General features: G+C 35.3%; 102 protein-coding genes, 3 pseudogenes and 2 other annotated features (2 of these 107 running past the window's edge). Of the genes and pseudogenes, 76 read left to right on the top strand and 29 right to left on the bottom strand.

Features of this window, described 5'->3' with window-relative positions:
- From AC4BBR_RS15530 to ftsY, 9 genes are all read left to right on the top strand, one after another.
- On the top strand, positions 1-888 hold the 3' portion of the coding sequence (locus tag AC4BBR_RS15530; protein ID WP_490460376.1) for an ABC transporter ATP-binding protein. It extends 57 nt beyond the left edge of the window; only the last 888 of its 945 coding nucleotides appear in the window; its start codon lies beyond the left edge, outside the window; it ends in the stop codon at positions 886-888.
- Positions 888-1850 (top strand): oligopeptide ABC transporter permease, encoded by a 963-nt coding sequence (opp4B, locus tag AC4BBR_RS15525; RefSeq protein ID WP_490460375.1) that lies wholly within the window; start codon positions 888-890, stop codon positions 1848-1850. Before AC4BBR_RS15530 ends, opp4B begins: the two co-directional genes overlap by 1 nt.
- A 31-nt stretch (positions 1851-1881) precedes the next feature.
- Positions 1882-2787 carry an ABC transporter permease gene (locus AC4BBR_RS15520; protein ID WP_490460374.1) on the top strand — a complete coding sequence of 302 codons (906 nt, stop codon included), beginning with the start codon at positions 1882-1884 and terminating at the stop codon, positions 2785-2787.
- A gap of 16 nt (positions 2788-2803) precedes the next feature.
- Entirely contained in the window at positions 2804-4579 is a 1776-nt protein-coding gene (locus AC4BBR_RS15515; protein WP_490460373.1) for an oligopeptide ABC transporter substrate-binding protein, read from the top strand.
- Positions 4580-4842: 263 nt separating this feature from the next.
- The gene (gene ndk / locus AC4BBR_RS15510) at positions 4843-5250 is read left to right on the top strand and encodes a nucleoside-diphosphate kinase (protein ID WP_490460372.1); all 408 of its coding nucleotides are present in this window, start codon (positions 4843-4845) and stop codon (positions 5248-5250) included.
- Positions 5251-5488: 238 nt separating this feature from the next.
- Entirely contained in the window at positions 5489-6181 is a 693-nt protein-coding gene (gene rnc, locus AC4BBR_RS15505) for a ribonuclease III (protein WP_490460371.1), read from the top strand.
- Between the two features lie 23 nt (positions 6182-6204).
- Positions 6205-9783 (top strand): chromosome segregation protein SMC, encoded by a 3579-nt coding sequence (smc, locus tag AC4BBR_RS15500; RefSeq protein WP_490460370.1) that lies wholly within the window; start codon positions 6205-6207, stop codon positions 9781-9783.
- 26 nt (positions 9784-9809) lie between these two features.
- Entirely contained in the window at positions 9810-10637 is an 828-nt protein-coding gene (locus AC4BBR_RS15495; RefSeq protein ID WP_490460369.1) for a Cof-type HAD-IIB family hydrolase, read from the top strand.
- Complete coding sequence (ftsY, locus tag AC4BBR_RS15490) at positions 10638-11900, top strand: signal recognition particle-docking protein FtsY (protein WP_490460368.1); 1263 nt, start codon at positions 10638-10640, stop codon at positions 11898-11900.
- Between the two features lie 379 nt (positions 11901-12279).
- On the opposite strand, the pseudogene AC4BBR_RS15485 reads toward ftsY, so the two are convergent.
- Positions 12280-12477: pseudogene (locus AC4BBR_RS15485) on the bottom strand (transposase); the annotation flags it as partial.
- A gap of 462 nt (positions 12478-12939) precedes the next feature.
- On the opposite strand from AC4BBR_RS15485, the gene AC4BBR_RS15480 reads away from it, so the two are divergent.
- Positions 12940-13122 (top strand): hypothetical protein, encoded by a 183-nt coding sequence (locus AC4BBR_RS15480; protein ID WP_490460367.1) that lies wholly within the window; start codon positions 12940-12942, stop codon positions 13120-13122.
- A 310-nt stretch (positions 13123-13432) separates the two neighbouring features.
- Positions 13433-13594, top strand: a complete 162-nt coding sequence (locus AC4BBR_RS15475; protein WP_490460366.1) for a hypothetical protein — start codon at positions 13433-13435, stop codon at positions 13592-13594.
- Between the two features lie 249 nt (positions 13595-13843).
- On the opposite strand, the pseudogene AC4BBR_RS15470 reads toward AC4BBR_RS15475, so the two are convergent.
- The 3 genes and pseudogenes from AC4BBR_RS15470 to AC4BBR_RS15460 all read right to left on the bottom strand — a co-directional run.
- Positions 13844-14059: pseudogene (locus tag AC4BBR_RS15470) on the bottom strand (site-specific integrase); the annotation flags it as partial.
- A 228-nt stretch (positions 14060-14287) separates the two neighbouring features.
- On the bottom strand, positions 14288-15175 hold the full coding sequence (locus tag AC4BBR_RS15465; RefSeq protein WP_490462137.1) for a YitT family protein: 888 nt from the start codon (positions 15173-15175) through the stop codon (positions 14288-14290).
- A gap of 197 nt (positions 15176-15372) precedes the next feature.
- Complete coding sequence (locus AC4BBR_RS15460; protein WP_490460365.1) at positions 15373-15867, bottom strand: cysteine hydrolase family protein; 495 nt, start codon at positions 15865-15867, stop codon at positions 15373-15375.
- 216 nt (positions 15868-16083) lie between these two features.
- On the opposite strand from AC4BBR_RS15460, the gene gshAB reads away from it, so the two are divergent.
- The 11 genes from gshAB to AC4BBR_RS15405 all read left to right on the top strand — a co-directional run bounded on the left by gshAB (position 16084) and on the right by AC4BBR_RS15405 (position 34017).
- Positions 16084-18366, top strand: coding sequence for a bifunctional glutamate--cysteine ligase/glutathione synthetase (gene gshAB / locus AC4BBR_RS15455; RefSeq protein ID WP_490460364.1), 2283 nt, complete (start codon positions 16084-16086; stop codon positions 18364-18366).
- Between the two features lie 1335 nt (positions 18367-19701).
- On the top strand, positions 19702-20805 hold the full coding sequence (locus AC4BBR_RS15450) for a tyrosine-type recombinase/integrase (protein WP_490460363.1): 1104 nt from the start codon (positions 19702-19704) through the stop codon (positions 20803-20805).
- 906 nt (positions 20806-21711) lie between these two features.
- A complete protein-coding gene (locus AC4BBR_RS15445; RefSeq protein ID WP_490460362.1) occupies positions 21712-24714 on the top strand; it encodes a BspA family leucine-rich repeat surface protein in 3003 nt (1000 codons plus the stop codon).
- A gap of 60 nt (positions 24715-24774) precedes the next feature.
- On the top strand, positions 24775-25389 hold the full coding sequence (locus AC4BBR_RS15440) for a hypothetical protein (protein WP_490460361.1): 615 nt from the start codon (positions 24775-24777) through the stop codon (positions 25387-25389).
- A gap of 44 nt (positions 25390-25433) precedes the next feature.
- Positions 25434-26462 carry a DUF916 domain-containing protein gene (locus AC4BBR_RS15435; protein WP_490460360.1) on the top strand — a complete coding sequence of 343 codons (1029 nt, stop codon included), beginning with the start codon at positions 25434-25436 and terminating at the stop codon, positions 26460-26462.
- Entirely contained in the window at positions 26459-28492 is a 2034-nt protein-coding gene (locus AC4BBR_RS15430; RefSeq protein WP_490460359.1) for an InlB B-repeat-containing protein, read from the top strand. The genes AC4BBR_RS15435 and AC4BBR_RS15430 overlap by 4 nt, the downstream gene beginning before the upstream one ends.
- 90 nt (positions 28493-28582) lie before the next feature.
- Positions 28583-28834, top strand: a complete 252-nt coding sequence (locus AC4BBR_RS15425) for an LPXTG cell wall anchor domain-containing protein (protein ID WP_490460358.1) — start codon at positions 28583-28585, stop codon at positions 28832-28834.
- Positions 28831-29406, top strand: a complete 576-nt coding sequence (locus tag AC4BBR_RS15420) for a hypothetical protein (protein ID WP_490460357.1) — start codon at positions 28831-28833, stop codon at positions 29404-29406. Before AC4BBR_RS15425 ends, AC4BBR_RS15420 begins: the two co-directional genes overlap by 4 nt.
- A 65-nt stretch (positions 29407-29471) precedes the next feature.
- A complete protein-coding gene (locus AC4BBR_RS15415; RefSeq protein ID WP_490460356.1) occupies positions 29472-30047 on the top strand; it encodes a hypothetical protein in 576 nt (191 codons plus the stop codon).
- A gap of 311 nt (positions 30048-30358) precedes the next feature.
- The gene (locus AC4BBR_RS15410; protein ID WP_490460355.1) at positions 30359-31369 is read left to right on the top strand and encodes a WxLIP family cell surface protein; all 1011 of its coding nucleotides are present in this window, start codon (positions 30359-30361) and stop codon (positions 31367-31369) included.
- Positions 31370-31443: 74 nt separating this feature from the next.
- Positions 31444-34017, top strand: coding sequence for a BspA family leucine-rich repeat surface protein (locus AC4BBR_RS15405; protein WP_490460354.1), 2574 nt, complete (start codon positions 31444-31446; stop codon positions 34015-34017).
- 102 nt (positions 34018-34119) lie between these two features.
- Here AC4BBR_RS15405 and AC4BBR_RS15400 read toward each other — a convergent pair whose 3' ends face one another.
- Positions 34120-34527 carry a hypothetical protein gene (locus tag AC4BBR_RS15400; RefSeq protein WP_490460353.1) on the bottom strand — a complete coding sequence of 136 codons (408 nt, stop codon included), beginning with the start codon at positions 34525-34527 and terminating at the stop codon, positions 34120-34122.
- Positions 34528-34540: 13 nt separating this feature from the next.
- Complete coding sequence (locus tag AC4BBR_RS15395) at positions 34541-34987, bottom strand: YueI family protein (RefSeq protein ID WP_490460352.1); 447 nt, start codon at positions 34985-34987, stop codon at positions 34541-34543.
- Positions 34988-35212: 225 nt separating this feature from the next.
- Between AC4BBR_RS15395 and fitA the strand changes: the two genes are divergently transcribed.
- From fitA to fitD, 4 genes are all read left to right on the top strand, one after another.
- Positions 35213-36160, top strand: coding sequence for an iron chelate ABC transporter permease FitA (fitA, locus tag AC4BBR_RS15390; RefSeq protein ID WP_490460351.1), 948 nt, complete (start codon positions 35213-35215; stop codon positions 36158-36160).
- Positions 36157-37125 (top strand): iron chelate uptake ABC transporter family permease subunit FitB, encoded by a 969-nt coding sequence (gene fitB / locus AC4BBR_RS15385; protein WP_490460350.1) that lies wholly within the window; start codon positions 36157-36159, stop codon positions 37123-37125. The genes fitA and fitB overlap by 4 nt, the downstream gene beginning before the upstream one ends.
- On the top strand, positions 37122-37880 hold the full coding sequence (gene fitC, locus AC4BBR_RS15380; protein WP_490460349.1) for an iron chelate ABC transporter ATP-binding protein FitD: 759 nt from the start codon (positions 37122-37124) through the stop codon (positions 37878-37880). The genes fitB and fitC overlap by 4 nt, the downstream gene beginning before the upstream one ends.
- Positions 37881-38062: 182 nt before the next feature.
- Positions 38063-39028, top strand: coding sequence for an iron chelate ABC transporter substrate-binding protein FitD (gene fitD / locus AC4BBR_RS15375; RefSeq protein WP_490460348.1), 966 nt, complete (start codon positions 38063-38065; stop codon positions 39026-39028).
- A gap of 183 nt (positions 39029-39211) precedes the next feature.
- Here the strand turns inward: fitD and AC4BBR_RS15370 are convergent, their stop codons facing one another.
- Both AC4BBR_RS15370 and AC4BBR_RS15365 read right to left on the bottom strand, forming a co-directional pair.
- Complete coding sequence (locus tag AC4BBR_RS15370; protein WP_490460347.1) at positions 39212-40204, bottom strand: choloylglycine hydrolase family protein; 993 nt, start codon at positions 40202-40204, stop codon at positions 39212-39214.
- Positions 40205-40221: 17 nt separating this feature from the next.
- On the bottom strand, positions 40222-40371 hold the full coding sequence (locus tag AC4BBR_RS15365; protein WP_490460346.1) for a hypothetical protein: 150 nt from the start codon (positions 40369-40371) through the stop codon (positions 40222-40224).
- A gap of 211 nt (positions 40372-40582) precedes the next feature.
- Here AC4BBR_RS15365 and AC4BBR_RS15360 point away from each other — a divergent pair, with 211 nt between their 5' ends.
- The 13 genes from AC4BBR_RS15360 to AC4BBR_RS15300 all read left to right on the top strand — a co-directional run bounded on the left by AC4BBR_RS15360 (position 40583) and on the right by AC4BBR_RS15300 (position 54512).
- Entirely contained in the window at positions 40583-41971 is a 1389-nt protein-coding gene (locus AC4BBR_RS15360) for a hypothetical protein (RefSeq protein ID WP_490460345.1), read from the top strand.
- Positions 41972-42016: 45 nt separating this feature from the next.
- Positions 42017-42625 carry a DUF998 domain-containing protein gene (locus AC4BBR_RS15355; RefSeq protein WP_490460344.1) on the top strand — a complete coding sequence of 203 codons (609 nt, stop codon included), beginning with the start codon at positions 42017-42019 and terminating at the stop codon, positions 42623-42625.
- Positions 42626-42662: 37 nt separating this feature from the next.
- Positions 42663-44213 (top strand): lysine--tRNA ligase, encoded by a 1551-nt coding sequence (gene lysS, locus AC4BBR_RS15350; protein WP_490460343.1) that lies wholly within the window; start codon positions 42663-42665, stop codon positions 44211-44213.
- 140 nt (positions 44214-44353) lie between these two features.
- Positions 44354-44589 (top strand) — a binding site (T-box leader).
- 400 nt (positions 44590-44989) lie between these two features.
- On the top strand, positions 44990-46225 hold the full coding sequence (gene pepT / locus AC4BBR_RS15345; RefSeq protein WP_490460342.1) for a peptidase T: 1236 nt from the start codon (positions 44990-44992) through the stop codon (positions 46223-46225).
- 68 nt (positions 46226-46293) lie between these two features.
- Positions 46294-46521: a binding site (T-box leader), on the top strand.
- Positions 46522-46900: 379 nt separating this feature from the next.
- On the top strand, positions 46901-48265 hold the full coding sequence (trpE, locus tag AC4BBR_RS15340; RefSeq protein WP_490460341.1) for an anthranilate synthase component I: 1365 nt from the start codon (positions 46901-46903) through the stop codon (positions 48263-48265).
- Entirely contained in the window at positions 48262-48855 is a 594-nt protein-coding gene (locus tag AC4BBR_RS15335) for an anthranilate synthase component II (RefSeq protein WP_490460340.1), read from the top strand. Before trpE ends, AC4BBR_RS15335 begins: the two co-directional genes overlap by 4 nt.
- The gene (trpD, locus tag AC4BBR_RS15330) at positions 48839-49852 is read left to right on the top strand and encodes an anthranilate phosphoribosyltransferase (RefSeq protein ID WP_490460339.1); all 1014 of its coding nucleotides are present in this window, start codon (positions 48839-48841) and stop codon (positions 49850-49852) included. The genes AC4BBR_RS15335 and trpD overlap by 17 nt, the downstream gene beginning before the upstream one ends.
- Positions 49853-50611 carry an indole-3-glycerol phosphate synthase TrpC gene (gene trpC / locus AC4BBR_RS15325; RefSeq protein WP_490460338.1) on the top strand — a complete coding sequence of 253 codons (759 nt, stop codon included), beginning with the start codon at positions 49853-49855 and terminating at the stop codon, positions 50609-50611.
- Complete coding sequence (locus AC4BBR_RS15320; RefSeq protein WP_490460337.1) at positions 50608-51198, top strand: phosphoribosylanthranilate isomerase; 591 nt, start codon at positions 50608-50610, stop codon at positions 51196-51198. The genes trpC and AC4BBR_RS15320 overlap by 4 nt, the downstream gene beginning before the upstream one ends.
- A gap of 53 nt (positions 51199-51251) precedes the next feature.
- Positions 51252-52445 (top strand): tryptophan synthase subunit beta, encoded by a 1194-nt coding sequence (gene trpB / locus AC4BBR_RS15315; protein ID WP_490460336.1) that lies wholly within the window; start codon positions 51252-51254, stop codon positions 52443-52445.
- Entirely contained in the window at positions 52442-53209 is a 768-nt protein-coding gene (gene trpA, locus AC4BBR_RS15310) for a tryptophan synthase subunit alpha (RefSeq protein WP_490460335.1), read from the top strand. Before trpB ends, trpA begins: the two co-directional genes overlap by 4 nt.
- A 74-nt stretch (positions 53210-53283) precedes the next feature.
- On the top strand, positions 53284-53853 hold the full coding sequence (locus AC4BBR_RS15305; RefSeq protein WP_490460334.1) for a GNAT family N-acetyltransferase: 570 nt from the start codon (positions 53284-53286) through the stop codon (positions 53851-53853).
- Between the two features lie 32 nt (positions 53854-53885).
- Positions 53886-54512, top strand: coding sequence for a DUF1054 domain-containing protein (locus tag AC4BBR_RS15300; RefSeq protein ID WP_490460333.1), 627 nt, complete (start codon positions 53886-53888; stop codon positions 54510-54512).
- A gap of 166 nt (positions 54513-54678) precedes the next feature.
- Here AC4BBR_RS15300 and lepB read toward each other — a convergent pair whose 3' ends face one another.
- A complete protein-coding gene (gene lepB, locus AC4BBR_RS15295; RefSeq protein WP_490460332.1) occupies positions 54679-55224 on the bottom strand; it encodes a signal peptidase I in 546 nt (181 codons plus the stop codon).
- A gap of 188 nt (positions 55225-55412) precedes the next feature.
- Between lepB and AC4BBR_RS15290 the strand changes: the two genes are divergently transcribed.
- Positions 55413-56498, top strand: a complete 1086-nt coding sequence (locus tag AC4BBR_RS15290) for an ABC transporter permease (RefSeq protein WP_490460331.1) — start codon at positions 55413-55415, stop codon at positions 56496-56498.
- A 17-nt stretch (positions 56499-56515) separates the two neighbouring features.
- Complete coding sequence (locus AC4BBR_RS15285; RefSeq protein WP_490460330.1) at positions 56516-57187, top strand: ABC transporter ATP-binding protein; 672 nt, start codon at positions 56516-56518, stop codon at positions 57185-57187.
- 513 nt (positions 57188-57700) lie between these two features.
- Here the strand turns inward: AC4BBR_RS15285 and AC4BBR_RS15280 are convergent.
- Positions 57701-57877 carry a DUF1433 domain-containing protein gene (locus AC4BBR_RS15280; protein WP_490460329.1) on the bottom strand — a complete coding sequence of 59 codons (177 nt, stop codon included), beginning with the start codon at positions 57875-57877 and terminating at the stop codon, positions 57701-57703.
- A 250-nt stretch (positions 57878-58127) separates the two neighbouring features.
- Entirely contained in the window at positions 58128-58739 is a 612-nt protein-coding gene (rpsD, locus tag AC4BBR_RS15275; protein WP_490460328.1) for a 30S ribosomal protein S4, read from the bottom strand.
- A gap of 602 nt (positions 58740-59341) precedes the next feature.
- Here rpsD and AC4BBR_RS15270 point away from each other — a divergent pair.
- The 3 genes from AC4BBR_RS15270 to AC4BBR_RS15260 all read left to right on the top strand — a co-directional run bounded on the left by AC4BBR_RS15270 (position 59342) and on the right by AC4BBR_RS15260 (position 61687).
- Positions 59342-60139 (top strand): formate/nitrite transporter family protein, encoded by a 798-nt coding sequence (locus tag AC4BBR_RS15270; RefSeq protein ID WP_490460327.1) that lies wholly within the window; start codon positions 59342-59344, stop codon positions 60137-60139.
- A 101-nt stretch (positions 60140-60240) separates the two neighbouring features.
- A complete protein-coding gene (locus AC4BBR_RS15265) occupies positions 60241-60888 on the top strand; it encodes a DNA alkylation repair protein (RefSeq protein WP_490460326.1) in 648 nt (215 codons plus the stop codon).
- Between the two features lie 22 nt (positions 60889-60910).
- Positions 60911-61687, top strand: coding sequence for a Cof-type HAD-IIB family hydrolase (locus tag AC4BBR_RS15260; protein ID WP_490460325.1), 777 nt, complete (start codon positions 60911-60913; stop codon positions 61685-61687).
- A 57-nt stretch (positions 61688-61744) separates the two neighbouring features.
- Here AC4BBR_RS15260 and def read toward each other — a convergent pair whose 3' ends face one another.
- Positions 61745-62308 carry a peptide deformylase gene (gene def / locus AC4BBR_RS15255; protein WP_490460324.1) on the bottom strand — a complete coding sequence of 188 codons (564 nt, stop codon included), beginning with the start codon at positions 62306-62308 and terminating at the stop codon, positions 61745-61747.
- 280 nt (positions 62309-62588) lie between these two features.
- On the opposite strand from def, the gene rpsO reads away from it, so the two are divergent.
- The 6 genes from rpsO to AC4BBR_RS15225 all read left to right on the top strand — a co-directional run bounded on the left by rpsO (position 62589) and on the right by AC4BBR_RS15225 (position 69929).
- Complete coding sequence (rpsO, locus tag AC4BBR_RS15250; protein ID WP_010770485.1) at positions 62589-62858, top strand: 30S ribosomal protein S15; 270 nt, start codon at positions 62589-62591, stop codon at positions 62856-62858.
- Between the two features lie 212 nt (positions 62859-63070).
- Positions 63071-65185 (top strand): polyribonucleotide nucleotidyltransferase, encoded by a 2115-nt coding sequence (gene pnp / locus AC4BBR_RS15245; RefSeq protein ID WP_490460323.1) that lies wholly within the window; start codon positions 63071-63073, stop codon positions 65183-65185.
- A gap of 175 nt (positions 65186-65360) precedes the next feature.
- A complete protein-coding gene (gene mreC / locus AC4BBR_RS15240) occupies positions 65361-66221 on the top strand; it encodes a rod shape-determining protein MreC (RefSeq protein WP_490460322.1) in 861 nt (286 codons plus the stop codon).
- A gap of 1 nt (position 66222) precedes the next feature.
- The gene (gene mreD / locus AC4BBR_RS15235; RefSeq protein ID WP_490460321.1) at positions 66223-66738 is read left to right on the top strand and encodes a rod shape-determining protein MreD; all 516 of its coding nucleotides are present in this window, start codon (positions 66223-66225) and stop codon (positions 66736-66738) included.
- A 185-nt stretch (positions 66739-66923) separates the two neighbouring features.
- Positions 66924-68249, top strand: coding sequence for a coiled-coil domain-containing protein (locus tag AC4BBR_RS15230; RefSeq protein WP_490460320.1), 1326 nt, complete (start codon positions 66924-66926; stop codon positions 68247-68249).
- 369 nt (positions 68250-68618) lie between these two features.
- Positions 68619-69929, top strand: coding sequence for a C40 family peptidase (locus AC4BBR_RS15225; protein WP_490460319.1), 1311 nt, complete (start codon positions 68619-68621; stop codon positions 69927-69929).
- A gap of 158 nt (positions 69930-70087) precedes the next feature.
- Here the strand turns inward: AC4BBR_RS15225 and AC4BBR_RS15220 are convergent.
- Together AC4BBR_RS15220 and AC4BBR_RS15215 are read right to left on the bottom strand one after the other, a co-directional pair.
- A pseudogene (locus AC4BBR_RS15220) lies at positions 70088-70605 on the bottom strand (transposase); the annotation flags it as partial.
- Between the two features lie 140 nt (positions 70606-70745).
- On the bottom strand, positions 70746-72551 hold the full coding sequence (locus AC4BBR_RS15215; protein ID WP_490460318.1) for a M3 family oligoendopeptidase: 1806 nt from the start codon (positions 72549-72551) through the stop codon (positions 70746-70748).
- Positions 72552-72679: 128 nt separating this feature from the next.
- Between AC4BBR_RS15215 and AC4BBR_RS15210 the strand changes: the two genes are divergently transcribed.
- Positions 72680-73183, top strand: a complete 504-nt coding sequence (locus AC4BBR_RS15210) for a VanZ family protein (protein WP_490460317.1) — start codon at positions 72680-72682, stop codon at positions 73181-73183.
- A gap of 210 nt (positions 73184-73393) precedes the next feature.
- Here the strand turns inward: AC4BBR_RS15210 and AC4BBR_RS15205 are convergent, their stop codons facing one another.
- The 3 genes from AC4BBR_RS15205 to AC4BBR_RS15195 all read right to left on the bottom strand — a co-directional run bounded on the left by AC4BBR_RS15205 (position 73394) and on the right by AC4BBR_RS15195 (position 77053).
- Positions 73394-74587, bottom strand: coding sequence for a MalY/PatB family protein (locus tag AC4BBR_RS15205; RefSeq protein WP_490460316.1), 1194 nt, complete (start codon positions 74585-74587; stop codon positions 73394-73396).
- An 11-nt stretch (positions 74588-74598) separates the two neighbouring features.
- Positions 74599-76152, bottom strand: a complete 1554-nt coding sequence (malX, locus tag AC4BBR_RS15200; protein WP_490460315.1) for a maltose/glucose-specific PTS transporter subunit IIBC — start codon at positions 76150-76152, stop codon at positions 74599-74601.
- A gap of 130 nt (positions 76153-76282) precedes the next feature.
- Positions 76283-77053, bottom strand: coding sequence for a MurR/RpiR family transcriptional regulator (locus AC4BBR_RS15195; protein ID WP_490460314.1), 771 nt, complete (start codon positions 77051-77053; stop codon positions 76283-76285).
- Between the two features lie 271 nt (positions 77054-77324).
- Here AC4BBR_RS15195 and AC4BBR_RS15190 point away from each other — a divergent pair, with 271 nt between their 5' ends.
- Both AC4BBR_RS15190 and AC4BBR_RS15185 read left to right on the top strand, forming a co-directional pair.
- On the top strand, positions 77325-78050 hold the full coding sequence (locus tag AC4BBR_RS15190) for a YebC/PmpR family DNA-binding transcriptional regulator (protein ID WP_490460313.1): 726 nt from the start codon (positions 77325-77327) through the stop codon (positions 78048-78050).
- Positions 78051-78525: 475 nt separating this feature from the next.
- Complete coding sequence (locus AC4BBR_RS15185) at positions 78526-78924, top strand: DUF1801 domain-containing protein (protein WP_490460312.1); 399 nt, start codon at positions 78526-78528, stop codon at positions 78922-78924.
- Positions 78925-79004: 80 nt separating this feature from the next.
- Here AC4BBR_RS15185 and AC4BBR_RS15180 read toward each other — a convergent pair whose 3' ends face one another.
- From AC4BBR_RS15180 to AC4BBR_RS15165, 4 genes are all read right to left on the bottom strand, one after another.
- Positions 79005-79931 (bottom strand): LacI family DNA-binding transcriptional regulator, encoded by a 927-nt coding sequence (locus tag AC4BBR_RS15180; protein ID WP_490460311.1) that lies wholly within the window; start codon positions 79929-79931, stop codon positions 79005-79007.
- 18 nt (positions 79932-79949) lie between these two features.
- Positions 79950-80240, bottom strand: a complete 291-nt coding sequence (locus AC4BBR_RS15175; RefSeq protein WP_490460310.1) for a hypothetical protein — start codon at positions 80238-80240, stop codon at positions 79950-79952.
- A gap of 78 nt (positions 80241-80318) precedes the next feature.
- Positions 80319-81257 carry a 1-phosphofructokinase family hexose kinase gene (locus tag AC4BBR_RS15170; RefSeq protein WP_490460309.1) on the bottom strand — a complete coding sequence of 313 codons (939 nt, stop codon included), beginning with the start codon at positions 81255-81257 and terminating at the stop codon, positions 80319-80321.
- Between the two features lie 140 nt (positions 81258-81397).
- Positions 81398-82105 (bottom strand): GntR family transcriptional regulator, encoded by a 708-nt coding sequence (locus AC4BBR_RS15165; RefSeq protein ID WP_490460308.1) that lies wholly within the window; start codon positions 82103-82105, stop codon positions 81398-81400.
- A 165-nt stretch (positions 82106-82270) separates the two neighbouring features.
- On the opposite strand from AC4BBR_RS15165, the gene AC4BBR_RS15160 reads away from it, so the two are divergent.
- The 13 genes from AC4BBR_RS15160 to AC4BBR_RS15100 all read left to right on the top strand — a co-directional run bounded on the left by AC4BBR_RS15160 (position 82271) and on the right by AC4BBR_RS15100 (position 97300).
- Entirely contained in the window at positions 82271-84043 is a 1773-nt protein-coding gene (locus tag AC4BBR_RS15160) for a glycoside hydrolase family 35 protein (RefSeq protein ID WP_490460307.1), read from the top strand.
- Between the two features lie 17 nt (positions 84044-84060).
- Positions 84061-84537, top strand: coding sequence for a PTS sugar transporter subunit IIB (locus AC4BBR_RS15155; RefSeq protein ID WP_490460306.1), 477 nt, complete (start codon positions 84061-84063; stop codon positions 84535-84537).
- Between the two features lie 139 nt (positions 84538-84676).
- The gene (locus AC4BBR_RS15150) at positions 84677-85564 is read left to right on the top strand and encodes a PTS mannose/fructose/sorbose/N-acetylgalactosamine transporter subunit IIC (RefSeq protein WP_490460305.1); all 888 of its coding nucleotides are present in this window, start codon (positions 84677-84679) and stop codon (positions 85562-85564) included.
- Entirely contained in the window at positions 85551-86360 is an 810-nt protein-coding gene (locus AC4BBR_RS15145; protein ID WP_490460304.1) for a PTS system mannose/fructose/sorbose family transporter subunit IID, read from the top strand. The genes AC4BBR_RS15150 and AC4BBR_RS15145 overlap by 14 nt, the downstream gene beginning before the upstream one ends.
- 16 nt (positions 86361-86376) lie before the next feature.
- Positions 86377-86781, top strand: a complete 405-nt coding sequence (locus tag AC4BBR_RS15140; RefSeq protein ID WP_490460303.1) for a PTS sugar transporter subunit IIA — start codon at positions 86377-86379, stop codon at positions 86779-86781.
- Positions 86782-86800: 19 nt separating this feature from the next.
- The gene (locus tag AC4BBR_RS15135; protein ID WP_490460302.1) at positions 86801-87979 is read left to right on the top strand and encodes an SIS domain-containing protein; all 1179 of its coding nucleotides are present in this window, start codon (positions 86801-86803) and stop codon (positions 87977-87979) included.
- Positions 87980-88003: 24 nt separating this feature from the next.
- Positions 88004-88996: a tagatose-bisphosphate aldolase gene (lacD, locus tag AC4BBR_RS15130; protein WP_490460301.1), complete on the top strand. Its 993-nt coding sequence runs from the start codon at positions 88004-88006 to the stop codon at positions 88994-88996.
- A 185-nt stretch (positions 88997-89181) separates the two neighbouring features.
- Positions 89182-93105 (top strand): endo-alpha-N-acetylgalactosaminidase family protein, encoded by a 3924-nt coding sequence (locus tag AC4BBR_RS15125; RefSeq protein ID WP_490462136.1) that lies wholly within the window; start codon positions 89182-89184, stop codon positions 93103-93105.
- Between the two features lie 466 nt (positions 93106-93571).
- Positions 93572-94066, top strand: coding sequence for a YehS family protein (locus AC4BBR_RS15120; RefSeq protein WP_490460300.1), 495 nt, complete (start codon positions 93572-93574; stop codon positions 94064-94066).
- Positions 94067-94145: 79 nt separating this feature from the next.
- Positions 94146-95069: a helix-turn-helix transcriptional regulator gene (locus AC4BBR_RS15115; RefSeq protein WP_490460299.1), complete on the top strand. Its 924-nt coding sequence runs from the start codon at positions 94146-94148 to the stop codon at positions 95067-95069.
- A 278-nt stretch (positions 95070-95347) separates the two neighbouring features.
- Positions 95348-95926: a histidine phosphatase family protein gene (locus AC4BBR_RS15110; protein WP_490460298.1), complete on the top strand. Its 579-nt coding sequence runs from the start codon at positions 95348-95350 to the stop codon at positions 95924-95926.
- 21 nt (positions 95927-95947) lie between these two features.
- Positions 95948-96361, top strand: a complete 414-nt coding sequence (locus AC4BBR_RS15105) for a MerR family transcriptional regulator (protein ID WP_490460297.1) — start codon at positions 95948-95950, stop codon at positions 96359-96361.
- An 87-nt stretch (positions 96362-96448) separates the two neighbouring features.
- Positions 96449-97300: an aldo/keto reductase gene (locus AC4BBR_RS15100; RefSeq protein WP_490460296.1), complete on the top strand. Its 852-nt coding sequence runs from the start codon at positions 96449-96451 to the stop codon at positions 97298-97300.
- Positions 97301-97385: 85 nt separating this feature from the next.
- Here AC4BBR_RS15100 and AC4BBR_RS15095 read toward each other — a convergent pair whose 3' ends face one another.
- Complete coding sequence (locus tag AC4BBR_RS15095; RefSeq protein ID WP_490460295.1) at positions 97386-98384, bottom strand: choloylglycine hydrolase family protein; 999 nt, start codon at positions 98382-98384, stop codon at positions 97386-97388.
- A 232-nt stretch (positions 98385-98616) separates the two neighbouring features.
- Here AC4BBR_RS15095 and AC4BBR_RS15090 point away from each other — a divergent pair, with 232 nt between their 5' ends.
- Positions 98617-99480 carry a hypothetical protein gene (locus AC4BBR_RS15090; protein ID WP_490460294.1) on the top strand — a complete coding sequence of 288 codons (864 nt, stop codon included), beginning with the start codon at positions 98617-98619 and terminating at the stop codon, positions 99478-99480.
- Positions 99481-99880: 400 nt separating this feature from the next.
- Here AC4BBR_RS15090 and AC4BBR_RS15085 read toward each other — a convergent pair whose 3' ends face one another.
- Complete coding sequence (locus tag AC4BBR_RS15085; RefSeq protein WP_490460293.1) at positions 99881-100489, bottom strand: hypothetical protein; 609 nt, start codon at positions 100487-100489, stop codon at positions 99881-99883.
- Between the two features lie 94 nt (positions 100490-100583).
- Complete coding sequence (locus AC4BBR_RS15080) at positions 100584-100907, bottom strand: winged helix-turn-helix transcriptional regulator (protein WP_490460292.1); 324 nt, start codon at positions 100905-100907, stop codon at positions 100584-100586.
- 369 nt (positions 100908-101276) lie between these two features.
- Between AC4BBR_RS15080 and AC4BBR_RS15075 the strand changes: the two genes are divergently transcribed.
- Positions 101277-103046 (top strand): DNA-binding protein, encoded by a 1770-nt coding sequence (locus AC4BBR_RS15075; protein ID WP_490460291.1) that lies wholly within the window; start codon positions 101277-101279, stop codon positions 103044-103046.
- 161 nt (positions 103047-103207) lie between these two features.
- Complete coding sequence (locus AC4BBR_RS15070; RefSeq protein ID WP_490460290.1) at positions 103208-103717, top strand: DinB family protein; 510 nt, start codon at positions 103208-103210, stop codon at positions 103715-103717.
- Between the two features lie 68 nt (positions 103718-103785).
- On the opposite strand, the gene AC4BBR_RS15065 is transcribed toward AC4BBR_RS15070, so the two are convergent.
- Positions 103786-104790: a LacI family DNA-binding transcriptional regulator gene (locus tag AC4BBR_RS15065; protein ID WP_490460289.1), complete on the bottom strand. Its 1005-nt coding sequence runs from the start codon at positions 104788-104790 to the stop codon at positions 103786-103788.
- 210 nt (positions 104791-105000) lie between these two features.
- Between AC4BBR_RS15065 and rpe the strand changes: the two genes are divergently transcribed.
- From rpe to AC4BBR_RS15040, 5 genes are all read left to right on the top strand, one after another.
- Entirely contained in the window at positions 105001-105648 is a 648-nt protein-coding gene (gene rpe / locus AC4BBR_RS15060; RefSeq protein ID WP_490460288.1) for a ribulose-phosphate 3-epimerase, read from the top strand.
- A gap of 54 nt (positions 105649-105702) precedes the next feature.
- Positions 105703-106140 carry a ribose 5-phosphate isomerase B gene (rpiB, locus tag AC4BBR_RS15055; RefSeq protein ID WP_490460287.1) on the top strand — a complete coding sequence of 146 codons (438 nt, stop codon included), beginning with the start codon at positions 105703-105705 and terminating at the stop codon, positions 106138-106140.
- A gap of 130 nt (positions 106141-106270) precedes the next feature.
- Positions 106271-107197 (top strand): sugar phosphate isomerase/epimerase family protein, encoded by a 927-nt coding sequence (locus tag AC4BBR_RS15050; protein WP_490460286.1) that lies wholly within the window; start codon positions 106271-106273, stop codon positions 107195-107197.
- Positions 107198-107246: 49 nt separating this feature from the next.
- Positions 107247-108620, top strand: coding sequence for a PTS transporter subunit EIIC (locus AC4BBR_RS15045; protein ID WP_490460285.1), 1374 nt, complete (start codon positions 107247-107249; stop codon positions 108618-108620).
- A gap of 113 nt (positions 108621-108733) precedes the next feature.
- Positions 108734-109471 (top strand): DeoR/GlpR family DNA-binding transcription regulator, encoded by a 738-nt coding sequence (locus tag AC4BBR_RS15040; RefSeq protein ID WP_490460284.1) that lies wholly within the window; start codon positions 108734-108736, stop codon positions 109469-109471.
- Positions 109472-109765: 294 nt separating this feature from the next.
- On the opposite strand, the gene AC4BBR_RS15035 is transcribed toward AC4BBR_RS15040, so the two are convergent.
- Both AC4BBR_RS15035 and AC4BBR_RS15030 read right to left on the bottom strand, forming a co-directional pair.
- On the bottom strand, positions 109766-110089 hold the full coding sequence (locus AC4BBR_RS15035; RefSeq protein WP_490460283.1) for a hypothetical protein: 324 nt from the start codon (positions 110087-110089) through the stop codon (positions 109766-109768).
- Positions 110090-110274: 185 nt separating this feature from the next.
- Positions 110275-110991: a GntR family transcriptional regulator gene (locus AC4BBR_RS15030; RefSeq protein ID WP_490460282.1), complete on the bottom strand. Its 717-nt coding sequence runs from the start codon at positions 110989-110991 to the stop codon at positions 110275-110277.
- A 219-nt stretch (positions 110992-111210) separates the two neighbouring features.
- Between AC4BBR_RS15030 and AC4BBR_RS15025 the strand changes: the two genes are divergently transcribed.
- Both AC4BBR_RS15025 and AC4BBR_RS15020 read left to right on the top strand, forming a co-directional pair.
- Positions 111211-112629 (top strand): glycoside hydrolase family 1 protein, encoded by a 1419-nt coding sequence (locus AC4BBR_RS15025; protein WP_490460281.1) that lies wholly within the window; start codon positions 111211-111213, stop codon positions 112627-112629.
- 11 nt (positions 112630-112640) lie between these two features.
- Positions 112641-113963, top strand: a complete 1323-nt coding sequence (locus AC4BBR_RS15020) for a PTS sugar transporter subunit IIC (protein WP_490460280.1) — start codon at positions 112641-112643, stop codon at positions 113961-113963.
- A 74-nt stretch (positions 113964-114037) separates the two neighbouring features.
- Here the strand turns inward: AC4BBR_RS15020 and AC4BBR_RS15015 are convergent, their stop codons facing one another.
- Entirely contained in the window at positions 114038-114808 is a 771-nt protein-coding gene (locus AC4BBR_RS15015; RefSeq protein WP_490460279.1) for an ABC transporter permease, read from the bottom strand.
- A gap of 203 nt (positions 114809-115011) precedes the next feature.
- Positions 115012-115343, bottom strand: partial view of an ABC transporter ATP-binding protein gene (locus AC4BBR_RS15010; RefSeq protein WP_490460278.1) — the end only. 613 nt of this gene lie beyond the right edge of the window; 332 of the gene's 945 nt are visible here — the last part of the coding sequence; its start codon lies beyond the right edge, outside the window — the gene reads right to left on this strand; the stop codon is at positions 115012-115014.

Genomic DNA, 115343 nt, shown 5'->3' with positions numbered 1-115343 from the left:
TTCTTTAATAGAGTGACAGATCATGTGTTGGCAGTTGATGGTGTTGATTTTATTATCGAAAGAGGCAAAACGTACGGCTTGGTTGGTGAATCAGGTTCTGGAAAATCTACTACGGGTAAAGCGATAATTGGGTTAGAAAAAGTGACTAGCGGCAGTATTTTATACCAAGATCAAGATGTGACAAAAGCGCATAATCGTAAAGCGATGAAATACAATAAAGATGTTCAAATGATTTTCCAAGATTCAATGTCTAGTTTAAATCCAAAGAAACGAGTATTGGATATCATTGCTGAACCGATTCGCAATTTTGAACGATTGAGCGACCAAGAAGAAAAGAAAAAGGTTCAAGGTCTGTTAGACATTGTTGGAATGCCAGAAGATGCGCTATATAAATATCCTCATGAATTCTCAGGCGGACAACGTCAGCGTTTAGGCGTGGCTAGAGCTGTTGCAACGAATCCTAAGTTGATTATTGCAGATGAGCCAGTTTCAGCATTGGATTTATCGGTTCAAGCGCAAGTATTGAATTTTATGAAAAATATTCAAGAAGAATATGGACTGAGTTACTTATTCATTTCACATGACTTAGGTGTTGTAAAACATATGTGTGATAATATTGCGATCATGTACAAAGGACGATTTGTTGAAATCGGGACACGTCAAGATATCTACACGAATCCCCAACATATTTATACCAAACGTTTACTATCTGCAATTCCTAAAATCGATGTTGCTCATCGTGAAGAACACAAAGCGCAACGGCGCCAAGTAGAAAAAGAGTATATCGAGCATCAAAAAGAGTATTACGATCAAAATGGTCGCGTATATGAGTTATGTAAAATCAGTGAAACGCACCAGGTAGCGTTAAAAAATGGAGGTGTAATCTAATGTGGAAGACGATTTTACGACGTGTACTCTTTATGATTCCTCAAATCCTAATTTTAAGCGTACTGATTTTTATGTTAGCAAAAATGATGCCGGGAGATCCTTTTACTGGTCTGATCAATCCAAATACTGACCCAGCAGTAATTGAAAAAATGCGTGAATCAGCGGGATTGAATGATCCATGGACAACGCAATATGTGCGCTGGCTCATTAATGTTTTACACGGAGATTTTGGGGAAAGCTTTATTTTTAAATTACCAGTTTCAACTCTGATTGGTAGCCGTGCAATCAATACGCTTCTGCTATCTTTAGTAACCGTTGTAATCATGTATGCGATTGCACTGCCGTTAGGCGTTTTATCAGGTCGCTATCAAAACTCTATTTTAGATAAATTTGTCGTAGTTTATAACTTTTTCAGTTTTGCGGTGCCACCATTTATTTTTGCATTGATTATGCTATTTATTTTTGGGTATCGTTTAGAATGGTTTCCAACAACAGGCTCAATATCTAGCGGTGTTGAGTCGGGAACAGGCGTATATATCTGGGATCGTTTTTATCATTTGATTTTGCCAGCATTATCCCAGGCTCTGCTTGGAACGGCAATCACAATCCAATATTTACGTAATGAGGTGATTGATTCTCAGTCGTTAGATTACGTTCGCACGGCACGTTCAAAAGGAGTGCCGACAAATAAATTATATACAAGGCATATTTTCAGAAATGCTTCTTTACCAATCGTTTCTCAACTAAGCTACGAAATCACTGCTTTAATTAGTGGATCGGTAGTTATTGAAAAAATCTTTGGTTATCCAGGGATTGGAAAATTATTTATCGACTCTATCGGACAACGGGATTATGCAGTAATCACGACCTTAGTATTGATTTTAGGAGTTGCAACGCTCTTCGGAAATTTGATTTCAGATATTGTGATGAGTCTTGTAGATCCACGAATTCGGGTTCAATAAAAAATCAATTTTGAGGAGAGGAAGAGACGAGATGGATAAAAATAACGAAAACACAGCAAGTGCTATACCGGAAACAATCCCGCCGATGGGATTTCGAATGATCGCAAGAGAATTCAAAAAAGATAAACTAGCTATTTTCTCACTGGGACTGCTAGTGGCTATTTTATTAGTTGTCTTTATTGGTGCTTTATTGACTGATCAAGAAAAAGTAATGACAGTCAGTATTTTAGATAAATACGCCGAACCTGGTGGAAATTTTATATTAGGAGCGGATGAAGGGGGGCGAGATGTTCTGGGGCAACTGACCATTGGTGCGCGTAATTCCGTTGTAATTGGTTTTGCAATCACGATCCTTACATCAATCATCGGTGTGGGTATTGGTATTGTTTCAGGTTATTATGGTGGAATGTTTGACAATGCAGTGATGCGTGTTGTTGACTTTATTATGATTTTGCCGATTATGATGATCATTATTGTTTTTGTTACAATCATTCCTAATTATAATGTTTGGTCGTTTGTGTGGATTATGAGCGCGTTTTACTGGGTTGCAAAAGCCCGATTGTTTAGAAGTAAAACGTTATCTGAGGTTCGCAGAGATTATGTGAGTGCTTCAAAAACCTTAGGAACAAGCGATATTAAAATCATGTTTCGAGAAATTATGCCAAATCTAAGTTCATTAATCATCACGAATTTAACCATTAACTTTGCGGCAAACATCGGGATCGAAACAACACTGACATTCTTAGGATTTGGTTTGCCGACAAATGTACCAAGTCTTGGAACATTGATCGGATATGCCAGCAATGGCGATGTTTTAGCGAATAAAACATGGATTTGGGTACCTGCGTCAGTACTGATTTTAGTAATGATGTTATGTATAAATTATATCGGCCAAGCGTTTAAACGTTCAGCAGATGCTAGACAGCGTTTAGGCTAAAAGAGGAGGAAATAGTGTGAAAAGCAAAAAACTTTTTGGGATAATTACATTGACAGCAGTGTTGGCTGTAACATTAGCCGCATGTGGAGGGAAGAAGTCAGATTCTGGTAATAAGAGTGTAGAAACTGAAGATATCAGTAAATTTACAATGGCAGTCAAAAATGACAAAGAGCCAATCAAAGGTGGGACTTTGGATGTGGCAGTTGCGTCAGATACTCAATTTACAGGATTATTTTCAGAAGTATATCAACAAGATGCGTATGATAGTTATTACATGCGACCATCTCATGAAGGATTATTTTCATATACAGATGATTTTATGATCACAGAAGATGGTGCTGCTAAATTAGATTTAGATATTGACAATAAAAAAGCAACAATCACGTTGAAAAAAAATATAAAATGGTCAGATGGTGAACCTGTAACGGCGGATGATCTTATCTATCCTTATGAAATAATTGGCAATAAAGACTATACAGGGATTCGTTACGATGATGACTTTATGAATATTGTGGGAATGGATGAATACCATGACGGAAAAGCAGATACTATTTCTGGTATCAAAAAAGTAGACGATCAAACAATCGAAGTGACGTATAAAGAAATGTATTCAGGCATGTTGCAATTAGATGGTGGGATTTATAGTAGAGCGATACCAAAACATGTTCTTAAAGATATTTCAATCAAAGACCAAGAAAAAAGTGAAGCAGTCCGCAAAAATCCTGTAACATTCGGTCCTTACTACATGAGTAAGATTGTAACAGGAGAGTCAGTGGAATATTTACCAAATGAGCACTACTACCAAGGAAAACCTAAACTAGATAAAATCGTATTTACGAATGTACCAACTGCATCAATTGTTGAAGCTGTAAAAGCGAAAAAATATGATATGGTCTACTCAATGCCAACAGAGAATTACCCAACATACAAAGATTCTAAAGGGTATCAAATGTTAGGGCGTGAAGAATTAGCTTATACGTATATTGGCTTTAAACTAGGTACTTTTGACAAAGAAAAAGGTGAGTCTATCATGAACCAAGACGCCAAGATGGCTGATGTGAACTTACGTCAAGCAATGGGGTATGCAATTGACAATGATGCCATTGGTCAAAAATTCTATAATGGCTTACGTACAGGCGCAACAACACTAATTCCGCCAATTTTTAAAAATCTACATGATACAAAGGTAAAAGGGTATCAATATGATACAGATAAAGCAAAGAAGATTTTGGATGATGCTGGCTTTAAAGATAAAGATGGTGATGGGCTGAGAGAAGATCCTAAGGGTGAAAAATTAATCATTAACTTTGCTTCCATGGCAGGTAGCGAAATAGCTCAACCATTAGCTGATTATTATTTACAACAATGGAAAGAAATTGGTTTGGATGTTAAATTAGCTACGGGACGTTTAATTGATTTCCAAGCATTCTATGATAAGATGAAGAATGACGATCCAGAAATAGACGTTTTCCAAGCGGCATGGAGTATCAATAGTGCACCATCTCCAGCTGGTTTATATGGACGGAAGGCTGGATTTAACTACTCCCGTTTTACTTCAGAAGAAAATGATAAATTATTAACAGCAATTGACTCAGAAGAATCTTTTGACGAGGACAAACGTAAAAAAGCATACAACGAATGGCAAGAATATATGTTTGAACAAGCACCAGTTATTCCAACATTGTACCGTAATGAAATCCTGCCGATTAATGATCGTGTAAAATCATTTACTTGGAATTATGAAGATACTAAAGATTATTATACTATTGAATTAACAGCTGAAAAACGTTAAACTGTTGTTTGTAATCTTTGCGTATTTGTATTTAGGATGTGAGACGAAAGTGATTTTTACTTTTGTCTCACATCCTTTTTCTTCACGTTTGATTAGTTTACTAACTAAGAACGATGAGTGATTTGTTTCTAACGAATATCTAACAGTGACAAAGGCAGAATATTTTTTGTCACTTGTATCCTAGACACATAGTGAGAAGAATGATAACTTTGTGTTAAGCGTTTTCAAAACAGCGTATTCTTAAAAATAAGGAGAGAAATCAAATGGAGAAAACACTTGTGATCATTAAGCCAGATGGTGTTTCACGTAAATTAGTTGGAGAGATTCTTCAACGTTTTGAAAAAAAACAACTAAAGATAAGCCAATTACAAGTAGCTAAAATGTCTAGAGAACTAGCTAAAGAACATTATGCTCACGTAAAAACCTTAGATTTCTTTGAAGACATGATAACGTATATGACCTCATCAGAAGTAATCTATCTTGTTTTAGAAGGAGCAAATGCCATTAAAACAGTGAGAAAAATGATTGGCGCGACTAATTGTTTAGAAGCAGATCCAGGAACGATTCGAGGCGACTATGGGGCAAATTGCTACCAAAATATCATTCATGCATCTGATTCACCAGATACTGCAGCTATTGAAATTAAACGATTTTTTAATCAATCAAATTAAACAAAAAAAGCGTATCAAGATTTCTGCCAATCTTGGGCGCTTTTTTGTAGCAGTAAATAGTAAGGTTTTACTAATTTATTATAAAAAAACTCAGAATAAAAGCTAAAGGGCTTACAAGTTTTTCGAATAGGATGAATGATATAGTGTTTTTAAGACAATTCCTTCCTAACCATTTAAAAATATCTAAAAAAAAAGTATAATAGAGGAGGTTGTAAATAAACTTAAAGGAATGTAGCAAATGGACAATCAGTTAACTACCGAATTAAAAGAACGTTACGGCATTGTTTTCCATGATGTCAACCTATTAGAACAAGCTTTTACCCATTCATCCTATGTGAATGAGCATCGATACTTAAAACTGTCTGACAATGAACGATTAGAATTTTTAGGAGACGCTGTGCTAGAATTGCTGGTTTCGCAATATTTGTATAAACAATTCCCAGAAATGCCCGAAGGCAAGCTAACCAAAATGCGAGCGGCAATCGTTCGTGAAGATAGCCTGTCCAAATTTGCGAAAGAATGTCATTTCGACCAATATATTCTTTTAGGCAAAGGCGAAGAAAATTCTGGTGGACGTACACGTCCAGCATTGCTCTGCGATTTATTTGAAGCATTTTTAGGTGCTTTGTTTTTAGATCAAAAAGTTGATGTAGTCAAGAAATTTATTGCAGAAGTCATTTTTCCAAAAATCGATGCCGGTGCTTTTTCACATGAGATGGATCATAAAACACATTTACAAGAAGTATTGCAACGACAAGGAGACGTTACGATTGACTACCGTTTGGTCAATGAAGAAGGTCCAGCCCACGATCGAATCTTTTTTGTAGAAGTTTATGTCAACGAAAAAATGATTGGAACCGGTTTGGGGAAGTCGAAAAAATTAGCAGAGCAGGATGCCGCTGAACGAGCGCTGAAACAAAATCCTGAGTAAGCTTGGAAGGAGCCGTTTTATTCGTGTATTTAAAACGAATTGAGATCGCAGGATTTAAATCCTTTGCGGATCGAACTGTTATAGAGTTTGAAAATGGTGTTACGGCGGTCGTTGGACCAAACGGCAGCGGGAAAAGTAATATCACCGAAGCGATTCGCTGGGTTTTAGGCGAGCAGTCCGCTAAAAGCCTCCGCGGCGGCAAGATGCCAGATATTATTTTTGCAGGTTCAGAAGGCCGTAAAGCATTAAATATTTCAGAAGTAACGGTTGTATTGGATAATAGTGATCATTTTTTACCGTTAGATTTTACTGAAATTAGTGTGACACGTCGCTATCGTCGAACGGGTGAAAGTGATTTTTACATTAATAAACAAGCATGTCGTTTGAAGGATATTCATGATTTATTTATGGATTCTGGTTTAGGGAAAGAATCATTTTCGATCATCTCTCAAGGGAAAGTCGAAGCGATTTTTAATAGTAAGCCAGAAGATCGTCGCGGGATTTTTGAAGAGGCAGCTGGAGTACTAAAGTACAAACAACGTAAGAAAAAAGCCGAACAAAAGTTATTTGAAACAGAAGATAACTTGAGCCGTGTGCAAGATATCATTTATGAATTAGAAGATCAATTGACTCCTTTAGCTGCACAAAGCGAAGCGGCCAAGGAGTTTTTAAAACTTAAAGAAAACCTAACGGAAATTGATGTTAGCTTAACAGTTACTGAAATTGAAAAGGCCAAAGAAGTCTGGGAAATCAAAGCAGCTGAACTTTCTGCAATTGAAGAAAAATTACAAACAGCCAGCAAAAAAATTCGCGATTCAGAAGATGAATTGTTCCAATTGCGTGGCAAACGCAATAAAATCGATGAACAAATCGAAACAGAACAACAGCAACTTCTCCAAATTACGGAAGCCTTGAAACAAACTGAGGGACAAAAAAATGTCTTGGTTGAGCGTTCAAAACATACGCAGCAAACGACCAGTGAATACCAACAGTCTTTAGAAGAGAATGCAGGAAAAATCACTCGCTATCGTGAAGAAGTTCAAGACTTACAAACAAAAGTTATTGAAAAAAAAGCGCAACTCGAATCGCTAGTAGGAGCGATTGAAGCTTCAGAACTAGAAGTTGAAAAATACAGTAAATCATCAAAAGAATTACTAGAAGAATTACGTAGCCAATACGTTGAAGTCATGCAGGAACAAGCAAATACAAGTAACGATCTAAAATACCTGGAACGTCAGTATCAACAAGAAACAGCCAAAAATCAACAATCTATCCAGAAACACGAAGCACTAGAAAAACAAATGCAAGAGGCTTTGGCAGAAAAAGAACAACTCAAAAGCAGAGTGTCTGAATCCGACCAATTATTGACAGACCAACGAGAGCAATATTCTCATTTAAAGCAGCAATTGGATCAAAAACAAGGACAATTAGCTGTAAGACAAAAACAAATGTATCAAGCAATGAATCAAGTACAACAGGCCAAGGCGCGTCAAAAAAGCTTACAAGAAATTCAAGAGAATTATTCAGGATTTTATCAAGGTGTTCGTGCAGTTTTAAAACATAAAAACCAACTAACTGGAATTGTCGGTGCGGTTGCAGAATTGATTGATGTACCCAAAGATTATACGTTAGCAATTGAAACAGCTTTAGGTGGAGCCGCTCAACATGTAGTTGTGGAAACTGAAAAAGATGGACGAGCAGGCATTACGTTTTTAAAACAGCAACATAGCGGTCGAGCAACATTCTTACCATTGACGACCATCAAACCGAGAACTGTTTCTAATGCAGTACGGGATCGTGTTAGTAATATTTCAGGTTTTTTAGGAATTGCTAGTGAATTAGTCCATTTTTCAGATGAAGTCAGTAATGTGATTGAAAACCTACTGGGTGTAACCTTACTAGCGGAAACTTTAGAAAGTGCTAATCAATTGGCAAAAGCGGTCAATTATCAGTATCGAGTTGTTTCTTTAGATGGGGATGTTATGAACTCAGGAGGATCGATGACTGGTGGTGCGAATAAACGAGGGAATCAAGGCAGCCTGTTTTCACAAACCCAAGAACTCCAAACGTTGACGGAGCAAATGGAACGAGTGGAAAAACAATTAACAGCAAATGAAAAAGAAGTCAGACAGTTAACCTATGAAGTCAAAACACTGAATGAAAAACTAGAACAATTGCGTTCACTAGGTGAAACAAGTCGTTTGAAACAACAAGAATTACAAAATAAATTAGCGAATCAAGAAGAAACAATCACTCGTTTAACAAAAGAACAGCGTCTTTTTGAATTTGAAGCACGTGAATTACATCAATTTTTAACGGAGTATCAAACAAAAAAAGAAAAATTAACGAAACTGCAACAAGAACTAAACCAAACGAAAGACCGTTTAGATCAAGAAATGAAGCAAGTGGATCAAGAAGCTAGTCAAATGGAAAGATTACGCGAAGAAGCATTTGAACGATTTAATCAAGTGCAAGCAGATCAAGCAGTTGTAACCGAGCAATTAACTCATTTAACGGAACAAGTAGCAGAAAAACAAACACAATTAGACGAATACTTAGCAAGAGAAATAGCGCTGCGTCAACAATTACAACAGTTGAATGATCACTCGACTGATCATCAGGTTACTGAAGAAAGTTTAGCGGTTCAATTAGAGCAGCTTGCTGAGAAAAAAGAGTACTTACAAACAAGTATTCAAGAAGCCAAAGCCGCTCGTCAACAATTACAAGACCAAGTCGATCAAATTGACACGGGATTAGCTGAAGAAAACAAACAACAACAGCATTTGTTGACGGAACAAACGAAAATCGAAGTTGAGAAAAATCGTTCAGAAATTAAATTGGATAACTCGCTGCAGTACTTACAAGAAGAATACAGTTTGACCTTTGAACGTGCGAGTGAAGACTATGAATTGACAATCGATAAAGAACAGGCAAAGATCGAAGTAAAACGTTTAAAACGTGATATCGAACGTTTAGGTCCAGTCAATCTCAACGCTATTGAGCAGTATGAGCAAGTCAATGAACGTCATGAGTTTTTAGCGTCTCAACGCGATGACTTATTAGATGCTAAAGAGCAGTTATTTGAAACAATGGGTGAGATGGATGAAGAAGTCAAAGCCCGTTTTAGCGAAGTCTTTGAAGCGATTCGAGCACAGTTTAATGTCGTATTCCCTAATATGTTTGGCGGTGGTCGAGCAGAGTTGATTTTAACCAATCCAGAAGATTTATTGAATACAGGGGTAGAAATCGAGGCACAGCCTCCAGGAAAAAAATTACAAAATTTGAGCTTACTTTCTGGTGGAGAACGTGCTTTAACAGCCATTGCGTTATTATTCTCTATCATTCGTGTTAGACCCGTACCATTCTGTGTCTTGGATGAAGTAGAAGCCGCTTTAGATGATGCGAACGTTTCTCGTTTTGGTCACTATTTAAGTGAATTCGAAGACGATACACAATTTATTGTGGTGACTCATCGTAAGGGGACGATGGAAGCAGCAGACGTATTGTACGGGGTAACGATGCAGGAATCGGGTGTGTCGAAAATCGTTTCTGTTCGTTTAGAAGAAGTGAAAGAAGGCGGCGCAATCGCCGCTGAAACTTAGTTATATAAGATAGGAGACAAGACAGGTTGATAAAATTAGTCGCTATTGATTTAGATGGTACATTATTAAATAGTAACAAGGAAATCTCCCGCCGAAATAAAGAAGCTTTAGCACAGGCCAAAGCTTTAGGAGTTAAAATCGTCATTTGTACAGGTCGACCGTTAGCCGCAATCGGTATTTATTTAGACACTTTGAATTTACGGAATAATGGGGATTACAGTATCACCTTCAATGGTGGATTGGTTCAGAAAAATGATACTGGTGAAATTATCGAAAAAGCATCTATGCCTTTAGATAATGTATATGAGTTGTATAAGTTAGCTAAATTATTAAATGTACCTTTGGATATTTTATCCGATGGACTCGTGTTGCAATTGCCCACGACGCAAGAGTATGAATCGTTGTACAGCCAGCTAAATAAATTATTGACATTTGAACCGTGTGAATTAGCTCAATTAACTGCTGATAGAATCTATAATAAAGCAGTTATTGCCGTGGATGAAACTTATTTAGATGAGCAAATAAAAAACATACCTCGTTCATTTTATGATCACTATGAAATCATCAAAACTCGAAGCAATTTACTAGAGTTTATGCCTAAAGGGGTTACAAAAGCGTATGGCATTTCATTATTAGCCAGAGATTTAGGCATCAAACAAGAAGAGATTATGACAATTGGTGATGAAGAAAATGATTTACCGATGATCGAATATGCAGGACTTGGCGTTGCAATGGAAAATGCCATTTCTAGAGTGAAAGATTTAGCAGATGTGATTACAGATACAAATGATCATGATGGTGTTGCCCAAGCCGTTGAAAAATTTGTTTTAGAACCAATGAGAGGGGGAAATTAAGTGGGATTTTTTGATAAAATAAAAAAAGCTTTTATGAGCGAAAAAGAAGCACCACCAGCTGAACTTGAAACAGACGAAACGCTAAAAGATCCTATGGAAGAAGAGGCAGTTTTAGAAGAAAAACAAATAGAAACAAAAGCAGCAGAGCGACCTCAAGAAGATTCTCTTGAACATGCAAAAGAACCCGAAGTAGAACAGAAAATTGAATCGGAAACTAAACCAGAAATCGTCTCAGAAATGGAACCTTTGGCTACAATAAATCCTATTGCCCAAGCGGAAGAACTTGTTGAGGTTGATGTTATTGAAGAACCAGAGGAGCTTATCGTTCAAGAAAAGTACGAAAAAGGCCTAGAAAAGACGCGTAAAACCTTTGGGGAGCGTTTAAATGCATTATTTGCGAATTTCCGCTCAGTAGATGAAGACTTTTTTGAAGAACTAGAAGAAACGTTGATTGGTGCTGATGTTGGGTTTGATACAGCGATAAAAATTACAGAATCACTGCGACAAGAAGTCAAATTGCGCAATGTGAAAAAACCAGCTGCTGTTCAAAATACGATCATTGAAAAAATGGTTGATTTGTACGAAGCAGAAGGTATCGAAGAAAACAATGCGCTGAATATTCAAACGAATGGTCTGACAGTTATGTTATTTGTCGGCGTAAACGGTGTTGGAAAAACGACGAGTATTGGAAAACTAGCCTATGAATTTAAGCAAGATGGCAAAAAAGTATTGTTAGCCGCCGCCGATACATTTAGAGCTGGAGCGATTGATCAGTTAGTTGTCTGGGGTGAACGTGCAGGGGTAGAAGTTGTTCGAGGGAATGCAGGTGGCGATCCAGCAGCAGTTGTCTTTGATGCAGTAGAACGTGCGAAAACGGAGAATGCTGATATTTTACTTGTAGACACAGCTGGACGTTTACAAAACAAAGTCAATTTGATGAACGAATTGGAAAAAATCAAGCGTGTGATTCAACGTGAATTGCCAGATGCGCCTCACGAAGTGCTACTTGTAGTAGATGCAACAACAGGACAAAATGCGATGTCACAAGCAAAACAATTTAAAGAAACGACGGATGTCACAGGATTAATTCTAACGAAACTAGATGGTACAGCTAAAGGCGGAATCGTCCTAGCGATTCGTAATGAGCTGCATTTACCAGTGAAATTAGTTGGGCTAGGTGAAGGAATTGATGACTTAGAACCATTTGATGCAAATGATTTTGCAATTGGATTGTTTAAAGGTTTGCTGAAAGTGGAAGATTAACATTAGATTGGTTAGTTTTTTTAAGATAGAATTAAATGCTTCTTTGTCAACGAATATTGGTAAAGAAAATCCAAAGAATTAAATCAATTAGTATGAGGAGCGTGGGACAAAACGAAAGATCAGTTTTGTTTCACGCTCTAAATCTGAATAAACGGCGAGAAAAAAGCAGCTGCTACGCTTCACTCCGATCACATCAAATTCTAAGTGCTAAAGCACTAAGTTTTGAAGGCTTCGGAAATAAGCTGAAATTGCTGTGAAACACAGCGAGGTACGAGCTGATGTAGAATTACCTACTTGGTCACAAAAATTTGAAAAGCAATTTTCGTGCATTCCCTCTTATTTCTCGGAGCTAAACGCTTTTGTCTCAGCTTTTTTTTATTTACTTGAAAAGAATGGTGCCAAAACATAAAGAAATTCTCAACTTGAACTTATAAAAGTTACGAAACCCATAAGCATTTTTCTTCAACACTTTAATAGGGTTATTTAAACATTCCGGTGGTTCATTAGAATAAGGCAATTCTAGCGCATTTTCAATTTCATTTTGGACCTTCTTAAAAGTACCAATAGTCGTTTGGTAAGCAGAAATTATTGATGCATTTGCCTCAGCAGGAGCAACAGAAGCAAGTATTGTCAAGGAGCTTACAACATTTTATGAAGAGAAAATAGCAAAAGCTAAGCAACTGGTAGAACGCTTTGATAGTTTGATTTCTGAGATCAAATCAGGAATCGATAAGCTTGTTCAAAGTGATCAGGAATTAGCGAATCAACTTGGATAGGATGGGCAATTGTTGGATAAAGAAGAGATTCTAGAAAATGAGTTTCGGTCAAAAAAATGTTTTTATGAGGTAGCCTAACAAGAAATAAGCCAGATACAACGAGAGCTAGAAGATACAGAAGATAACTACTATCGTAATCTTCGTAAATTATCTGATCAGGAAACCTCTAAGAAAGAGAGTGATTTCTAATATTAGACGATGTATTAAAAGATTTAAAGAAAAATGCACAAAAAATGATTAGTAGTGCTGCCGTTGGAAATTCAATGATTCAAAAAAAGCAGACGAATAAACAAAAAGCTGAACAATCTGGTGAAAGTGAACTATTCTCAGTTAAATCAAATATGAGTGATGTTTCAGAAAATATCGGGAATTCTGTAAAAGGACAATTAGGGAAACAAGTAAAAGAAACCTTTAAAACACAGAATGAAAAATTGAATAAATTTTAGCTGATGGAGGACTACGTAGGTCTAAAAATGTATTTTATGCTGATCTAGACGTTATTAATAGAAAGGGAGGCTAGTTAGCAAAAATAAACTAATCAATGGTGAATATATTGCCAATGATATGGTGAAATTGGTGATAGAATCTAATATATTGTTTGGTTATCAAGGTTATGTAGAGAAAGAGGATAAGGAGTTAACGACCATAGATTACTTGTTATACTTTTATGATCAATCTGAAAAGAATCAACCAGTAGAATCGTTTTTAACTTCAAATACTTAAAATAATATTGAAACTGGAGAACAAAGTTCTCAAATGGTTGATATGATGATGGGTAACAGCATAAAACAGCTTGGAGGCACTTATAAGGAGTATGCAGAAATATTGAGGCAAGCCTCTCAATCTAAGTTTTATAAAATTCCTTTTACTAAAGATGAAAACGAGCGAGCTCGTTTAGTGAATAGCTTAATTCAATAATTAATAGCTAAGATAGCTCCTCAATTTTTTTGAATACGGATAAGTATGAAATTCGTTGATATGACATGCTTTTATATCTCAATCAAAAACCGGTAATATTAATATTTTACTACCCTGTGAAATACTGTGACTACTTGAAAATCAAGTGGAAGGCAGTGTGGGTTAAAGTCTCTTTGAAGCTAGAAATATTGATTTATCAATGTTTCTAGTGCTTCTTTTTGACGGAAAGCAAACTAACTACAACGATGATTAAAAGAGACATTTCTCTTTTTCAATAAATTTAGCGAACGGATCGGCACTTCGCTCTTTTCGTTCAGGATAGAAGTAGTTATAAACTTGACGAGTCATTTTAGAATCTTTATGCTCTACTGGGGACATAATATCTTTCAGATTCATTCCTGCCATTGCGCAAAGCGAGACATGTGTCTTTCTAAATTCATGAAGAGTAATCCGTTTCAGATCATATAATAAAATCAGTTTTTGGATACGTTACGTTGATGCGTATTCAAAAACTGATTTTTATTATAACTCAAAGAATAGTAGTGTAAGGGAAAGCTAACGTATTCAATGTTATCAGTTATTGTAGGGGAGATATACACATTAAAGAAGAGGTGAAACAAATTAAGGCGATATTAGTCCACAGAAAGAGCTTAGTGATTATGTCGTTAGGATTAAATGCTTTGTTTCATGTTTCTATTGCAAATTATTCGTTTCAATCCCGTAATCTTCAGCAATTTTTTTTAAGCTAAAGCCTCGACCAAAAACCTCACTTGCGTTCATCGAAACGATAAACGCCTCTTCGTCGATTGCCATGATAGTTTCTTTAATATTAGCAAAATCTTTTTCGCGAATAACAGTCATCATCAACATACTCGGATTTTTTTGATAGCCACCTTCAATTGGGATCATAGTCAAACCTTTATCCATATCCACCAAAATTTTTTCTTTGATTTCGGCATATTTCGGTGAAATGATTAAAACATTTTTCGAACGAACGAAGCCAACTTGCACCATATCAACTATACGGCCAATGATGTATAAGCAAATCAATGAGAATAGAACGGTATCCGTATTGAAAACATACAAGGCAGACAAAATGACTAGACCATCTACAAATAAAATAGATACACCAAGCGAAATTTTTAAATATTTATTGACAATTTGAGAGATGATCGCTGTTCCGCCAGTCGAAGCATTCCCTCTAAATTCTAGTCCCAATCCAATCCCAGTTAAAAGACCGCCAAAGATTGTTGCGAGGAAAATATTATGGGTAAGCACAGGTAAATGTGTGGTGATTCCTACAAAAAAAGGATAAATTAAACTACCATAAATTGTTTTTATGCCCACTTCTTTTCCTAAAAGTAAGAAACAAAGAAGCAATAAAGGTAAGTTAATGGCATATAATATTATAGCTGGATTGATTCCAAACAGATAATTAATCACTACACTAATTCCGTTGGCACCGCCTGCCACGATTTTGTTTGGCAGTAAGATTGAGTTAATTGACACTGCTAAAATAAACGAACCAATTGTTACATATAACGTATCTTGGATTTGTCTTTTCGAAAATTTCATTCTAATAGTTCCTCCATTTTCATAGAATAGTGGGTATTTATTTCTATGTTAAACGATAAATAAGTGCATAAAATAGAAAGCCCAACAAATATCCCCTAATTATACTATCACGAATAACTAGAAGATATCATGAGATAATTTTAATTTTTTAGTTGAGGAATGTGGTAGAATTAGAAAGAGTAGAAAAATAATCAGCTATTTAATCAAATAAACGTTAAAAAGCGTCGATCCCATAAATTTTCATGGTGTGCGATAATCGTTTGGGCGCCTAATAAATCATTGTTTATCGTTGTACTCAGCCCTGTTTTCATAAAACAAGTATAGCCTAAGCCATGCGCCATACGAATAGTAGTATCAACGCAATATTCTGTTTGAGCGCCGCAAAATTCAAGTTCGGTGACAGAAAGTGTATCTAAGAGTTCTTTTAAATTTGTTTGAAAAAAAGAATTTGCATGTGTTTTGCTAACATAAAAGTCTTCTGCTCTGGCATCAAGTTGATCAAATAATTGCCAGTTGGAACTATGGACAACTAAATCGGCATCTTCATGCTGGATAAATAAGATGGGCAGATGATTGTGTCGATAATCTGCTATACGTTGATTTACTTCTGTCAATAGGTTACTCAGTTGAAACAACCCCGTACCAAAATGATCTAATCCTTTTTGGAGATCGATAACGATTAAGGCTTTATTATTCATTGTTTTCTCCTTTGCATTAAATGATGTTTTCTTTATAGTATACAATGAAGTTAGATGGCTTTAAAGAGGAGATAACAGCGAATAAAGGAGTTGTTTTTAATCAAACAAGAAATTTTACGTTCTTTTTAACAAAATTGAAGCTAAAATATTCTTTTTGCTCGTCCTTTTCTATATAATGATGAGTAATGGAATAATAATGGGAAGAAAGGCGACAGTATGAAATTTAATGAGTTGTTACAACAAAAAAATGTGCGTCCATATGTCATGGCTGCACGCTTTGGATTAGAAAAAGAAAGTCAGCGTACGACCTTTGAAGGTCAACTTGCAACGACAGATCACCCAGATGTTTTGGGGAATCGCTCGTATCATCCATATATTCAAACCGATTTTAGTGAAACGCAAATGGAATTAATCACACCGGTGGCGAATTCTATCAATGAGATGATGCGTTACCTCGCAGCGATTCATGATGTAGCCTTACGTTCAATGAATAAGAACGAGATGCTTTGGCCGCTTAGTATGCCGCCGAAATTACCGCTAAAAGATGAAGAGATTAAAATTGCTAAACTCGATCAGTTTGAAGGTATTCTGTATCGTCGCTATTTGGCAAGAGAATATGGAAAACGTAAGCAAATGGTTAGCGGGATTCATTTCAATTTTGAATATGATATTGAATTGGTCCAACAACTTTTCTCAGAACAAACAGAATATGAAACAATCGAAGAATTCAAAAACATTCTTTATATGAAAGTTTCACGGAATTACTTACGTTATCGCTGGCTGATTACCTATCTTTTTGGCGCATCACCTGTCAGCGAATCTGGTTATTTTAATGAACAAGAAGAACGACCAAAAGAACCTGTCAGAAGTCTGCGTAACAGTTCATTTGGCTATAAAAATAATGAAAATGTCAAAGTGTCCTATGAATCGTTACAACAGTATATTAATGACATTCATCGAATGGTTGAAAATGGCATTTTGTCAGAAGAAAAAGAATTCTACTCAGCAGTTCGCTTACGTGGTGGGAAACAAATGGCTGATTTACCAAAAACAGGCGTTCGTTATATTGAACTTAGAAATCTAGATTTAAATCCATTTGCTGCATTAGGTGTGGATGAAGAATCTCTTGAGTTTATTCATTTGTTTATGTTGTATTTATTGTGGACAGATGAAAAAGAAGCACCAAATGACTGGGTAGCAACAGGTGAGTTCTTGAATGAACAAGTTGCTTTAGGGCATCCGTTTGCGCAAGTGAAACTTTTAGCCGAAGGGGATCGTATCTTTACTGAAATGGATGAAATGATTGAAGCTTTAGGTCTATTTAGAATGAAAAAATCATTAGAAATCCATCGAGCACAGCTGAGAACACCCGATTTAACGATTGCTGGAAAAATGTGGACAATCATTGAAAGTAACTCAAATCAAGAATTGGGCATTATTTTCGGGAAAGAATATCAAGGAATGGCTTTTGAGCGACCGTATCAATTAGCTGGGTTCAGAAATATGGAGTTATCTACACAATTGTTTTTATTTGATGTCATTCAAAAAGGCGTAGAGGTTGAATTACTAGATGAAGCAGAACAGTTTTTAAAATTAAAACACAACGATCACATCGAATATGTCAAAAATGCAAATATGACTAGTAAAGATAGCTATATTGTTCCATTGATCATGGAGAATAAGACAGTTACAAAAAAAGTCCTAGCGGAAGCGGGTTTTACTGTACCTGCTGGAGATGAGTTTGGTACTATTGAACAGGCTGAACAGGCTTACATCAAGTATTCTGAAAAAGCTTTTGTGATAAAACCCAAAACGACAAATTATGGTTTAGGCATTACGATTTTTAAAGAAGGAGCTTCCTTAGCTGATTATACAGAAGCATTGACATTAGCTTTTAAAGAAGATTCTGCTGTGTTGATCGAAGAATTTCTTCCAGGGACGGAATATCGATTCTTTGTGCTGGATGACAAAGTAAGGGCAATTATGTTGCGTGTACCAGCAAATGTAGTCGGCGATGGAATTCATTCTGTTGAAGCCTTGGTAGCAGAAAAAAATCTTAACCCATTAAGAGGAACGAATCACCGTTCACCATTGGAGTTGATCCAGTTAGGTGATGTGGAACGTTTGATGTTAAAAGAGCAAAATCTATTGGTAACATCTGTCCCAGAAAAAGATCAGATCGTTTATTTAAGAGAAAATTCTAATGTCAGTACGGGTGGCGACTCAATCGATGTGACAGATGATTTTGATGAAAGTTATAAACAGATTGCAATTGAAGCAGTCCAAGCTTTAGGAGCAAAGATCTGTGGAATTGACTTGATTGTTCCTGATAAATTGGTTAAAGGGATGAAGAATAGTCAGACATACGGTATTATAGAAGCAAACTTTAACCCAGCTATGCATATGCATGCATATCCTTATGCGGGGCAAGGGCGTCATTTGACGATGGATGTATTAAAAATGTTGTATCCAGAATTGTTTGTTCTAAAAAATAATTGATGTGTACATCTGGAAAGTAACTATTCTCAAAAAAATAACAAGTTTAATTTTGGCTCTTTGTCAACTAATGTTGGTGGAAAAATCTAAAGAATTAAATTGATTAGTGGGAAGAGAGTGGGACAAACACCCCTGAGGGCTCTCAACCTCACCAAACTGAATGAAAATAAAGTGATCGACCTACAAGCTATTTCCTGTCATGCTAGAGATGACGGAAGTGGTTTGTAGGTCGATCACTAATTGAGGTTCTTCTCCAAGTAACCTTGGAAGTTCTTTACAAAATAGAAAGCCCCCTCTAACATGTAGTTGTTGAATCGGTCTATACCTATTTTAGTTAACTACAGTTTTAGTAGGAGGTAGTCTTTTTTTTGTTTTTTGCGGTTTTAGTTTTCGTATAATAAGAGTTTAACCCCGAGAAATAGGCTGGAGGGGTTGCTCAAGTATTGTATTATCTAGAAAAAGACTCTCTTTTTCTAGATAGCCAAGTTTTCTATAAAATGTTACGCTTGTTCATCGACTCGTGTTGATGTCATTACTATCCTATAACCTAATTCTTTCATATAATTTACCGAACGCTTTTAGAAGTATTTTTGAGTTACGTAAATGAAAAACAATTGTCCAGCTTAATTTGACAAATAAAAAATTTAGAATCATAGTGTTAAATTACTATCAATTGCTGATTTGATATTGATGAATATTTTCACATTCTACTTTGAAAATAGCATCAATTATTGTACACTTGGATTTGTTAATTAAAACCTCTTTATGAATATAGTCATCTTTTTCTACGTCTAATAGATTAGTTTTGATGTTTACTTTACAATAACTGTTAACAGCGATCAAAGACGTTTTATGTAGGGCATCGGTGATATGCATATAATTTTTTCATTATGACACCCTGTTTATATAGTTCTTCGTATAGGGCTAAAAACATTTTGAAGAATGGATTTTATATTTTCACCTACATTATTAATATCTATACAAAAATGAAAAGCGTATTGTCTTGGAATAAAGCATTCCAAGACAATACGCTTAAAACAGCTTCTGTATTCTATTTAGTCAATCTAAGAATAACATAGAGTATCACCTGTTATAGAGAGTACAAGTCTTTTATAGATAGTCGACATTTATTTATATGTTATTTATATTATTTCTCATAAACACTTTCAATTACAGAGTATAATGCGTTTTTAAAGGCTTGTCAACAGTATTTTAAATATAATAGACGTTATTTAAAATTAAAAATGTATTTTAAATGTATTTAAAAAAGAACATCTATTTTTTAAGCCGTCTTACTAGCCGTCAAATGAGACTACTTATTACAAGGAGGAATTAGCAATGAGTCGTAGAGGAGAAAATATTTATAAGCGAAAAGATGGACGTTGGGAAGGCAGATATAAAAAAGGAAGAAAAGCCAATGGACAAATTTTTTATGGGTATGTTTATGGAAAAACATATACAGAAACACGGCAAAAAGTTTTTCTTCAAAAAATGATTTATCAAACAGAAAAAAAAGAACAGACTATTTTTGCAGGTACAGTGACGGAATGGATTCAATTTTGGCTATCTGAACAACGATTGCAACTTAGAGACTCTACTTTTTCTAGTTATCAACATAAATTACAAAAATATGTGATTCCGTTGTTTGGTGAAAAAACACTAATGAAACTTGAGCGTCAAACCCTTGAGCTGTCTGTTACCCGTTGGTTAAACCAAGGGCTATCTCCAACAACCATCCATGTGATCATACGCGTATTTAAAATGGTTTTAGAATCCGCTGTTCAACAAGGAATACTACAAGAAAATCCCTGTACAGACCTTTCTTTACCTAAAATGGAGAAGAAAATGATCCGTGCACTTACTCGAAACGAGCAAAAAATGCTAGAACAAGCAGCAAGCCAAGATTATTATGGCTTACCTGTATTATTAGCTCTGCATACAGGGCTAAGGATTGGAGAATTGGCTGCATTACGTTGGAGCGATATTGATTTTTCAGAGAAAGTTATCTGCGTAACCCAGACATACCAACGATTACCATTAGCAAATGACCAAAAAAAGACAACTTTATCATTAGGAAAAGTAAAATCAGCCTCTTCTCAAAGAACAATCCCTCTATCTAAACAAGCCACTCAGTGGCTAAAAGATTGGAAAAAACAAACAGATGGCGAATTTTTATTTATGAAAAGCGGTCGGCCAATAGAACCGCGACTGATTACGTATCACTTCCACCGCATTCGAAAGAAAGCAAGACTAGAAAATGTTCATTTCCATCAGTTAAGACACACGTTTGCGACACGCTGTTTAGAAGCTAAGGGAGATATTGCTTCCATAAGTGCGTTGCTAGGTCATTCATCAGCGAAGATGACCTTAGATGTATATACAGACACGCTATTCGATCAACGAAAATTAACCATTCAACAGATGGAAAAAGTAATTAGTTAAAGCAATCAGAATAAAAAAATTACGGACTGATACAAAACTCAAAATGTTTTGTATCAGTCTCTTTTTTGTCCCCTATAAATTGAATTTTAAACAATCTTCCTTGGGCTATAAGTGATATAGTCCGTCAGTTCGCCGTCGAACAAAAAAAAGAATCTTTCTACAACAGCAGGAAAAGCGTATTGTCTTGGAATGCTTTATTCCAAGACGTTTATATGGAAATTTTTGTATAACTGAAGCTAAAAATTAAATGGTAGAAAAACATGTGATCTCTCCAAAAATATATAGAGAGGATTAAGGATTACTTCCCAATTCATTAACGAATTTGAATGGTTTGCTAAAAAAAGTAAACAACAATTTCAATCAAACCCATTTTGGTTTTATAAAAGAAATCAAAAGATTAAATAGGGGTTGAAATTGATTATATGTTGGCGAGAACATTCTTGGAATTCTCATCGAAATATGGAAAAGAACGTTTAATGTGATTCGGAGCAAGGGTACTGTGGGGGCAGGCAATAAGCAATCGATTTTTTCTGGGGAGTAAAAATCGATTGTCTAAAAACGAAAGAAACGAGCGAAAAGTTATTATCAGATAAAATATTTTTAATGAAAGAATCAACTCCTTCTGATTGCTTGGAAAAAGCTGTGACTCTAAGTGACTATTACCACATGAAATTGTTAGCTACGGTAAATTTGTCTACTATACTAATAGTATATGTTTTATTAGAAAAAATAAAATATTCGATCTAGAAGATGTATGTTGCAGTTAAATTGATTATAAAAAACAAGAAAAATTAGAGGTTGACATGTGCAGCGTTAAAGGTTGTTGTGCCGTTGTTTTATTATGCGTATTATTTTCCACTAAAGAAATAAACAAATTTAAATATTATTTATGGGGCGATCATGTATATGAAAGATAAAGTTATTAATTTTATTGCGATAACAGTAGCATGCAGTCTAATATTCTATGTTAATCGCGTAGTTAGTTTTGCTGAGGACAACACTAAAATAGTTAGTGAGAGCAATAATTTATTTAATGAAAAAGATAACACGCTTAATAAAAATGGGGTGGATTTAGATGCTTTCAAAGTATCTTTACCAGAGAGTGCTGAACAAAGTACTTTTCCTGTTAATGAAGAGAAAAAATTTTTATGGGGCGATGTACCTTGTACTTTTTCAATAAATGATGGGCAACTGATAATAGGTGGTGGAGTAGTTTTAGAAGAATTTATGGGGGATCAGACGCCTTTTAGATCTAGTAAGTATGGGTATCAGCCAGAAGACATTAGATTAATTATCTTTGAAAGACCAATTACTTTGTTTGGATCCGCAAGTGAATTGTTTAGCGCAAATGATAATTGCATTTCCATTATGGGGCTTGAAAATATTGACACTTCAAATATCACTAATATGAATAGTATGTTTGCGAATGTGGCAGTGATCAATCCAATTAATATTTCAATGTGGAATACTTCCAAGGTGACGGATATGTCACGGATGTTTTATAAGGCTGGAAGTGATTTTGCTCCTTTAAATTTAACTTTGAGTGATTCTAAAACTAATAAAAATTTCAATTTAACGAACATCAGCCAAATGTTTGAAGAGACTTATTTTTATGAAAACTCAAACATTGGAGAAAGTTTCCAATATTTTGATACCAGTAATGTAACTAATATGGATTATTTGTTTAACAATGCTAAAAAAATAGGAACATTAGATTTAAGTAGTCTTCAAATGAATAATGTAACCTCAGTCTATTCTATGTTTGAACGAGCGGAAATAGACATGCTAAGTGTTCCACCAGAAAAACCTGCAAAATTGACTAATATGAGTGGGATGTTTAAAGAACTAGGTGTGCAAGAGTTAGAGTTGTCTAACTGGAATACTTCGGATGTTACTAATATGGATAGCTTGTTTGCGCGTTCAAAGTTAAAAAAAGCACCTATTAACAATTTTGATATGAGCTCAGTTGAATCTGCAAAAACAATGTTTAGTGAAATGATCAATGTATCAGAGTTTAATTTTGGTGATAAATTCGTTACTAAAAATATAAAATACATGGACGATATGTTTTCTTCCATTTCTTGTAAAGAATTAGACTTAAGTTCCTTTGACACATCGGGACTTATATCTATGGACAGGATGTTTTTTTCAAGTAAAATAGAATACCTTAATTTAGAAGGCTGGGAAAATCCCAAATTGGAAAGTATGGATTCAACATTTGCAGGAGATACTAATTTAGAAGGATACATTAAAGTTCTAAATTTGACAAATTTTAATACAAAGAATGTAAAAAATATGGCGTTTTTATTCTACTGTGCGCGTGGACTGGAGAGGTTTGATTTTTCCGCACTAGATGTTTCTTCTGTAGAGGATATGTCTGGAATGTTTCGAGCGAGCTGTTTTGACTCATTTGATTTTAGTACTTGGGATACTAGCAATGTAAAAAATATGTCTGAGATGTTTTCAGGAGATGTAGGATCTGCTAAAATCCCAGTTCCTATGCATATAGAATCACTTGATTTAATAGAATTAAAAACCAACAGTCTACTAAATTCTAATAGAATGTTTGCTAATCTTGATTCTTTAGAATCTATAAATTTAGGGTCATTTTCTTCTTTAGATGCTGTCAGTACGAAAGATATGTTCTTGAATTGTACTGAATTAGCAAAAATAGAATTGAGTAAGTCTATGATCACTTTGCCACAGGATATAAATTTACCTGAAGTGTCAGAAGATTCAAAACACCCTACATCTTGGATGTCAGAAAATTCAGATTTGTTTTTCGAAACGACACAAGAGTTTGTATCAAATTATAGCTACAGTTCGAACACTGATGAGAATGAAGTCATGTTTAGAAGTTTTAAATATACAGTTCAATATACTATTGATAATGAGATTAAAATTGAAAACGACTATTTATATAATGACTCTGTGGAAATCCCAAGATATCTAGATAAAAGATATGAAGTTAATGAATGGAAAGATTCTAAGGCTGGTGTAAGTTATGTTCCTGAAAATCTTGAACTTAATATAGGGGTAGAAAAAGATTCTTATGGAGAAGTTGTTAAATTAGAAGGGGCATTCGTGGAAAGAGAAGTTGATATGGATTTATATTGGAAAGGCTCTAATAGTTCTTTGTTAGAAACTTCTGTTGATGTTGGGGATAAAGAATTAAAATCTCAAATAGAAATAATTCCTTCATTAGACTTCGATGAGGGTGCTACTGAAATAGATCATTTAGTTTCTTATAAAATAAAAACTTTTGACGTTTCTGAAAAAAATAAGGTACTGCTAGACACATCCTATGAAACATTTACTATAAATCAAAAAAATGAATTTTTGTATAATTTATTAGTAAATAATATCAAAGAAGGCATCTCAAATTTAGAAATAGAATTCTATCAATTATCTATTATAGGTGAGGGGATAGAAAATAAGCCAACTATTAAAGAAGGTCCGTCTGGTACGTTGACAATAAATTTAAAAAAAGATAGGTCATTTTCTGTGCTAAATCATACAGATGTCTTACGTTGGGAAGTCAAAACCAGTGAATCAAAAGGACTCATCTATAGAAAATCAGATAATGATTTAGACTTTGTAATTTTGAATAGTTTGAATCCAGAGTCCAATTGGGAGCTAAATTTAGTGCTCGATTTACCTAGCGATACCCCATTTAATTTCATGTGGAAAAATAGCAAAAACGATGCTGGTGTAAGGGTAGAACCCAATAGTCCTATGAAAATATTGAGTAAAACAGAATCAGAGCCTCTTGATTCTTTTAAGCATAAAAAGTCTTGGAGCCACGATACAGGATTATTAATTCAAAGTGACTCTATTCTAAAAAGTGATAACTACAGTGAAGGTATCAGCATCAATTGGATTTTAAGTTCGAATCCAGATTTTTCTTAGATATGTATTCTATTTTTAATAGATAAATATATATATATAAATATTAATGGAGGTTTTTTTATGAAAAAAAGAATGACAGGAATTATGTGTGCAATTGGAATGACAGTAGTCCCAATGGTTATGGGAAGTACAGATGTATCCGCAGAAGCGATGCCGTTTGAGGATAAGGCAGAGTCTAAAGTTGATATTTTAGTTAAAGAAGATCCTAACGTTTCTGACAAAGTTTTTAAGTTTGATTCTGTACCAAGTGGTTTTGCTTTTCTAGGTGATTTAAAAAATGTGGGGAACAATAAGTTAGCTATGCAAGGGGTAACCGTTGGAAACGTAGCAAAAATTGGAGTGAAAACAGATATTGATGATGCAAAAGATTCGAATTTTAAAGTTACAGGTAAAATGGAACAGGTCGTAAGAAATTCTGATAAAAAAATCTTTGATGTTGATACGTTTACGTTGTCCTTCGACAAAAAAACAGTAGATGTTAAAAATGGGGTTGCATCGATTTTGGATAAAAGCCTAATTGGGGAAGAAAAAGATACAGAGTTTTATCACTATTTATATACAAATGAGATAACTGGAAGTAATTTAAGCATTACGACAAATGATAGTGTTTCAAATGGCGATGAATTTTCGGGAACATTATCTTACACGTTGAGCGGAAGTATCGATTTTGCTTAAAAAGTTTAAGACACATATAATTTTTTGAAAGATTGGAAGAACAAATGTTAAAAAAAACAGTAGGATTAATAATTATCATTCTATTTTCTTGTTTTGAAACACCTGTATATGGTGTAGGTATTGTTGAGGAAAGCTATGACAGAGAGTTATCATACTCTGTGTTTCCTGTTCACCCAAGCACGCATCAAGGAGACAAAGACAATTTATTCTTTGATTTAAGGTTAGCGCCAAATGAGGAAACAACTCTTCATTTGAAGATAAATAATGATGGATTAAAAGATGAAAAGTTTAGAATAAATATTGCTCAAGCGACGACATCAAAAACAGGTAGTATTAATTATCTTGAAGAAAAAGAGGGGATTCACGATAGTTTAGATTATGATATTAATGATTTTGTTAGTTATGATGACATCGTAGAAGTCCCTGCAAAAAGTTCCATTGAATACCCTATAAAAGTCAAGTGCCCTGAAAAGACATTTGATGGAATTATTTTAGCAGGAGTATTTGTAGAAATTGATCATTCTTCAGATGAACAAGAAACAGAAGGGATTGTAACAACTACTGGCTACTCTTTTGCACTAATGATTTCTCAAAATGATAATAAATTAGATTCTCAGATTGAGTTGGATAGTGTATATCCAGCAGTGTCTTTCGGAGAAACAAGTGTTGTTGCAAAATTATTCAATCCGGTTATGAAGGGATATGGAGGTCTTTCATATCATGCTGTTATTAGCAAAAATAATAAAGAGTTTATTAATAAACATTATATCGAGAAGGAATTTGCTCCAAATTCCTTCTGCGAATTTGTGATCGATTTGGATAATAAACCCTTGATGGCCGGAAACTATGTGCTCGATTTATCTATAGAAGATAAACGAGGGAATAGCTGGCATTTTGAAGAAGATTTTACTGTAACAAAGAAACAAGCGAATGAAATTAATTCAATAGCAATTACAGATTCAAAAAATAATATCCGATTATATATTTTTATTATTAGCCTTACTGTTGTTTGTATAATTATATATATTGTTTTTAGAAGATACAAAAAAATTAATAAGGAGGAACTAATATGAATAAGTGTAAACTATTTCCGTTACTGAGCTTGATAATTGTAATCCTATTTTATACAGGGATTGAATCAGAAGCTACTATTGTCAAGAGAGTAGAATTAGATTCTTGGGGAACAACTAGCGTCATGTATAATGCCGTAGATGCGTCTATCATTATCTTTGATGGTAAGCTTTCTAAACAAGATCTAGCTAACGAAAATAAGCCATGGGTCAGAGCAGAAAAGGAGCTGGATTATATTCCTACTCTAATGCGTAATGTATCAAACATAGAGTTCCGTAATGTTGAGGTAGAAAATGGTGATTTAAGTTATTTATTCTATGATGCAGAAGGGATCAAATCAGTAGATATGTCAGGTTTAAAAATTTCAGATGGTCCAAATGCGTATATTTGCTTGGATTCAATGTTTGAAAACTGTAAATCATTGAAAACTATAAAAATATCTGATCAGATGGGAACACATACAGTATCAGCAAAAAAAATGTTTAAAAATGCAACATCATTATCTTTTATAGATATGAATATTTTTGATTCTAGAAAATTAAAATATGCCGATGAAATGTTCTCGGGAGCAATAAGTCTCAAACGAATCCAAAATGATCCAAACGTACCAGAGTTCGCTACTGAATTAAACGGATATAGTAGTAATAACTCTTTTGATTTATCTAAGTTGAAGTCTGCAACATATATGTTTAAAGATACTGTAAGTTTAGAACACATAGATTTGAAGGACACTAAATTTAAAACTAACTCGAAAGTTTATACTGGTATTTTTGAAGGATCTGGATTGCAGTCATTTACAACTGTAGCATTTCATAATAGTTACATTGAACTTGACCCATCCATGTTTTTACTTTGGGGAGCTTGGTTTAATCCTGAATTAGGTGATTCTTATGGTAGACATAGAACAACTAACAATTTAATAAGGGATATAGATAAAGATATAGAGTATTCTCTTAATAAAAATAACACTCAACCCAATTATACTCTACGGACTGAATTGACGTATCAAAGAGGTATTTGGTATGGTGTTAACTATCATGCAAATGACGGAACGAATAAGGAAATACCGGATACCGTACACAGTCGATTCAACAAGGAAGACTTCAACTTAAATAATGGTTCTGATTTGGAACAGTATGAAAAGTTTACCTCTTGGAATACTAAAAAAGATGGTTCAGGGGTAAGTTTTAAACCTGGACAAAAAGTCCGAGATTTAAGCTATTTAAATGGCGATACGGTCCATTTATTTGCTCAATATAACAATGATCCGTACACAGTTAAATACGATGCTAATATAGAAGGTGCAACAGGAACGATGCAAGACAAAACTGTTGAATCGGATAAAGAATTTGTTATAGAGGATAGTAAATACAGTAAAGAAGGGTATAAATTCTCTCATTGGACAACAACCAAGGAAGCTAATTCGGATCCTAAACTGTATCCAGGTCAACAAGTTACTAATTTAGCTGAGCCAGGTAAAACAGTGACACTATATGCACAATGGACACCGATTAAATATGAGGTTGTATATAATGATACGATGGATGATGTTAGTTCTCTTTATAAGGAAGTATTACCTCCATACTATCAGGAGATGACATATGATGTGGAAGAAAAATTAATGCCGGTTCAATTTGATAAAAAAGGGTATACGCATTTGGCGTGGAAAGATGCGATGACGGATCCATTGAATAGATATGGAGATGGTGCTGTCGTTAAAAATCTTGCTAAAAATGAAGGAGATTTGGTGCGGTTATTTACGGAATGGAGAGCACATCACTATAGAATTGCATTTCATCCGAATGGTGGGACAGGTTCTATGGAATCAATAAAGTGTATATATGATGAGAGTACGAAATTACCAAAGGAAACTTTTACACGTAAAAATTATATATTCCTTGGCTGGTCCACAGATCCTACAAGTAAGGATCCGGAGTTTGGTTCGGAAGACTTGATCCAGAATTTGACAGATAAAGATTTAGCGGAAGTAACATTGTATGCTATTTGGCAAATAGATCGCTATCTTGATTAATCTATTGATGAAGTATAATAAAACTAATCTAGATCAGTTCAAGTATGTAACACTCTTCGTCTAATAAAAAAATTGAAGAAGGAGGTTATTTTGTTTAATTCAGAATCGTTTCTATATGGTTTAAATAAATTAAATTTAACGCTTTATTCAATAGTAGACAGTCATGAGAAGATTGATACAATAGAGGTTTTTGATAGTTCTAAAGCAAGTCAATTACCTAATACAGGAGAAATAGTTTATTTCTCAGTTGGTTTGTTTGGCATTTTACTCTTTTTCATATTGAATGTTGTTGTTTACTATCTTTATAAAAAATACAGATTAAAAAGAGCTGATTACTTATGATAACTAAAATTTTAAAATCATTCATACTAATAGTTATTTTAGAATTTTGTATTGTTGAAAAATATCTATATGAAGAATGTTACTCATCAGCAGTGGAAGATAGTGAAGTAAGTATTCAAATTTATAATCCGTTGGCTACTATAAAAAGTGTGGAATATCCTTCATTTGATGATTTAGATTTGTTGAAAGATGGTATACAGTCGAAAACAGATTTAGTTATAAGCCTGGATGATCATGGTAACAAGGAAGCAAATTTCAAGTTGAAATATTGTTGGAATATGGTGGATAATAACAAAAAAATAGGCACCAATACAGCGTTTTCTATTGGAAAAGGTTCTCTAACTAGCGATAAATCAGGTGAGGGAAATGTCGAATATACTAGTATAGAAGCCAATAATATTCTTGAAAATAACGTGACTGAATTGATATCAATTAAAAATAAAGGGAGTAATTCTTACGAATATAGAATTCCAAAAGAAAATATTTCTCTAAATATTGATCGTTCTTCAGATGTTGGAACGCATTATATCCGTCAAGTTATTTTTTTAACTTATGTACAAGAAAACAATTAAATTCGGTAGAACAACTTTAAACTTTTTAAGGTTGTTTATATAAAAATTATTTTAGGAGGAATTTTATGAATAAAAAAATTAGTATAGTGGGTCTTATCACGTTAACGAGTGCTTTGTTAGCTACAACTGGGAATGTTGCGTACGCTAAGGATATTCCAGGTGATGTAGATCATGCGAAATCAGATGTTAAAATTAAAGTTAAGTTTCCAAATATTGAGGATAAAGAGACACTAGCCTTTGATACAACGCCAGATGCATTTGATTTTGGACTAAAAGAGATAACTAAGGCGAGTACAAATGTAGAAGCTGAAATCCAAGTGTCTGAAAAAATTTCAGTAATAAAAGATTATGCCAGAGATGATGCTTGGAATGTTAGAGCGACAGCTACTGATCTTACTGATGGTGAAAATACTTATGCATTAGATACTTTTGCATTAAATAATCAAGTGATTGTTGGTACGGGAGCAAATCCAGTCATTATGGATTCTAAAACTAACGGACAAAATGGAGTAGGTACCTACGACTATCCTATAAATAGTGCTAAACTAAAATTTAATTTGCCGACGAATACGCCAACAGGGATTAAAAACCTAAAAGGATCTGTTAATTATGTTTTAGCAGTTACTGAAAAAGCAGAATAATAAAAATCAGAGTGTGGGACAAAAGTAAAAAGCACTTTTGCCTCACACTCTAAAAACGAATAAACGGTGGTGCAAAAGCAGCTACTATGCTCCGATCGCATCAAATTCTAAGTGCTAAAGCATTAAGATTTAAAGGCTTCGGAAATAAGCCGAAATTGCTGAGAAACACAGTAAAGTACAAGCTGATGTAGAACAGTACCTACTTGGTCACAAAAATCCGAAGAACAATTTTCGGGAATTTCTGCTTATTTCTCGGAGCTAAACGCTTTTGTCCAAACCTCTTATAAAAAAATAAAGGAATCAATGTTTGAATGAGAAAAATATATAGCTATGTAATTATTTTTGTTTGTTTTCTCATGTTTAGTGGAGAAATGGTAGCCTTTTCTGAGGAAGAAAAAGACTACGCTTTCGATTTTTCGGTCGAACCTCTAAAGCATGATAAGCAAATAGATGAAGGTCAACGATATTTTAATTTAAGATTATCTCCAGGTGAAGAAGAAGAAGTATATGTAAAAATCAGTAATAATTCTGAAGTAGATACCATATATGAAATCAATGTCAATCAAGCGTATACGAGTAAGTCTGGATATATTGAGTACAATAATAGTGAAGACCAAGCTGGAATGGATGAATCATTGAGATATCCTATTGATGAAATTGTTTCTTACGATAATTTAGTAATGGTTCCAGCAAATTCTGAGAAAAATATTCCAATTCATATTTCTATGCCAATAGAAGAATTCCAAGGCATTATTTTATCTGGAATAGTTATAGAAAAATATGATGAAGAGCAAAGTCAAGAATCTCTGATTACAAATAAATTTAGTTATGTCGTAGGCTTAACGCTATCAGAAACAGATGATGTTGTTGAAAGAGAGATCGTGCTAAATGAAGTTTATCCAGATGTTTCTTTTGGAAAAACAAGTATAATTGCTAAAATTTCAAATACTAAAATGGCTAGTTACGGCTATTTGAAGTATGAAACGTCTATTATTAATTTAGATACGAATAAAGAATTTGTTTCTCGTCAGTACGATAATGACATGGAGCTTGCTCCGAATTCTATGTATAATTTTTCTGTCGATACAAATAGCCAAGTGTTGATTCCAGGGAATTATCAGATGATTCTAAATATAAGTGATAGACAAGGCAATAAATGGGATTTTAATGAAAAGTTTGAAATTACTAAACAGGAAGCTGATAGAATAAATAAAGCAGCAATGGTAAAACCAGTTAACCATAATAAGTATTTATTTTTAGGCATTCTAACAGGTGTATTAGTAATAGGTGTAATCATTTACTGGAGAAGAAAACGTCTATAAAAGCAAGATAAAATGATTAGGTTTTATTTTTTGAATCATTATATCTATAAATTATAAAGATAAAGGTATTGCATATGCTTAAAATTCCAAAAATTATTTTATCTATACTCTTTTTTATAACAGTTATTTCTTCGGAAAATGTAATAGCTGAAGAGATGTATTCCAAAGGCCCACAGCTTGATTTTTTATTGGATGTAAAAGATCAAAATAATGGTTTTACGATACAAAAGAATAGTCAAGAGCAAGCTATTTATGAATGGGGTTCTGCTACATGTTTGTTAGAAAATAATACTTTGATAATAAGTGATGGAATAATAACAGATTCTGACACTCCAATTTGGAATATAAGTGGAAACGGGAGTGTTGCATTAACTATTCAAAATGTCGTGTTTGAAAATTCTATATATAGAGGAAGTATGGCTAATTTATTTAATAGCAAAGGGCTTTTATACTTAAAAAGTGTCGATTTTTCAGGATTAGATACGTCAGAAGTAACAAGCATGGACACTTTATTTTCAAATCTAAATAATAATTTACAACAAGTTACTTTTGGTGATAATTTTTCTAAAGAGTCTACTATAAAAAGTACGAAATATATGTTTAAATCTTGTCCGAGATTAAAAAGCGTTAACTTAACGGGATTAAATACTACGAATGTAGAAAACATGCAAGGGATGTTTTCTGACTGTACAAACTTAGAAGAACTGATCTTGGGTGATTTTCAAACAAGCAATGTTATAGATATGAGCTCTATGTTTTATAAATGCTACAGTTTAGAATCTATTGATCTAAACAATTTTCAAACAAGCAATGTTACAAATATGAGTTTTATGTTCTGTTATTGTTACAGCTTAGAATCTATTGATCTAAGAAATTTTGACACTCAAAATGTAATTACCATGGAGTCAATGTTTGCTAGCTGTAAAAATATCCAGAGATTAGATGTATCTAATTTTAATACATCAAATGTTAACTCTTTCGAAGCGATGTTTTTCGGTTGTACTGGTTTAAGCTCTCTAAACCTAGTTAACTTTAATACATCGAAGGCAAAAACTATGTATGATATGTTTGGAGAATGTTATTATTTAATCGAAATTAATTTAGGTAACTGGGATCATCAACCGATGTTAGAAAATACATCGAGGATGTTTAGAACTTGTCAAGCTTTGGAAAGTTTAAATATGAAAAATTTTGACACTCATAATGTAAAGAATATGAAGGAAATGTTTACTGGTGCATCAAAACTGAAATCATTAGATGTTAGTTCATTTGACACAAGTAACGTAACGAATTATAGTGAATTGTTTCGAAGTATGACGTTGTTAGAAAATTTAAATATAAGTAATTTTAATACTCGTTCTGCGAATATAAAGATGGACAATATGCTAGCTTATACATCTAACCTAAAAAGTATAACTTTGGGTCCGAATACTTTTTTAAATGAATCAACGAAACTTCCGCCTATTCAGGGGGGAGGAGATGATACAACAGGTAGACCAGAATCGTGGGTCTCTACCAAAAACTTAACAACTTATATTTCAACAAAAGATTTTTTAAATAAGTATGAACATAAAGAAGAGAATGAAGATACATATGTCAGGGGCTATCCTTATCAAGTTCAGTACTATGATAATAATACTAAAGAGCTTTTACATGCAAAATATGAAATAACACATGAGAAATTTTTTTTAGAAAACCATGAAACCCCAAGGCAAAATATTTTATCGTGGATGTTGGAAGGTAAGGACTTAGTTATTGGAGAATCTCAAATGAATTTAGGCATAGAAGTGACTAAAACCCCAAAACTAGGTCAAGTTACAAAAATATACGGTGAAATGAAGGACAAAGAAGCAGATGTAGAAGTTTATTGGGCTAGTAATGAATCAGACATCCTTTCTCTTACACAGGATAAAAGTATTGGCTTTGTGGAAGATAAAGTCTATTTTAGACCTTCTATTGATTTAGACGCAGCTTTAGTAACTGAGAAAGAGAAAGAAATTCATTATAAAATAGAAGTTGTTCATAGTAATGAGGATGTAGTCATAGATACTATATTTACCAAAGCGAATGTTAATGAGATGAATGAGGTAGAATTCAATTTAAATACTGAAAGTTTGGGTTATGACAAACAAAATGTTAGGTTAGATTTTTATCAACTTTCTTTTACTGACAATAAAACACCGATAAATGTCAAGGCTAATAGCCATTTATTTATTGATTTATTCATATTTGGCAGTTTTAAAATCACATATAATACCAATTTATTAAAGTGGGAACTATTAAAATCCGAATCAAAAGGTTTGTTAGAACGAAAAGTAGATAACGAAATAAGACTTGACGTGTTGAATAGTCAATTTATAAATTCTCCTTGGAGAGTTAACGTCCAAATTAATGCTCCAGAGCCTCCTCCTTTTAAATTTAGATGGAGACAGGATCCTAGTGATAGGGGACAAGTGTTAGAGCTAGGAAATCCCTTTGTTGTTATGACAAACGAATCCTCTCAAACAATTGATCAGTATAACCATTACAATACTTGGGGCTCAGATAGTGGATTACTTATTGAAACAGATGCTCCTATTGAAGAAGGAACTTATGGAAAAGATGTTACCGTTCGGTGGATAGTAGAACAAGCTCCGAATTTTTCATAAATGTGTAGAAGAAGTATATATTTTTAAGGAATATGTTGTTTTTTTGTTTTAGAGGATGAGGCAAAACTATTTTTTTAGTTTGCCTCATCCTCTTTCAATGTTTTAATACTCTAATTCTTTAATAGCAATCGTCTGCTTTGTCTCCTCAACATCCAATCCAGTCTTCTCTTCCCACCATTGTTTCATCTCACGTTCATAGGTTGTCGGAAACACGTCTACTACTTCACTCATTTTTTTACCCTGTAAACGGGCGTAAGGATAATTAAAAATCAGGTTATATTTAAGCTCTGTCAGCAAACTATAATATTGAAACATCATAAAATATAACGCTTCATCATCTTGAGTTAATAATACATTTGGCGAATGATCTAACATAAATCCAAAACTCCGCATCATAAAAGTGAAAGCATCCATATGATCTTCTTCGATTAGTTCAACTTCTCGTAATAATTTGATATGGGTATTTAATGCATTCGTTAAATCTTGTTTTAATAAATGTGGCTCTACCATAATGATTTCTCCTCTATTTAAATAATTTATGCCAAAATTTTTTTTTAGGCTGTTCAGTTTGAGTCACTGAAACTTGCTTAGGGTATTTTTCTTCAATATCAATCACTTTTTCATTTACTGCTTCTGAGGCAGCGAAAATTAAGCCTAAAGAGTTAGGTGTATTCTCAACAAAGTCATTAACTACTGTGAATTTTACTTTTCGTTCATTGATCAATTTGATATATGCAGACTGTAAATCAATTGATAATGTACCATTTAAAAGAACGGTAGCATCAGGATGTTGTTCTAATTCTTGTAAGAAATTTTTTTTATCTTCTGCATTTTTCATCTGGGCAATCGTCATTGTTAGGTAACACCTTTCACGGAAGGTTCCCATGTACTTGCGTTGTTCTTCTGGTTTCAGTAGCGGGGTGCCATACATTGCATTATCTAAATGTTTCTGTAAGTCATCTTTTGCCATTAATTATCTAACCTGCTTCCATATAATCTTACTTCAAATTATAGCATAGAACAAACAGGAAACACCTGAAGAACTGAATTTCCTCACTAATTGAGAATCAATAACAGTGAAAAAGGTGTTGCTTTTATGACTAATTTCGCATAGACTAATAAACAAGAATGAAAATCATTCTCAATTAGAACGTTAGCTTATAAAGCTAAACAGCTAGAAAAACGGAGCAAGTATATGAAAAAAATAGGCCTATTTGTTCTCTTACTCCTTTTGATTGTATTATCGATTTTTGTCGGAGTAAAAGATATTTCTCTGACACAATTATTTCAATGGGATTCACAGCAACAATTAGTATTATTAACAACCAGACTGCCTCGGACGATTAGTCTGGTGATTGCTGGAAGTACAATCAGTATTTCTGGGTTGATCATGCAGCATTTAACACAGAATAAATTTGTTTCGCCAAGTACAGCAGGTACGATGGATAGTGCGCGTTTAGGGATTTTAGTCGTAATGATTTTGTTTCCAAGTGCACCGTTATTATTTCGATCGTTCATTGCCTTCTTGTTTGCTTTTGGTGGCACATTGATTTTTATTTATTTAACACGCTTTTTACCTGCAAAAAATCAAGTGATGATTCCGCTGATCGGCGTGATGTTTGGCAATATCATTGGTTCAGTAGCGACATTTTTTGCGTATCAATTTCAACTCGTTCAAAATATGTCTTCTTGGTTGCAGGGGAATTTTTCCACAGTGATGAAAGGCAATTATGAATTGCTCTATCTGACAATTCCGTTATTGATGATTACGTATCTTTTTGCGTATCGCTTTACGGTAGTCGGAATGGGGGAAGATATGGCAACGAATCTGGGCTTGAATTATCAGCGGATTCAGCTATTTGGTTTAGGGATCGTGGCATTATCCAGTGCTGTTGTCTTGATTATGGTGGGGAATATTCCGTTCCTAGGAGTGATCGTGCCCAATGTTATATCCATGCGTTATGGGGATCATATGAAAAATACATTAGCAATCACAGCAATCGGTGGAAGTATTTTTCTATTGGCATGTGATGTGTTAGCGCGTGTTGTGATTGCGCCTTACGAAGTGCCAGTCAGTGTGGTTGTTGGTGTGCTCGGCAGTTTTATTTTTATCGCATTACTGATGAGGAGGAAAATAGTATGAAAAAATTCTTCCAGTCATCAGCGGTAAAAATTATTTTATTGTTGATTGCCGTGATTGCGGTTTGCGCTTTGTATGTGACCTATAAAACCTATGGGAACTGGGCATTTGCTTTAGAACTTAGAGGGAAAAAATTACTGGCTTTTGTATTTGTCGGAATTGCGGTTACGTTTTCAACGATTAGTTTTCAAACGATGACACAGAACCACTTTTTAACACCGAATATTTTGGGGCTGGATTCACTATACGTTTTTATTCAAACCGTGTTGTTCTTCTTTTTAGGTGGACAGCAACTGTTAGGTAATGAGACGATTGCTACATTTTTTTTGAATGTTTTATTGATGGTGAGTGCGAGCACTATGCTATCTCGCTTCTTATTGAAAAAAGGCGGTAATGATCTGTTTCTATTGTTGATGATCGGGATTATTTTAGGGACATTTTTTAATAGTATCAGTACATTCTTACAAGTTGTGATGGATCCAAATGAATATGATTTACTACAAGGTAAATTATTTGCTAGTTTTGGGAATGTAGACAGTCAGCATCTACTCATTGCAGGCATTTTGATTATGTTTCTAGTTGGTTTCTTATGGCTAAAAAGCCATGCGTTGGATGTCTTGCATTTAGGGAATGAGCAAGCAACTAGTTTAGGAATCAATGTGCCGCGATTTCAGTTTATCTTGTTGACGGTTATTGGTGGACTGATCGGACTTTCGACAGCGTTAGTAGGTCCAGTAACGTTTCTTGGGTTTATTGTGGCAAATATGAGTTATCAACTAATGGGTACCTATCGACATCGTGAATTATTTTTAGGCGGTAGTTTATTATCGATCCTATTATTAGTGTTTGGACAGTTTCTTGTAGAACAAGTTTTTCAGTTGAACACGACGTTAAGTATTGTGATCGAGTTTGGTGGCGGGGTTTATTTTGTCGGAAAGATTATTAGTGAAAGGAAGCAGCGCAGATGATCGAAATCAAGAATGTTTCAAAAAGATATGGTGAGAAGATTGTTGTTTCAGAGGTTCAATTGCCGATTACAGAGCAAAAATTAACAGCCTTTATCGGTCCGAATGGGGCAGGCAAAAGTACGTTGCTTTCAATGATGAGTCGTTTGATTCCAAAAGATACTGGTGAGATTTATTTAGATCACAACGAAGTAAAAACTTGGAAACAAAGTGAACTGTCTAAAAAGCTATCGATTTTAAAACAAACGAATGGTATCAATTTGAAAATTACAGTTAGAGAGTTGGTCAATTTTGGACGTTTTCCTTACAGTAAAGGACGTTTAAAAAAAGAAGATCATGAAAAAGTCGAAGAAGCAATGGAAAATCTAGGGTTATTGGATTTAGCAGATGAACTGATTGATACATTATCAGGTGGGCAATTACAGCGCGTGTATATTGCAATGGTCTTAGCACAGGATACGGATTATATTTTACTGGACGAGCCGTTGAATAATCTAGATATGAATTTTGCAGTACAAATGATGCAGACCTTACGACGTTTGGTGGATGAATTTGGTAAAACCGTCATCATCGTGTTACATGATATTAATTTTGCAGCAAGCTATGCAGATGAGATCGTTGCAATGAAAGATGGCCGGTTATTCACACATGGTAATACGGATGACATTATCCAATCGGACGTTTTGAATAAGCTTTACGATATGAATATCCGGATTTGTGAGATCGAGGGAAAAAGATTTTGTATGTATTTTAACTAGAAAAGCGGAACACGTTTGCTCTGCCTTTGAGCAGTATAAGAAGAAAAATTTGAGCAGAGTGCTTTTCTCTGTGAATTTTTATTCGTTATTGCCGAAAAGGCTAACGTGTGTAGCTAGATCAAGAAAAGCGGAACAAACATATTAAGTCATGATAGAAAATTAATTAAATCGGGGGAAATAAAATGAAAAAGAAACTCTTAGCAATGGCAACCGTATCAATGATCGCATTACTTACATTAGGTGCATGTGGAAATAATGGAAAAAAAACTACAGATGGTTCAGCTTCTAAAGAATCAAATTCAGATGCAGCAACAACGATCACAGTAAAAGATTCAAATGGTTCAGTAGAAGTTCCTAAGAATCCTAAAAAAGTCGTTGTTTTTGATAATGGTTCATTAGATACAATGGATGCGTTAGGTGTTGGCGACACAGTTATAGGAGCACCAACGAAAAACTTACCTAAATATTTAGACAGCTATAAAAAAGTAGAATCAGCAGGTGGTATCAAAGAGCCGGATTTAGAAAAAATCAATCAATTAAAACCAGACATGATCATTATCTCTGGACGTCAACAAGATTTCCAAGATAAATTAAGCAAAATCGCACCAACAATTTATCTGTCTGTAGATGCTAAAGATACATGGAATGCTACAAAGAAAAATATCGAAACCCTAGCTGAAATTTTCGACAAGAAAGACGAAGCAAAAACAAAAATTAACGATTTAGAAAAAGAAATTGCAGATAGTAAAGAAAAAGCACAAGCAAGTGATGAAAAAGCGTTAGTTGTTTTAGTAAACGAAGGACAACTTTCTGCGTATGGTAAGGGTTCTCGTTTTGGTATCGTACATGATACGTTTGGTTTCAAACAAGCAGATGACGCTATTGAAGCATCGACGCATGGACAAAGCGTTTCATATGAATATGTCTTAGAAAAAAATCCTGATATCTTGTTTGTTGTTGACCGTACCAAAGCAATTGGTGGGGATGATACAAATGACAACATAGAAAATAACGAGTTAGTCAAACAAACAAATGCTGGTAAAAATGGGAAAGTCATTTCTTTACAGCCAGACGTTTGGTACCTAAGTGGTGGCGGCTTAGAATCTACGCACTTGATGATTGAAGATGTACAAAAAGCTCTGAAATAAACAGAAAATAAGTACAAAAGTATTTAGTTCTTCTCTAGACTAATGTTTAGAGTGAAACAATCAAGCTATTACTTCTTACCATGTAAAATGATAAGAAGTAATAGCTTGATTGTTTTCATTTAACTTATTGCATGCTAAGTTTCAAAAAGGCGCTAGGGAAAAGTGGAGATAGTTAAAATAAGTTTATTTTAATGAATTTAATTTGTCGAACAACATTTTTTTACTGACGGGATAGACAATAGGTGCTGTGTTGGACAAAAGTTCCTCATTTATTTCCACGGAATAAACTTGATTGCTTTCATATAGCTGTAAAAAGTAAGAGGAACTGATACTATCCATAACGACTCTATATTGTGTGTAATCAATGTTTCCATCATCTTTAATATCAATCCCTTTGGGAATTGTAACACTGTCTAATACATGGAAAATATTGTTCACCATCTCTTCCATTGTTGTGTTCGTCACCATATTATATTTTAAAAATGCAGTTCGAACGAAACGATCTGTGGATATATAGCTTCCAGGGAGGCCCCAAGTTCCTGATCCTTGTCCAAATGGTGTCAGAGTTAATGGTCCTAATTTTTGTGATGGATTATTTGTTGGTTTGATAGAAGTGTACTGATTTAAATTTTGTAGATGCCATTCTAAGCTAGGACTATTTGTCATAACGCCAATGGGATTATCTTTTACGATCAATTGTTTTTGATTTGTTTCTATTGTAATCGTTTCTCCAGAAGAATCAGTGACAATAAAGTGAAGTGGAACAGTAATACCCAGTAAAGCGACAGGAGAATCAACTAAAGTAACTGTTTCAATTTTCTCTTTAATTTCAGCAATGGATTCGTTTTCACCTAATAACCACATAATAAATTGATGTGGTGCTAAGTTGTTTTGCCCAGATACACTATCTGTTACATAGTCAGCTTCATTTGGATAATAGAGTTCAGCTGCAATTACGCCTTTTTCATTGACCCCATCTGCAAAAATATAGTCTTCTAGTTTTTTACCGGTACCTATAAAGCCGTATGTATTTTGATGTGTTTCTCCATTAAAAGAAGACCACTCAAACCCTCTAGGCATAAAGATTGGTTGTCCTTCAAGTAAAAAACTAAAATCCATTGTTCTAGATAAATAATGTTGTTGATCTTTAACAGACACAGTGAAACTTGTACACATAAAATTTTCTCCTTAGTTTAAAATTTAACACTAATGTGTTTACCTTGATTAATAATATGCAAAATATTTGTATTGAAATTTTCTTTTTGAAGCTCTGTTACAATAGTTAAGCCGCTAGCACCACTATTTAGGACATCAATTTTTAAAGGCATATCGCCTTTCTTCATTCTTTGTATTTCTCTTGTAACTAAAGGTATTTTAACATAGTATGGAGGTGAAATTTTTCAAAATTATTAGGATCTTTTTTTTTAAAAGCGAAATAAAATGAAATTATACATAGAAATCACTAGTTAATAAATTTAGTCCAATGAACAGACAAAATAACTGATTAGGATAGTCTATTTATAACGTAGCATATGAATGTAGGAGGTTTTTTCATTGTTTGAATCGCATATTGAAAAAGATATTTTAATTAAATCAGAACTAGTAGCTCAAATGTTTCAAGGTGAAACAATCGTTATATCGAGAGTTAGTCAACTTTTTCAACTATCTTCTACGACTTTGATTGACTATGTAGAAGAAATTTGCGAGCGATTAAAACCATATATAATAGATAAAAATTATTATTATGGTGAATATAAAATAACGATTTCTACTCAGTTTCCAGTATACGTTTATCAGAAAGTTATTTTTAAGAATTCAAAATTTTTGCAAGGTACCTTATTGTATTTGCAAGATCGTACGCATTATTTAGATTTTGTTGGAAAACTGTATATTTCTGTAGGATCTTCTTATAACTTGAAGCAAAAAGTAGAAGAAGCATTTAAACAATTATTGTTAACGTTTGAAGAGATGAATGAATTAGAGTATCGTTTGTTATGTATGAACCTTAGTTTGAAAGTGACGCCTGTTTTTTCTATGAAAAAAAATAGAGGATTTCAAAAATGTTTAAATTATTTCTTTACTTTTATTCAAGACAAAGGTTTTTTGTTAACGCCAGAAAATAAATATTATGTGGCGATGGGATTTCTGATAGCTCACAAGAGAAGTGCATATACGATTCATTACACTAAGGAACGCAAAAAAATGTTGGAACAGTTAGCGATGTTTCAACAAATGAATGAATTCTATAGAGTAAGTGATTTAAAGAGCTACTTAGCGGAAGAAGAGATTTATTTTTTAACAACTATTCTTAATTCTTGTCACTATACATTTGCAACAATCGATATATTTAATCAGCATTATGCGCAATTAAATGAATTGTTTCTTTATAAGCAGCTGAATTCAGTTGAACTTTTAAACCAATTTTCAGAACAATTTAGTACAAATGTACAGGAAAATCATTTTTTCGTAAATGCAGTGACAAAATTGTTGAAAACAGCTCATCAGAATGAACAGCTATTTTTTCCATCACAGTGTATCTGTTTAACAGAGAAAGAGAATGCTATTTATCAAGAAATCAGACAAATGATAATTCTGTTCTCAAAAAATACACGCACGCCATGTCTATTCAATGAAAATTATATTAAACGTTTTACAAAAGAAGTTGTTTTTTTATTGGATCAAGATAAAAAAGTAACGAGTGTCTTTGTCATTCTAACAAATAGAGTATACAATTCTTTGATTATGAGTATATTTCAAGAAAAGAAAGACTATTTAAATATCCCTACACACCTTTTTAATTCTTATATAGAGTTGAAACAAATGGATGCGCAAACGTTAGAAAAGGCAATTATTTTCTACGATGATGTTCTTGACGCTCCAACTATTCCTGTAAAAGCAGCGATTCCAATTAATGTGAAAACAATTTGCGGGCGATTTTCTTAGTTACACGATAAACTATATGTTGGAAAGAAAGAGAAGAATAAGCATATGAAATTCATAAAAGAAAAAGGGTTTTATCTCATGATTATTGTATTGTGTAGTGAGATAATCATACCAATCATATTGGCCCATTACTATCCGAGCTATCATGCTGCAACGATGCCGATTAGTGCGTTAGGAGAAGATGGCAGTCCTGTTCAAATGCTGTTTAAAAGATGGCAAATCATTGATGGCTGTTTATTTCTATTGACGATTCCCACATTTTACACGCATTTCAAAATAGTATCAAAAAAAGCGGCCATTTTTTTAGGGGTATCGATTGCGACATTTGCAATTTCGGATTGCATTGTTTCAGGAGTAGCGAACCATGTGAGTGATCCAAACCAGAGAGGGATTTTAGCCATGATTCATTTATATGGATCAGGGATAGGAATTACAGGACTATTGGTAGGCGCATTTATTTTCATCTATTTAAGTATTCTCGAAGAAAAAAGATCATTAATTCTATTTTCCAGTATAACGTTTGTTGGAGCATTGTTTTCAATGGTCGTACTGTCTAGAATAAGTAGCTATGTTGGCATTTCTCAAAGAGCGAGTTTATTGTTGTTATACAGTTCGTTTTTTGTTGTCTCAGTGGAAAACTTAAAGAAAAAATAACAAAAAAATCAATGATTATGAAGGAGTGTGTAATAGTATGCATTGGGCTTATGAAACAGCGAGTATGTTACTAAAAAAATATCCAAATAAGAGCGAGTTGACTTGCGCATCTGGGGTCAGTCCTTCTGGTTATATCCATGTTGGAAATTTCCGTGAAATTGTGACTACTTATTTTGTGACGGAAGCTTTGAAAGAATTAGGAGGGAATCCGCGATTTATCTTATCTTGGGATGATTATGATCGTTTAAGAAAAATCCCAGTAAATGTATCTGGTGTGAATGAAGAACAGATTGGACGTCCATATACAAAAGTCTCTTGCTCTTTCAATAAAGAAAGTTATGGCTCATTTTTTGAAGAGAGATTTGAAGCTGATTTAGCAAAAATGAGTATTAAACCTGAATATATATATGAAACCAAACGCTATGAATCCGGCGTATACGATAAATATATTGCAATAGCTATGGAGAAAAGAAAAGAAATCTATGATATTTTAGAAACATTCAGAACCGAAGCGCCGAGTGAAGAGGCACGAGAAAAGTACTACCCAATTTCTTTGTATTGTGATTTTTGTGAGCATGATAATACAACGATTACAAACTATGATGTAGAAACGAAAACGATTGATTATATTTGTCATTTTGGTCATTCGGGTTCGCAAATCATCGGTCAAAAACAGAAGGTGAAACTCCATTGGAAAGTCGATTGGCCAATGCGTTGGAATTTTGAAGGTGTTGTATTTGAGCCAGGAGGAAAAGATCATTCTTCAAAAAATGGCAGCTTTGATGTAGCCAAAATGGTAGCTACAAATATTTTTGATTATACAGCACCAAGCTACGAACCTTATGATTTTATAAATATCAAAGGACAAACACAAAAAATGTCTAGCTCAGCAGGGAATATTTTGACTCTAACAGATTTGTTGGCTATATACACACCAGAATTGATATTTTACCTTTACGCAAAATATCTACCAAAAGCTCAATTTGATATTGGTTTAGATAATGATGTATTGAAAAATTATACGGAATTTGAACGTAAAATATCAGAAGTAAAAAGTAATTCAGTGCAAGATGAACTAACGGAACAAATAATAAAATTGACTAAAATCGATCTTCAAAAAAAGTATCCCTCGTTTTCGCATACAGTTAGCATCTTATCTTTAACAAATAACGACCAAAAAATGGCTAAAGATATTCTTTTGAAGGAAGCACCATACACGGATGAAGAACTAAATCATATTGTTCCTAGAGCAGCCAGTTGGATTGAAAATGATGCTGAAGGTCATTTATTAACGATTCAAACAGAACAAGATAAAGACTATTTTGAAAATCTATCTGACGATATTAAAAAAACACTTGGTCAACTAGCAGAATTATTAAAAAACAATTCTGATCTAATAGGTGATGATTTGATGCAAGCAGTCTATGACTTGGTAAAGTCAGAAGATAAACAAGAACGACGTGCGAAACAAAAAGAATTATTTCAGGCGATTTATCAATTGACATTGAAAAAAAATAGCGGACCAAGAATGCCATTATTGATTCAAGTCATTGGGCGAAATAAATTTATAGAATTGATCAGTGTTTAATACCGTTTAAAAGCCAGTATAATCAAGTGATACCCAATGCCAAAAACAAGCGATATAGAAAAAGAAAACGTTTGAAAAATAGCAGTTGACGCTCGTTATTTGTATATGCTACAATCCATGTAATACATTATCTATTAAAATTAAATGTGAAGATAAGGAAAGTATTTTTCAGATAACTCAAAGAGAGTCTCGAATGGTGTGAAGAGGCAGTGAAGATGGAAATGAAAATGGCCTTTGAACAAATGGATCGAACACGTTAATATCCATTCAGGTACGCCTGTTACAGCGTCTCAGTATAGTTGTACTGAAAGAGTGGACTTATTAGTTAAGTCAATTGAAGGTGGTACCGCGAAAGTTTAAAACTCTCGTCCTTTTATAGGATGAGAGTTTTTTGTTGTGAATCACTACGATTGGCTATGCCAGAGTAGATGATGAACAATACTTGGCGAACGTAGTGAGAGAAGTTACCTTACTAGTGAATCACGCCACTTCGTTTCGATCACATCAATTTCTAAGAGCTAAAGCTCTAAGAATTGAAGGACTATGATTGGCTATGCCAGAATAGATGATGAACAATACTTGGCGAACGTAGTGAGAGAAGTTACCTTACTAGTGAATCACGCCACTTCGTTTCGATCACATCAATTTCTAAGAGCTAAAGCTCTAAGAATTGAAGGACTATGATTGGCTATGCCAGAGTAGATGATGAACAATACTTGGCGAACGTAGTGAGAGAAGTTACCTTAGTTAAATTGTTAAAATGAAAGAGGGATAGAATGACTGGATTATTAGAACGATTTATCCGATATGTTAAAGTCAATACTCGCTCTGATGCAGCGAGTCAAACAGTTCCGACAACATCAGGACAAGTGGACTTTGCAAGAATCATTGAAAAAGAATTAGCCGAAATTGGGCTTTCTGATATTCATTACAATGAAAAAAATGGTTTTTTAACGGCTATTTTACCTGCAACAACAAATGAAGATGTGCCAACGATCGGGTTTATTGCTCATTTGGATACAGCAGATTACAATGCTGAGAATATTCAACCAAACATTTTTCCAAACTATGATGGTCAAGCTGTTGTATTGAATGAAAAACTAGGAATCATCATGGAGACTGAGGAGTTTCCGAATCTGAAAGACTATATCGGTCAAACCTTAATCACAACAGATGGCACGACCTTATTAGGTGCAGATGACAAGGCAGGAATCGTGGAAATCATAGATGCAGTTGAGTATTTATTAGCACATCCCGAAATTCCACATGGAAAAGTATTACTAGCTTTTGGACCTGATGAAGAGATCGGTCGTGGTGCGGATCGTTTTGATGCAGAAAATTTTCCAGCAGCATTTGCCTATACAATAGACAGCGGAAGAGTTGGCTGCTTTGAATACGAAACGTTCAATGCGGCGCAAGCTGTTATCACAATTGAAGGTACAAGTGTCCATCCTGGAACGGCTTATGGCACGATGGTCAATGCCATTAAATTGGGTGAGAAAATAGATGCGCAGCTGCCTAAAGAAGAAGTTTCAGAAAAAACACGTGGACATGAAGGCTTTTATTTACTGACGAAATTTATTGGCAGCTTGGATCATGCTGAGTTGACATATATCATTAGAGATCATGATAAGGAGCTGTTTCAAAAAAGAAAGCACCGATTGGCTGAGATTGTCAGTGAATTGAATACTTCTTTTGACAAAGAACGGATCACAATCAATTTTCTAGACCAATATTACAACATGAAAGAGATCATCCAAAAAGATATGACACCTGTAGAACTTGCTGTTAACGCAATGGAAAATCTAGGGATCAAACCGGATATCCAACCTTTTCGTGGCGGAACCGATGGATCAAAAATCTCGTTCATGGGTATTCCGACTCCTAATTTATTTACAGGTGGCGAAAATTTTCATGGACAATATGAATTTATCACGCTTGAGTCAATGGAATTAGCAGCGAAAACCATCGTAGAGATCATTAAAGAAAATACACGTAAATCAAAAATTTGAGAAAAAGTTATGTTTTATATAAAAAATAGTTGACAATATTAGAATTTTCTAATATGATTGTCCTCAATAGCAAAGCTTTGAGAAAGAGGAGTAGCAACACTGGAACTTTTCAGAGAGCTGATGGGACTGCGAATCAGTAAGGAATGGGTTGTGAATGGACTTTCGAGCGAAATGTTGAATTTTAGTAGGCATTTTCGGGAACTCCCGTTATAGAGTAAGGTCGTTGATAGACGACTGATAAGAGGAAAGAATTTCTTTCAACCTTGAGGTGGCACCGTGAATTTTTCGCCCTCAAACCACAGATTTTGTGTGGTTTGAGGGCTTTTGTTGTTCATCACCACACTTTGTCTCGATTTCATTATTGTAAATCACGAAGAATGAAGTGATTCGATGATGCACAAGACAAGGCGTGCAAAGGGAGAAAAGTACCCTTACTAGGAATCACCAAACGCTCTAATCTGAGACGAGGAATAGCGAACGTGATCCAAACAACGATAAGTAACTACATGACGTTCACGTTGAATAATATAAAGTTACTAAGGGTTACCAAAAGAAAGACACTTTTCATTGAGGTGGTACCGTGGATACTATTATTCGCCCTCACAAAACAGATAGAAGTCTGTTTTGTGAGGGCTTTTTGTTTTACCGATAAAATCCAAGAAAAGAGGAAATCACATGCAATTAATCAAAGAAATCCAAGCAGATTATCTAACGGCGATATCCGCATTCTTAAGAATCAAAGGAAGTAACAAATGTCTTTTAGAAAGTATTCCCAGAGATAAAAGCAAAGGGCGTTATTCGGTCATTGCTTGGGATGCTGTTTCTGACATTACTTGTTTCGGTCATCAATTAACGATCGATGGGCAAACCAGGAACGTAGAAGATCAGTTAAAAGAAATTGAAAAGTATGTTTTGAAAAATGAAAAATACCTAAATGATCTTCCCTTTCAAGGCGGTGCGATTGGTTATGTTGGCTATGATGTAATCGCGTGCTATGAAGACTTAGGTGATCTGCCATTTGATGAACTGAATGTTCCTGATATTCACTTTTACTTATACGACTCTTACTTGATTTTTGATCATGTCGGTGAAAAAATTTTTTTGGTCGAAGCGAATACCTATTCCAAACGAAGTGAAGAAGTATTAAACGAGGCAATCAAGAAAAAAATAAAGGAACTGCAAACGCCAAACGAAGAAGAACATAAAAAAATCCATTTAAAACAATTAAATTACCAAAGTAACTTTACCAAGAAAAGCTTTGAACAAGTAGTGACTAAAGTAAAAGGCTTTATAAAGCAAGGCGATTTATTCCAAATGGTTCCCTCACAACGCTTAACAGCTGATTTTGAAGAAGAACCTTTCGATTATTACCGCAGATTGCGTGTTACCAATCCTTCAATGTATCTGTATTTTCTAGACTTTAGCGAAACGTATGTGATTGGATCATCTCCAGAAAGTCTAGTTAGTGTTAAAAACCAAATCGTAACAACTAATCCAATTGCAGGCACACGTAAGCGAGGACAAACGGTGGAACAAGATTTGACTTTAGAACAAGAGCTACTCACTGATGAAAAAGAATGTGCGGAGCATTTAATGTTGATTGATTTGGGGCGCAACGATGTTGGTAAAGTGAGTGAAATTGGCTCTGTGGACATCCCTGTTTATATGATCGTTGAAAAGTATCGCTTTGTGATGCATCTAGTATCCGTCGTGACAGGAAAATTGAAAAAAGGATTGACTGCGATGGATGCGTTAAAAGCAACGCTACCCGCTGGAACAGTCAGTGGTGCGCCGAAAATTCGAGCGATGCAGCGTATTTACGAAATCGAACCAGTCAAGCGAAATATTTATGCGGGAGCTGTCGGTTACTTATCTAAAAATGACCAAGCCGATTTTGCTATTGCGATAAGAACGATGGTCATCCATAAAAATAAAGCGTATGTACAAGCAGGGGCTGGTATTGTTTATGACTCAAATACTACGAAAGAATATGAAGAAACGTTGCAAAAAGCCAAAGCACTTTTGGAGGTGGGAAAATGATTTTATTGATCGATAATTATGATTCATTTACACATAATCTTACTCAAATGATTGGGAAATACCACGATGTAGTGATCGTTCGAAATGATTCAGCTGATGTTCTTTATTTAGCAAAAAAAGCTGATGCAATTGTCATTTCACCAGGACCAGGAACGCCCGCAGAAACAGGCTATGTAAAAGAAGTGATCCAGCAATTTTACCAACAGAAACCATTATTAGGTATTTGTTTAGGGCATCAAGCAATTGGTGAAGTATTTGGTGCTAAAGTGATAAGAGCTAAAGAAATTCGTCACGGTAAACCATCCGTTATTATAACGGATGAGGCCAGTCGACTTTTCAAAGGAATCTCCGATGAACGTTCCGTTATGCGCTATCACTCATTAGTAATCGATCAAAAAACACTACCAAAAGAATTCATCGTTACAGCAACTACGACAGATGATCAGGAAATCATGGCGATCGAACATCAAATATATCCTGTTTTTGGTCTTCAATTTCATCCAGAATCAATCGAAACGTCAATTGGTGTAGTGATGATTAAAAATTTTATCCAACTCATGGAGGAACAACGATATGAAAGATCTATTTGAGAAAGTTTTTAGAAAGGAACATTTGTCACGTATGGAGGCGCAGCAAGTAGCAGAAAAAATCTTTGAAGGTCAACTAACAGACAGCCAAATTGCAGCGTTTCTAACGGCATTAAAATGTAACGGAGAAACAGCAGAAGAGATGGCAGGAATCGCTGAAACGATTCAGCGAAAAGCGGTAACTATCGATTGTCAAAAAGAAAATGTCATGGATAATTGTGGAACCGGTGGCGATCGATCAGATAGTTTCAATATTAGTACAACAGCAGCATTTGTTTTAGCTGCAGGCGGTGTAACGGTCGCTAAACATGGCAATCGCAGTATTTCCAGTAAATCGGGTAGTGCAGATATTTTTGAATGTCTAGGTGTAGACATTGCCCTTTCACCAGATAAATTAAGTACTGTATTAAATGAAGTCGGTCTAGCCTTTCTGTTTGCGCCTCATATACATCCAAAAATGAAATATGTCATGAACGTTCGTAAAGAATTGGGTACTCCAACAATCTTAAATTTGATTGGTCCATTGACGAATCCAGTGCGTTTGAACTCGCAATTAATGGGAACCTATCGACGAGATTTGTTGGAAGAAACGGCAAAAACATTAGGGGAATTAGGACGTAAACGGGCGGTGGTGGTTAATGGTTCAGGTGGATTGGATGAAGCAACGCTAGCTGGAACAACACATTTTGCTTTGTTAGAAGAAGAGCGTATCACTATGCATACGATCGAACCGGAAGCGTTTGGATTTGTTCGTCTTCCCATAGAAGCGATTCGTGGTGGAAATGCTGAGCAAAACACTGAGCTACTATTATCTATTTTGAAAAATCAGGCAAGTCCCTATTTAGATACTGTTTTATTAAATGCTGGCTTAGGTTTTTTCAGCAATGGAAAAGTATCAACTGTTCAAAACGGAATCATATTAGCGAAAGAATGTGTAGCTAGCGGTGCAGCATTTGATAAACTGCAACAGCTGATCCAAGTCCAAAAGGAGGTTGCTTAAATGGATTTTTTAGAAAAAATTATCAATGAAAAGAAACAAGAAGTGAATGTGATGCCGTTGGAAAGAGTTCAACCACTGCGGAAAACAGACTCATTTTATCAGCAAGTCAAAGATCATCCTGAAAAAATGCATATCATTGGAGAAGTCAAAAGAACTTCCCCGTCCAAAGGTGCAATCAATTTATCCGTTAACGTGATCGAACAGGCAAAAGCATATGAACAAGCAGGCGTTACAGCAATTTCTGTATTAACAGATGCAGTTTTCTTCAAAGGATCTATCGACGACCTAAGGCAAGTTGCTTCACAAGTGACGATCCCTGTTTTATGCAAAGATTTTGTCATTGATGAAAAACAACTGATTCGAGCAAGAAATGCTGGGGCAACGATTATTTTACTGATTGTATCGGCTTTGTCTAATCGAAGATTGGCAGAATTGTATAAAAAAGCAACAGCATTAGGCCTAGAAGTTTTAGTAGAAGTCCATGATGAAGAGGAGCTGAGGATTGCTGAAGCGTTATCGGCACAATTGATTGGTGTGAATAACCGAAATTTGAAAACTTTTGTTGTTTCGATCGGAGTGAGTCAAACATTGGGGAATAAACAAAACACAAATGCAGTTTATATCAGTGAATCAGGTTTTTCAACTAACGAACAAGTCACTCTTGTGAAAGAAAACTATCCAGCTATTTTAGTGGGAGAAGGCTTGATGCGAGAAAATGATCCGAAAGCTAAAGTCAAAGAATTACAGGTCTTGCGATGAAAGTGAAAATATGTGGATTGAAAACCAAAGAACAGGTAGACGTAGCAGTAGCACATGGAGCAAATTATCTCGGTTTTATCTTTGCTAAAAGTAAACGTCAGATCACACCTGAAAAAGCCAAAGAGATCACGAAAAATGTTCCAAAAAATGTAAAAAAAGTAGGTGTCTTTGTTTCACCAAGCCAATCAGAAGTAGAAGGAATTAGCCAACAAGCAGGTCTTGATATGGTACAAATTCATGGAACATTAACAGCAGAAAACTTTTCTATACCATTGATTCGAGCGATACAAGTTGACGGAAAGGAGCAAGAAAAACGCATGAAAGCAACAACCGCAGAATTTCTACTCTTCGATGCACCGCCCAAACAATTTGTCGGTGGCAACGGCGAAGTTTTCGATTGGCAACAATTAGACACTAGCGCTATCAAAAATAAAAAAATCATTATTGCAGGTGGTCTAACTCTAGAAAATGTGCAACAAGCCAAACAAAAATTTAACCCATACGCTGTCGATGTATCCAGTGGAGTTGAAAGTAACGGAGAGAAAGATCTAAAAAAAATCATCGCTTTTTTAGAGAAAGCTATCTAGCTTTGCGGGCTAGATTCTCGAGAAAAAGATAAAAATTGAAAGTGAGGAAAATTATGTATAATCAACCAGTCCAAGGGTTTTACGGAGATTTCGGAGGACAATTTGTCCCCGAAACATTGATGTATGCCGTCAAGGAATTAGAGGAAGTTTATGAAGCATCAAAAAAAGATGAAGCATTTCAATCAGAACTAAATTATTATTTAAAACAATACGTTGGACGGGAAAATCCGTTGTATTTTGCAGAACGTTTAACCGATTTAGCGAGTGGCGCTAAAATTTATCTAAAAAGAGAAGATTTGAATCACACGGGTGCTCACAAAATCAACAATACGATTGGACAAATTTTGCTAGCGAAAAAAATGGGTAAGAAAAAAGTTGTTGCTGAAACAGGAGCAGGGCAACATGGCGTAGCCACTGCTACAGTTGCGGCTTTATTTGGGATGGAATGTACGATTTTTATGGGATCGGTCGATGTGGCTCGTCAATCGTTGAATGTTTTTCGAATGGAATTATTAGGCGCCAAAATTGAAAATGTGACGTCAGGTAGCCAAACGTTGAAAGATGCGGTAAACGAAGCGTTACGCTTTTGGGTCGCTAATGTTGAAGATACTCATTACGTGATGGGTTCTGTTTTAGGCCCGCATCCATTTCCTGAAATCGTCCGAGATTATCAAAGTATTATTGGAATTGAAGCAAGACGCCAATTTTTAGAAGTAGAAAACAAATTACCAGATGCAGTTGTTGCGTGTGTTGGTGGTGGTAGTAATGCGATGGGAATATTCTATCCGTTTGTCAATGATGATGTCGCGTTGATTGGTGTTGAAGCAGCAGGGGTGGGATTAGATACAGCATCACATGCAGCATCGATCACTAAAGGAAAAACAGGCGTATTGCATGGTGCACTGATGAAGCTATTACAAGATGATGATGGACAAATTTTAGAAGCTTTCTCGATTTCAGCAGGACTGGATTATCCTGGAATTGGACCAGAGCATTGTCATTTAAATGAAACGCAACGAGCAAGTTATGAATCAGTAACGGATCAAGAAGCATTAGATGCTTTTAAAATTTTATGCCAAACAGAAGGAATCATTCCAGCTCTAGAAAGTTCTCATGCCGTTAGTCATGCACTAAAAGTTGCAAAAGAACTTGGCTCGGATAAACAAATCATCGTTTGCCTTTCAGGTCGTGGGGATAAAGATGTACAGCAAATCAAAGGATTGTTTGAACAGGAGGGGAACCGATGAAAACATTAACGAGACAATTGAAAGCAAAACAACAAGCGAACGAAACGATTTTTGTTCCTTATATCATGGCAGGTGCACAAGGATTGGATCAATTAGCAGATGAAATTCAGCTATTAGCTGATGCTGGTGCAAGTGCAATCGAATTAGGGATTCCGTTTTCTGATCCAGTAGCGGATGGTCCGGTTATTCAAGTAGCTGGTCTAAGAGCATTGGAAAAAAATGTAACCTTGAAAAAGATAATTCAACAGCTAAAACAAATAAAAACAACCACACCGTTAGTGCTTATGACCTATTTTAATCCAATTTTTTCCTATGGCTTAGAAACGTTCATTGAAGAATTAACTCAAACAGATGTAAAAGGATTAATTATTCCTGATTTACCCTATGAGCATCAAAAATTAGTAATACCATTGCTAAAAGATAGTGATATTTCATTGATTCCGTTGATTGCATTAACCACACCCAAAAAACGAATTCCTGAGTTGGTAGAATCAGGAGAAGGATTTATTTATGCGGTAGCAATCAATGGTGTAACAGGAGTTGGACGAAATTATCAAAAAACGTTAGATGAGCATTTAGCATATATCCAAAAAATCAGTGATAAGCCAGTTCTAGCAGGATTTGGCATTTCTTCTAAAGAACATGTTATGCGTTTAAAAAAAAGTTGTGCGGGTGTGATCGTAGGAAGTAAAATCGTTCAACTGCTTAGTGAAGGAAAACAAGCAGAAGTTAAAGCGTTTATTGAAGAAGCAGTAACTAATTAATTGTAAAAGACTTATTTTTCCTCTTGTATTGGAATGTTTTTTTCTGTAAAGTAGTATGAAAAGCAGGTGTAATTATGAAAATCCTTATTAATCGGAATTTAATTTTTGCAGAGAATCAAGTTTTAGAAACGCAACGTTTAAAGCTACGCCCTATAACGCTAAATGATACAAAAGATATGTATGAATATGCATCAGATGAAAAAACTGTTACCTATGTTTTTCCAGTTCATCAGTCTATTAAAGACACAAAAGAAAGTATTTCAAATTATTTTATGTCAGCGCCGTTAGGAAAATATGGGATTGAACTAAAAGACACAAAGAAACTTATCGGAACGGTCGATTTACGTGTAGAAGACCAATACAACATTGCAGAAATCGGCTACGCATTGAATCGAGATTTTTGGGGTAAAGGTTATATGCCTGAAGCGGCTAGTGAAATTTTACGTCTAGGATTCGAAAAATTACAATTGATGAGGATTTTTGCAACTCATGATATTGACAATCCTCAATCTGGTCGTGTGATGGAAAAAATTGGCATGAAAATAGAAGGTAGAATCCCGAATGCTCGTATGTGGAAGGAGAAAGTTGTTACAGATATGATGCTCGGTATCACTTTAGAAGAGTGGCAGAAATTACACAACTAACCCACAGAATCACTTGAAGGAGAAATGAATACATGCTAATGTTTACTGAAAAAGATTTTGAGATTTTCAAAATAGAAGGCTTAGAGCCAAGAATGACTGGTATTCGTTCAACCATTCAACCAAAATTTCAAGAATTAGATGATTATTTTGCTGAAAAATTAGGTAAAAAAATCGAAACAGAATTTTTTGTGCATATCGCTCAACATCGGCGTAGAACGGTTTACCCACCTGAAAATACGTGGTCTGCTTTAAGTCAGAAAAAGCGTGGCTATAAGATGGAAGCTCATTTTCAATTAGGGATATGGCCGGATTATCTTTTCATGTGGTTATCATTGATTGATAATCCTAAAAATGAAAAAGCGATTGCGCAAGCTTTTTTAGAGAATCAAGCATTATTTGAACAATTAGATGATGACTTTTATTTGTCGATCGATCATACACAACCTGAGATCGAACGTTTGAATGAAGCTGATTTAGCGAAACAGTTAACACGCTTTCGTGATGTAAAAAAAGGGGAATGTCAAATTGGACGAATTATTAGAAAGACAGATGATTTGTTGAATGACCCAGAAAAAGCTCTTGAGTATATGTTGCAGACTTATGAAGAATTATTGCCTTTATATCAGTTGGCGATTAAGGTGCAGAAAGAAGTAGAATAAGCTAGTCAAAGAGGACGAAAAAACTAGAGGTCTATGCTTTATAAGGAACGCTCAAACTGAGGAGCTATTTTATAAACAAACGAGGCAGTTTAGGTAGTAAAAGCTATAGTATCTTAAAAAAGGAACCCTGTTAGAATAACTATCCTGACAGAGTTTCTTTTTTATATTACTGTACACCTATCTGATTTAACGGATAATATCTGAAATAAACAACACCCACAATAGCCTCTTTATCTACAAAGCCAAAATACCGACTATCATCCGCTTTTCTGCGATTATCCCCCAACACAAAATATTTTCCATCTGGAACAACAGTTGCTGGACCTGCCGCACTATTTGATAAAGTAAAGTTAGCTGTCAAAGGTTGACCATCCGTCAATTCTTTCTTTTCTTCATCTAAATAAGGCTCGTCATACTTCTTATCATTGATGTACAATTGGTCATTTTCCATCCGAATTGTATCACCAGGCAATCCAACAACTCGCTTAACAATTCGTTTTCCGTCACGCGGGCTGGGGAAAGTTGCGATATCAAATCGCTTTGGACTAATCAAAGAGGTTTGCCACAAACGATCGGATTCATGATAAGTTGGTTCCATCGAAATTCCAACGACTTGTACAGGTGTTAAAATAAATGTTCTTAAAAAAAGTATAAATAGTAAAATCAGTGCAAACTGTATTACGCTATAAAGCGTACCATATTTCTTTTTCATAAATAAACTCCTTTTTATTTATTGTTTTTTTTAGTATATCAGAATATCTTTGATAAATGGGAAGAAAAATTGATAAAATTATGCTTTTCTATTTTTTGAAGAGATACCGAAGCAAATATTTTGTTGTCATTTCTAAATTTTGCTATACTTTCTATAGAACTTATCGGTCGATAAGGAGGAGGGGAACTATGTTTTTAGCTTGGAATGAAATAACGCGCTCAAAATTACGTTATGCACTGATTATTAGTGTAATGTTTTTGATTTCTTACTTGGTCTTCTTTTTAATGGGATTAGCGTATGGATTGGCACAAGATAATCGAACGGCAGTGGATAAATGGCAGGCTGATGGCATCGTGTTGTCAGATGAATCGAATACCAATATCAATATGTCGATGATCCCAATTAAATCAATAGATGAAGTTGAAGCAAAAGAAAAAGCTTCATTAGGGCAAACCGCGGCGGTAATTCAATTGGATAAAAAGAATGCAGAAAAAATTAATGCTAGCTTTTTTGGTATCAACAAAGAGGAATTTTTAATGCCAAATATTGTTGAAGGGAAACCATTCACGAACGACGACGAAGCAGTTGTGGATAATAGTTTGAAAGAAGAAAACGACGTCAAACTTGGGGACACAATAAAACTATCTGCTAGTGATAAAAAGCTCAAAGTTGTAGGTTTTACAGACAATGCAAAATTTAACGTTGCACCAGTATTGTATGTATCAACAAATGCTTTTCAACAGATTCGTTTTGAAAAAAATGATACTTCTGAAAATGCTCGTGTGAATGCGATCGTTTTTCGTGCAAAGGATGGTTCACTAAAAAATGTTCACTTAAATGAAGATGATCTGACTAGCTACAGTATTGCAAAATTTATTAATGAATTACCTGGATATAGCGCTCAGGTATTGACGTTTGGGTTTATGATCGGATTCTTGATAGTGATTGCCGCAATTGTTATAGGGATTTTCATCTATGTCTTGACTATGCAAAAATCAAATATCTTCGGAATCATGAAAGCGCAGGGGATTTCAGGTTCATACATTGCAGTCTCTGTTATTGTACAAACGTTTGTATTGGCAATTTTTGGGATAGGTTTAGGGTTACTTGGAACAGTGGGAACGTCCTTAGTGTTGCCAACAGCTGTTCCGTTTCAGAGTAATTGGCTATTTTTCCTATCAATTGGTGGGATAATGTTGGTTATTGCGGTTTTAGGTGCGCTATTTTCAGTTCGGACGATTGTTAAAATTGATCCACTAAAAGCAATTGGATAGAAAGGAGTTAGTTTATAATGAAAGCAATTGAATTTTTATCTGTGGATAAGAAGTTTTTAGATGGAGATACGACAATTGAAGCGTTGAAATCCACTAATTTTTCTGTGGAAAAAGGTCAATTTGTTGCAGTGATCGGCCCAAGTGGTTCTGGAAAAAGCACCTTTTTGACACTTGCTGGCGGATTACAAACACCAACAAGCGGTGAAGTTAAGATTAATAATCAAGTATTTAGTAAAGAAAATGAAAAATCACGGTCTAAGATCCGTTTTTCAGAAATTGGTTTTATTTTACAAGCGTCGAATTTAGTTCCATTTTTAACGGTGGAAAAGCAGCTACGTTTGGTGGATAAAGTCAAAAAAGAAACGACGGATATAGATAAGGTCAACAAGTTATTAACAGAATTAGGAATTGAGAAGCTAAAGAAAAAATATCCTGATGAGATTTCTGGTGGAGAACGTCAAAGAGTGGCGATTGCTCGGGCGTTGTATAATGATCCGTCAATTATCTTAGCCGATGAACCTACAGCAAGTTTAGATTCGGATCGGGCGTTCGAGGTAGTAAAGATATTGGCAAGGGAAACAAAAGAAAAAAATAAAGCGACGATTATGGTGACACATGATCAGCGTTTAATCGACTTTTGTGATGAAGTATTTGTAATGAAAGATGGCGTATTAGAGAAGCAGAAATAATTATGAGCCTAACGGGGTCAGAGAAACGTATTTAGTTTTGAGAAATAAGCTCCTTTTTTTTAACCGTTTACTTGGATTTAGAGTGTGGAGCAAAACTGATTTTTAGTTTTATCCTACTCTTTTTGTATTTTGATCTTTTTAAGTATTTAATATTCGCGAACCTGCTTGAGGATAAAAGAGCGGAGATTTAGGCGGTAGATTTTGTCCTTGAACGGTTTATTCATTGTTCAATAAAATATATTTTAATTTTTTAAGTATTATTGGTTTCGTATTATTAAGAACGTTAGACCGTTATAAATTAAATCAAGACTAAACCTATGTGTTTTATTTAAGCATATTTTTAGGTAGTTTTCTTGATTTATTATTTCCGTCTTCATTCGGCCAAGCAATTGGTGGGCGTTCTTTATGATTTTAATAGGGTCTAGCTAACTGTGCTTAATAACAATCTTCCTCACCAAGGATAAAAGAGATCTACATTACATTCAAATTCTTTTTGATAAGGCATTACACTTCCTATAAAGCTATTCGATTTGTCAGAGTTAAAATAACCATGGAAATCGAGTGAACCCATGGGATTTTTTTTGTTTCTGTAAAAGTAAGAGAATCAATATGGTTGTAGTTGTACTTAAAAAATAGTTCAATTCGCTCTTTTTGTTTGTTTATATAATCGTTATAACTGTAGCAATTCAATTCTACGTTATTGTGTCCTTTTTATGTCATAATTAAATGCAAGCATAACATGAGGAGGACAACAATGAGTAAGACAGATAAAAAATTTTTTGATATAACTACTGGAGCGTATCAAGGGTTACAAATAGGAAATATCTAAAACAGTAAAAAAACCTTGCTCGAAAGAACAAGGTTTCTAAAGATTAGATGAAAGTTTAGAGAAAAGCAATTTCTTGGAGTTGGGCGCGTTTCTTCCAACCTACTATCAATCTTAAAGTTTTTGGTTGTAGTATTCAACGACAAGAGCTTCGTCGATATCAGGGTATAATTCATCACGTTCTGGTAAACGAGTGAAGCTACCTTCTAATTTTTCAGCGTCAAAGCTTACGAATGCTGGACGTCCAACGGTTGCTTCGATAGCTTCTTTTACAGTCACGATATTTTGAGATTTTTCACGAACAGAAATCACTTGACCAACTTCAACGTGGTATGAAGGGATATCTACGCGTTTGCCATCAACAGTCACGTGACCGTGGTTTACTAATTGACGTGCTTGACGACGAGTAGTTGCAAGGCCTAAACGGTAAACGACGTTGTCTAAACGTTGTTCTAGTAAGATCATGAAGTTAACACCATGTTTACCTTCTTTAATCTTGCTTGCTTTAATAAACAAGTTAACGAATTGACGTTCGTTCATACCGTACATATGACGTAATTTTTGTTTTTCAGTTAATTGCATACCGTATTCAGAAACTTTACCACGGCTGTTTGGTCCGTGTTGTCCTGGTTTGTATGGGCGACGTGCTAGTTCTTTACCAGTTCCTGATAGAGAGATACCTAGACGACGAGAGATTTTCCATGATGGTCCTGTATAACGTGACATTAAAAATTCCTCCAATAAAATAAGTTTTTTGGAGTAAAATAATCTTCTGAAAAATTCATATTCGTTCAGTTCATTCTTCAACCTTCGCCCTTTGCAGCCGTGGTTACGCAGTTGAACCTGAAAAGAAAAGCTGATAAAGCTTGTCTAAAAAAATGAGTGAAAGTAAGAAGGAAAAACTTTTGTGACAAGTATTGTCACAATGATTTTTCAGTTTATCACTGAGTTTTTTAGCTTTAGAAGCTAGACATCAAGGCAATGAATTGTTGACGAGTCTATTATTTTTCTGCTGCATTATTTTACACAAAGATCAGTATAGCGCAAAATGAGTGGGAACTCAAGCTTTTTATTAAGTAAAGCCAGATAGTTATCACTTGCCAGAAGGATCACCAACCTAAATTTCCCAAAAATATATAGCTTTCATTTTATAAACAGGCGTCAAAAAAGGTTGAAAGCAAGTTGACAGTGAGAGGATTTAGCTGATATTGTGAAAAAATGTGTGTTTCAGTGAAAAAGCACTAGACAAAATCCTTGCGGGTCTTTAGAATGGTAAAGGATGTTTTTGAAAATATAAGAATGAAAACAAATTGAAAAGGAGAAATATAATGAAACCTGTGTCGCCATTATTTGAGCAGATCGACAAATCAATTAGTAAAAAAATGAATTTATTCCAAAGCAGTTTTATGCGTTACGCTTTTCGTGCAATGCTAGCTTGTATGTTTTTAACGTTAGGAACAGCAGTTGCTTTTGCGATTGCTATGAAAGGTGAAGATATCGCACATGGTTTAGGAAAAATGCTCTATGCGTTTATGTTTAGCTGGTCACTTGTCATGATTCTTTATATGAACGCTGAACTGGGAACATCGAACATGTTGTACATGTCAGTCGGAGTTTATCGTAAAAAAATCAACTTCTCGTTTGCAGCAAAAATTCTATTTGCTTGTATTTTCTTTAACTTAGTTGGCGGGGTTCTGTTTGGCTATTTGATTTCTTTGACTGTTCCGTATCAAGATTTAGCGCCAGATAGTTTTTTCTTTACTTCAATTGCTGGGAAATTAAATAAAACGACCACACAGATATTAGTCGAAGCAATTTTTGCAAATATTGTTGTAAATACAGCCGTGTTAGTAAGTATGCGTATGAAAGATGATGCAGGTAAAGTTGCAGCAATCATTTTTATCATCTTTATCTTTGCTTTCTTAGGATATGAGCACGTTATCGCTAACTTCCCTGCATTTAGCTTAGCGTATTTCGCTTCCCACGGGACAATGGCGGCTATGACTGTTAGCAGCGTAGCACATAATCTGTTTTTTGCACTAATCGGTAACTTTATCGGTGGGGGCTTAGTGATGGGTTTAGGCTATGCTTGGTTAAATAATGCAGATACAACTTATGTAGATTAAGTAATTTCGAGGCTGAGACGGGAGTTCCGTTTCAGCTTTTTTTGCGATTTAAAGTTATTTGAAGTAAGATAAAAGGAAGCGTAGAAAAAAGGAGTAATGGAATGAACGAAGTAGTTTTTCCAAAAAATAAAGACAAGGCAGAACAAATGTCGGCTTACATGAAGCATTTATTTCCTTTTGCAGGTGTTGCGGCACCAAAGCGCGCATTGCTAGAGAAAGAGTCATTAAAAGCAAGCGAAAGACTATCATTTGTAGAGTTGTTTGATTTAATTAGTTTTTATTATAATAAATCAGAGCGAGAATACCAATATGCCGCAATTGATCTAGCAACAACCAACTTCAAACGATTTTCTTTGGAAGAAATGCTAAGCTTTAAGCCTTTTGTGATCGAAAAGGCTTGGTGGGACAGTGTGGATGCGTGGCGTAAATGTTTTGGACTTTGGGGATTTCAGAATTTAGCAAAAATGCCTCAGTTATTTGAAGCTTTTTTTGGTGAAGAAGATTTTTGGTACAGAAGAATTGCAATCAATCTACAATTATTATACAAGGAAAAAACAAACACTGCGTTATTGAAAAAAGCGATTATTTATGATAAAACTACAGATGAGTTCTTTATTCAAAAAGCAATTGGCTGGTCCTTGCGTCAATATAGTAAAACGGATCCGGCCTGGGTTCAAACGTTGATTGAGACGACTGAATTAAGCCCTTTAGCTGTTAGAGAAGGCAGTAAATATTTGTCAAAACCATAGAAAGCGAGCGAATTATTACGCCATGAGAAGAAAACTTTTTGCATTTGATATTGATGGAACATTGCTTGGAACCGATAGACAACCGTTGGAAAGCACACGAGAAGCGTTGAAGATGTTAAGAAAACAAGGACATCTTGTAACGATTGCAACAGGGCGCAGTCGATTTATGGCGCAAGATATTATTTTAGACTTAGGTTTTTCTAATTATATTCTTTGTAATGGAGCTGCAGCATTTTTAGATCATGAGCAGTATTATCAAAACTTATTAGATCAAGATGAGTTACAACGTTTTTCATCAGAAGTAGAAAAAAGAGAAATCGGATTGGCATATGTGGGCTTGGATGATGTGAAAAAAAATAACCATCACCGTCGAAAACAAATGATTGAAGCAATGGGATCAATCGATTTTGAAGCACCAGAATATGATTTGAATTTCAAAAAAGAAAACGATGTGTATCAAGCGTTGGCTTTTTATGATGATTCTTCAGAGGGGATGTTTGATCACGAATTTTCTAAATTTCGCTTTATTCGTTGGCATTCAGAAAGTGTAGATATCGTGCCTAAGAATGGTTCTAAAGCAGCGACATTACTGAATTTAGCAGATCGTGTAGGGATTGCTCGTGAAGATATCATTGCGTTCGGTGATGGTGAAAATGATCGTGAAATGTTGCGAGAAGCTGGAATCGGTGTGGCAATGGGAAATGCCTTATCACATATTCAAAAAGAAGCAAAAATTGTGACAGATACTAATGATAACGATGGTATTTGGAAAGCGTTGAAAGAGTTAAAGGCAATTTAAATGTAACAAAAAATGATCCGCACAAACTCAAATAGGTTTGTACGGATCATTTTTTGTTTATTCAATCACTAAAACGCCATCTTTCAAAGCGTATGGATTTTGTGCATTGATATGATCATAGAACATCACACCATTTAAATGATCGATTTCATGCTGGACCACGATTGCTTCATAATTTTTTAAACGAATTTTTTGCTTAACACCCGCTGCATCCACATAGGAAAGCGTGATTTTATTATGACGTACCACATAGCCTGGCACTTCACGGTCAACCGATAAACAACCTTCGCCCTCGCCAAGACAAGCATCTTGAACGGAATGACTTAAAATCTTAGGATTGTACATCACGGCACTTAATGTCGGTTCTGGATTTTCCAAATCACCGCTTGGTACATGGACTGCAATGATTCGTTTAGAAATATCTAATTGAGGTGCAGCTAAACCAACGCCGCCTCGTAAGCCTAATTCTTCTGCTTTGACAGGATCTTGGCTATTTTTCAAGAACTCCATCATCTCTTCACCTAATTTGATATCTTCATCAGATAGTGGCACTGATACTTCTTTTGCCACTTCTCTAAGTGTTGGGTTTCCTTCACGGATAATATCCTTCATGGTAATCATAGGATAATTCCTCCTTTATATTTAAAAGTCTAGGTCAGTTCCAGTCAAAAACTAAATTTTTCCATTCATGTATTTATTCGCCTATATAGTTTATCACAAAACTATTCAGAATGGGATAAATTGTTCGAAAAACAGGGGATGAGTTCAGCTTGGTCTTGCATTTTAAAGAACTTTCCTGTAAAGTATACCTGTATGGAATCATACCGTCTTTTACTTGGTTGTGCGAATCACCAACGCATTACTCAGTAAGAAGATGACTATTAAAGAAGAGGTGAAAAACATGGCAATGTCAAAAGAAAAGAAAAACGAAATTATTAGCGAATACGCTCGTCATGAAGGAGATACTGGTTCACCAGAAGTGCAGATTGCTGTATTAACTGCTGATATCAATCACTTGAATGAACACGCTCGCGTTCACAAAAAAGATCACCATTCTTATCGTGGACTAATGAAAAAAATTGGTCACCGTCGTAACTTGTTAGCTTACTTACGTAAGACTGACATCCAACGTTACCGCGTATTGATCGAACGTTTAGGATTACGTCGTTAATCAAACAAAGGAAAAGCGAGATTCGTAACGAACCTCGCTTTTTAGCTTATTTAAAAGCAAAGGTTGAGTATCCTTAAAATACTAAAAAAATCATCAGCTTTGGAAAGTTTGAATAAATCTACTAACCAAATAAAAGGACTCAATTTTATTGAATCTTTTCATTTGTTTAGTAGCACTCTAACTTTTCCGAAGAATCGAAGGAGAAGAGATACATGTCAGAAAAACAAGTGTTTAAAACGACTTGGGGCGGACGTCCTTTACAAGTTGAAGTTGGCCAATTAGCCAAACAAGCAAACGGCGCAGTATTAGTTCGTTATGGAGATACAGTAGTACTAAGTGCGGCTGTTGCTTCAAAAGATGCGAGAGACTTTGATTTCTTTCCATTAACAGTGAATTATGAAGAAAAAATGTATTCTGTGGGTAAAATTCCAGGCGGATTTATCAAACGTGAAGGTCGTCCAAGTGAACGTGCAACGTTGACGGCTCGTTTAATCGACCGTCCAATTCGTCCAATGTTTGCTGAAGGCTTCCGTAATGAAGTTCAAATCACAAATACAGTGATGAGCGTAGAACAAGACTGCACACCAGAAATGGCGGCAATGTTCGGTTCATCTCTTGCATTGGCAATCTCAGACATTCCATTTGACGGACCAATCGCAGGTGTTGATGTAGGTCGTGTTGATGGTGAATATGTATTGAACCCAACGGTAGAACAATCTGAAAAAACAGACATCGAATTAACAGTTGCTGGAACAAAAAAGGCTATCAACATGGTCGAAAGTGGTGCCAAAGAAGTATCTGAGGAAGATATGCTTGGTGCGTTACTTTTCGGTTTTGATGCAATCAAAGAATTAGTCGCTTTCCAAGAAGAAATCGTTGCCGCTGTTGGTAAAGAAAAAATGGAAATCAAATTATTGCAAGTGGATGCTGACTTGAAAAAAGAAATCTTCGATGCCTATTACGCTTCAATGAAAGAAGCCGTGATGACAGAAGAGAAATTAACTCGTGAAGTCAATATCGATGCAATCAAAGATCAATTAAAAGAAGCGTATGCTGAAAAATTTGCAGGTCATGAAGAAGAAGCGCAAACGGCGAAAGAAGTGAAACAAATCGCTGAAGATCTAGAAAAAGATGTGGTTCGTGAATTGATCACGATCGATAAGATCCGTCCTGATGGTCGCAAATTAGACGAAATCCGCCCATTAGCTTCAGAGGTCGGCATTTTACCACGTGTTCATGGTTCTGGATTATTCACTCGTGGACAAACACAAGCGTTGTCTGTTGTGACATTAGCACCACTTGGTGAACATCAAATCATTGATGGATTAGGCATCGAAGATAGTAAACGTTTCATTCATCATTATAATTTCCCACAATTTTCTGTAGGCTCAACAGGACGTGCCGGATCTCCAGGTCGCCGTGAAATTGGCCATGGAGCTTTAGGTGAACGTGCGATGGCGCAAGTTATTCCAAGTGAGGCAGATTTCCCTTACATGATCCGTGTTGTATCAGAAGTTTTAGAATCAAACGGTTCTTCTTCCCAAGCAAGTATCTGTGCTGGAATCTTAGCATTAATGGATGCAGGTGTACCAATCAAATCACCAGTTGCTGGAATTGCCATGGGACTTGTTAGTGATGGAGAAAACTATACGATTTTAACAGATATCCAAGGTTTAGAAGATCACTTAGGTGATATGGACTTTAAAGTTGCCGGAACAAAAACGGGAATCACAGCACTACAAATGGATATCAAAATCCAAGGAATTACTGAACAAATCCTGACAGAGGCGTTAAGCCAAGCGAAAAAAGCTCGCATGGAAATCCTTGCTGAATTAACATCAACATTGACTGAATCTCGTTCAGAGTTAAGCAAATATGCGCCGAAGATTGAAATGATCCAAATTGCTCCAGCTAAAATCAAAGATGTTATTGGTAAAGGCGGAGAAACAATCAACGGAATTATTGATGAAACTGGTGTGAAAATTGATATTGATCAAGAGGGGAATGTAAGTATTGCTTCAGCTGACGCTGAAATGATTAAAAAAGCAATCAAGATCATTGAAGAATTAACAAAAGAAGTGGAAGTTGGACAGGTTTATTTGGGTAAAGTCGTTCGTATCGAAAAATTCGGTGCATTCGTTAATTTGATCAAAGGCAAAGACGGACTCGTTCATATTTCTCAATTGGCAAATGAACGTGTGAATAATGTAGAAGACGTTGTAAAACTTGGCGATGAAGTACTTGTAAAAGTCACTGAAATCGATAAGCAAGGTCGTGTGAATGTTTCACGTAAAGCGTTATTGACTGAAGAAAATAAAGAAAAATAAGCAATAGAAATTTGCTTTTGATTGAAGCAGAGTAAGGTGTTTAACCTACTCTGCTTTTTTGTGGAAACGACTTTATTTAATAAAAAAACGTAAAGACGCACCACAGCTCTTTTGTTTGCTTCTAATTAGTGGTAAAATTATGGCTATCAGTCTAAAGATTATTCGGGGTGTCGATGTGAAAAAATTTAATCCAAATAAAAATATAATTATCACGCTGATTATAGTGATTATCGTGGTTACGATCATTAGTTTGACCGCAGCGCACAGAGCAAACAGTGGTAAAGCTAACCTTGGTCAATCAGCAGTCAATGACAGTGTAGGATTTGTTGACAAAGTTATTTCATTTCCAGGTAAAGCAATCGCTAGCGGGGTATCGTCAATTAGTACGTTGTTTAATACCTATGGTGAAAATGAACGATTAAAAGAAAGAATTGATGGGTATGGCGAGCTATCAATCCAAAATGATAACTTAAAAAAAGAAAACGAAGCGTTGAAAAAAGAACTGGCATTGAATGAGACATTGGGAAATTATGAAAAAGTAACTGCAACAGTTGTCACTCGTTCGCCGGATATGTGGCAAGATTTATTAATCGTTGATCGAGGTTCAAATGATGGTATCGAACCAAATATGGCAGTTTTAGCTCAAAAAGGGTTAATTGGTCGTGTGGTCGAAGTGAATGCATCGTCTTCCAAAGTTGAACTATTAACGTCTAAAAACCAAAATTCAAATCATTTTCCAGTTCAAATCAATTCTGAAAAAGGCGATTCCTATGGTCTTTTGAAAAAATACGATGATAAGGAAAATACATTAATTATCAGCCAATTGGTAGGAGATATGGAGATCAAAGAAGGCGATATTGTTCAAACGTCTGGATTAGGTCAAAATTCTCCAGCTAATCTGCCTGTCGGTGTAGTTCAAAAAGTGAAGCCTGACAGTTATGGTTTAGATCGAGAAGTTTATGTCAGACCTTATGCTGAGATGTATAATGTGCCCGTTGTGACGATCATCAAGAGACTAGCCGGAGCGGGGGAATAAGATGCAAGTAATCCGAAAAGAAAATGTTAAATACTATGCGCCGATAGTTTTCTTTTTATTGATGCTGATCGATGGTCAATTAACTCAAGCTGCGCGGAATTTAACAGATAACTTCTATTTTGCAAATGCTCACTTTATGTTACTAGCCTTTTTAATGGCAATCCCCAATTTGTCTAGACGATACTTGCTGATTACTGCTGTGGTCTTGGGAATGATTTGTGACAGTTATTATATCGGAATCATCGGAATTTACACGGTTGCATTAACTGCAACGGTAATGATGATGTATCGATTTCAACGAGTGGTCCATACGAATTTGTTGACAGCGTTTTTTGGAATGATTATTTTTGTGACCACCTACGAAATGATTGCAATGGGACTTCAAGTTATTTTTCACATATCAAACGTAGCACCATTATTATTTATCACGAAAGTTTTAGGCCCGACATTGCTTTTTAATATGTTGATATTTGTTGTTTTTTCTTATCTTTTAAAAAGATTATTCGCTAATGAATAGTCTTTTTTTTAAAATATATTAAGATTTTTTCGTTATTTAATTATGCGGTATGAAACATTTTTGTAATATTTCTTTTATCTGTATGTCATACTGCTATGGTACAATTGCCTTGTTGTCAATTAAATAGAATCGAAATAATACTCACATATTATAAACACACGAAGTAAATGTTGGAGGAATAAAGAGTGAAAAAAAATATATTAGCAACATTGATGGTTTGTTCAATCGCGCTTACCTCAGCTAGCTTGCCTATGGCTGCAGTTGCAGATGACTACGATACAAAGATTGAACAACAAGATGAAATCATCAACGGACTAAAAACAAAAGAGTCAGAAGCCGCAACTAAATTAGCAGCGATCGAATCAGATATGCTGACTACAGCGACTAAAATTGATGAATTAACAGCTAAGAAAAAAACACTTAAAGAAGAAATCACAAAATTATATGGCGAAATTTCAGATTTGAATGTCCGCATTCAAAAAAGAGAAGTTCAAATGCGTAATCAAGCTCGTGACGTTCAAGTAAGTGGTACAAGTACAAGCTATTTAGATGTGATCGTCAATTCTGAGTCTATTTCTGACGCAATTAGTCGTGTTCAAGGAATTACAACACTTGTCAATGCAAATAATGATTTATTAGAACAACAAACTTCTGATAAAAAAGACGTAGAAAAGAAGACAAAAACAGTAGAGTCACAAGTCTCTGTTTTAGAAACTTCTACAAAAGAATTAGCAGACAAAAAAGCCTCTTTAGACACATTGAAGCTTGAACAAGAAATTGCTAAAAATGATTTAGAAGCACAACGTTCAACAGAAGAAAATAAAAAATCTGAATATGTTGAACAAAAAGCAACAGCTCAAAAGAAATTAGAACAAGAACAAGCAAAGCAGGCAAAACAGGCTGAATCACAAAGAAAAGCAGAAGCTGAGGCGGCGAAGAAACTCGCGGAAGCACAAGCTGCAAATCCTGGACTTGCGCCAACCCATGTTGTAGAAGAGAACGGTACAACAAATAATATTCAAGAAGCCCCAAAACCAATAGATAAACCTGGCGGTAATGCTGGTGGCGGTAGCAGTATCGGTACTGGTGGCGTATCTGAAGCGAAGAAAAAAGCCGCGCAAATTGCTTTAAATTCTGTTGGTCAGACAAACCCAACAGGCTGGGGGCAAAGTGGTGAGTGTATTGTAGCTGTACAAAATTGGTTAAATGCAGCAGGGATTAGATTTTCCCCAGGTGGTCCTCATAGTGGCTATACTCAATCAGGAGCAGTACAAGTATCTTGGTCTGACGTTCAGGTTGGAGATGTCGTTCAATATGAAAACTCTCTTAGCCCGGATGCTTGGTTAGATGGTGTTCATACAGTCTTAGTCGTAGGTGTCAATGGCAGTTCAGTTCAGATTGTTGAATCAAATAATCCAGCAGGTTCTGGTTATGTGTCAACAACAACAGGTTGGACACCAAGTCCATATGCAGCAAACTTTAGAGCTGTTGTATGGCGTTTTCCAGGATAATTTAAACGAAAAAAACAAATCCCTATCCACAATAACTATTGGTTTTGTGGGTGGGGATTATTTATAATAGATAGTTGAATACAGTATAGTAAAATAATCAATGTTGTGTTTTTATTTCTTTACATTTAATCTCAAAATAATTTGTTCCACAAAACAATGAAAAAGCTTGTGTTTCATACGTTCTTAGCTAACGGAAGTGCAATGTATCAGCTGTCATTTTGAACTATCAAAAATGAAATACTCCTGTAACATTATTTTTATATGTATGACATGTGACTATGATACAATGATTTCGTTGTCAATATAAGAATGAAAATTACTCAAACGATGAACAAATTTATTATAAGTAAAAAGTCGGAGGAATGAACTGTGAAGAAAAGTGTATTGCCATTACTAATGATTTGCTCATTAGCCCTTACATCTGTAGCGTTACCAACAATTTCATTAGCAGATGAAGTGGACTCTAAAATTCAACAAAAAGACCAAAAAATTTCTGGATTGAAATCTCAAGAAGCTGATGTTCAAAGTCAAGTGGCTACTGTACAAGACCAAGTAGCTTCTATTAATGAAAAAGCTCAAACATTATTAGCTCAACAAGGAAAATTAAGAAAAACATCTACTAACTTAGAAAAAGAAATCAAACAATTAACAAAACGTATCGAAAAACGTGAAGTTGCTATCCAAAATCAAGCTCGTGATGTACAAGTTAACGGTAACAGCACAAGCTACATGGATACATTGTTGAATTCAAAATCAGTTTCTGATGCTATTACTCGTATAACAGCTATGTCTACGATTGTTAATGCAAACAATAGCTTAGTGAAACAACAACAAGAAGATAAAAAATCAGTTGAAAAGAAGAAAACTGAAAACGAAGAAAAATTACAAGAACTTCAAGAAAATCAAGTTGAGCTTGAAGCTCAAAAAGGCGACCTTGTTAAAGCAGAAGCTGATTTAAATGTATTACAAACAACATTAGCTGCTGAAAGAACAACTGCTGAAGATCAAAAAGCTGGATTAGTAAAAGAAAAAGAAGAAGCAATCGCAGAACAAAAACGTATTGCTGAGCAAGAAAAAGTAGCTGCTGCTAATGCTAAAAAAGCTGCGGAAGAAGTTGCTGCAGCTAAAGCAACTACGCCAAGTACTACAACTTCTTCATCTACTGAAGAGTCATCAACAACTGGTTCTTCTGAAGAAACAACTGGTAATACTGGTACTGTAACACCACCTTCTACTGATGGAGATCAAGTAACACCTCCAATAACTGGTGGAGATCAAGATGTAACACCACCTGGACCTGGTGGCGGTGGTGGAGAAACTTTACCACCATCAACTGGTAGCTCTGCAATCTCTGTTGCAGCAGCACAAGTTGGTAAACCATATGTTTGGGGAGCACAAGGGCCAGATAGTTTTGACTGTTCAGGGTTAGTTTTTTACTCATTTGCAGCAACCGGACGTCAATTGGGACGTGTTACAACAGCTCAAGAAAGTGCTGGTACACGTATCTCTGTAGCAGAAGCGCAAGCTGGAGATTTATACTTCTGGGGTAGCCCAGGTGCTTCTTATCACGTAGCGATTGCCACTGGTGGTGGCGGTTATATCCACGCTGGAGACCCAAGTACGGGTGTTCAATACAGCAATGTTGGTTCATTTACACCAAATTTCGCTGTACGTATGTAATCAAATTTAACCTAATAATTTAAGAACGGCTCATTGTCAAATCGGACTGATGAGAAAAAATAGTAGAGTTGGTTATTGAAAGGAAGAGCCTTTTGATAACCAACTTTTTTGTTAGGTCATTTTTATCAAATCGTTCAGCGGAACGTATTAAAGGCTCAGTTCAGATGTTGGACAACATGAAAGCGATCAATCACGAGTTTGGCTTGTGGGAATACTCGCGGAATCAATTGAAAATAAGCAGCGTTCATATCTGTAACGAGAAATTGGACATCTTTTGAATTTGGGTATTTCTGAAAGTAATGAACTAAGTTGTTCAGTTTTCTGGAAGGAAGAATATCAATCAATTCGCCGGTTTCTCCATTGGCACAGATGAAGCTCATTTTATCCTCAAGAGAAGTATGGGAACGAAACTCATCCACCATCAACACAGAGAAGCGATCAAGCGAAGAGACATTTTTTCTTTTAATAAAGAGAGAAACTTCCCAGAAACATGCTTGGCGATAAAGCAATGTGGGGCAACAAAATAAGCGTTTGCCGTCCAATGACGAGAACAATTTCAACAAGAATAACGTTGCTTTGCTAGTTCCATGACTAAGGACAATTCGTGAAACGAAACAGCTAAAATTGTTAGGTTTTCATCTATGATTCTCAATATTTTTTTGATATCATGAAGCATAGCCTATCGTTCCTCTCCGTTAGATTTGGTGTCGCAGCTTAATTCTATCAGAGAACGATATTTTTTTATCTAAAAATGAACATGGGACTGAGAAAAGTATTTCTACTTTCATCAGTCCCATGTTCATTTTAGAGCCAAAGTTATTTAATATATTCTTCTGTTAATTCCATAAACTCATTCACATCTTTAATCACTTGATCGATCCCAGCTTGCCAAAAATCAGGTTTGGTTAAATCAACACCAAGATGCTTTTTAGCCAAGTCTTCTGAAGTCATCGATGCAGTATCACGAAGTAAAGCAATGTACTGATCTTCAAAATCACGGCCTTGTTTATTCGCATAGGCATAAATTCCCATACTGAACAAATAGCCAAATGTGTAAGGGAAATTATAAAATGGGACATCATCAATAAAGAAATGCAATTTACTTGCCCAAAAATGAGGATGATACGTTCCTAAACTATTTTGATAACTTTCTTTTTGTGCTTCAAGCATCAATTCAGTTATTTCATCTTCACTAAGCAATCCTTTTTGACGCGCTTCATAAAAGCTATTTTCGAAAATGAAGCGAGAGTGGATATTCATGAACATCGCAATTGCATTTTGCATCTTAGTATCTAATAAATTAATTTTCTCCTCAGGCGTTTCTGCTTCTTTAAGGGTTGCATCTGCAACAATCAATTCTGCGAACGTACTAGCCGTTTCTGCGACGTTCATTGCGTATTCCCGATCAAGAGATGGAAGATCCCACATCACACTGCTATGGAACGCATGGCCCAATTCATGAGCTAAGGTTGCGACTTCATTGATCGAGTTTCCAAACGTCATAAAAATTCTTGATTCTTTGGTTTCAGGAAGTTCAGTACAATAGCCGCCGGGGCGTTTATCAGGACGATCTTCCGCTTCGATCCAGCTTTTTTCAAAAGCGTCTTTAGCAAATGTCGCCATTTTTGGACTAAATTTTTTGAAGTTTTTTAAAATAAATTCAGCTGCTTCGTCAAAACTATAGGTTTTTTCTTTTAAATCACCTAAAATAATTGGTGCATCTTGATCTTGCCAGTTCATCTTTTCTTTTCCAAATAATTGTGCTTTACGAGTTAAAAAATCGATAAAGGGCTGTTTGTTCTTTTGAATCGTTGCCCACATAACATCTAATGTTTCTTTTTGCATACGGTTATAGTTTAATGGTTTGTCTAAGAAATCTGTCACACCATGTAGTTTATATTCGCTTAAACGGAAGCCATCCAAATGATTTAAGGTATCGGCTAATAACGGTGCTTTCTCGCTCCAAGCTTTTTCCCATTCGTTGAATAGCTGGGCACGAACCTCTGTACTAGGATCACTCATCATCCGATTAAAAGCTTGTCCAGCTGAAAGAGAGAGAGTTTGACCATCTTCTGTAAATGGAATCGAAATGCTTGCCACAATCGTATCATAATGGCTGCTCCAAGCGTTAAGTCCGTCTAAAGACAATGTGTTGATAATGTTTTCTTCTTGCTCAGATAATAACTGCATGCCGTCACGGCGAATTTCATTTAAACGAAACGAAATCGATTCAAAGATAGGCAGATTTGTTAGCGCATGCCAATGCTCATCGGAAATTTCTGTTAGTTTTTTAGTAAAAATAGTTTCTGCTAGCTGAATGGCAGGTAATAATGAAAAAAGATCACCCGATAAAATTTTAGCTTTTTTATCTTTTGTGTCAGCTGAAGACAACGCATTGATGAAACTACTACACTGTGAAAAACCATCAGAAATAGTTCCCTGTAAAACTAAAATTTGCTGTAAATTCTGATAATCAGCATCATTTTTTGGTATCCATTGTTCAATCAATTGATGATAGGTACTGCTTTGTTCTTTTAATTTTGTTAATCGGTGTTCCAATTCTGCTGAGTGGCTGCCTCCGGGGAAAATACTATCTAAATCCCAAACGATCGAATAAGTCATACCTGAGTCCTTCTTTCTTAATTCTATTTCTTCTAGTTATAGTATATCACAAGAAAAAAAGATTAAGCGATTGTTTATTTTAATTAAAAAAAATACTATAATTATAGTAAATGAAACGAGGTGATAAATTGAAAAAACAGTTAAAAAATAGTAATTTATATATAGTTATAGCCTTTTTGATCATGGCTATTTTATTTTACAGTTCTTCTCAAACCTATGAACAACAATCGCAAGTTGGCTTATTAGATAAAGTATTCAGTAACCATCCATTCGAAGGCCAGTTAAAAGGAATTTCATTTAGCTATGCAGGAAGTGAAATAAGTATTCAAGCGAGAGGATATGCAAAATTTATAGAGTTTTTCATTCGCAAAGGGGCTCATTTTGGTACGTACTTTTTATTAGGAGGTAGTTGGTTTATTGGATTAAATATGAAAATGAAACAACCACTTTTGATTGGTGTTGTAGCATGGCTTGCAACAACAGGGTATGCTGGTTTGGATGAATATCATCAAATGCTGACAGGTGGACGGTCTCCGCTATTTCAGGATGTAATGTTAGATTCTATCGGAGCACTTACAGCAGTTGTCCTTTGTTTGCTTGTGATTGGTATCAAAAAGTTGAGGAAAAAATAAGTCAATCAGTAGCAAACGTATGGCATATTTAGTTAAAAAAAGAATAAATATAGGAGGGGAGACAAAGCTTGTAGTTAGTTTCCGAAGCCTTCAGCACTTAGATTTGAAGGCTTCAGAAATAAGCTGAAATTCACAAAAGTTTGAAGAGTAATTTTCGTGAATTCCTTCTTGTTTCTCAGGGCTAAACGTTTTTATCTAGGCTCTCTTCATTTAATTCATTTTTAAAAATGAAATACTTTTTTTCAATCGCTGCAAACCTTCAAGCAATTTCTCTTTCGAACAGCCAATATTTAAGCGCAGAAATGCTTCCCCAGCTTCCCCATATGTCACACCACTCATAATAGCAACTTTTCCTTGTTCTACAAGAGATTTTTGGATTTCCTTCATGGAAAAACGTAATGCAGAACAATCGATCCAAAGTAAATAAGTTGCTTGAGAAGAAACAACAGTTAATTCTGGTAAATATTCTCGGATGAAGGTTTCCGTTAACTGAACGTTTTTATCTACGTAATCATTCAATTGATCTAGCCAATAGCTACATTGATTGTAAGCAGTAATCGTACTTAGCATTCCCAAAATACTTGTAGAAGAAAGCCCATCCTGATTTTTTAAAAGAATTAAAAATTCTTCACGTAAAGCATTATCTGGAATCATTAGATAAGAAGCAATTAATCCAGGCGTATTAAATGTTTTACTAGCTGAAGTACACAAAGCAAGATTATTTGGATTCATGGCATATTTCAAAATAGGTGAGTGTTGTTGAGTACTTCGTAAAATATCCATATGAATCTCATCTGAAATCAAAAAGACTTTATATTTTTCGCAAAGAGTAATGATTCGCGTAAGTTCTTCTTTCGTCCAAACACGACCAGTCGGATTATGAGGGCTACATAATAAAAAAATTCGACAGTCAGGATGTTTCAGTTTTAGTTCTAAATCACTGAAGTCTATAGTGTAATGGTTATTTTGGTATAGAAGTTTTGCTTCAATCAGCGTTCGATTTTGTGCTTCTATCATTTTAAAGAAGGCATCATATGCGGGTGTTTGAACAACAATTTGTTCACCTATATTTGATTTTAATTCAATTAATTTAGAAATCGAATAAATGACAGAAGGGCTATAAACGATCCAGTCGCTATTTAGCTGATATTCAAAACGTGTATCATACCAAGTTTGAATACTTTCTTTAAATGCACTGTGATTCCAGCGGGTATAGCCAAAAATGGGATGACTCAACCGATGCTGAAGGGTCGCTAAAATTTCTTTAGGGACAGCAAAGTCTGTATCTGAGACAGTGAATGGCAGCAAATCTGCTTCACCAAAACGATCTGCTATATAATCCCATTGTGTACAAAAAGTGCCTTTTCGATCTATAATGCTATCAAAATCTATTTTTTCTTTCATCTGTCTACTTCCTATTCCATCAAGCTTTCCAGCTCATTTTTTACCGTAGCAACCTGAGTTCCAATAATGACTTGAAGATTGTTTGCATCTAGTTTAATTACCCCGAGGGCCCCTTGCATCTTTAACGCTTGTTCATCTACAACAGTCATATCATCCACAACTAAGCGCAGTCGAGTGATACAATTATCTAATGAAACAATATTTGTAGTACCTCCTAAGGCATCAAGAATTAGTGGTCCATTATAGTTGCCTGTTTTCTTATAGGTCTGTTCTGTTTCAGAAATATTTTCTACGACTAATTCTCGACCAGGTGTTTTTAAATTGAATTTTTGAATCGCAAATTTGAACACAACATAATATAAAGCGAACCATAATACTCCGATAAGTAAAACGAAGAACCATTTTGTATAGGTTCCTTGTAAGACACCGAAAATCAAGAAGTCTAGTACGCCACCATCTGTATTACCGATAACAACTTGAAGTAAGGCCATAATCATAAATCCTAAACCTGTCATAATCACATGGAAGCCATACAAAACAGGCGCAATGAACAAGAATAGAAATTCGATTGGTTCTGTAATTCCAGTGACAAAAGTAGCGATGACACCAGAAATTAACAGCCCTTTTATTTTCTGCCGATTTTGTGGCAAGGCTGTTCGATACATTGCTAAAGCAGCTGCTGGAAGACCGAACATGAAAGTCGGCATTTTGCCCTGTGACAAAAAAGCTGTTGCAGCTGGACTAATAGGTGACCCACTTTGAAGTTGCGCATAAAAAATATTCAACGCTCCAGAGACGCTTTGACCATCTACGATCTGTGTACCGCCTGCTTCGGTAAAACGAATCATTGAAACTAAAATATGGTGCAAACCAAAAGGCAGTAATAAGCGCTCTCCTGCACCAAACAAAAATGGACCAAAAATCCCAGCTTTTTGAATCGCAAATCCCACACTATTGATTCCAAGTGCGAATATTGGCCAAATAATTGGGACTAGAACTCCAACGACTGCCATAACAAGGGATGTAATAATTGGAATAAATCGTACGCCACCAAAAAAAGCAAAAGCATCAGGTAACTGAATCGTATAGAATTTGTTATGCAGCAAGTAAACGATGATCCCAACAATAATTCCTCCGAGTACCCCCATTTCAATGGATTGCATCCCTAAAACCATTCCTTGACCTGCTTCACGAAGATGATCTGGGTCTGCTAATTTTCCCGTTTCCGTCAAATAGAAATTAATCGATAAGTTCATGACAACATAACCGACAAAACCAGAAAAAGCCGCGACTCCTTTTTCATTACGAGCTAACCCTAATGGAATCGCCATTGCGAATAGTAAGGGCAAATAGGTAAAAGCAAACCCACCAACTGTAGACATAAAGCGAAAAACCACTTGTAGCCAAGGCTGATCTAAAAAAGGCAGTATTTCAAGTGTTGATGGACTAGAAAAGGAACTGCCAATCCCTAAAATCAATCCCATAAAAGCGAGTAAAGCCACAGGCAACATAAATGTTTTTCCAATGCCTTGAAAGAATTCCCAAAAACTAAAAGTCTTTTTCATAGTATTATTCCCCCTTTAGATAAGAAAAGTAGATATTTTCTTTATTGATAGCTTTAGTTTACGTGGGAAGGAAAGTGAAAACAAGCGCTTTCAAAAAAGATGGAAGAGTTTACAGAGAATGTATGGATTTTCATTTTTTTACATAAGTTTCGATGTAATGAAGAATCAACAGTTCCAAAACAAGATGCATCGGGATTCTGGAACTCATGTCGATGTCACCATAGTAACCGTTTGTTACTTTGACAGGAAAGACCAATGTGGCTAATTCTTCAAGAGGGCTATTTTTAGAACCAATGATTGCGATGATCGGTACGTTTTTTTCTTTTAAAATCGCAACATATTCTAAGGGAAGGTTGGTTTCACCGCTGTAACTGACAAGAATTGCAACATCAGCATCAGTTAAATGTTTAGCAACGATCCGTAACTCATCCCAATCTTCACGAGCACTGGCGATTCTACCAGCAAAAGTCAACTTACGTGCTGCTTCAAAACAGCAAGAATACGAACCACCTACACCAAAAAATTCTACACGTTGACTATTGGCAAGCAAAGTTGCTCCGGCGTCGAGATGTTCTTGATTCACCAATCGTAACGTTTCACTGATTTCATTTTGGACGCGTTCTGCCAATTGAGAAAAATTAGCTGAAGGTTGATAAATAGGCCGTTGTTCCTCTTCTAAATGATGGATCAGGGTATATTTTAGCTCTTGAAAACCAGTATACCCCAGTGCTTGACTGGTTCGACTGATAGTTGCAGTCGATACATAAATTTTTTTAGCGAGTTCCTCGATGCGGCTTTTAGCGATTTCTTCTGGATTTTCAATAATATAGGCTAAAACTTGTTTTTCCAATCGACTTAGTTTGTCTTGATGTTTTTGCAGTTTCTTTAAAAAAATATTCACTATTTTCCCTCTTTTCAATAGGCTATTTTCCTCTTATTTAGTATAGCAAACAGTTTGAATAAGAGGAAAGGTTGCAACTATTAAGAAGCATAGTAAAATAGAAGATAAGTAAACGTTATAGGATTATTTAGTGTGATATAGCTTTACAGGCTGACCTTTCGGAAAAAAAATAAACAATGGAGTGAGTCAAAAAGCGTTTTACTCGTTTTTTCCTGTTTTTTTTTCAAGGGTAAATGAGCTTGTTCAGCTTTTAGAATAGGAGGAACGATCAATGGCAGGTCATAGCAAATGGAAAAATATTCAAGGTAGAAAAAATGCACAAGATGCAAAACGAGGAAAGGTTTTCCAAAAATTATCAAGAGAAATTTATGTGGCAGCCAAAGCTGGTGGGGGAGATCCAGCTACAAATGCGGCGCTAAGACTGGTTATGGATAAAGCCAAAGTGGCCAATATGCCCAATGAAAATATCGATCGCGCCATCAAAAAAGCTAGTAGCGCGGGAGAAAATGAACATTATGACGAGATTACGTATGAAGGATATGGACCTGCGGGTGTTGCGATTTTAGTTTATGCTTTGACAGATAATCGTAATCGTACTGCAACGAATGTCCGAGTTGCTTTTACTAGAAATGGCGGTTCTTTAGGCGAAACAGGTTCCGTTAGCTATATGTTCGATCGTAAAGGATACATCGCAATTGAGCGTTCGGGTCTATCTGTGGATGAAGATACGATGTTTGAAAATGTGTTGGAAGCAGGAGCAGAGGATTTGGAAACGTCGGATGAAGTGTTTGAAATTTATACAGCACCAGAAGATTTTACTACAGTCAGAGATACATTAGAAAAAGACGCCTATACTTTGGCACAAGCCGAACTGACGATGGTGCCGCAAACCTTAGTAGAACTGGAAGAAGACCAACAAGAACAACTACAAATTTTAATTGATAAACTAGAAGAAGATGATGACGTGTCGGAAGTTTTCACTTCAGCTGACATGTGATTCTTTAGAAATAGGAGAAAGAGGCCGAGACAAAAGCGTTTAGCTTATTTCCAAAGCCTTCAAAACTTAATGCTTTAGCACTTAGAATTTGATGTGATCGGAGCGAAGCGTAGTCGCTGCTTTTTTCTCGCCGTTTATTCGGATTTAGAGCGCGAAACAAAACTGAGCTTTCGTTTTGTCTCACGCTCTTTAAATGTTAATTTATAGTCATAACGTCAACGGGGACACAAAAGAATTATCTAAGATCGAAAACAATGAAAACTGTTATGAAATATCACACTTCTGATCAAATTTGACAGAAGCAAAAATCAATCAGCAGTTGTCTGTCTCAGATGGCACGGCCCAGCGATTGTTAGGTATTTCAGATAATAACGAGAGTCCAAAAGAACAATTTAACTATCCGCTTGGAGACGTGGAAGCGGCAGATTTTCAGTGTGAATGATGGATTCCTATAAAATAGTAAAAGAGGGATAAAATGAAAGAAATTACAGATATAAGTGTAGCAACTGTTTTAGAACATTATCCTGAAGAGTATCGAAAACCAATACTTGCACTTCGTGAACTGATTTTTGATACGGCAGCTAATTTAATTGTTGTTGGTGAGTTAGAAGAAAGTTTAAAATGGCATCAGCTTTCTTATGCAACCAAAGTAAGCAAGTCTGGTAGTCCAATCCGTATCGATCGTTTTGGTGCTGAAAAAATCGCAGTCTTCTTTCACTGTCAAACGACATTAGTAGAGGAATTTAGAGCGTTGTTTAGTGATGTTTTCGAGTTTTCTAAGAATCGAGCAATTGTTCTTGATCCTGAAAAAGAACTGCCAGTCAGGGAACTGACTTTTTGTATTGAACAAGCATTGACTTATCATAAGAGATAAATTAAAAAGGAACTATACAACGCATCATTTGCTGTATTGTATAGTTCCTTTTTAGTTGGCGAAAATAGAGCTTGATGCTGCTACTCGCGTTCAATAAATGTATAAGGAATGGACACTGTTCTACTTTTTTCTTCCCACAAAAGATGAAAAGCCGCTTCACCATATTGGTCGATATGGTGATCGATCGTCGAAAAATTAAGCAGTCTGCTAGAGAGTAAGTTTTCCTCACCAATAACCGTCACTTGATCTAGAGAAACATGCTGTAAAATACCAGCGGCAACATCATCGCCATTGGTGACGATCACTTCAAGTTCCTTTAGCTGAGCAAAATGAATTCCTGCTTGAATCCCATCTTCGTATGTACGGCAGTCTCTGACGATCATTGATTCATCCAAATCGCCGATTATATTCTTATAAGTTTTTAAAACCAATCCGGTGCTGGCACTTTCTTTTTCAGTTCGACCAACTGTTAAACCAACGTTATGATACCCTTGTTTTTTTAAGCTGGTAAAAAGATCAACATAGGAGGTTTCACGTTTGATTGACACGCAAGAAATAGGAAAATCACCCGTATCTTCACAACAAACAATCGGAGCATATTTTAAATAGCGTGAAATGGTTTCAAAAGAAACTTTTTTTGACGTAATGATCATGCCATCCCACACTTTCGCAGCTAATTCATCTAAATATCTTTTCTCGATTTTGGGATTATAATTCGTTGGTAGTAAGGTTACTTTATAGCCATCAACAAAAGCCGCATTCAAGATACCGCTGACGATTTTGTCAGAATAAGGATGATTGGCATATGGGATCATGACCGCAATATGTTTTGATTTCCCACTACTTAAATCACGTGCTTTGGCATTGGGAATATAATCAAGTTCACGTATAATTTTCAAAATCTTTGCTCGTTTTTCCTCAGAGACATAAGGGTGATTATTCAAAACACGAGAAACGGTAGCGACTGAATAACCAGTTAACTTGGCAATATCACGAATATTTGCCATAAGTGACTCCTTTCAAGCCTAGTAACTAACGCTTACAGGGCGAAGAATATAACTTAAAAACGGTATTAGGTGATTCCTGTAATCAAGAAAGTGATAATGTTCTCCTTCGTAATCAAAGCAAATAAAATCAAGCTCGCCCTCTTTTCCAAACGTTAGTCCTTTTATTTCAGTCAATTTTACTGTTTTATCGATCGGTTTGCAATAGTTATTCAAACTGTGGATTACAAGAACCCCATGTTCAGTCGATAAAGAAACGAAGTAATAGTCAAGTCCTAGGCGATCTGTTAATTCAAGCATGCCATGTATCATAAATCGATTCCTCCTGTCTTTTTTTTACTATAAAGTATGAAACGCGTATCAGGTCAAGAGGAATTCGCTCTTTTTTCTTTATAAATGTTTGATAATAATTTCTTGTTCGATTTGATCGATATCAGTTTGATTCATTTCAGGGAACCAGTTAAGGACATTAGCTGTTGAATAGCTGACTGCTTTTTTTAAGCTAGCGATATCTTTTAATTGCCCAAGCGTCAAGTATTTGACTAGTCCACCTAAGAAGAAATCGCCGCAAGCAATCGGATTTTTAACAAGAACAGGTGGAACAAAAAGATGATAAACGTCTTGATTTAATTTTGCGATTACACCTTTTTCACCAAGTGTGACGATGAAATAGGGAATGACTGCTGCAGTTTTAGATTTTAGAAATTGAGCATAATCTTCTAATTTGTTGAAGGTGCAATCAGGGACTAAATCCTCTAATTCTTCATCATTGATTTTAATCACGTCCGGTTTTCCTTTATATGCTTCAACCAAAGCTTGCCCGCTGGTATCAATGAAAAAGTGAATATCTTGTCCTTTTAATTTTTTTTGGATTTGAGCAATGTAGTCGTCCGGCATTCCTTTCATTAGAGAACCAGAAAAAACAACAGTATCATGTGGCTGAATGGCACTTAATAATTGTTCGGTAAATTTGTTTAATAGAAGCTCATCTAATGCGAAACTATTTTCATAGATAGGATATACTTTCTTTGTTTTTGTATCTACGATAATAGTGCAAAAACGGGTATTAACCTCTACTTCGGTTATATTTAATTGAATGTTTCTAGTTGAGGCAAGTTCTTTTAAATAGTCTCCGTTTCTTCCACCTAAAATTGTGTGAATGCAATAAGGAACAGTTCGCTCTTCAAAGTCCATCGCATAAGCGACGTTAAAGCTTTTTCCACCAGCAACTTCTTTTATTTTATACGGACGATTTGGTCGCTCAGCAGTAAAATTTTCTACTAAAAGGGTTCGATCAATTGCTGGATTTGGGCAAATTAAATGGATCATTTAAAACAGCTCCTTAAATTTTAATTGTTGGAATTAATTTAATTAGAGCAGACTATTAAACGGTTTCAATCATATGGTTGAAAATGGCACATAAAAGAAACGAAGGATTTATTTTATGTGCTCCTAGTATGTGCCGATGCTCACATCTTGTACGTTGAAAATTCGATTTTAAAGTAGTCCCATTTTTTATAACTTTCAACATATTCTGCTATTGTACCATCCTGTAAAGTTGTCTTTTTTTTCTGGAAAACAACAGGTTCATTCTCGGAAATAGCTAGAAGTTTAGCCGCTTTTTTTGGTGCAGGAAATAAAATTTCATTTGTCTCTGTTGCGTGTTCATCATACATGTGAATACCGAATTCTGTTTTAAAACGCTCATAAATAGAGTCATAATAACTCAATTCTTGTACCGTGGGATTGATAAATTGATTTGGCATATAAGTAAAATGTAAAATAAAAGCGATGTCATCGACTTTACGCACCCGAGTGATCCGTCTATAAGTTTGGTCAGGTTGTAAGTTTAGTTCTTTAAGTATTCTTGGCTCAGCTTCTTCAACGATACTAATGACTTCAACGGTTTCCGTTTTACCTGCAAAAATTTCGATATCGGTAAATTCAACTAGTTTTCTTTTTCTGGAGCGGGAAACATAGGTACCTTTCCCTTGATAACGAACCAGATATCCTTCAGAAGCTAATTCTTGTATAGCTCTAATCACCGTAATCGAACTTGCATTATATAGTTTAATCAACTCATTCTCACTATAGAAACGATCGCCATGCTCAAATTCGCCGGATTTTATTTTATTTAACAAGTCATTTTTGATTTGTTGGTACTTTGGTATTTTCATATGTGACCTCCATTTTTCTCTTACTTAATATAATAAGTTAAATAATAAAAAATAGCCATAATTTTTCATGATACAAAATAGAAAAGATATTTATTGACAAATCCTACGTAAAGAAGTTAATATGTTAATATATTAACTGAAAGCGCTTTAAAGGAGAGGTAGAAAATGCATACATTTGAAGTAAAAGAGGATTTTTTACTAGATGGAAAGTCGTTTAAGATTATGTCAGGAGCTATACATTATTTTAGAATTAGGCCACAAGAATGGTATCACTCATTATATAATTTGAAAGCTTTAGGGTTTAATACGGTAGAAACTTATATTCCCTGGAATTTACATGAACCGCAGGAAGGAACAGTTGATTTTACGGATCAATTAGATATCCAAAAGTTTGTACGTTTGGCAGAAAAAGTGGGTTTATTCGTTATCTTGCGTCCTTCACCATACATATGTGCTGAATGGGAGTTCGGTGGTTTGCCCGCTTGGTTGTTGAATGATCGCGAGATGCGTATACGATCGTCTGATCCGAAGTTTATTGAAAAAGTGGCAAGTTATTATGAAAAACTGTTTCAACAAATTAGTCCACTGCAAATCGATCAAGGCGGTCCTGTGATTATGATGCAGTTAGAAAATGAATATGGTTCCTATGGTGAAGATAAAGAGTACTTGTTGGCGCTCTATAATTTGATGATGAAAAACAATGTTACGGTTCCATTATTTACCTCAGATGGTGCTTGGGAAGAAGCGCAGACTGCAGGAATGTTTTTGGAAAAGGATATTTTAAGCACAGGCAATTTTGGTTCAAAAGCGCAAGGAAATTTCGCCGAGCTGAGAAATCTTCATCAACGTCATGGGAAAAAATGGCCGTTAATGTGTATGGAATTTTGGGATGGTTGGTTCAATCGTTGGGGAGAAGAAATCATTAAAAGAGACCCCGAAGAATTAGCGGAAGCTGTCGGCGAGGTTTTAAAAGAAGGCAGTATCAACTTATATATGTTTCATGGTGGGACTAATTTCGGATTTATGAATGGGTGTTCTGCAAGAGGACATAAGGATTTACCGCAGGTAACGTCATATGATTACGATGCGCTTTTAGATGAACAAGGGAATCCAACAAAAAAATTTTTCTCAGTTCAAAGAAAAATACATGAGCTGTTTCCTGAAATTGAGCAATCAGAACCACTTATAAAAAAAGTGCTAGAGCCAACGATAGCTCATTTGAAAGAAAAAGTTAGTTTATTTTCTGTTGTAGAATCAATCTCTCAGCATCAACACAGCAAATATCCTGAAAATATGGAAAAATTAAAACAGAATTACGGCTATTTGCTATATAGGACAATGGAGCCTAAACGATTAGGTGAAGAATTTTATCGCGTAATTGATGCAAGTGATCGTATTCAGTTTTACTTAAATCAAACTAAAATTGCTACTCAATATCAAGATGAAATTGGAGAGAAAATTTTTTGCAAACCAAAGGAAAAACAAAATCAGCTGGATATTTTAGTTGAAAACATGGGACGTGTGAATTACGGACATAAATTATTAGCGGATACACAGAGGAAAGGGATTCGTAGTGGCGTCATGTCAGATCTGCACTTTATCTGTGATTGGGATCAATATAGTATTGATTTTTCAAAGCTTAATCTCATTGATTATAAGCAATCTTGGGTCGAAGGAACACCTGGATTTTACCGCTATGAATTAGCGGTTGAAAATCCAGGAGATACATTTATTGATTTACGTAAATTTGGTAAAGGAGTGGTGATGATCAATGGATTCAACTTAGGGAGGTTTTGGAATATCGGTCCGACACTTTCTTTGTATGTTCCAGCGTCTGTTTTGCATAAAGGAGTAAATGAAATCGTAATCTTTGAAACAGAAGGAGCGTGGGATTCGGAACTTAAATTTGAAAAGCAGCCAAAATACAAAAAAATGTAGAAAGGATAGTGAAGAAGATGAGTATTATTGCAGTAAGAATTGATGGGAGATTGATTCATGGACAGGTGGCCAATCTTTGGACAACAAAATTAGACATTAACCGCATCATGGTCGTTGATGATGAGGTTTCAGAAAATGCAATTGAAAAAAGTGGATTAAAATTAGCGACGCCATCTGGTGTGAAATTAAGTGTTTTGCCAATTGAAAAAGCGGCTGCTAATATTTTAGCTGGGAAATATGATTCACAAAGGCTGTTGATCATCGCCAGAAAGCCAGATCGGTTATTAAAATTAGTAGAATTAGGTGTTCCAATTAAAGAAATAAATGTTGGTAATATGTCGCAAAGTGAACATGCAAAAGCAATTACCAAATCGATAAACGTGTTGGATAATGATATTGAAGCGTTCAAAGAATTAGATGCTGTAGGGGTGAAATTAGTCTCTCAAATGGTACCGAGTGATAAATCTGAAGATTTTATGAGGTTATTAAACTAAAGGTAGTACTTGGGCTAACTCTTCGGAAAAAAGATAAAAATGGAGTGAGGTAAAAAAACGCCTCAATCAATTTTTCCTATTTTTATGTCAGAGTTAAATGATCCCACGACACTTTTAAATTACACGAGGAGGAATATCAATGGCAATTCAATGGTGGCAGATTCTATTATTAACGCTTTATGCAGGGTATCAAATTTTGGATGAATTACAGATTTATTCAGCATTTAGCCAACCCGTTTTTGCTGGGTTGGTGGCAGGTCTGATTATGGGAGACGTAACTGCAGGTCTGATTATTGGTGGAAGTATGCAATTGACGATTTTAGGTGTAGGGACATTTGGCGGCGCTTCCAGGATTGATGCGAATTCAGGAACGGTTTTAGCTACAGCATTTTCAGTAGGATTAGGTATGAATCCAGAGCAAGCCATTGCTGCGATTGCGGTACCAGTAGCTAGTTTGATGATTCAAATGGATATTCTTGGTCGTTTTACGAATACATTTTTTGCTCATAGGATAGACAGCAATATTGAAGCGATGAATTATAAAGGCATTGAGCGAAACTTCTTATTAGGAGCATTACCTTGGGCGTTATCAAGAGCGTTACCAGTTTTTTTTGCTCTTAGTTTCGGTGGAAGCTTCGTTGATAATGTTGTAGGTTATTTGAACACAGATCTAAAATGGTTAGGTGATGGTTTATCAGTTGCGGGGGCTGTTTTGCCTGCTGTAGGTTTTGCCATTTTATTAAGATATTTACCAGTCAAAAAACATTTAGCTTATTTGATTTTAGGATTTGTGCTCACAGCACTTCTAACAACTGTATTTGGCAATATTCAATTATTAGGTGGTGCAGTTGAAGGTGTAGCAAAAGATTTCGCTCCAGCATTTACTAATTTACCAATGCTTGCGATTGCGTTGATTGGTTTTGCACTGGCATTTAATGAATATAAAAAATCAATCGCCCAGCCTGCTGTTACAAACGATCATTCACAAGACACAGATGAAGGAGAGATCGAAGATGACGAAATCTAATTATAAATTAACGAAAAAAGATTTTAATCAAATTAATAAAAGAAGTTTGTTCACGTTTCAGTTAGGTTGGAACTATGAACGGATGCAAGGTTCAGGCTATCTGTATACGATTTTACCTCAATTAAGAAAAATGTACGGTGATGATACCCCAGAATTGAAAGAAATGATGCGTACGCATGCACAATTTTTTAATACAAGTAATTTTTTAAATACGATCATCACAGGAATCGATTTAGCGATCGAAGAAAAAGAAGGGATTTCAGCAAAGGATTCTGTCGCGGGAATCAAAGTGGGGTTGATGGGGCCATTTGCTGCAATTGGGGATTCGATTTTTGGGGCTTTGGTTCCCACGATTTTTGGCGCATTAGCTGCAAACATGGCGGTTAACGGCAATCCAATAGGCGCTTTTATTTGGATGGCTGCACAAATTGCGATTATGGTATTTCGTTGGAAACAACTGGAATTTGCCTATAAAGAAGGAATTTCTTTAGTAACAACAATGCAAAGTAGGCTAACAGCGATGACAAATGCTGCCACATTAATGGGTGTGTTTATGGTTGGAGCTTTGGTTGCCACGATGATCAATGTGCATTTTGCTTGGGCTCCTTCAATTGGAGATTTAACAATCAATGTTCAAAATAATGTAGATATGATCATGCCACGCTTGTTGCCTGCTGCAATCGTTGGAGGTGTATATTGGTTGCTTGGGAAGAAAAATATTACATCCACGAAAGCAATTTTTATCGTATTGATTATTTCAATTGGGCTATCTGCTTTAGGTGTGATTTCAAAATAATTGGGAGGCGCTAGGTTTGAACAATTTATTATTAGTTAGTCACGGGAACTTTTGTACAGAGTTAAAAGGTAGTGCGGAGATGATCTTAGGAGAACAAGACACTATTTATACCATTCCTTTATTAGCTGAGGAAGGTGAAAAAGAGTTTTTAGCAAAATTTGAAGAAATCACGCAATCACTAGACAACTTTATCGTTTTTTCAGATTTATTGGGTGGAACGCCTTGTAATATATTATCCAAAAAAATATTGAACGGTGACTCATTTGAATTGTATGCCGGAATGAATCTGCCAATGGTCATCAGTTTTGTTAATGCAAACTTGTTAGGAAATCAAAGAGATTTTGTGGCGGAGGCAAAAGAAAATACAATTAAGGTCAATGAATTGTTAGCAACAGATGCATTTGATGAAGAAGATGAATAGAGGAGGCGTATGAAACAAAATGGGATTATTTAAAGAAACTTCAGAAACACTTGAAACACTTGGTGCGTCGATCACAACCCGAGAAATAAAACAGCAGCCGATTCTATGGCAAGAAGCATTCAATCATTATAACGATCAGCGCCAAAAAATAGAGCAATTTGTTGCTTCTATTACGGCAGCCGAAGAAGGAAAAAAAATTCGTGTGATTTTTACTGGAGCAGGAACTTCTGCTTACGTTGGAGATTCAATTACGCCTTATTTAAATCATAGAGGAAATCAAGCCGATTTTATTTTTGAAAGTATATCAACGACAGCTATTGTCTCCAATCCTTATGATTATCTACAAGCAGAAGTACCGACGATTTTAGTCTCCTTTGCGCGTAGCGGTAATTCACCAGAATCAGTTGCAACTGTAAAGTTGGCGAAACAGCTGGTTGAAAACTTATATCAAATCACGATTACTTGTGCTAAAGAGGGGCAGCTTGCTAAAGAATCAGCAGGAGATGCAAATAATTTATTGTTACTGATGCCTGAAAAATCTAATGATTTAGGCTTTGCAATGACAGGTAGTTTCACATGTATGTTATTAAGCGCTCTCTTGATTTTCGATACAAGTAGCTTGGAGGAAAAAGTATTATTTATCCAAAAAGCGATCGAGATGGGAGAAGAAGTTATTACAAGAGAATCTGAAATCGAAGCACTATTAACAGGGAACTTTGACCGAATAGCTTATCTCGGTTCGGGTAGTTTAGCAGGTTTAACGAGAGAAGCGCAATTAAAAGTTCTTGAATTAACTGCTGGGAAAATCGTGACTATTTTCGATTCTTCTGTTGGGTTTAGGCACGGCCCAAAATCATTTGTTAACGAAAAAACATTGGTTTTTGTCTTTATCGCAAATGATCCATACACAAGAAAATATGATCTAGATATCGCAGAAGAACTCAAAGCAGATAACATTGCCGCAGCCATTGTGACGTTGGATGTAGAAGGCGATACTAATTTTTCTGGTCAACGCTTCACCTACTCGAAAGGCTCAGAACTACCAGAAGCGTATCTGGTCTTGCCATATGTTTTATTTGCTCAAACGATCGCGATTCATAGTTCGTTAAAAGTATACAACACACCAGATACACCTTCTGCTACAGGGACTGTCAATCGCGTAGTAAAAGGAGTCAAAATCTATGAATATCACGATTAAAATACAAAAATCGAGGAGAAACGAATGTTAAAGATGACGGCGACTAAAAAAGCAGCAATGGATCGTTTATCAACAAAAGATGGAATCATTGAAGCCTTAGCGATCGATCAAAGAGGCGCATTGAAAAAAATGATCAAAGCATTAGGAGAAGAGCCAACGGATCAGCACATCACTGATTTTAAAACAATGGTTTCTAAAGAATTGACACCATTTGCTTCTGCCATTTTATTAGACCCAGAATATGGTATCCCGGCTGCAGAGGCTAGAGATCAAGAAGCGGGTTTATTACTAGCTTATGAAAAAACGGGTTACGATGCTACAACACCAGGGAGATTACCCGATTTTTTAGAGGACTGGTCTGTAGTACGTTTGCAGGAAACTGGAGCAGATGCGATCAAATTTTTACTTTATTATGATGCAGATGAATCCCAAGAGATCAATCATTTAAAACATGTTTTTATCGAACGTTTGGGAAGTGAATGTTTTGCTGAAGATATTCCATTTTATTTAGAATTAATTTCGTATGATGCTAGAATCTTGGATGCCTCTTCTAGCGAATATGCAAAAATCAAACCTAAAAAAGTCATCAAAATGATGAAAGAATTTTCAAAACCACAGTATAAAGTCGATGTATTAAAAGTAGAAGTCCCAGTAAATATGAATTATGTTGAAGGAATTGGCACACAAAAAGCTGTCTATTCGCGAACAGAAGCACTATCTTATTTTAAACAACAAACGGAAGCTACTCATTTACCGTTTATTTTTCTAAGCGCAGGGGTTACGGCAAAAATGTTCCAAGATACCTTAGAATTTGCTAAGGAAGCGGGTTCTACATTTAATGGTGTATTGTGTGGACGAGCAACGTGGAAAGAAGGCGTGGCGCCGTTCATTGAAAACGGGGAGGAAGCTGGTCACCAATGGCTAAGTACAGAAGGAAAAAACTATATTCAACAACTAAATGAAGTCGTAGAACGAACAGCAAGTTCTTGGCACGACAAAGTAGAAGTAATCTATTGAACAGGTAACGGTTTGTAGAAAAAGAACGTCACGGCTCTTAAAAACTAGAATGAGGATAAAGGCTGATAGCTTTATTCTAGTTTTTAGGTGAAGTTTTATGGCAAAAATGATAGCGCATTCAAAATAAGGGGAGTGACAGCGGAATGAAAAAAAAGTGGACTACATCAATCAGTATCATAGCTTTAATGGCATGTGCTGCTGTATTGGCAACAATGAATGTTCTGGCTGATGAAGGTGAGAACAGCAGCGATCAGGCACAATCACAGGTCACAACAGATTCAGCAATTGTAGCAAATTATTGGCAGACGAATTTTCCAAATGGTGAGTTGGGCAATTGGCAAGATTTGGTTGGTGGAACAAATAGACGTTTAAAAAACAATGCTCTGGATATTTCTCGGAAAACAGAAGTCGGAAACAATGCGGTATCAATCAACCTAGATTCACCAAAAAAGGCAGATGGAGAAATAGAAACGTCATTCAAATTTACTACAGGAGAAGGCCGAACGGGTGTGATCGTCAGAGGTGCTTCAAAGGATAGTTGGGTTTTTGTAGGCTATAATGTGAACGGAAAATGGCTTGTTGAAAGTCCAACATCCTGGAATGATACCCTTTCTGGACCAACGTTAACGGCTGATACGACGTATATTTTAAAAGTTCGATATGTCGGAACAAAAATCACGATTTGGCTAAATGGCACCCAATTTTACGATGGAGAACCAGTCTTAGCAAATGGAAGCAAAATCCCAACTACGACAGGTCGAATCGGTGTCAGAACTTGGTATGATCAAAAAACAGTCAGCTATCACTATTTCAAAAATGGAGACAGTGGTAGCCTTCCTGAATTAGTACCAGAAATTACTGAGTTAACACCAGTTAAAATCTTTACGAAAATCGGCATAGCACCAACACTACCGACCACAGTCAAAGCAATTTACAATACCGGCAATCAAAAAGAAGAAAAGGTGACTTGGGACAATAGTCCTCCAGAATCCTATCAAAAAATCGGCAGCTTTGATGTATTGGGAACTATCGCTGGAACGGCACTAAAAGCGAAAGCGACTATCACTGTTACAGATGACGGCAGCAGTGAAGCAGGAGACAAAATCTCATCTACTGATATTACCGCGGTTTTAGATCCTACTTTTCCACGAGTGATTCGCTACGAAAATCCGAGTGATAACAAAATTATTTTTAAAGGCCAACAAGAAAAGATCAGCCAAGTTTTGGTCGATGGGAAACCATATGAAGCAACGGCTATCAAAGAGTATATGACTAAAAATAAGGTGGTATATCAAGTAGCAGTACCGGCATTAGGATTGAGTTTTAAAACCAGTTTTTCTGTATCTGATGGGCAAGAAGTTTCCATGAAAATGACAGATATTAAAGAAGGAACAACGAAAATTCATACGCTTGCCATTGCGAATCAAGGTTTACTTTCCGTGAATAGTACAGATGTGGGCGCTGCATTTTCAGGTGTGGTCATGAATACTGGAACGAATGCGAATAATGGCAATAAAAACGGCGATACTTTCCAGAATTTAATGACTTCAAATGAAGTTGGCACTAAACAATATATGTACGGATTTTTGAACACAAATGCTTATGCCGCAAGTTTTTGGACCAATGCTTATGGGGATGGAACTGTAGATAATAGCGATAATAATCGAATTTATAAACAAACAAAAGAGACAAAAGCAGGATATGTGACGTCGTTATGGAGCGGATCTTGGACGTATCGACCATTTGATGCACCAGATACTTATTTAACGGGTGAAGTACCAGAGGTGAAAATTAAATTTGCAAAAGATTTAAATGGTGATGGCAAAGTCGACTGGCAAGATGCCGCAATCAATTATCGTACAATTATGAACAACCCAGTTGGCGCAGAAAAAGTGCCTGAATTAGTCAATCAACGGATTCCTTTCAACTTTGCTAGTCAGGCAACGAACCCATTTTCAGTAACTTTGGATGAATCAAAACGAGTGTATAATCTGACGGATGGCTTAGGACAAATGAACTTGTTGAAAGGGTATCAAAATGAAGGACATGATTCAGCTCATCCAGATTATGGTGCAGTTGGTAAACGTCAAGGTGGCCAGAGTGAGCTAAATAAATTGATCGATGAAGGACACAAGCTTAACGCTATCTTTGGTGTACATGTCAACGACACAGAGTCATATCCAGAGGCAAAATCATTCAATGAAGACTTGATCGATCCAACAAAACGAGGCTGGGATTGGCTAGATCCTTCTTATTTCATCAAACAACGACCAGATACGATCAGCGGTAATCGTTTGAATCGTTTTAAAGAGTTAAAGCAAAATGTACCAAATTTAGATTACATCTATGTAGATGTCTGGGGAAATCAAGGTGAAGCTGGTTGGTTAAGTCGCCAATTGGGGAAAGAAATCAATGGACTAGGCTGGATCACTGCCAATGAATTTCCAAATGCATTAGAATATGATTCAATTTGGAATCATTGGTCTGCTGAAAAAGCATATGGCGGAACATCAACTAAAGGGTTTAATAGTAATATTGTGCGCTTTATCCGTAATCATCAAAAAGATACCTGGATTATTTCTGACAATCCATTGTTAGGTGGAGCAGAATTTGAGGCATATGAAGGCTGGGTTGGAAAAACAAATTTCAATACGTATAAAGATAAAACCTTTGCCATCAATATTCCGACAAAATTCTTACAACATTACCAAATTACCAATTGGGATACAACAACTTCGGCCGATGGTCAAATCTATGGCACAATCAAACTGGCAAACGCTGGTGATAAGGTAGTTGTGACGCAAAAAGACGCCAATGATCAAAAACGCATAACACTAAATAACGTTGACGTATTAAAAGGGAACAACTATCTATTACCATGGACAGTCAATAACGAACTTAAGCTATATCACTGGAATGAAACAGGTGGTTCTACCACTTGGACGATTCCTGACAAGTTACAAGGGAAAACTAATTTACACGTATATGAATTAACCGATCAAGGTAGAAAAGATAAAGGAGTCGCTACTATAACAGGAAACCAAGTAACGATTCAAGCAGAAGCGAAAACACCTTATGTGATTGCAGAACCCGCGACTACTGAACCAGTCAAATTTGGGGTAGGAACACCAGTGAAAGATCCTGGCTTCAACGAACAAGATACATTAACTAAAAATTGGCAAGTCATTCAAGGGGATGCCACAGTCATGAAAGATCCAAATGGTGACTATGTTCTAAACGCTGGAAAAGAAGCGATGACAATCAAGCAAGACTTAACAGTACCAAAAGCAGGAAAATACAGCGCCTACGTAAATACTGAAACGCATAACCGAAAAGCAAGCATAGCAATGGAAATCGACGGGAAAAAATATACAAAAGAATACACCAATTCTGTCGTTCAAAACTATATTCAAGCAGACATTAATCATACTAACAGCAAGTATCCTCAATATATGCAAAATGTCAGAGTTGATTTTGTTATTCCAGAAAATGCGAAAAAAGTCATACTTACTTTAGCTGCAGAAGCAGGAGCCAACAAAACAAAATTTGATGATATTCGAATCGTCGAACGACAAACAGATGTAATGAATACAACAACTGAAACTATTATCAAACAAGATTTTGAAGATACCCAAGCCATCGGACTATTTCCGTTTGTCAAAGGACAAGCTGGCGGTGTTGAGGACCCAAGAATACATTTATCAGAGAAAAACGAACCTTATACACAATACGGTTGGAACGGCAATAAAGTATCAGATGTGTTATCAGGCAATTGGTCTTTAAAAGCGCACAAACAAGGCGCAGGTTTAATGCTTCAAACAACGCCGCAAAATATAAAATTTGAAGCAGGGAAAAAATACACAATAAGCTTTGATTATCAAACGGACGGACAAGATATTTTCTCTGCAGGATCTGTGACTGGGGAATATAAAACACTCCAAGATCTAAAAAAAGTTGGCGAAATTTTACCAACCTCAGCAGATGGGAAAACCAAAAAATATCAAGCAGAAATTGTCGGTGATGCTTCAGGAAATACTACGTTTGGTATTTACACAACGGGTGGTGCGTATGATTTAGTAATTGATAATTTTACTGTAACAGTCAAATAACCTAAGTAGATTTTAGATAGTAAGAGTTTAGCTAATGAACGATAAAACGTTACATTACTAAGCTCTTTTTAGTACTGTTCGCTATCAAGTTAAAAAGGCTGCTTGACACCGAAGCTTCCCAAAAACACGTCTACCCCATCGATGAATGCGCTAAACGATAGTTGAACGAATCAAAAATAGGAGGAGTGGAAAATTAGGGGGTATTTAAACCAATTTATTTTATAGTACTTAATGCTTCAAAAGTGGTTCTTTACGGATCGTTGAGTCAAAGTCAGTTAATAACAAGAGCTAAAAAGTTTTGTCTATTTAGATGATCATTACTACAGAGATTTCTTATTTATATGCTCAAGCGGTAACTTTTCAATTTATTTTTTTGGCATAAAAGAAAATATAAAACAAATGGATGCATTCTATGAAAGAAAGCTTTATACTAAAGAAATAAAGATACGTTTTCTGGAGGAGAAAGATGAATAATAACGATATATTGATTCGTTTGCGTTATGCACTAGATATTAAAGACACAGATATGATCAAGATTTTTAAACTTGGTGACTTAGAAATTACCAGAGAAGAGTTACGAGTGCTATTAACAAAGCAACCGGAAGAAGATGAATTGCCTCGGGATACAGTTTGCAATAATCGCACATTAGAAGCTTTTTTCAATGGCTTGATTACGTATAAAAGAGGTAAACCACCTGTAAAAAATGGTGTAGCGCCTAAGCCGACATTTTTGATCACGAACCAAAGCACTGTCAATAATGTATTACTAAAAAAAGTGAAAATTGCTTTAGCTCTTACAAGTGATGATATGTTGGATGTATTGAGACTTGCGGGCGTTTATGTATCTGAAAGTGAGTTAAGCGCAATTTTAAGAAAAGAAGGTCATCGAAATTATAAAGAATGCGGTGATCGTTACGCTAGAAATTTTCTAAAAGGCTTAGCAATCAAGTATCGGGAATAATAAATGAGATATCTGGACAAAACTGGCTCGAGAGTGCAAGTTTTGTCTTTTTTATTCTATTGATGAAAGGAGATTAATCATGAAAAAAATTGAACGGATTTTAGCGATCATTATTTTACTTTTGGATGATGAAATTGTCTCAACCGCCCAGTTGGCACAACGATTTAATGTAACGAAACGAACGATTTTCAGAGATCTAGAAACAATAGAAATGGCGGGCTTTCCAATTGTTTCCCACTCAGGTTGCAAAGGTGGTTTTTCTTTGATTAACTCATTTAAGTTACGTACGTATACCTATAGCGAATCAGAGAAGGAAGTGATTTTAAGTGCTTTGAATGTCAAAGAGGGCTTATTCGGGATTCTTGATGATCAAAATATTATCAAAGAAAAAATCACACAATTGCAAGTAAGAAAAGATTCTACTGCAATATCCAAAAAACGATTTTCCTATGAATCACCAACGATTCATCGACCAGCGATTGAAGCAGAAACAAAAATAAAAATAAATCAAATCAACCTTGCGTTAAAACAAAATAAAAAAATGATAATCACTTATGTTGATAATCACGGTGAACAGACTAAAAGAGTGGTTCAGCCCTATGAATTAATACTGAGGAATGGTAGTTGGTATATCTACTGCTACTGTGAAAATCGTGAAGCATTCAGATATTTTAAAATAACTAGAATCCGCCAGCTCACAATTCAGAACGTTGTCTTCGAACCAGTTGATGAGTTAAATGAGCAACTGATAGAAAAGAACGAAGAAAAAATTCAACTACAATTCAAAAAAGAAGATTTAGGTAAACTGTATGATTATTACACTGAAGATGAGATCAAAGTGAAAGATACGTATGTAGAGGTCATCATTTATGCGAAACAGCAACAAGCAATTGTTCCTTTTTTACTGATGTTCAGCAATGGTGTGAAAGTCATAGCGCCAGAATCATTAAAAGAGTTGTATAAACAAGAAATAATTAAACTAACTGAGAAATATAAACATTGAAGCAGTACGGAAAACAGGCGTAACGAAAGGAATAGAAATGGAAATCGACAACTTACTCCCTATCACGACTAGACAAAGATTACGAAACTGGTTAAAACATAACAACGCAACTCAAAAATGCTATTGAATCATTGTTAGCATCAAACCCGAACCAAAAAAAATTCAATATTTAGATGCAGTAGAAGAAGGCGTATGCTTTGGCTGGATTGACGACACTTGCCTTGGAGTCCACTTCATGGTTTAAGATAATCATAAGAAATAGAAAGGAGAACAAACGTATGACTAAAATTTTATATCTTATGCGACATGGCGAAACGTTGTTCAATCAACAGAAAAAAATCCAAGGCTGGTGTGATTCCCCACTTACAGCAAAAGGTATTAAACAAGCTCAAATTGCTGGGAACTATTTTAATAATCAGCAAATCATTTTTGATAACGCATACGCTTCTACTTCCGAACGAGCTTGTGATACGTTGGAACAAGTTACCGATATGTTCTACAAAAGAGTCAAAGGGTTGAAAGAGTGGAACTTCGGTCGTTTTGAGTCAGAAAATGAAGCGTTAAACCCACTTTTACCTTATGGGGATTTCTTTGTTTCTTATGGTGGTGAAGAAGAGTTTCAATTTAGAGAGCGAGTATCTACAACGTTAATGGGCATCATGAAAGAAGCGGGTGAAACGGTTTTAGCTGTTTCTCATGGTGCATCTTGTCGACAATTTATGAGAGCATGGGCACATACCAGTGAAGTAAATCAAAAAGACCGACTAGAAAATTGTTGTATTTTGAAATTTGAATTTGTGAACGATACATTTAAATTACTTGAGATTATCAATCACGATTTTTCTGTGTTGGAATAAAGAAGAAAAGGGGGAGTCAAATTGAACAGCAAAGAAGCCGCTGAAATGTTTGGCTTAACGACAGATACGATTCGTTACTATGAACGTGTGGGTGTTATTCCACCAATAGAACGAGATAAAAACGGTTATCGTGTATATACAACAAGAGATCTTAATTGGATTTATTTAGCAAAAAGTCTACGTCATGCGGGCGTATCAATCGAGTCTCTGATTGAATTTGCCACACTTTCTAAACTAGGCGGTGACGTGCAAAAAGCTCAAAAACAAATCTTACAAGAGCAACTACAAGAGATCACTGAAAAGTTAGAAAAAATGAACAAAACACGTGATTTACTCCAGCACAAAATTGATACCTATGATGATCATATCGCCAAGTTTAAATCGGGAGAACTCACATCGGATAACATCGAGAAACTTTGGGAAATAAAACAGTAAATTTGAGAAGTAAACACTTGCTATGAGATAGGCTACATAGTTTATAGCGTAAGGTAAAGAACAAAAATCAAAAGGAGGCAATAAAAAATGCAAGTAATCAAATTGAACAATGATATAGAGATCCCAATTTTAGGTTTTGGTACGTATCAAATCACAGATCCTAAAGAAGCCGAACAAGCGGTTATCAATGCAATCAAAGCGGGATATCGTCATATCGATACAGCACAATCTTATATGAACGAAGAAGCGATTGGTCGTGGGATTACAGCTTCTGGAGTTTCTCGTGAAAAATTATTTATTACCACTAAAATTTGGGTAGAAAATGTTTCTTATGAAGGGGTAAAAACCTCTTTTGAACGCTCACTTGCTCGTTTAGGTTTAGACTATGTCGACCTGCTTTTATTGCATCAACCCTATAATGATGTCTATGGCGCGTGGCGTGCCATGGAGGAACTACAGGAAACTGGGAAAATTCGTGCGATCGGCGTGTCAAATTTTGCTGTGGATCGAGCAGTTGATTTAGCGGAGTTTAATAAAGTTGTTCCTCAAGTCAATCAAATTGAGATCAATCCTTTTAACCAGCAAACTAAAAACATCGAAGTATTGAAAGCCGAAGGAATCGTGCCAGAAGCGTGGGCGCCATTTGCAGAAGGTAAAAACGGGATTTTTTCAAATGAAGTATTGATTGGTATTGGTAAAAAGTACCATAAAACAGTTGCCCAAGTGATTGTACGCTGGTTAATCGAACAAGAAGTCGTTGTTCTTGCTAAATCGGTTAAACCAGAACGCATGGCTGAAAATTTGGCTGTTTTTGATTTTACTTTATCAGAAGAAGACAAAAGTGCGATTGCTACCTTAAATGAAGACGAAAGCCAATTTTTCTCTCATGAAGATCCTGAGATGATCAAATGGATGGCTAGTAGAAAAATAAATATATAAAATTTTTGTATAGGAAGTAATTAGCTGCAAAGAGAAGGAGGAAGGATTTTGCCCCCTTCCTCCTTCTCTTTGCTATCTTAACAGATTATTTTTTACTATTTCGGTATAAAATATCTTCCGAGTCTCCATTAGACCAAATTTTGCCAGAAGTGGCATCAAAATCTTCATTCTCTAATTGAATACAACGAATTCGTTGATTATTGTAAGTTTTATAATAATAATTTAGCGAGCTATTCACCATAACAGTGGTATATTGCGTATAATCATAAGCTTGCGTTGTTTTCACAACCCCTTTAGGAATGTCAACATTGGAAAGAACATGGAACAGTGAAATTACACCGTCTAACTCAGTTTGAACATCTTGTAAGCAAGCTTTTAAGAAAACTGCTCTAACAAATCTTGATGGAGGAGTAAAATCACCTGGGAGACCAAATGAACCAGCCCCTTGACCAAAAGGTTTCATCACCATATCGTTTAAATGAACTTCTGTTTTTTGCTCAGGTTGAAGTCCAATGTAATTTCTTAAATTTGTAGTGTGCCATTTATAATCGGGACTATTTGTCATGACACCAACTGTGTTCTCGTGAATGTGTAATGTTTGTTCTGTGTATTCAATGACAATACTTTCCCCAGTCTTATCCGTAACGACCCAGTGAAGAGGTAAGATGATACCTAAAAAATCCAAAGCAGTGTTTTCAACTTGAGTATTTTCCATTGTTTGGATTACTTCTTCAAGACTTGAACAGTTGGACAGTAAAAAGGGAACAACATCATGAGGTGCTAAAGTGTATGTTTTATCGCTATCTTGACTATTATAATCAGCATAACCAGAAAAATAAAGAGCGGCACAAGAAAGTCCTTTTTCATTTAGACCATCCGCAAAAACAAAATGATCCTTGTCAACTTGACGCGCCATTCCTACGAAGGCATATTCATTTTTACGATCATAATATTTGTCGTTAGCAAAAACAAATTTTTTTCTTGGAATAAACGTCGGTTCTCCATCTAGAACAACCGCAAAATCCATAGTTCTAGCTAATAAAACATGTTGCTCTTTCGTTGTCATCGTAATACTTGTACACATCGATTATCGCTCCCTCTTTTTTACAAAATAGATATTATATCTAAAAAAATAAGATTATTAAGCCAAAGTGAACTTTCTAAAAGTTTAACGTAGTTTAATTTTATAATCAAATAAATACTATGAAACTTTCTATAAATAAAATTCGAAAAAAAGTGTATTAATACAGACTTTCACTTTTTAATGCTATGATGAGTTTATATCTTATCAGTTAGCGAAAAGAGGGGGAGTTACAATGGGGGAACAACAGTCGGTTAAAAGTGTTCGTTTGAGAATGACGGTTCATTTTAGCAGTTTGATCTATCTTGCACTATTGTTGTATTTAGTGGTTAATCAACAAGAATTTATTGAAGGAATCATTCGAAAAAATTTTAGCATCACTATTAATACTGTATTTACTTTTTTTTCATCTAAAGATTGGCAAGCAAGTCTAGTTGATAATGTTCGACAAGTAATCACTCAATTAGCATTATTAGCACTTATTCAAAGTTTAGTCATAGTAGTAGGATTAGTATTGATTGGGTATTTTCTATGGCGATTGAAAAAAAACGATCAGTGGCATTTGAGCGAAAAATTACTTGTTATTGGTTATATATTTTTAGTATTAACCCTTGTGACGCTTTTAACTAAAATGGCGATCGAAACGTATCAGACATATGTCGTTATTGATCAAAGGATCAATAGTTTGAGTTTAAATGAACTAAACGTGTTTCAGAAAAACCTCTCAGATATTTTTCTTCGCTCGACTTTTACGCTAGAACAACTGATTCCTAGCGTATTGACTTTGTTTGATCAAGTGAGAGAATTAATTCAAACAACAAGAAATATTGCTGGAATTCCTACTTTGGTGCAACAAACATGGGAACAGTTACTTGTCTTGAAAAATTGGTTGGTTGGATTGAGTATTGGCGCGGTTGGGATTATTTTAGTAGGACATATCATTGAAGGACTCCGTATCTTTAAACATAGTCAGTGGGTAGAGACGAAATTGCAACGGATGAAAAGAAGCCGTCAGATAGAATTAAATGAACAACTAGTGGAAGTGATTGAACAACAACAACAGCTGATTGAGCTTTTATCAGAAGACAAAAGTAAGTAGTTATCAATATGAAAAAACGGGATAGAAGCTCATTTCTGAAGGGGCTGTTTTTGATTCCGCTGTTTATTCATATGTAAGGTGTGGAATAAAAGTGAGCGTTTACTTTTATTCCACATCCAATCATTTTACATTCATTTGTATAAAGACAATGAGTAAGTGGGTTTGAAAAGTTTTACAATCGTTAAGGATTTTTATGTTTTTCTTTAGAAGAATTTATTACTCTAAAAAAGAAGTAGAGAAAATTGATTAAAAAATTGAAACCTACGCTTGAAGAGTTGCCTGTCTACTTTGAACAAGTAGGTAATTTAAAAACCGCTAGATGGTTCTAAGCTTAGAGAATAAGATTCACAATCAATATAAGTTAATCTAAAGTGTATTACAAAGTATTTTTGCGTTGAGTTTAATCGTTATTTGTTATTTTCAACCCCTTAAAGAAAGCCTCTGTACCAATATCAACAAAGAATCCAATCGCTCCTCGAGTATCTGCACCAAGTTTCATCTTTTCCACAACTAATACAGGTTTCTCGAAGTCATTTAAATAAAATGTCGCTTTTGCGTCGCTAATTACCGCTTTTAGGCTGATCCATTCATTCAATCCAATCTCAGCAGGACCTTCAAAATCAGTAATATTAAGATTTCGGAAATAGTCAAAAGTGTACATAGGATAGGAAAAATATTGAACACCACGATTTTTTCTTACGGGATCATCTATCCGACCATTTGTGGGTCTTACGTAGAATGATTCAAATTTTGTGTCATTTTCATCGATTCGAAAGGCAATACCAATAAATCCTCGTGCAAAATCTGGTGCATCTGGTAATAAGCGACTCAACATGTTCACTTCGATTGTACCGTTATGGAAAGAAGAATCGGTTAGTTTTGCATACGTGTTTTCATCAAATTCCATCAGTTTATCTTTTTTCACAACTCTTAAAACCGATTCGCCATTTAATTTTGTCTGTTCAACGGTGGTATGAACTGCTTCAATTTTTTTCATTTCAATGGTCATTTCAATGTCCTCCTCAATAATTGCTTATACGTTAAATAAAAGTATAAGCAACTTTCTCAAAAATGTTAAGTAGGCACAAATTTGTAACTATCTATCAAAGTTGCTTTTTATAAAATTGTCCCCATTGTCTCATAGCTTCAATAACAGGCAGTAAGGTGTTGCCTAAGGGTGTCAGCTGATATTCAACATGAGGCGGCACTTTTTGAAAATCAATTCGCTCCACAATGCCATCTAAAATCATCGAATTAAGGCTCTCGGTCAACACTTTTTGTGAGATTCCAGATAATGAGCGTTTTAGTTCGGAATTTCTTTTTGGTCCCGTAATTAGATCTCGTATGATCAGCGTTTTCCATTTACTCCCAATCAATTTGACAGTCGTTGCTACGTCACAAGGCGGGAATGCATCTTTTTTTAGCATTGAAAACAATCTCCTAACATTTGAATATGTAAAAGAATTGTGGCACGTTTAACATTGAAAATCAAATGTTTTTCGTAGATAAATCGATGAAACTAAAATTGTGTTCCTGAAGTATTTATATTATTTATCAGAATTGTTTACTGCATAATACTGTTCCTTGGAGATAAGTACTAGTTACTTAAAAAAATCAAGTAGATAGGCGTATTATTAGTGGATGAAACTCTGGCTAATTTAGATTATAATATAATTAGAGACATGCTCTATTTTTTTGACGCGTGAAAAAGTAAAGTATATTCTTATTACATTTATGGAGTGTTTGTGCGGTATTTTAGGTGTATTTTTTAAATCGTATAGACTAAAGGAGGAAAAATGTTTTTAAATTTTATCGGATTAACGTTGTTTTTTGGTATAGGTATTCTAGCAGCAAATGGTGTCAGTTTAATAACAACTAAAGGAAAAAACATCAAAAGTACGATGGTGTTGATGATTATTGAATTATTTTTAATGGGGAGTTTCCTATTTATCGTATTACCTAGTAAAACTCTTTCAACAATTTTATGGATTAATCTAATTGGTGCTTTGGCTGCGAGTGGATTGTTGTTAACAAGTCGTTCTATCAGTCAAGCGTCTAAGAAGGTTTTCCATAAAGGTCGAAAAAATGTTGAGATAATTACAGTAAATGATTGGTCTAAACGTATAATGGTATTAAGTATTGCTGGAATGGTTTTATTGTTTATCGTGAGCTCGATGACTAAGGTGACAGCCATTGATGATGTTTATCAAACGATTCCCTTGAAGACAGAAGAAAAAGCGGAAGTTCTAACTTCTACAAAAGAAACGCCTATTGCAATTGCCCCAAAAACAGCTAAGCGTAAGATGTTGCAAAAATTCTCAGTGATTCCTAACTCTAACATGTTTACATTAGATGGTATTACTGCTCAAGTGGTTAATGGTGAATATGTATATGTTGCAACAGTAGAATTTAATGGATTTTTTAAATGGTCAAAATTAGGAGAAGTACCGGGCTATTTTATTATTAGTGCAACAGATATTAATGCTCAGCCAAAATTTGTTGAAAAGCCGATTATATATACACCATCGGCTTACTTTGGTAAAGATGCTGCCCGTAAAATCTATGCTGCCTATCCTGATTATGCAGCAACTGGTAAAATTAATTTAGAAATCGACGAAGAAGGAAATCCTTTTTACATCCAAACTTTATATAAAGAATATGGTGTTTCTGGACGCATGAACTACAATGAATTTAAGACAGCTGTTTTAAATGCGACGACTGGAGAAGTAAAAGTTTATGATAGCAAAGAGGCACCACGTTTTGTAGACGCACCAATCACTAGCTCGGCAGCCAACAGTATTAATGAGTATTTTGGTCGTTATAGCCAGGGGTGGTGGAATCAAACAATTTTTGGTGCAAAAAAAGATGTAAAGATTCCAACAGAAAACGGAATCTATGCTTCAGGTCAAATCACACCTATGATGAATAAAGAAGGCAGTCAATTGTTATATTTTACAGATTTTACAAGTGGGGATGAAGATCAAGATTCTGCTTTAGGTTATTCGTTAATTAATGCTAGAACGGGTAAAGTAACCTATTATCGTGATACAAAAGTAGGAATTATGGATAGTGATGGTGCCATTTCTATTGCGGCAAAGATTTATCCAGAGAAAAAATGGAAAGCAAGTATGCCTGTTCTTTATAATATTGATGGCGTTCCAACTTGGATCGTTTCTTTAATGGACAGCAAAGGTATTTTCAAAAAATATGTTTACGTGAATGCAGTGGATAATGATATTGTGGTAGATGCTGATGTTGCGCAAAATGCATTAGATGCTTATCGAATTGAGTTGGCAACAAAAGGGAGCAATAATGCAAGCACTGATACCGCTAATCTAAAGAAAATCAAAGGCTCTGTTTCCAGAATCACCATTATCGCAAGTGAAGCTCAAACAGTTGTTTCCTTCTTGTTAGAAAACGATAGAACAATCTATAGTGTTACAACGAATAACAGTCCAATGGCTCTTTTCTTAAAAGAAGGAGATGAAGTGGAGTTCCAAGCAGTAGTTACAGCTGATACTAAAGCTGCTAGTGTTGAAAATCTATTGATTGAAGCACTAGAGTAGCTTCGTGTTGTTGATGTCGTAGAAATAAACGACTTGCTAGGTAAAAAATGCATGTGTTTCTTAGAATAGTTCAGAAAATTTGTTATTCAATCATCGCTAGAGTAAAGTGTTTTTGAATCACGGCCAGTTTTCATTTCAACCACAAAAGGAGAGATCTACAAATGAGAATTACACAATTATCCATGGATACGTTAAAGCGAGCGCAAGAACGGTTTGAAGAGACTTTAGATCAAATGAAAGCAGATGAAGCAAATACAATGCCATCACCGTTGATCAAATCAGTCACTTGGCTCATTTGGCATACAGCAAGAGAACTAGATTATCAAATGGCTGAGCTAAAAAATACGAAACCACTATGGTTAGAATCAGGCTGGAACACTAAGTTTGCATTGGATTTACCTGATGATACGCAAGATTGGCAACATACGCCAGAACAAGCAGAGAAAGTTAGAGTGACGGATAAAAAATTACTACTAGATTATCTGACGGCTAGTGTTGATTTTACAACTGCTTATTTAGTCACACTTGATGATGGAAGTTTTGATGATATTGTAGACACGAGTTGGACACCAGCCGTAACACGTCAGGCTCGAATCGTTTCGGCCATTGATGATGCGGTAATGCATTCGGGTCAAGCGATTTATACAAGAAGATTGGTTATCGGTAAATAGGTGAGGGATTAAAAAAGAAGATTTATCTAAGTTATTTGCTTAGATAGATCTTCTCTTTTTTATAACGATCACTTACTTGACTCTCTTAAAATCAACGAAACAGGCACTACAATTTGTCTACCTAATGTTCCTTTGCTATTGATCAACTCTATTAATGTTTCCACTGCATGAGTAGCGATCAAAGCAGTGTTTTGCTTAACTGATGAAAGGGAGGGGGTTGTGTATTTACCAGAAGCAGTATCATCAAATCCTATTAACTTTATTTTTTTCGGAACATGGATCTGATTTTTCTTCAGATATAGCATTAATTCTAAGGCTATCAGATCATTTATAGAAAAAATACCATCTGTCTTTGGATTTTTCTTAAGAAAAGAAAAAAACGTTTTTTCAATGTTATAATTTTCAAGATCAACAGAAAGTAAATGCTGTTTTTCATTGAAAGAAATACTATTTTTTTTCAGCGCATCTTTAAATCCTTTCAATCTTTCTTTAGCACTGGTTGATTTTTGGTTATGCATCGCAATAACAGGATGCTGACAACCTCCATTGATTAACTCTTCAGTACTTTCAAAAGCACCTTGGTAATGATTGGATGAGATAAAAATAGTGTCCTCTTTCTTTTTTGGTTCCCGATCGATACAGATATAAGGAATGTTCTTTTCAGCACTAGAAGAATCGAATTCAAATGCTTCTGCACCAGATATTACGATCAACCCATCCACGCCTTTTCCTTCTAAAATACGCAAATAAGCAAGCTCTTTTTCAGCGCTTCTAGAAGTGTTACAAATGATGGTGGAGTAACCTTTAGCAAATAAAATTTCTTCTAATTGCTGCACAACCTCAGAAAAAAAATAGTTACTGATGTCAGGTACTAAAATGCCAATCGTGAATGATTTGTTCATTCGTAAGTTTTTAGCACTGTAATTCATTTTGTAGCCAGTTTCTTCGATGACCTTTAAGACTTTTTTTCTAGTTTCTTCTGAAAATCGTCCATTATCATTAATAACTCTAGAAACAGTTGCGACAGAAACCCCTGCTATTTTAGCGATGTCTTTAATAGAATAGTTTTTCATAAATCAAATCCTCTTGAGTAATCGTTCTCTTTTTTTCTTTATTGTTACCCGTATTTTCTCATAAAAGGGGATTGAATACAAATTTTCAATGTGAATTTCAGTTGACAGGATGAATTTTTGGTGATATATTATCCGTAAATCTAGGTAAACGATTACTCAAGTTGTTTTCCGTCCTTTGAGTAATCGTTATCTCAAAAGGGAGTAGAAGTCATGAATAAATTGTTATGTCCATCAATGATGTGTGCAGATTTTTCTAATTTGAAAAAAGATACCGAAGAGCTCGATCAAGCGGGAATTGATATTTTTCATATGGATTTTATGGATGGACGTTTCGTTCCGAATTTTGGAATGGGGTTACAGGATTTTGAATTGGTACGTTCTGTTACGAATAAACCTGTAGATGTTCATTTGATGATTCAAGAACCAAGTAACTATGTTGAGAAATTTGCGGATCTTGGAGCAGATATTATTTATATTCATCCTGAAGCCGACCAGCAAGTAGCCAGAACGTTAGATATCATCTATCAAAAAGAAAAAAAAGCTGGAATTGCAATTAATCCGGGGACATCTGTTGAAATGATCCAAGGAATATTACCGTTAGTTGACTATGTGATGGTGATGACAGTCAATCCTGGATTTGCTGGTCAAAAGTATTTGACCTATACAGATACTAAAATAGAAAAGTTAGTATCGTTATCAAAAGAATATAACTATGAAGTGATGGTAGATGGTGCGATTTCACCAGAGAAGGTTGAACAACTGAGTAAAAAAGGTGTGACTGGTTTTGTACTAGGAACTTCAGCACTATTTGGAAAAAAAGAACCCTATCATGAAATACTTGCGAAGTTAAGAGTATAAGGTTATCCGTTTGACAAACTATTTTAGTTTTTTTATGACAGGAGGAATTATTTTATGAAATTAGCAATTGGCAACGATCATGTTGGAATTGAATTAAAACCACAGATTATCGAATATGTAAAAGAGTTAGGGCATGAGATCGAAGATTTTGGTGCCTATACATCAGAACGAACAGATTATCCAAAATATGGTCAGAAAGTGGCTGAAGAGGTTGCGTCAGGTAATTTTGATGGAGGCATTTTAATTTGTGGGACAGGCGTAGGTATTTCGATTTCCGCTAATAAAGTAAATGGAATCCGTGCTGTTGTTTGTAGTGAACCATATTCAGCTAGACTGTCCAAAGAACATAACAATACGAATGTTTTAGCCTTTGGTTCTCGAGTAGTTGGAAGCGAGCTGGCAAAAATGATTGTAAAAGAGTGGCTAGATGCGACTTTTGAAGAAGGGAGACATGCAAAGCGAGTAGAGATGATTCGTCAGATAGAAAAGTAAATGAACAGTTAAATCACGAAAATTTTTGGCTCTTTTTGATAAATAGTGAAATAAAATGAAAAAAAATGGTTGATATTGAAAAAAAGTGATGCTATTATGGAGGTGTAGAAAAGAAGAGGAGGAATAGAAAATGAAGTTAGCGACAAGAATCAATTCATTTTTACCGAAGTTTAATAATAATGTAGAAGAAGTATTACAAGAATTTAATCGTTTAGGACTGACTCATGTTGATTTTAATTATCCAGAACATGTAGTAGATATCCCAGCTGAAAAAATGAAAGGGATTTTACAAAAAAGTAAATTGCAAGCAAATGGTGTAGCTTTACGTTTTAGAAGTGAATTCATTAATGGAGAACTAGGGAATGCCAATCAGAAAATTTCTGGCAATGCGATAAAGTTATGCAAAGAAGCTTGTGACTATTGCCGTGAAGTAGGTGGTGAGGTTGTCACTATTTGGTTAGGATTTGATGGATTTGATTACTCATTTCAGATTGACTATGAAAAAGTTTGGCAACAAATCAAAGAGTGTATGATCGAGATCGCAGATTATGCACCAGATCTTAAAATAAGTATTGAATATAAACCTTTCCAGCCAAGAGCCTATGCTTTCTTAGATAGTTTCGGAGTTGCTTTATCGATGATCCATGAGGTTGATCGTGAAAATCTAGGAATTACGTTAGACTATTGTCACATGCTGATGAAACACGAAAATCCTGCGTACGGTGCTAGTATTTTAGGTAGCCGTAAAAAATTATTTGGAGTGCATTTAAATGACGGATATGGTTTAAATGATGATGGATTGATGATTGGTACGAGTAGCTTGATTAAGACGATTGAATTTATTTACTATACAAAGCGATACAATTATGACCATGCGTTTTATTTTGATACATTTCCAATCATTGAAGATCCTGTTGAAGAGTGCGAAAGAAATATAAATATGATTAAAAAAATTGATTCAATTATTGATCGATTAGGAATGGATTACATTGCAGAAATCATTAAACAAAATAGTGCAGTTAAAGTAAGTGATTTAGTATTAGAAATCTTAGCTTAAGATTTCTAATACATTATTCTAATAAAAAGAACTAAGGGAGTGAATGAGAATGGATTTCAAATTAGCAGCAAAAGAAATTTTAGAAAAAGTTGGCGGTGCAGATAATTTAGCGAATATGACTCATTGTGCGACGCGATTGAGATTAACACTGAAAGATCCTTCTAAGGCAAATGATGAAGCCGTGAAAGAGATCGATGGCGTTATCAATGTTGTTAATAAAGCAGGGCAATATCAACTCTTAATCGGAACTGAAGTCCCAAAATTGTATGATGAATTTGAAGCATTAGTTACAGGTAAAGAGGGGAATGTTCAAGTAAATAATAGTAGAGAGCATTCTGGTAATATTATAAGTAATATTTTTTCAGCTATTTCAGCAATTTTTGCTCCGCTATTGCCTGCTTTGGCTGGCTCAGGGATTTTACGTGGATTGTTGATTTTAGCTGTACAAACGGGTCTTTTATCAGAAAATAGTGGAACATATAGTATTTTGACCGTTGCTTCAATGAGTGTTTTTTATTTTTTACCAGTATTGTTAGCGTTTACTTCTGCGAGAAGATTTGGAGCTAGTCCGTATTTATCTGCCTTGATTGGTGCGGCATTATTAAATCCAGAATTTATTGCGTTGATGGGAGACACAGGAAATGGTGCAACGACAAGCTTTTTGAAAATTCCTGTTGTTTTAATGAATTATAATTCTACGGTTGTTCCGATTATCCTTTCGATTTGGGCATTTTCTTATCTATACAAGTTTTTAGATAAAAACATTCCTGAAACACTAAAATTAGTCGTTGTTCCTTTAATTTCTTTGGCAGTGATGATTCCTTTAACGATTATTGTGATTGGTCCGATTGGTGTTTACAGTGGTGAAGCCGTGGCACAAGTCGTAAATTGGTTGATCGAACGTAGTAGTATTTTGACAGGAATATTGATCGGTGGCGGTTGGAGTGTGTTGGTAAGCCTAGGGATTCACTGGGCAGTTAATCCGATCATGATCAATAATGTATCGACTTACGGGTTTGACTATATCGTACCATTTACGTTTGCCTGTAACTTTGCAGTGATTGGTACGACGATCGGTGTGTACGTTAAAGCTAGAAATAAAAAATTACGCAGTTTTGCAGTAACAGGTTTAGTAACAATCGCTCTTTCAGCAATTATCGAACCAACTTTATTCGGCTTATTAGTAAAAAATAAAAAATTGTTTTTAGCTCAAATCATCGGTGGTGCCGTAGGTGGTGCTTATTTAGGACTGATGAAAGTCGTGACGAATGCCTTTGTCTTTGGTAGTGTGACCACTTTTCCTGCTTTTGTGACAGATAATTCTTCAAACTTTATTCAGGCAATGATAGGACTCATAATTTCACTTGTCATATCAGCGATTTTAGCATATATGTTCACGGAAAAAGAAGAAGTGTTATCTTAAAATTTCAAAATGACTTCTTTCAAATTCATTACTATTTATCTATATTTATGGTATTTTAAGTATGGGTATTCTTCTTAAAAGCATTAGTAAAGAAAAAATGAAAGGAGCTTCTTATGATTCCCTATGTTCGACAAGAGAAAATTATAGAAATATTAGAAAGTAGAGAACTTATTCGGATTGAGGAGTTACAAAAGCTAATACCAGAAGTCTCGATTTCTACTCTTAGACGTGATCTAAAAGAGCTTGAAGGGGTAAATAAAGTGCAGACCTTATCTGGGGGGGCTGTTAAAATTTCTTCTAGTGTTTCTGAGTTGCCTATGTCAACGAAATCTAGTTTGCAAACGAAAGAAAAACTCTATATAGCTGAATTAGCTGCTCGCGAAGTTGTTGCTGGTGAAACGATTTATTTAGATTCGGGTTCTACATGTACGACCCTTTTGAAAGAATTGCTTAAAAAGAAGATTCAGATCATTACTACAAATACGGATGTTCTTAGATTAACAGGGGATTTTGAAGCTGAAATCACGATTTTAGGTGGAACTTATGATCCTAAAATTTCATCATTAAGTGGACCTTTAGCTGAAGCGAACATTAAAAAATACGTTTTCGATAAAGCTTTTTTAGGAGCCAATGGTATTGATGTAACATTCGGTGTAACGACGCCTAATTTAGTTGAAGCGATCAAAAAAAAGACTGTAATTGATTACGCGAAAAAGTCATTTCTATTATGTGATAGCTCAAAATTTCATAAGACATCCGCAGTAAAGTCTTTTGATTTAAATGAAGTTGTTTTGATTACGGATGCTTTTGATTCTGAATTGAGTCAAGAGATGAAAATCATTTCTAAATAAAAAGATATAAAAAATGTGACTGAGTTGAGTGTGGGACGAGGTTGGAACAAAAACATTTAGCTCCGAAAAATAAAAAGGAGCTATGTTTGAACCACCCTTTCCCCGCTTTTTTGATTGATTTTAGGATACACAAAAAGCGCGTAACGCTCATTTTTATTGAATGCCCCCGTTAATCATCTTGATTCTCATTCGAAACAAGTGTTGATTATTTATTGAAAAACGATAAGAGTATAATTATCGCTATTCACGACGAATTTTTGACAAGATAGAAGATAAACTTATTTAAAGAAAATGCTATTTTTTTTTGCTGTTTCGATAAATTAAAATAGCTATGATAAAAATTATGCCTAGAATCTTGACGAATAGATTATTATAGAGAATTAGAAATAATGGAATAAGTATTGAGACTAATCGATAGGTCCATTTTGTGAATAACTTTCCAGCCTTTCTTTCATTCTCATTCTCTGGTGCTTTTTCATAGCTCTTAGTATCAATGGGATTTCTAGCTAAAAAGAGTCCATTAGATTTATCTATAAAAAATGCTAATAGAAAAGCGACCAGACTAAAAAATAGTAAAAATAATAATACTTGATTGGTTGAAGAAAAAACGTTGTCCATGATATTCTCTCCCTGCTGCATATTTTTAGTTCGTTATGAGTTAAAAAAATTGTCCTAAGTTTACTAGGGGCATTCAATTGTATATATTTGTGAATAAATATGTTAATAAAGCATTCTACTTCTATTAAAGCTTAGAGTAAATTTATGCTTTTAGATAAATAAAAGGGATAATTAGTTTAAAAAGATTAATGATTTTGAACAAAAACGGCCTCAAATGTGAAATCACTGTACAGATGTCTCGTTACAGAGTATTCGAAAGGTTTGCCTGATTCAAGGGAGACAATTTTTTCAACTTCTACCATGAAAAAATTCTCTTCAACTGAAAGAAATCGTTGATCCATTTCGTTTGCCACATCACCTTTTATCCATATATGCGAGGTCTGAATCGTTAAATCTAATTCTTCAGTGATGTAGTTATAAACAGATTTTTCTAAATGCTTTGGCTGTAACCCTGGAATAATAGATAGGGGCATAAACGTTTGTTCAATAGAGTAAGGTTTATGATCGATATAACGACTTCTGACAATATTATAAACGTAATCTTTAGTAGAAATTTTAAGCAGTTGAGCTATTTTTTTACTAGGGATTTCTATTGAAAAACTATGTATTTTTGAGGAGACATGTTCTTCTCCTATAATATTTAACAAGCCTGCATTAGGCCCAAATACATGCGTCGTATCCATCGGTTTTCTTAGTACTTCGGTACCATAACCACTTCTACTTCTAAGAATTCCTTCTTTCACTAAAAGATCTAGCCCTTTTTTTACAGTAAGTTTACTGCATTGATAAAGTAGTGCGAGCTCTTTGCCAGAAGGTAATTTTCCGCCAACGGGATAATAGTCGTTAGCTATTTTATTTTTAGTGTCGATATAGACTTTCATATATTTTGAATTTAGATTCATTAGTATTTCCTCATTTCAGAAAGATATACTTTTGTGTATATCTTTTTTTTGTATGTTTAAACAAATTATGCGCTATTCAACTTTTTAAGTCAATTGATTATCTATAAAGATATATATATTTAAATTAAAATATATTTATTTAGCAAAAACTATTTATATTGATTGTAAGCGGTGCTATTATCTGTTTATTAAATGAAAATGGAGATAAGGAGAATAGCGATGAGTAAACAAAAATTGAATTTCCCAGAAGAGTTTTGGTGGGGGTCTGCTTGGTCCGCAGAACAAGCAGAAGGACGAGGCGAAACAGGAAAAGCAGAAACCGTATGGGAAAGATGGTATAGTGAACAACCCACTCGTTTTTATAATCGTGTAAGTTCAGAAATAACAACAGATCATATCCATCACTATGAAGAAGACATTCAGTTAATGAAGCAAACTGGACACAATTCATTTAGAGTTTCTATTTCTTGGGCAAGAATGTTTCCAGACGGTGGTGAAGGTGAAGTAAACCTGAAGGCTATTGCCTTTTATCAAGATTTATTTTCCAAAATGAATCAAGAGGGAATCAAAGTTTTCGCAAACTTATATCACTTTGACATGCCAGCAGCTATGCAAGATAAAGGTGGATGGGAATCCAGAGAAGTTATTGAAGCATATGTTCATTTTGCGACGACATGTTTCAATTATTTTGGTGATTTAGTGCATCACTGGTTTACATCAAATGAGCCGTTAGGACCGATTTTGGGTAGTTACTTGGAGGATTTCCATTATCCGAATATTGTTGATTTCAAACGTGGCGCTCAGGCAGCCTTCTTTACGATTTTAGCTCATGCAAAAATTATAAAAAGCTTTAAGGAACAAAAGTTGTCTGGAAAAATTGGAGTTATTTTGAATTTAAGTCCTACATTTCCAAGAAGTCAAAATCCTGCAGATGTAAAAGCCGCTGAAATTGCTGATTTATTTTATACAAGGAGCTTTTTGGACCCAATGGTAAAAGGTGAATTTCCTAAAGCCTTAGTAGAGCTATTACGGAAGTATGACCAACTACCTAACGATTATACAAGGGAGGATTTAGCTTGTATTAGAGAAAATACTGCTCAAATTCTTGGGCTAAATTATTATGAACCAAGACGTGTGAAAGCAAGACTAACAGCAATTAACGAAAATGGTCCTTTTTTACCTGAATGGTTCTTTGAAAATCATATTATGCCAGGACGAAAAATGAATGAGTATCGTGGCTGGGAAATTTACGAAAAAGGCATTTATGAGTTGTGTATGGATATAAAAAATAATTATGGAAACATTGAATCCTTTATTTCTGAAAATGGAATGGGTGTTGCGAATGAAGAACGATTTATGGATGAGACGGGACAAGTGATTGACGAGTATCGTATTAACTTTATTAAAGACCACCTCGCATATCTTTGGAAAGCCATTCAAGAAGGCGCCAATATTAAAGGGTATCATCTGTGGACATTCATTGACTGTTGGTCGTGGATCAATGCATATAAAAATCGCTATGGGTTAGTTTCTTTAGATCTAGATACGCAACAAAGAACCATTAAAAAAAGCGGAGAATTTTATAAACAATTAAGTGATGACAATGGTTTTGATTATGATATAGAGTATCTTGTCTAGGAGGAATTGAGATGAGGGAAAGTAAAAAAGATAAACTCTTTGAAAAGTTTGGTTTTGTCGCAACTAAGTTAGGGAATCAAATTCATTTACGCACTTTAAGAGATGCATTTGCTACGTTTATGCCGTTCATGATGCTGGCGGGCTTTGTTACGTTAATTAATTATGTTATTTTAGAACCTACAGGATTTATGGGGAAAATTATTTCACCAGCTACTTTAACGACGATCCAAGAAATTGGTGTGTCTATTGGGAACGGGACATTAAGTATTGCAACATTACTGGTAGTAGCGGCTGTTTCTTATCATATGTGTGTTAGTCGTAATTATATTAACCAAATTGCCGCAGTGTTAGTGGCCATGTCTACATTTATTGTTTTAACACCGATGAAGATGATGTTTTTACCAGAGGGAGCAACAAAATCAATTGAAGTTACAGGAGCTATTCCATTGACGCATACGGGTGCTTCAGGTATGTTTGTTGGTATTTTTATTGGATTATTTGCAACGGAATTGTTTATTAAATTATCAAGGGTTAAAAAACTGCAAATCAATTTATCAGGAAATATTCCTCCAGCAGTTACAAAATCATTCAACGTTTTAATTCCGATAATGTTGACAGTGACAAGTTTTGCTCTGTTATCATTTGCTGTTAATCAATTGTTTCATCAAGATGTGAATGCATTCATAACAATGGTCATTACAGGTCCGCTGAGTCGTGTAACGACCGGGTTACCAGGATTTTTATTAATCACATCTGTTGCTAATTTGTTTTTTGGTTTTGGGATTCATCAAGCGGTTATCTCTGGTTCTTTACTCGATCCTTTTCTTTTACAAAATATGCAAGAAAATATGACTGCTTATGCAAATAAAGAAGAAATCCCGCATATCATTAATATGGCGTTTAAAGATACGTTTGCTGTAATGGGTGGATCAGGAAACACAATCGCTTTGCTAATTGCCATTTTTATTTTCAGTCGTCGACAAGATTATAAAGATTTTGCTAAGCTATCTGTCGCACCAGCCGCTTTTAATATCAGCGAACCAATTATTTTTGGCTTACCTATTGTATTTAATTTAAGTTTGATTATTCCTTTTGTTTTAGCACCGATATTTTCATTAACTATTGCTTATTACGCTACGTATTTTGGGTTAATCAATCATGTGGTTGTTCAAATTCCGTGGACCACGCCTCCAATTATTTCTGGCTTTCTAGCAACCGCAGGTGACTGGCGTGCAACTGTTCTTCAAGTGCTTATTATCGCTGTTAGTGTATTTATCTATTTACCATTTTTGAGAATTGATGAAAAAGTAACTTCTACAGTGAAAGAAAATTAAATGAAACGAAGCAAGACGTTACATCGGTCAAAAGCATCGATGTAACGTCCATTTTTATTTTCTCTATATAACTACTAGCTTCTTAAACCACGTCCTCTATCAATCAGGTACCAACAAACTGTATAAAGTACAGAGATAAAAAGAATCAATATAATCATTGATAAGATGATAGGAACATCGATGGTACCAAGGAAACCGTATCTAAAGCCTGAGATCATATATACGATTGGGTTGATCTTTGAAATAGTTTGCCAGATTGGTGGTAACATAGATATTGCGTAGAAGACACCACCAAGATAAGTCAACGGTTGTAAAACAAAGGTAGGTACAATGGAAACATCATCAAACGATTGAGCGAAGATTCCATTTAACAAACCTGCTAATGAAAATAAAATAGCAGTCATAAGAAGTGTAATAATGACAATGGTCCATGAATAAACGTGAAGTGGTACAAAGAATAGCGAAATCATTGTCACAAGAGTACCGACTAGAACACTTCTACCAAGTCCGCCAATCACAAACCCCCAAATAATAATATGTGTTGGAACAGGTGCTACGAGTAATTCTTCAATATTCTTTTGGAATTTCTGCGAGAAAAATGAAGAAGAGACATTCGCATAAGAACTTGTAATCACTGACATCATGATCAATCCAGGAACGATAAATTCCATGTAGGAGAAACCGTCCATCTGTCCGATTCGTCCGCCAATCAGGTTTCCGAAGATGACAAAATATAAAGATGTGGTAATGACGGGTGGAACTAACGTTTGCACCCAAATCCGTAGGTAACGGTTGGTTTCTTTTACTGCAAGGCTTCTTAGAGCCGTGAAATATAGCTTAAACATTTTTATTCTCCTTATTTTAAAAGTGTAGTGGGATCGTTCAGTTCAAATGAAAAAATAAGGAACTATGACTGAGGTACTTTTGGCCTCAGTCGCACGTTATCTTTTTGAAGAACTAGCCCGTATCGCTAAATATTCGTATTAAAGTATTGATTTTTCAAAAGAAAAATCAATCTGAGGCGTATAGTGTATACCATTCTACTAGCCTAATTCGTGGTATGTGAATCGGTATCCACGTGCCGTTTTTCTTCTGTGATTTTTAGAAATAATTCTTCTAATCGATTGGATTTGTTTCGAAGAGAAAGAACTTTTATCTCTTGCTTTGTGAGTTGGTCAAATAAATCGTTAACTCCTTGATTACGTTCGACTTCTACAACAAGCGTGTGTTCGTCTTCGAAACTGCTGTTATAACCTATGATTTCAGGTTGTTTGTCAAAATCCTCTAGATCAAAAATAAAGGTTTCAAACTGTAATTTTGCTAAAAGAGTTTTCATGCTAGTGTTTTCAATCAGCTCTCCTGACTGGATAATACCGATGT

The sequence above is a fragment of the Enterococcus sp. AMC1251 genome (assembly GCF_058216535.1).
The sequence above is the reverse complement of the archived record's forward strand: the minus strand, read 5'-3'. Positions and strand labels throughout refer to the sequence as shown.

Coding starts and splice junctions, on each gene's coding strand:
- opp4B (WP_490460375.1), top strand. CDS start 888: ATGTGGAAGACGATTTTACGACGTGTACTCTTTATGATTCCTCAAATC.
- AC4BBR_RS15520 (WP_490460374.1), top strand. CDS start 1,882: ATGGATAAAAATAACGAAAACACAGCAAGTGCTATACCGGAAACAATC.
- ndk (WP_490460372.1), top strand. CDS start 4,843: ATGGAGAAAACACTTGTGATCATTAAGCCAGATGGTGTTTCACGTAAA.
- rnc (WP_490460371.1), top strand. CDS start 5,489: ATGGACAATCAGTTAACTACCGAATTAAAAGAACGTTACGGCATTGTT.
- AC4BBR_RS15480 (WP_490460367.1), top strand. CDS start 12,940: ATGATTCAAAAAAAGCAGACGAATAAACAAAAAGCTGAACAATCTGGT.
- AC4BBR_RS15475 (WP_490460366.1), top strand. CDS start 13,433: ATGGTTGATATGATGATGGGTAACAGCATAAAACAGCTTGGAGGCACT.
- AC4BBR_RS15460 (WP_490460365.1), bottom strand. CDS start 15,867: ATGAATAATAAAGCCTTAATCGTTATCGATCTCCAAAAAGGATTAGAT.
- gshAB (WP_490460364.1), top strand. CDS start 16,084: ATGAAATTTAATGAGTTGTTACAACAAAAAAATGTGCGTCCATATGTC.
- AC4BBR_RS15450 (WP_490460363.1), top strand. CDS start 19,702: ATGAGTCGTAGAGGAGAAAATATTTATAAGCGAAAAGATGGACGTTGG.
- AC4BBR_RS15445 (WP_490460362.1), top strand. CDS start 21,712: ATGAAAGATAAAGTTATTAATTTTATTGCGATAACAGTAGCATGCAGT.
- AC4BBR_RS15440 (WP_490460361.1), top strand. CDS start 24,775: ATGAAAAAAAGAATGACAGGAATTATGTGTGCAATTGGAATGACAGTA.
- AC4BBR_RS15435 (WP_490460360.1), top strand. CDS start 25,434: ATGTTAAAAAAAACAGTAGGATTAATAATTATCATTCTATTTTCTTGT.
- AC4BBR_RS15430 (WP_490460359.1), top strand. CDS start 26,459: ATGAATAAGTGTAAACTATTTCCGTTACTGAGCTTGATAATTGTAATC.
- AC4BBR_RS15420 (WP_490460357.1), top strand. CDS start 28,831: ATGATAACTAAAATTTTAAAATCATTCATACTAATAGTTATTTTAGAA.
- AC4BBR_RS15415 (WP_490460356.1), top strand. CDS start 29,472: ATGAATAAAAAAATTAGTATAGTGGGTCTTATCACGTTAACGAGTGCT.
- AC4BBR_RS15410 (WP_490460355.1), top strand. CDS start 30,359: ATGAGAAAAATATATAGCTATGTAATTATTTTTGTTTGTTTTCTCATG.
- AC4BBR_RS15405 (WP_490460354.1), top strand. CDS start 31,444: ATGCTTAAAATTCCAAAAATTATTTTATCTATACTCTTTTTTATAACA.
- AC4BBR_RS15400 (WP_490460353.1), bottom strand. CDS start 34,527: ATGGTAGAGCCACATTTATTAAAACAAGATTTAACGAATGCATTAAAT.
- AC4BBR_RS15395 (WP_490460352.1), bottom strand. CDS start 34,987: ATGGCAAAAGATGACTTACAGAAACATTTAGATAATGCAATGTATGGC.
- fitA (WP_490460351.1), top strand. CDS start 35,213: ATGAAAAAAATAGGCCTATTTGTTCTCTTACTCCTTTTGATTGTATTA.
- fitB (WP_490460350.1), top strand. CDS start 36,157: ATGAAAAAATTCTTCCAGTCATCAGCGGTAAAAATTATTTTATTGTTG.
- fitC (WP_490460349.1), top strand. CDS start 37,122: ATGATCGAAATCAAGAATGTTTCAAAAAGATATGGTGAGAAGATTGTT.
- fitD (WP_490460348.1), top strand. CDS start 38,063: ATGAAAAAGAAACTCTTAGCAATGGCAACCGTATCAATGATCGCATTA.
- AC4BBR_RS15370 (WP_490460347.1), bottom strand. CDS start 40,204: ATGTGTACAAGTTTCACTGTGTCTGTTAAAGATCAACAACATTATTTA.
- AC4BBR_RS15365 (WP_490460346.1), bottom strand. CDS start 40,371: ATGAAGAAAGGCGATATGCCTTTAAAAATTGATGTCCTAAATAGTGGT.
- AC4BBR_RS15355 (WP_490460344.1), top strand. CDS start 42,017: ATGAAATTCATAAAAGAAAAAGGGTTTTATCTCATGATTATTGTATTG.
- lysS (WP_490460343.1), top strand. CDS start 42,663: ATGCATTGGGCTTATGAAACAGCGAGTATGTTACTAAAAAAATATCCA.
- pepT (WP_490460342.1), top strand. CDS start 44,990: ATGACTGGATTATTAGAACGATTTATCCGATATGTTAAAGTCAATACT.
- trpE (WP_490460341.1), top strand. CDS start 46,901: ATGCAATTAATCAAAGAAATCCAAGCAGATTATCTAACGGCGATATCC.
- AC4BBR_RS15335 (WP_490460340.1), top strand. CDS start 48,262: ATGATTTTATTGATCGATAATTATGATTCATTTACACATAATCTTACT.
- trpD (WP_490460339.1), top strand. CDS start 48,839: ATGAAAGATCTATTTGAGAAAGTTTTTAGAAAGGAACATTTGTCACGT.
- trpC (WP_490460338.1), top strand. CDS start 49,853: ATGGATTTTTTAGAAAAAATTATCAATGAAAAGAAACAAGAAGTGAAT.
- AC4BBR_RS15320 (WP_490460337.1), top strand. CDS start 50,608: ATGAAAGTGAAAATATGTGGATTGAAAACCAAAGAACAGGTAGACGTA.
- trpB (WP_490460336.1), top strand. CDS start 51,252: ATGTATAATCAACCAGTCCAAGGGTTTTACGGAGATTTCGGAGGACAA.
- trpA (WP_490460335.1), top strand. CDS start 52,442: ATGAAAACATTAACGAGACAATTGAAAGCAAAACAACAAGCGAACGAA.
- AC4BBR_RS15305 (WP_490460334.1), top strand. CDS start 53,284: ATGAAAATCCTTATTAATCGGAATTTAATTTTTGCAGAGAATCAAGTT.
- AC4BBR_RS15300 (WP_490460333.1), top strand. CDS start 53,886: ATGCTAATGTTTACTGAAAAAGATTTTGAGATTTTCAAAATAGAAGGC.
- lepB (WP_490460332.1), bottom strand. CDS start 55,224: ATGAAAAAGAAATATGGTACGCTTTATAGCGTAATACAGTTTGCACTG.
- AC4BBR_RS15290 (WP_490460331.1), top strand. CDS start 55,413: ATGTTTTTAGCTTGGAATGAAATAACGCGCTCAAAATTACGTTATGCA.
- AC4BBR_RS15285 (WP_490460330.1), top strand. CDS start 56,516: ATGAAAGCAATTGAATTTTTATCTGTGGATAAGAAGTTTTTAGATGGA.
- rpsD (WP_490460328.1), bottom strand. CDS start 58,739: ATGTCACGTTATACAGGACCATCATGGAAAATCTCTCGTCGTCTAGGT.
- AC4BBR_RS15270 (WP_490460327.1), top strand. CDS start 59,342: ATGAAACCTGTGTCGCCATTATTTGAGCAGATCGACAAATCAATTAGT.
- AC4BBR_RS15265 (WP_490460326.1), top strand. CDS start 60,241: ATGAACGAAGTAGTTTTTCCAAAAAATAAAGACAAGGCAGAACAAATG.
- AC4BBR_RS15260 (WP_490460325.1), top strand. CDS start 60,911: ATGAGAAGAAAACTTTTTGCATTTGATATTGATGGAACATTGCTTGGA.
- def (WP_490460324.1), bottom strand. CDS start 62,308: ATGATTACCATGAAGGATATTATCCGTGAAGGAAACCCAACACTTAGA.
- rpsO (WP_010770485.1), top strand. CDS start 62,589: ATGGCAATGTCAAAAGAAAAGAAAAACGAAATTATTAGCGAATACGCT.
- pnp (WP_490460323.1), top strand. CDS start 63,071: ATGTCAGAAAAACAAGTGTTTAAAACGACTTGGGGCGGACGTCCTTTA.
- mreD (WP_490460321.1), top strand. CDS start 66,223: ATGCAAGTAATCCGAAAAGAAAATGTTAAATACTATGCGCCGATAGTT.
- AC4BBR_RS15215 (WP_490460318.1), bottom strand. CDS start 72,551: ATGACTTATTCGATCGTTTGGGATTTAGATAGTATTTTCCCCGGAGGC.
- AC4BBR_RS15205 (WP_490460316.1), bottom strand. CDS start 74,587: ATGAAAGAAAAAATAGATTTTGATAGCATTATAGATCGAAAAGGCACT.
- malX (WP_490460315.1), bottom strand. CDS start 76,152: ATGAAAAAGACTTTTAGTTTTTGGGAATTCTTTCAAGGCATTGGAAAA.
- AC4BBR_RS15190 (WP_490460313.1), top strand. CDS start 77,325: ATGGCAGGTCATAGCAAATGGAAAAATATTCAAGGTAGAAAAAATGCA.
- AC4BBR_RS15185 (WP_490460312.1), top strand. CDS start 78,526: ATGAAAGAAATTACAGATATAAGTGTAGCAACTGTTTTAGAACATTAT.
- AC4BBR_RS15180 (WP_490460311.1), bottom strand. CDS start 79,931: ATGGCAAATATTCGTGATATTGCCAAGTTAACTGGTTATTCAGTCGCT.
- AC4BBR_RS15175 (WP_490460310.1), bottom strand. CDS start 80,240: ATGATACATGGCATGCTTGAATTAACAGATCGCCTAGGACTTGACTAT.
- AC4BBR_RS15170 (WP_490460309.1), bottom strand. CDS start 81,257: ATGATCCATTTAATTTGCCCAAATCCAGCAATTGATCGAACCCTTTTA.
- AC4BBR_RS15165 (WP_490460308.1), bottom strand. CDS start 82,105: ATGAAAATACCAAAGTACCAACAAATCAAAAATGACTTGTTAAATAAA.
- AC4BBR_RS15160 (WP_490460307.1), top strand. CDS start 82,271: ATGCATACATTTGAAGTAAAAGAGGATTTTTTACTAGATGGAAAGTCG.
- AC4BBR_RS15155 (WP_490460306.1), top strand. CDS start 84,061: ATGAGTATTATTGCAGTAAGAATTGATGGGAGATTGATTCATGGACAG.
- AC4BBR_RS15150 (WP_490460305.1), top strand. CDS start 84,677: ATGGCAATTCAATGGTGGCAGATTCTATTATTAACGCTTTATGCAGGG.
- AC4BBR_RS15145 (WP_490460304.1), top strand. CDS start 85,551: ATGACGAAATCTAATTATAAATTAACGAAAAAAGATTTTAATCAAATT.
- AC4BBR_RS15135 (WP_490460302.1), top strand. CDS start 86,801: ATGGGATTATTTAAAGAAACTTCAGAAACACTTGAAACACTTGGTGCG.
- lacD (WP_490460301.1), top strand. CDS start 88,004: ATGTTAAAGATGACGGCGACTAAAAAAGCAGCAATGGATCGTTTATCA.
- AC4BBR_RS15125 (WP_490462136.1), top strand. CDS start 89,182: ATGGCATGTGCTGCTGTATTGGCAACAATGAATGTTCTGGCTGATGAA.
- AC4BBR_RS15120 (WP_490460300.1), top strand. CDS start 93,572: ATGAATAATAACGATATATTGATTCGTTTGCGTTATGCACTAGATATT.
- AC4BBR_RS15115 (WP_490460299.1), top strand. CDS start 94,146: ATGAAAAAAATTGAACGGATTTTAGCGATCATTATTTTACTTTTGGAT.
- AC4BBR_RS15110 (WP_490460298.1), top strand. CDS start 95,348: ATGACTAAAATTTTATATCTTATGCGACATGGCGAAACGTTGTTCAAT.
- AC4BBR_RS15100 (WP_490460296.1), top strand. CDS start 96,449: ATGCAAGTAATCAAATTGAACAATGATATAGAGATCCCAATTTTAGGT.
- AC4BBR_RS15095 (WP_490460295.1), bottom strand. CDS start 98,384: ATGTGTACAAGTATTACGATGACAACGAAAGAGCAACATGTTTTATTA.
- AC4BBR_RS15090 (WP_490460294.1), top strand. CDS start 98,617: ATGGGGGAACAACAGTCGGTTAAAAGTGTTCGTTTGAGAATGACGGTT.
- AC4BBR_RS15085 (WP_490460293.1), bottom strand. CDS start 100,489: ATGACCATTGAAATGAAAAAAATTGAAGCAGTTCATACCACCGTTGAA.
- AC4BBR_RS15080 (WP_490460292.1), bottom strand. CDS start 100,907: ATGCTAAAAAAAGATGCATTCCCGCCTTGTGACGTAGCAACGACTGTC.
- AC4BBR_RS15075 (WP_490460291.1), top strand. CDS start 101,277: ATGTTTTTAAATTTTATCGGATTAACGTTGTTTTTTGGTATAGGTATT.
- AC4BBR_RS15070 (WP_490460290.1), top strand. CDS start 103,208: ATGAGAATTACACAATTATCCATGGATACGTTAAAGCGAGCGCAAGAA.
- AC4BBR_RS15065 (WP_490460289.1), bottom strand. CDS start 104,790: ATGAAAAACTATTCTATTAAAGACATCGCTAAAATAGCAGGGGTTTCT.
- rpe (WP_490460288.1), top strand. CDS start 105,001: ATGAATAAATTGTTATGTCCATCAATGATGTGTGCAGATTTTTCTAAT.
- rpiB (WP_490460287.1), top strand. CDS start 105,703: ATGAAATTAGCAATTGGCAACGATCATGTTGGAATTGAATTAAAACCA.
- AC4BBR_RS15050 (WP_490460286.1), top strand. CDS start 106,271: ATGAAGTTAGCGACAAGAATCAATTCATTTTTACCGAAGTTTAATAAT.
- AC4BBR_RS15045 (WP_490460285.1), top strand. CDS start 107,247: ATGGATTTCAAATTAGCAGCAAAAGAAATTTTAGAAAAAGTTGGCGGT.
- AC4BBR_RS15040 (WP_490460284.1), top strand. CDS start 108,734: ATGATTCCCTATGTTCGACAAGAGAAAATTATAGAAATATTAGAAAGT.
- AC4BBR_RS15035 (WP_490460283.1), bottom strand. CDS start 110,089: ATGGACAACGTTTTTTCTTCAACCAATCAAGTATTATTATTTTTACTA.
- AC4BBR_RS15030 (WP_490460282.1), bottom strand. CDS start 110,991: ATGAATCTAAATTCAAAATATATGAAAGTCTATATCGACACTAAAAAT.
- AC4BBR_RS15025 (WP_490460281.1), top strand. CDS start 111,211: ATGAGTAAACAAAAATTGAATTTCCCAGAAGAGTTTTGGTGGGGGTCT.
- AC4BBR_RS15020 (WP_490460280.1), top strand. CDS start 112,641: ATGAGGGAAAGTAAAAAAGATAAACTCTTTGAAAAGTTTGGTTTTGTC.
- AC4BBR_RS15015 (WP_490460279.1), bottom strand. CDS start 114,808: ATGTTTAAGCTATATTTCACGGCTCTAAGAAGCCTTGCAGTAAAAGAA.